Origin of the sequence: uncultured Methanobrevibacter sp., from assembly GCF_934746965.1 — an archaeon.
Classification (GTDB): Archaea; Methanobacteriota; Methanobacteria; order Methanobacteriales; family Methanobacteriaceae; genus Methanocatella.
On record NZ_CAKVFS010000004.1, the window covers coordinates 115,343 to 226,412 of the forward strand.

At 27.5% G+C, this 111,070-nt stretch carries 92 protein-coding genes, 3 tRNA genes and 1 pseudogene (1 of these 96 only partly in view); 76 read left to right on the forward strand and 20 right to left on the reverse strand.

What is annotated here, in order from left to right:
* The 8 genes from Q0984_RS04365 to Q0984_RS04400 all read left to right on the forward strand — a co-directional run.
* Positions 1–661, forward strand: the 3' end of a protein-coding gene (locus Q0984_RS04365; protein ID WP_299524122.1) for a flippase. Its footprint begins 770 nt before the window's first position; only the last 661 of its 1,431 coding nucleotides appear in the window; its start codon lies off the left edge, out of view; it ends in the stop codon at positions 659–661.
* A 49-nt stretch (positions 662–710) separates the two neighbouring features.
* Positions 711–2,138, forward strand: a complete 1,428-nt coding sequence (locus Q0984_RS04370; RefSeq protein ID WP_299524125.1) for a flippase — start codon at positions 711–713, stop codon at positions 2,136–2,138.
* 56 nt (positions 2,139–2,194) lie between these two features.
* Positions 2,195–2,268 (forward strand) — tRNA-Gly (locus Q0984_RS04375).
* Between the two features lie 5 nt (positions 2,269–2,273).
* A tRNA-Gly gene (locus Q0984_RS04380) sits at positions 2,274–2,347 on the forward strand.
* A gap of 157 nt (positions 2,348–2,504) precedes the next feature.
* Positions 2,505–3,542 carry a hydroxymethylglutaryl-CoA synthase gene (locus tag Q0984_RS04385; protein WP_299524128.1) on the forward strand — a complete coding sequence of 346 codons (1,038 nt, stop codon included), beginning with the start codon at positions 2,505–2,507 and terminating at the stop codon, positions 3,540–3,542.
* Between the two features lie 18 nt (positions 3,543–3,560).
* Positions 3,561–4,721, forward strand: coding sequence for a thiolase domain-containing protein (locus Q0984_RS04390; RefSeq protein WP_299524131.1), 1,161 nt, complete (start codon positions 3,561–3,563; stop codon positions 4,719–4,721).
* Positions 4,722–4,793: 72 nt separating this feature from the next.
* Positions 4,794–5,063, forward strand: coding sequence for a hypothetical protein (locus tag Q0984_RS04395; protein WP_299524142.1), 270 nt, complete (start codon positions 4,794–4,796; stop codon positions 5,061–5,063).
* Positions 5,064–5,112: 49 nt separating this feature from the next.
* Complete coding sequence (locus tag Q0984_RS04400) at positions 5,113–5,844, forward strand: methyltransferase domain-containing protein (RefSeq protein ID WP_365907018.1); 732 nt, start codon at positions 5,113–5,115, stop codon at positions 5,842–5,844.
* Here Q0984_RS04400 and cobQ read toward each other — a convergent pair.
* Positions 5,819–7,360 (reverse strand): cobyric acid synthase CobQ, encoded by a 1,542-nt coding sequence (gene cobQ, locus Q0984_RS04405; protein WP_299524146.1) that lies wholly within the window; start codon positions 7,358–7,360, stop codon positions 5,819–5,821. The two genes, Q0984_RS04400 and cobQ, sit on opposite strands and share 26 nt — an antisense overlap.
* A gap of 82 nt (positions 7,361–7,442) precedes the next feature.
* Positions 7,443–7,718, reverse strand: coding sequence for a MarR family transcriptional regulator (locus Q0984_RS04410; RefSeq protein WP_299524148.1), 276 nt, complete (start codon positions 7,716–7,718; stop codon positions 7,443–7,445).
* A 546-nt stretch (positions 7,719–8,264) separates the two neighbouring features.
* Between Q0984_RS04410 and Q0984_RS04415 the strand changes: the two genes are divergently transcribed.
* The 3 genes from Q0984_RS04415 (at position 8,265) to Q0984_RS04425 (ending at position 19,323) form a co-directional block, all read left to right on the forward strand.
* Positions 8,265–15,644 (forward strand): Ig-like domain repeat protein, encoded by a 7,380-nt coding sequence (locus Q0984_RS04415; RefSeq protein WP_299524150.1) that lies wholly within the window; start codon positions 8,265–8,267, stop codon positions 15,642–15,644.
* Positions 15,645–15,921: 277 nt separating this feature from the next.
* Complete coding sequence (gene lonB, locus Q0984_RS04420; protein WP_299524392.1) at positions 15,922–17,802, forward strand: ATP-dependent protease LonB; 1,881 nt, start codon at positions 15,922–15,924, stop codon at positions 17,800–17,802.
* A gap of 90 nt (positions 17,803–17,892) precedes the next feature.
* Positions 17,893–19,323 (forward strand): Mur ligase family protein, encoded by a 1,431-nt coding sequence (locus Q0984_RS04425; protein WP_299524152.1) that lies wholly within the window; start codon positions 17,893–17,895, stop codon positions 19,321–19,323.
* Here Q0984_RS04425 and Q0984_RS04430 read toward each other — a convergent pair.
* Both Q0984_RS04430 and Q0984_RS04435 read right to left on the reverse strand, forming a co-directional pair.
* The gene (locus Q0984_RS04430) at positions 19,313–19,795 is read right to left on the reverse strand and encodes a hypothetical protein (RefSeq protein WP_299524154.1); all 483 of its coding nucleotides are present in this window, start codon (positions 19,793–19,795) and stop codon (positions 19,313–19,315) included. The two genes, Q0984_RS04425 and Q0984_RS04430, sit on opposite strands and share 11 nt — an antisense overlap.
* Positions 19,773–20,687, reverse strand: coding sequence for an ADP-ribosylglycohydrolase family protein (locus Q0984_RS04435; protein ID WP_299524155.1), 915 nt, complete (start codon positions 20,685–20,687; stop codon positions 19,773–19,775). Before Q0984_RS04435 ends, Q0984_RS04430 begins: the two co-directional genes overlap by 23 nt.
* 291 nt (positions 20,688–20,978) lie before the next feature.
* Between Q0984_RS04435 and Q0984_RS04440 the strand changes: the two genes are divergently transcribed.
* Together Q0984_RS04440 and Q0984_RS04445 are read left to right on the forward strand one after the other, a co-directional pair.
* Positions 20,979–21,509: a nitroreductase family protein gene (locus tag Q0984_RS04440; RefSeq protein ID WP_299524157.1), complete on the forward strand. Its 531-nt coding sequence runs from the start codon at positions 20,979–20,981 to the stop codon at positions 21,507–21,509.
* Positions 21,510–21,515: 6 nt separating this feature from the next.
* On the forward strand, positions 21,516–21,884 hold the full coding sequence (locus tag Q0984_RS04445; protein WP_299524159.1) for a zinc ribbon domain-containing protein: 369 nt from the start codon (positions 21,516–21,518) through the stop codon (positions 21,882–21,884).
* Positions 21,885–21,933: 49 nt separating this feature from the next.
* Here the strand turns inward: Q0984_RS04445 and Q0984_RS04450 are convergent, their stop codons facing one another.
* Complete coding sequence (locus tag Q0984_RS04450) at positions 21,934–22,425, reverse strand: hypothetical protein (protein ID WP_299524161.1); 492 nt, start codon at positions 22,423–22,425, stop codon at positions 21,934–21,936.
* 90 nt (positions 22,426–22,515) lie between these two features.
* Between Q0984_RS04450 and Q0984_RS04455 the strand changes: the two genes are divergently transcribed.
* From Q0984_RS04455 to Q0984_RS04480, 6 genes are all read left to right on the forward strand, one after another.
* Positions 22,516–23,412, forward strand: a complete 897-nt coding sequence (locus Q0984_RS04455) for a ribose-phosphate diphosphokinase (RefSeq protein WP_299524163.1) — start codon at positions 22,516–22,518, stop codon at positions 23,410–23,412.
* 1 nt (position 23,413) lies between these two features.
* Positions 23,414–23,713 (forward strand): hypothetical protein, encoded by a 300-nt coding sequence (locus Q0984_RS04460; protein WP_299524166.1) that lies wholly within the window; start codon positions 23,414–23,416, stop codon positions 23,711–23,713.
* Positions 23,714–23,717: 4 nt separating this feature from the next.
* Positions 23,718–25,679 carry an excinuclease ABC subunit UvrB gene (uvrB, locus tag Q0984_RS04465; protein ID WP_299524170.1) on the forward strand — a complete coding sequence of 654 codons (1,962 nt, stop codon included), beginning with the start codon at positions 23,718–23,720 and terminating at the stop codon, positions 25,677–25,679.
* Between the two features lie 123 nt (positions 25,680–25,802).
* Complete coding sequence (gene uvrA / locus Q0984_RS04470) at positions 25,803–28,694, forward strand: excinuclease ABC subunit UvrA (RefSeq protein WP_299524173.1); 2,892 nt, start codon at positions 25,803–25,805, stop codon at positions 28,692–28,694.
* A gap of 135 nt (positions 28,695–28,829) precedes the next feature.
* Complete coding sequence (locus Q0984_RS04475) at positions 28,830–29,648, forward strand: DUF368 domain-containing protein (protein WP_299524395.1); 819 nt, start codon at positions 28,830–28,832, stop codon at positions 29,646–29,648.
* Positions 29,649–29,701: 53 nt separating this feature from the next.
* The gene (locus Q0984_RS04480) at positions 29,702–32,293 is read left to right on the forward strand and encodes a DEAD/DEAH box helicase (RefSeq protein WP_299524176.1); all 2,592 of its coding nucleotides are present in this window, start codon (positions 29,702–29,704) and stop codon (positions 32,291–32,293) included.
* On the opposite strand, the gene Q0984_RS04485 is transcribed toward Q0984_RS04480, so the two are convergent.
* Positions 32,267–32,671 carry a DUF123 domain-containing protein gene (locus Q0984_RS04485; protein ID WP_299524179.1) on the reverse strand — a complete coding sequence of 135 codons (405 nt, stop codon included), beginning with the start codon at positions 32,669–32,671 and terminating at the stop codon, positions 32,267–32,269. The two genes, Q0984_RS04480 and Q0984_RS04485, sit on opposite strands and share 27 nt — an antisense overlap.
* Before the next feature lie 182 nt (positions 32,672–32,853).
* Here Q0984_RS04485 and Q0984_RS04490 point away from each other — a divergent pair.
* The 3 genes and pseudogenes from Q0984_RS04490 (at position 32,854) to Q0984_RS04500 (ending at position 41,841) form a co-directional block, all read left to right on the forward strand.
* Positions 32,854–35,790 (forward strand): annotated as a pseudogene (locus Q0984_RS04490) (hypothetical protein).
* A gap of 238 nt (positions 35,791–36,028) precedes the next feature.
* A complete protein-coding gene (locus Q0984_RS04495; protein ID WP_299524182.1) occupies positions 36,029–41,224 on the forward strand; it encodes an Ig-like domain repeat protein in 5,196 nt (1,731 codons plus the stop codon).
* Positions 41,225–41,430: 206 nt separating this feature from the next.
* Positions 41,431–41,841, forward strand: coding sequence for a DUF371 domain-containing protein (locus Q0984_RS04500; RefSeq protein WP_299524185.1), 411 nt, complete (start codon positions 41,431–41,433; stop codon positions 41,839–41,841).
* Here Q0984_RS04500 and Q0984_RS04505 read toward each other — a convergent pair whose 3' ends face one another.
* Positions 41,842–42,957, reverse strand: coding sequence for an ABC transporter ATP-binding protein (locus Q0984_RS04505; RefSeq protein ID WP_299524188.1), 1,116 nt, complete (start codon positions 42,955–42,957; stop codon positions 41,842–41,844). It lies immediately after the preceding gene.
* A gap of 13 nt (positions 42,958–42,970) precedes the next feature.
* The gene (locus tag Q0984_RS04510; protein WP_299524191.1) at positions 42,971–43,750 is read right to left on the reverse strand and encodes an ABC transporter permease; all 780 of its coding nucleotides are present in this window, start codon (positions 43,748–43,750) and stop codon (positions 42,971–42,973) included.
* Positions 43,751–43,841: 91 nt separating this feature from the next.
* Between Q0984_RS04510 and Q0984_RS04515 the strand changes: the two genes are divergently transcribed.
* The 7 genes from Q0984_RS04515 (at position 43,842) to Q0984_RS04545 (ending at position 54,321) form a co-directional block, all read left to right on the forward strand.
* On the forward strand, positions 43,842–47,444 hold the full coding sequence (locus Q0984_RS04515; protein WP_299524192.1) for a glycosyltransferase: 3,603 nt from the start codon (positions 43,842–43,844) through the stop codon (positions 47,442–47,444).
* A 31-nt stretch (positions 47,445–47,475) separates the two neighbouring features.
* Positions 47,476–48,543 (forward strand): FkbM family methyltransferase, encoded by a 1,068-nt coding sequence (locus Q0984_RS04520; RefSeq protein WP_299524194.1) that lies wholly within the window; start codon positions 47,476–47,478, stop codon positions 48,541–48,543.
* A 99-nt stretch (positions 48,544–48,642) separates the two neighbouring features.
* Complete coding sequence (locus Q0984_RS04525; protein ID WP_299524197.1) at positions 48,643–50,895, forward strand: glycosyltransferase; 2,253 nt, start codon at positions 48,643–48,645, stop codon at positions 50,893–50,895.
* Positions 50,896–50,925: 30 nt separating this feature from the next.
* Positions 50,926–52,122: a glycosyltransferase gene (locus Q0984_RS04530; protein WP_299524200.1), complete on the forward strand. Its 1,197-nt coding sequence runs from the start codon at positions 50,926–50,928 to the stop codon at positions 52,120–52,122.
* Positions 52,123–52,281: 159 nt separating this feature from the next.
* Positions 52,282–52,884, forward strand: a complete 603-nt coding sequence (locus Q0984_RS04535; protein ID WP_299524203.1) for a class I SAM-dependent methyltransferase — start codon at positions 52,282–52,284, stop codon at positions 52,882–52,884.
* 4 nt (positions 52,885–52,888) lie between these two features.
* The gene (locus Q0984_RS04540) at positions 52,889–53,494 is read left to right on the forward strand and encodes a methyltransferase domain-containing protein (protein WP_299524206.1); all 606 of its coding nucleotides are present in this window, start codon (positions 52,889–52,891) and stop codon (positions 53,492–53,494) included.
* Between the two features lie 14 nt (positions 53,495–53,508).
* Complete coding sequence (locus Q0984_RS04545) at positions 53,509–54,321, forward strand: DapH/DapD/GlmU-related protein (protein ID WP_299524208.1); 813 nt, start codon at positions 53,509–53,511, stop codon at positions 54,319–54,321.
* 39 nt (positions 54,322–54,360) lie between these two features.
* On the opposite strand, the gene Q0984_RS04550 is transcribed toward Q0984_RS04545, so the two are convergent.
* Positions 54,361–54,852 (reverse strand): hypothetical protein, encoded by a 492-nt coding sequence (locus Q0984_RS04550; protein ID WP_299524210.1) that lies wholly within the window; start codon positions 54,850–54,852, stop codon positions 54,361–54,363.
* Positions 54,853–54,978: 126 nt separating this feature from the next.
* On the opposite strand from Q0984_RS04550, the gene Q0984_RS04555 reads away from it, so the two are divergent.
* The 4 genes from Q0984_RS04555 to galU all read left to right on the forward strand — a co-directional run bounded on the left by Q0984_RS04555 (position 54,979) and on the right by galU (position 59,017).
* Positions 54,979–57,570 carry a CDP-glycerol:glycerophosphate glycerophosphotransferase gene (locus Q0984_RS04555; RefSeq protein WP_299524398.1) on the forward strand — a complete coding sequence of 864 codons (2,592 nt, stop codon included), beginning with the start codon at positions 54,979–54,981 and terminating at the stop codon, positions 57,568–57,570.
* A gap of 94 nt (positions 57,571–57,664) precedes the next feature.
* Positions 57,665–57,748: transfer RNA gene (locus tag Q0984_RS04560), tRNA-Leu, on the forward strand.
* Positions 57,749–57,782: 34 nt separating this feature from the next.
* Positions 57,783–58,088, forward strand: coding sequence for a DUF167 domain-containing protein (locus Q0984_RS04565; protein WP_299524212.1), 306 nt, complete (start codon positions 57,783–57,785; stop codon positions 58,086–58,088).
* Between the two features lie 77 nt (positions 58,089–58,165).
* On the forward strand, positions 58,166–59,017 hold the full coding sequence (gene galU / locus Q0984_RS04570; protein WP_299524214.1) for a UTP--glucose-1-phosphate uridylyltransferase GalU: 852 nt from the start codon (positions 58,166–58,168) through the stop codon (positions 59,015–59,017).
* A 59-nt stretch (positions 59,018–59,076) separates the two neighbouring features.
* On the opposite strand, the gene Q0984_RS04575 is transcribed toward galU, so the two are convergent.
* From Q0984_RS04575 to Q0984_RS04585, 3 genes are read right to left on the reverse strand one after another with little or no spacing between them, the layout of a single operon-like run.
* Positions 59,077–60,207: a TIGR04083 family peptide-modifying radical SAM enzyme gene (locus Q0984_RS04575; RefSeq protein WP_299524217.1), complete on the reverse strand. Its 1,131-nt coding sequence runs from the start codon at positions 60,205–60,207 to the stop codon at positions 59,077–59,079.
* A gap of 1 nt (position 60,208) precedes the next feature.
* Positions 60,209–60,418 carry a TIGR04165 family Cys-rich peptide gene (locus Q0984_RS04580; protein WP_299524220.1) on the reverse strand — a complete coding sequence of 70 codons (210 nt, stop codon included), beginning with the start codon at positions 60,416–60,418 and terminating at the stop codon, positions 60,209–60,211.
* A 25-nt stretch (positions 60,419–60,443) separates the two neighbouring features.
* The gene (locus Q0984_RS04585; RefSeq protein ID WP_299524223.1) at positions 60,444–61,658 is read right to left on the reverse strand and encodes an aldo/keto reductase; all 1,215 of its coding nucleotides are present in this window, start codon (positions 61,656–61,658) and stop codon (positions 60,444–60,446) included.
* Positions 61,659–62,127: 469 nt separating this feature from the next.
* On the opposite strand from Q0984_RS04585, the gene Q0984_RS04590 reads away from it, so the two are divergent.
* The 8 genes from Q0984_RS04590 (at position 62,128) to Q0984_RS04625 (ending at position 69,325) form a co-directional block, all read left to right on the forward strand.
* Entirely contained in the window at positions 62,128–62,271 is a 144-nt protein-coding gene (locus Q0984_RS04590) for a hypothetical protein (protein WP_299524226.1), read from the forward strand.
* A 384-nt stretch (positions 62,272–62,655) separates the two neighbouring features.
* Positions 62,656–63,459, forward strand: a complete 804-nt coding sequence (gene modA / locus Q0984_RS04595; RefSeq protein ID WP_299524229.1) for a molybdate ABC transporter substrate-binding protein — start codon at positions 62,656–62,658, stop codon at positions 63,457–63,459.
* Positions 63,460–63,499: 40 nt separating this feature from the next.
* Complete coding sequence (gene modB, locus Q0984_RS04600) at positions 63,500–64,174, forward strand: molybdate ABC transporter permease subunit (RefSeq protein WP_299524232.1); 675 nt, start codon at positions 63,500–63,502, stop codon at positions 64,172–64,174.
* Positions 64,175–64,177: 3 nt separating this feature from the next.
* Positions 64,178–65,215: a sulfate/molybdate ABC transporter ATP-binding protein gene (locus Q0984_RS04605; RefSeq protein WP_299524235.1), complete on the forward strand. Its 1,038-nt coding sequence runs from the start codon at positions 64,178–64,180 to the stop codon at positions 65,213–65,215.
* A 189-nt stretch (positions 65,216–65,404) separates the two neighbouring features.
* Positions 65,405–66,709: a UDP-glucose/GDP-mannose dehydrogenase family protein gene (locus tag Q0984_RS04610; protein ID WP_299524238.1), complete on the forward strand. Its 1,305-nt coding sequence runs from the start codon at positions 65,405–65,407 to the stop codon at positions 66,707–66,709.
* Positions 66,710–66,915: 206 nt separating this feature from the next.
* Entirely contained in the window at positions 66,916–67,818 is a 903-nt protein-coding gene (locus Q0984_RS04615) for a CBS domain-containing protein (RefSeq protein WP_299524241.1), read from the forward strand.
* Positions 67,819–67,840: 22 nt separating this feature from the next.
* Positions 67,841–68,755 carry a deoxyhypusine synthase gene (locus Q0984_RS04620; protein WP_299524244.1) on the forward strand — a complete coding sequence of 305 codons (915 nt, stop codon included), beginning with the start codon at positions 67,841–67,843 and terminating at the stop codon, positions 68,753–68,755.
* A gap of 24 nt (positions 68,756–68,779) precedes the next feature.
* On the forward strand, positions 68,780–69,325 hold the full coding sequence (locus tag Q0984_RS04625) for a hypothetical protein (RefSeq protein ID WP_299524247.1): 546 nt from the start codon (positions 68,780–68,782) through the stop codon (positions 69,323–69,325).
* 36 nt (positions 69,326–69,361) lie between these two features.
* Here the strand turns inward: Q0984_RS04625 and pyrF are convergent, their stop codons facing one another.
* Positions 69,362–70,003 (reverse strand): orotidine-5'-phosphate decarboxylase, encoded by a 642-nt coding sequence (gene pyrF / locus Q0984_RS04630; protein ID WP_299524250.1) that lies wholly within the window; start codon positions 70,001–70,003, stop codon positions 69,362–69,364.
* Positions 70,004–70,106: 103 nt separating this feature from the next.
* On the opposite strand from pyrF, the gene ribC reads away from it, so the two are divergent.
* The 5 genes from ribC (at position 70,107) to Q0984_RS04655 (ending at position 73,582) form a co-directional block, all read left to right on the forward strand.
* Entirely contained in the window at positions 70,107–70,565 is a 459-nt protein-coding gene (ribC, locus tag Q0984_RS04635) for a riboflavin synthase (RefSeq protein ID WP_299524253.1), read from the forward strand.
* A 13-nt stretch (positions 70,566–70,578) separates the two neighbouring features.
* Entirely contained in the window at positions 70,579–71,301 is a 723-nt protein-coding gene (locus Q0984_RS04640; RefSeq protein ID WP_299524256.1) for a glycosyltransferase family 2 protein, read from the forward strand.
* A gap of 13 nt (positions 71,302–71,314) precedes the next feature.
* Complete coding sequence (locus tag Q0984_RS04645; RefSeq protein ID WP_299524259.1) at positions 71,315–71,662, forward strand: DUF2304 domain-containing protein; 348 nt, start codon at positions 71,315–71,317, stop codon at positions 71,660–71,662.
* A gap of 67 nt (positions 71,663–71,729) precedes the next feature.
* Entirely contained in the window at positions 71,730–72,389 is a 660-nt protein-coding gene (locus Q0984_RS04650; RefSeq protein WP_299524263.1) for a (Fe-S)-binding protein, read from the forward strand.
* Complete coding sequence (locus Q0984_RS04655) at positions 72,389–73,582, forward strand: LUD domain-containing protein (protein ID WP_299524266.1); 1,194 nt, start codon at positions 72,389–72,391, stop codon at positions 73,580–73,582. The genes Q0984_RS04650 and Q0984_RS04655 overlap by 1 nt, the downstream gene beginning before the upstream one ends.
* On the opposite strand, the gene Q0984_RS04660 is transcribed toward Q0984_RS04655, so the two are convergent.
* Complete coding sequence (locus Q0984_RS04660; protein ID WP_299524269.1) at positions 73,579–74,490, reverse strand: glycosyltransferase family 2 protein; 912 nt, start codon at positions 74,488–74,490, stop codon at positions 73,579–73,581. The genes Q0984_RS04655 and Q0984_RS04660 overlap by 4 nt on opposite strands.
* Before the next feature lie 140 nt (positions 74,491–74,630).
* Here Q0984_RS04660 and Q0984_RS04665 point away from each other — a divergent pair, with 140 nt between their 5' ends.
* From Q0984_RS04665 to Q0984_RS04705, 9 genes are all read left to right on the forward strand, one after another.
* Positions 74,631–75,344, forward strand: a complete 714-nt coding sequence (locus Q0984_RS04665) for a (5-formylfuran-3-yl)methyl phosphate synthase (protein ID WP_299524272.1) — start codon at positions 74,631–74,633, stop codon at positions 75,342–75,344.
* Between the two features lie 18 nt (positions 75,345–75,362).
* Positions 75,363–76,844: an IMP dehydrogenase gene (gene guaB / locus Q0984_RS04670; RefSeq protein ID WP_299524275.1), complete on the forward strand. Its 1,482-nt coding sequence runs from the start codon at positions 75,363–75,365 to the stop codon at positions 76,842–76,844.
* 208 nt (positions 76,845–77,052) lie between these two features.
* Positions 77,053–77,322, forward strand: coding sequence for a 50S ribosomal protein L37Ae (rpl37A, locus tag Q0984_RS04675; protein ID WP_004033629.1), 270 nt, complete (start codon positions 77,053–77,055; stop codon positions 77,320–77,322).
* A 3-nt stretch (positions 77,323–77,325) separates the two neighbouring features.
* The gene (locus Q0984_RS04680; RefSeq protein WP_299524277.1) at positions 77,326–77,457 is read left to right on the forward strand and encodes a DNA-directed RNA polymerase subunit P; all 132 of its coding nucleotides are present in this window, start codon (positions 77,326–77,328) and stop codon (positions 77,455–77,457) included.
* Between the two features lie 52 nt (positions 77,458–77,509).
* The gene (locus tag Q0984_RS04685) at positions 77,510–77,992 is read left to right on the forward strand and encodes a Brix domain-containing protein (protein ID WP_299524279.1); all 483 of its coding nucleotides are present in this window, start codon (positions 77,510–77,512) and stop codon (positions 77,990–77,992) included.
* Positions 77,989–78,255 (forward strand): KEOPS complex subunit Pcc1, encoded by a 267-nt coding sequence (locus Q0984_RS04690; RefSeq protein WP_299524282.1) that lies wholly within the window; start codon positions 77,989–77,991, stop codon positions 78,253–78,255. The genes Q0984_RS04685 and Q0984_RS04690 overlap by 4 nt, the downstream gene beginning before the upstream one ends.
* Before the next feature lie 62 nt (positions 78,256–78,317).
* Positions 78,318–78,668 (forward strand): prefoldin subunit beta, encoded by a 351-nt coding sequence (locus tag Q0984_RS04695; RefSeq protein ID WP_299524285.1) that lies wholly within the window; start codon positions 78,318–78,320, stop codon positions 78,666–78,668.
* A 32-nt stretch (positions 78,669–78,700) separates the two neighbouring features.
* Positions 78,701–78,985 (forward strand): DUF3194 domain-containing protein, encoded by a 285-nt coding sequence (locus tag Q0984_RS04700; protein WP_299524288.1) that lies wholly within the window; start codon positions 78,701–78,703, stop codon positions 78,983–78,985.
* Positions 78,986–79,506: 521 nt separating this feature from the next.
* The gene (locus Q0984_RS04705) at positions 79,507–80,193 is read left to right on the forward strand and encodes a HisA/HisF family protein (protein ID WP_299524291.1); all 687 of its coding nucleotides are present in this window, start codon (positions 79,507–79,509) and stop codon (positions 80,191–80,193) included.
* 65 nt (positions 80,194–80,258) lie between these two features.
* Here Q0984_RS04705 and Q0984_RS04710 read toward each other — a convergent pair whose 3' ends face one another.
* Positions 80,259–80,441, reverse strand: coding sequence for a hypothetical protein (locus Q0984_RS04710; protein ID WP_299524294.1), 183 nt, complete (start codon positions 80,439–80,441; stop codon positions 80,259–80,261).
* A 98-nt stretch (positions 80,442–80,539) separates the two neighbouring features.
* Here Q0984_RS04710 and Q0984_RS04715 point away from each other — a divergent pair, with 98 nt between their 5' ends.
* The 6 genes from Q0984_RS04715 (at position 80,540) to Q0984_RS04740 (ending at position 92,258) form a co-directional block, all read left to right on the forward strand.
* A complete protein-coding gene (locus Q0984_RS04715) occupies positions 80,540–81,388 on the forward strand; it encodes a cation diffusion facilitator family transporter (protein ID WP_299524297.1) in 849 nt (282 codons plus the stop codon).
* Positions 81,389–81,454: 66 nt separating this feature from the next.
* On the forward strand, positions 81,455–82,336 hold the full coding sequence (gene pdxS, locus Q0984_RS04720) for a pyridoxal 5'-phosphate synthase lyase subunit PdxS (RefSeq protein ID WP_299524300.1): 882 nt from the start codon (positions 81,455–81,457) through the stop codon (positions 82,334–82,336).
* A 28-nt stretch (positions 82,337–82,364) separates the two neighbouring features.
* Positions 82,365–83,207, forward strand: coding sequence for a PfkB family carbohydrate kinase (locus Q0984_RS04725; RefSeq protein ID WP_299524303.1), 843 nt, complete (start codon positions 82,365–82,367; stop codon positions 83,205–83,207).
* 163 nt (positions 83,208–83,370) lie between these two features.
* A complete protein-coding gene (locus Q0984_RS04730; RefSeq protein ID WP_299524305.1) occupies positions 83,371–89,847 on the forward strand; it encodes a DUF3320 domain-containing protein in 6,477 nt (2,158 codons plus the stop codon).
* Positions 89,848–89,857: 10 nt separating this feature from the next.
* Positions 89,858–91,609, forward strand: a complete 1,752-nt coding sequence (gene uvrC, locus Q0984_RS04735) for an excinuclease ABC subunit UvrC (protein WP_299524307.1) — start codon at positions 89,858–89,860, stop codon at positions 91,607–91,609.
* 112 nt (positions 91,610–91,721) lie between these two features.
* Entirely contained in the window at positions 91,722–92,258 is a 537-nt protein-coding gene (locus Q0984_RS04740; protein ID WP_299524310.1) for a zinc ribbon domain-containing protein, read from the forward strand.
* On the opposite strand, the gene Q0984_RS04745 is transcribed toward Q0984_RS04740, so the two are convergent.
* Positions 92,255–92,554 (reverse strand): hypothetical protein, encoded by a 300-nt coding sequence (locus tag Q0984_RS04745; RefSeq protein ID WP_299524313.1) that lies wholly within the window; start codon positions 92,552–92,554, stop codon positions 92,255–92,257. The genes Q0984_RS04740 and Q0984_RS04745 overlap by 4 nt on opposite strands.
* An 86-nt stretch (positions 92,555–92,640) precedes the next feature.
* On the opposite strand from Q0984_RS04745, the gene Q0984_RS04750 reads away from it, so the two are divergent.
* The 10 genes from Q0984_RS04750 to serS all read left to right on the forward strand — a co-directional run bounded on the left by Q0984_RS04750 (position 92,641) and on the right by serS (position 103,053).
* Positions 92,641–94,347, forward strand: a complete 1,707-nt coding sequence (locus Q0984_RS04750; RefSeq protein WP_299524316.1) for an ATP-binding cassette domain-containing protein — start codon at positions 92,641–92,643, stop codon at positions 94,345–94,347.
* Positions 94,348–94,773 (forward strand): universal stress protein, encoded by a 426-nt coding sequence (locus tag Q0984_RS04755; protein ID WP_299524319.1) that lies wholly within the window; start codon positions 94,348–94,350, stop codon positions 94,771–94,773. It abuts the gene before it with no gap.
* Positions 94,774–94,863: 90 nt separating this feature from the next.
* On the forward strand, positions 94,864–95,031 hold the full coding sequence (locus Q0984_RS04760) for a 4Fe-4S binding protein (protein WP_299524322.1): 168 nt from the start codon (positions 94,864–94,866) through the stop codon (positions 95,029–95,031).
* Between the two features lie 11 nt (positions 95,032–95,042).
* Positions 95,043–96,224 carry an NAD(P)/FAD-dependent oxidoreductase gene (locus Q0984_RS04765; protein WP_299524325.1) on the forward strand — a complete coding sequence of 394 codons (1,182 nt, stop codon included), beginning with the start codon at positions 95,043–95,045 and terminating at the stop codon, positions 96,222–96,224.
* Between the two features lie 9 nt (positions 96,225–96,233).
* Positions 96,234–97,202, forward strand: a complete 969-nt coding sequence (gene galE / locus Q0984_RS04770) for a UDP-glucose 4-epimerase GalE (RefSeq protein ID WP_299524328.1) — start codon at positions 96,234–96,236, stop codon at positions 97,200–97,202.
* A 9-nt stretch (positions 97,203–97,211) separates the two neighbouring features.
* Positions 97,212–98,102 (forward strand): hypothetical protein, encoded by an 891-nt coding sequence (locus Q0984_RS04775; protein WP_299524331.1) that lies wholly within the window; start codon positions 97,212–97,214, stop codon positions 98,100–98,102.
* A 68-nt stretch (positions 98,103–98,170) separates the two neighbouring features.
* The gene (gene purF, locus Q0984_RS04780) at positions 98,171–99,592 is read left to right on the forward strand and encodes an amidophosphoribosyltransferase (RefSeq protein ID WP_299524334.1); all 1,422 of its coding nucleotides are present in this window, start codon (positions 98,171–98,173) and stop codon (positions 99,590–99,592) included.
* Positions 99,593–99,597: 5 nt separating this feature from the next.
* Complete coding sequence (locus Q0984_RS04785) at positions 99,598–100,836, forward strand: peptidase U32 family protein (RefSeq protein ID WP_299524337.1); 1,239 nt, start codon at positions 99,598–99,600, stop codon at positions 100,834–100,836.
* A 25-nt stretch (positions 100,837–100,861) separates the two neighbouring features.
* A complete protein-coding gene (cfbC, locus tag Q0984_RS04790) occupies positions 100,862–101,665 on the forward strand; it encodes a Ni-sirohydrochlorin a,c-diamide reductive cyclase ATP-dependent reductase subunit (protein ID WP_299524340.1) in 804 nt (267 codons plus the stop codon).
* A 110-nt stretch (positions 101,666–101,775) separates the two neighbouring features.
* Positions 101,776–103,053, forward strand: coding sequence for a serine--tRNA ligase (gene serS, locus Q0984_RS04795; protein WP_299524343.1), 1,278 nt, complete (start codon positions 101,776–101,778; stop codon positions 103,051–103,053).
* An 8-nt stretch (positions 103,054–103,061) separates the two neighbouring features.
* Here the strand turns inward: serS and Q0984_RS04800 are convergent, their stop codons facing one another.
* On the reverse strand, positions 103,062–103,835 hold the full coding sequence (locus tag Q0984_RS04800) for an SHOCT domain-containing protein (RefSeq protein ID WP_299524346.1): 774 nt from the start codon (positions 103,833–103,835) through the stop codon (positions 103,062–103,064).
* 277 nt (positions 103,836–104,112) lie between these two features.
* On the reverse strand, positions 104,113–104,343 hold the full coding sequence (locus Q0984_RS04805; protein WP_299524348.1) for a zinc ribbon domain-containing protein: 231 nt from the start codon (positions 104,341–104,343) through the stop codon (positions 104,113–104,115).
* Between the two features lie 106 nt (positions 104,344–104,449).
* Between Q0984_RS04805 and Q0984_RS04810 the strand changes: the two genes are divergently transcribed.
* The gene (locus tag Q0984_RS04810) at positions 104,450–104,965 is read left to right on the forward strand and encodes a ferritin (RefSeq protein WP_299524351.1); all 516 of its coding nucleotides are present in this window, start codon (positions 104,450–104,452) and stop codon (positions 104,963–104,965) included.
* Between the two features lie 21 nt (positions 104,966–104,986).
* On the opposite strand, the gene Q0984_RS04815 is transcribed toward Q0984_RS04810, so the two are convergent.
* Together Q0984_RS04815 and Q0984_RS04820 are read right to left on the reverse strand one after the other, a co-directional pair.
* Entirely contained in the window at positions 104,987–105,424 is a 438-nt protein-coding gene (locus tag Q0984_RS04815; RefSeq protein WP_299524353.1) for an ACT domain-containing protein, read from the reverse strand.
* A gap of 10 nt (positions 105,425–105,434) precedes the next feature.
* The gene (locus Q0984_RS04820; protein WP_299524356.1) at positions 105,435–106,736 is read right to left on the reverse strand and encodes a phenylacetate--CoA ligase family protein; all 1,302 of its coding nucleotides are present in this window, start codon (positions 106,734–106,736) and stop codon (positions 105,435–105,437) included.
* Positions 106,737–106,899: 163 nt separating this feature from the next.
* On the opposite strand from Q0984_RS04820, the gene Q0984_RS04825 reads away from it, so the two are divergent.
* The 4 genes from Q0984_RS04825 to Q0984_RS04840 form a co-directional block, all read left to right on the forward strand.
* Complete coding sequence (locus Q0984_RS04825) at positions 106,900–107,610, forward strand: DUF2162 domain-containing protein (RefSeq protein WP_299524359.1); 711 nt, start codon at positions 106,900–106,902, stop codon at positions 107,608–107,610.
* A 16-nt stretch (positions 107,611–107,626) separates the two neighbouring features.
* Complete coding sequence (locus Q0984_RS04830) at positions 107,627–108,271, forward strand: MotA/TolQ/ExbB proton channel family protein (protein WP_299524362.1); 645 nt, start codon at positions 107,627–107,629, stop codon at positions 108,269–108,271.
* A 6-nt stretch (positions 108,272–108,277) separates the two neighbouring features.
* Positions 108,278–108,616: a DUF2149 domain-containing protein gene (locus Q0984_RS04835; protein ID WP_299524366.1), complete on the forward strand. Its 339-nt coding sequence runs from the start codon at positions 108,278–108,280 to the stop codon at positions 108,614–108,616.
* Between the two features lie 354 nt (positions 108,617–108,970).
* Positions 108,971–111,070, forward strand: a 2,100-nt coding sequence (locus Q0984_RS04840) for an Ig-like domain-containing protein (protein ID WP_299524369.1), incomplete at its 3' end; no start/stop codon positions are given.

The window sequence follows — 111,070 nt, forward strand, 5'->3', positions numbered from 1 at the left end:
TTTAACATTATTTTACACAATTTATTCAGCAGTTATTTTCCCAGTTATGAGTAAGCTATTTAAAAATGGAAAAGACATGTTGCGTCTTAGTTTTGTTAAATCAATTAAATATTTATCTATGATTACTATTCCATTAGCAGTAGCTACATTTTTCTATGCTGGTGATGTAATTTATTTATGTTATGGTAATCAATATGGGGAAGCAGATAGTGTATTGAAAATATTGGTGTGGACTGTTTGTTTCTTATTTATTAATGGTGCTTGTTCTATGATTTTAAACGCATCCCATAAAGAAACTTCTGTTACTAAAATTTATTCCCTAGCTGCTTTATTTAATGCAGGATTAAATTTATGTTTAATTCCATATTTCTCAGCGTATGGTGCTGCATTTGCGACTGTATTGACAGATGTCTTAATTTTAGTTTTAGAAATGTATATGATTAGTAAAATTAATCAACTTCCAAATAGACATCTAATTTTTGATTTAATCAAAATAATTATTGCATCAGTTATAATGGGTGGTGTATTCTATTTAGTTCACATGTCCTTATGGGTAGCTATTCCAGTTGGAATTATAGTTTATTTATTAGTCATTGTTCTTATAAGATTCTTTGATAATGATGATAAACTTATAATTAAACAAATTTTAGGTAAAGCTTAATATAGAAAACTGATATATATTAATCCTAGAAATTTATGAGTTTAATATTATGAGTAGAGTGAGAACTGTTTTTGCAAATATGAGTTGGTTAATGTTTTCCCAAATTATAACTAGTGTTTGTGCTTTTGTTTGGACTATATTGACTGCTCGTTATTTGGGAGTATCTGATTATGGTCTTTTAGGTACTGCTACTTCTTTTGCAACTATTTTTGGTGTTTGTGCTGATTTTGGAGTTACTACTTATATTGTTAGATCTATTTCTACAGATTTTGACTCTGAAAAAAAATATTTAGGTAATGCTATTGGTATTAAATTAGTATTAGCTTTATTTTATTTGGGAGTAGTATCATTAGCTTTATTTATACTTGGATGGGATAATTATACTGTTGTAATTTGTTTTTTATTTGCTGTAGAAAATGTAATTAAGTCATTTCAAACTGCAATGTATTCTTCTTTCCAAGCTCATGAAATGATGAAGTATCAAGCTATTACAAATACTTTACTTAATGTATTAACATTTATATTCATTATTGCTGTGACATTTACAAATTATGGATTATGGGGAATTACTTTTGCATATATTTTAGCTAATATAATTGGTTTAATTTATGCAACATTAGCTTTATCTAAAAAAATTATAGTTCCAAAACCATTATTTGATTCTAAATTTTGTAAAAAGCTGGTTATTGGAGGTCTTCCTTTTGCTTTAACTAGTTTATTTTATATGATTTATTATTCTATTGATATGGTTATGATTACTCAATTTGCAGGCACTTATGCAACAGGATTATACAATTCTTCTTATAAACTTATTAATGTTTTAACATTATTTTACACAATTTACACCTCGGTTATTTTCCCAGTTATGAGTAAATTATTTAAACAAGATGAGAATTTATTGCAGTTTAGTTTTGTTAAATCAATTAAATATTTATCTATGGTTACTATTCCAATAGCTATTGCCACATTTTTCTATGGTGGTGATGTAATATCTTTATGTTATGGTAATCAATATGGTGAAGCAGGTAACGTTTTAAAAATATTGATATGGACTGTTTGTTTCTTATTTATTAATGGTGCTTGTTCTATGATTTTAAATGCATCTCATAAAGAAACTGCTGTTACTAAAATTTATTGTTTGGCTGCTATATTTAATGTTGTTTTAAATTTAATTTTAATACCTCATTTTTCAGTTTATGGAGCTTCAATAGCTACTGTTATTAGTGAAATCTTAATTTTAGTTTTAGAATTGTATACAATTTATAAAATTAATCAACTTCCAGATAAACATCTTTTGGTTGATATTTTGAAAATTATTGTTTCATCTGTTGTTATGGGTGTTGTGTTATATATTCTCAATCTTAATTTGTGGTTAGCTATTCCTGCAGGTGTTTTAATTTATTTAATTATTATTATTGTTACTAAGACATTTGATAATCAAGATAAAATAATTTTTAAACAAATTATTGGGAAGTAGAAAATACCGAAAAGTTTATATACTATTATGACAAAAGTATAATTGTTGTTTGTTATGCGGTGTTAGTCCAGCCTGGTTAAGACTCTAGCCTGCCACGTTAGAGACCCGGGTTCAAATCCCGGACGCCGCATTTATGCAGTTGTGGTATAGTCTGGTTATTACTTGGGCCTTCCAAGCCTACAACCCGGGTTCGAATCCCGGCAACTGCATTTGTTTTAACTATTTTTCTTATTTTTTTTCTGATTTCTTATTATAATGGCTAATTTTTGTAGTTACTTTTATATAATACTTTTTATAAACATTAAATTACTAAAGTTAGTTTTCTAACTAATTTATTTAAAAATATTAAAAAATCTTGGTGATTTTATGGTAGGAATTGTTGGATATGGGGCATATGTGCCGTCATATAGAATAAAAGTGGAAGAAATTGCTAAAGTATGGGGAGATGATCCTGTTGCTTTATCTAATGGTTTAGTTGTAAATGAAAAATCCGTTCCTTCTGCTGATGAAGATACTGCTACTATTGCAGTAACTGCTGCTAGATATGCTCTAGCAAGAGCTCAAATTGATCCACAAAAAATAGGAGCTATTTATGTTGGTTCTGAATCACATCCCTATGCAGTAAAACCAACTGCAACTATTGTTGCAGAAGCTATAAATGCTACTCCTGTGTTAACTGCAGCTGATTTAGAATTTGCTTGTAAAGCTGGGACTGCTGGTATTCAAATGAATATGGGGCTTGTAGATTCTGGCATGGTTGAATATGGGTTAGCTATTGGTGCTGATACATCTCAAGGTGCACCTGGTGATGCTTTAGAATATACTGCATCTGCTGGAGGAGCTGCATATATTATTGGTAAAAAAAATACTCTTGCAGATATTGAAGAAACATATAGTTTTACTACTGATACTCCTGATTTTTATAGGAGAGAAGGACAAGATTATCCATCTCATGGTGGTCGTTTTACTGGTGAACCAGCATACTTTAAACATGTATTAAATGCTGCAAAAGGGTTACTTGAAAAAACTGATTCTAAAGTAGAAGATTATGATTATGCTTGTTTCCACCAACCTAATGGTAAATTTTACTTAAGAGCTGGTAAAAAATTAGGATTTACAGCAGAACAAATTAAACAAGGTCTTTTAACTCCTAATATTGGAAATACTTATTCTGGTGCAGTTCCATTGGCATTATCTAATATTTTAGATGTTGCAGAACCTGGCGATAAAATATTTGTTGTTTCATATGGATCTGGTGCAGGTAGTGATGGATTCACTTTAACTGTTAATGAAGAAATTAAAGAAAGAAGAGATTTAGCTCCAAAAACACAAGAAATAATTGATAGGAAACAATATGTTGATTATGCTGTTTATGCTAAATTCAAAGGCAAAATTAAAATGTAGGTGTAAAGGAGATTAATTATGAGAGATGTTGCAATTATAGGAGTTTCACAAACTAAATTTGGTGAATTATGGGATTCATCTTTTAGGGATTTAATCGCTGAAGCTGGTGTAAAAGCTATTATGGATGCTGAAGTTGAAGGGGACGATATTGAAGCGATGTATGTTGGAAATATGTCTTCTGGTTTATTTGTAGATCAAGAGCATATTGCTGCACTTATTTCTGATCATATGGGTCTTAATCCAATTCCAACTACTAGGGTAGAAGCAGCATGTGCATCTGGAGGTCTTGCATTAAGACAAGGAATTATGGCAGTTGCATCAGGTTTCCATGATGTGGTAATTTCTGCAGGTGTGGAAAAAATGACTGATGTTGTAGATGCTACTCCAGCTATTGCTACTGCATCTGATCAAGAATGGGAAGCACAACAAGGAGCTACTTTCCCATCATTATATGCAATGATTGCAAAAAGACATATGTATGAATATGGCACTACAAGAGAACAATTAGCTCAATTTTCAGTTGTTAACCATAAAAATGCTAAAAATAATCCAAATGCACAATTCCCATTTGAAATTAGTGTAGATAAAGTAATTAACTCTACTATGGTGGCTGATCCTTTAACACTTTTAGATTGTTCTCCAGTTTCTGATGGAGCAGCTGCAGTTATTATGGTTCCTGCAGAAGATGCTAAAAAATACACAGACACTCCAATTTATGTGAAAGCATCTGCACAAGCTTCTGGAACTATTGCATTACATAGTAGAAAAGATTTAACTACTATTGAATCAACTAAAGTAGCTTCTAAAAAAGCATATGAAATGGCAGGAGTTACTACTAAAGATATTGATCTTGCAGAAGTTCATGACTGTTTCTCAATTAATGGTCTTTTAGCTGTAGAGGACCTAGGATTCGCTAAAAAAGGTGAAGGTGGAAAAGCTATTGAAGAAGGTCAAACTGAAATTGACGGTGATTTCCCAATTAACCCATCTGGAGGTTTAAAAGCTCGTGGACACCCTCTTGGAGCAACTGGTATTGCTCAAGCTGCTGAAGTTGTATGGCAACTTAGGGGTGAAGCTGGTAAACGTCAAGTTGATGGTGCTGAAATTGGTTTGACCCATAATATTGGTGGTACTGGAGGTACTGCAGCAGTACATGTATTTGGAAGAGATCGTGATTAAATAATCATCTTTTCTTTTAAATACTTTAAAATATATATTATTAATTAAAAATATTTTTGGAGAGAGTATAATATGAAATTTAAAATAACCGCAGTAAATACTAAAAACCCAAGTGAAAAATTTGTTTATGATTTAGAAGGAGAATCTGTAGACAGTTTCAAATACTTTGATGAAGCTGAAGGTAAATTTTTCCATCCTAAAGAAGTAGTAAACAATAAAATGAGAGAAATTAACAACAATTTAATGTTAAATGATTCTCCTATATTTACTATTAAAAATGTTGGAGAAAAAGCTAATATGAAAGCTATGACTTTTGACATTGAAATTGAATCAATTGAATAAATTCTTTTTTTTATTTTAAGAGATTTATTTCTCTTTTTTTATGATTTTTATGGAAATTCCACTTTATTTTTATGAAGCTTTTAGAAATATGGATAGATTAGCTCCTGGAAGTGATGAATCTACTTTAAAAGCTATTAATTACATTGATTTTAATAGAGACTCTGAATTAAATATTTTAGATATTGGTTGCGGAGTAGGTTCTCAAACTTTATTATTGGCTAAATATTTTAAAAATTCAACTATTGAAGCTATTGATTTATTTAATCATTATTTAAAATGTTTGGATGAAAAAATAAATAAATATGATTTGGGAAATAGAGTTTATACTTGTCAAATGGATATGAATGATTTGGATTATCCTAATTGTGAGTTTGAAATAGTATTTAGTGAAGCTTCTGCATATATTATGGGTTTTAAAAAAGCACTTAAAGAGTGGAAACGTGTTTTAAAAGATGATGGTTATTTAATTATTTCAGAGTTATCATGGATTCAAAAACCATCATTTGAATCTAAAAATTTTTGGAAAACACATTATTCAGAAATTGATAGTATTGATAATAAAATAAATCAAATAAAAGAAGAAGGATATATATTTGTAGATTATTTTATCTTACCTAAAAAAGATTTTGAAAGTTATTATCATAATTTAAAAAGTAATTTAAAAGATTTAGACAATAATAGCTTTAAAAAAGATTTTAAAAAAGAAATAGATTTATATGAAAATAATAGTGATGATTATAGTTATGTTTTTTATATTATGAAAAAATCAGCTTATCAATAATTTCCATATCCAAGTTTTCTTCAACAATTTGAGCTAGTTTATTTAATGAATAATCTTTTTGTGTTTCATAAGGGTCTTCACCATATTTTGCTTCCAGACCTTTTTTTAGACGTAAGTAATTTAAAAATTCACGTCTCAAATTATAGTTGTGAAATATTCCATGGAAATAAGTTCCAAATATATTTCCATTACATGCTCCATCATACATGCCTTCATCATTATTTCCTTGTCCTTTTTCAACAATTAAGAATGGGCTTGTTTGTTTGCTGTGATTTATGTGTGTTGTACCTTCATGAATTTCATATCCTGTAACTTTCTCGCCAGCTATTTTGCTAAATATTTCACGAGCTATTCCAGATAACTCTTCTTTTTTAGGTATAAGTGCAATTGATTGGGTTACTATTTTATCTCTATGTTGAAATTTTGATTCAATATTTAATAATTTTAATCCTTCTATAGTTCCAACATCTGATTCTTTTTTATTATCATCATAAATCATGTTTCCAAGGATTTGATATCCTCCACAGATTCCTACAATTGGTATCTCTTTGGATTTAGCTATTATTTTGTCAGCTAATCCACTTTCACATAATGCTTTTATATCTTGTGTAGAGTTACGTGTTCCAGGTATTATAATAGCATCAATATCTTCAAGTTCATCATTGAGATTAATCATTTTAATTCCAACATCTTCCTCAAATTCAAATGGATCAATATCTGTAAAATTGGAAATTTTAGGAAGTCTTATAACACCAATAGTAATATCTTTATTTTCATCAAATACGTGTGTAGTTAATGATGCTGAATCTTCTTCAGGTAATTTTAATGTTTCATCATAAGGTAAAACTCCTAAAACTGGAGCACCAGTGATTTCTTCAATTCTATCAAGACCAGGTTTTAAAATATCTAAATTACCTCTGAATTTATTAATAACTGTTGCTTTTAAACGAGATCTATCATAATCATCTAAAAGAACATATGTTCCAGCAATTGCTGCAAAAACACCACCCATTTCAATATCAGCTATTAATATAACATTTGCATTAGTCATATGTGCAATTTCCATATTGGCTAAATCTTCTTTACGCATATTGATTTCAGCAGGTGATCCTGCACCTTCAATAATAATAATGTCATATTTTTCTTTTAAAATATTGAAACTTTCCTGAATAGCTTTATAAGCTATATCGTGATAGTCATGTTGATATTGGTAAAAATTCATGTCTCCAATGGATTTTCCTTGGATAATTACATTGGATGTAAAATTACCTTTTGGTTTTAAAAGAATAGGGTTCATATGTATACTTGGTTCAACCATTGCAGCTTCAGCTTGTAACATTTGAGCTATTCCAATTTCTCCATTTTCTTTAGTTGTATATGAGTTTAAAGACATATTTTGTGATTTGAAAGGAGCTACATTATATCCTCGATTTTTATATATTCTACATAATGCAGCTACAAGCATACTTTTACCAGCATTTGATGATGTTCCTTGAACCATTAAACATTTAACCATTAAAACCACTTTTATTTATTTTAAGATATAATTTGTTTTTAATATTTTATAAATGTTAATTGGTTTTTTGTTTAAAAATGAGTTATTTTAATATTTCAAGTATCTTTAATCCTAATTTGGTTGCTTTGTAAAGCCTGCCTTTTTTAGCATTTTCATTTAAACATATAACTAATTCTTTTCTTTTTAAATCGTTTAATGCATTAGATACTTGTGTGGGACGTAAATTAGTTTCTTTTGCAATTTCTGAAGGCATTTTGTAATCCTCATTTAAAGTTTTTATAGTTTTGTATCTTGATGGTGATACTTTTATAAACCCGACGATTTCCCAAGTATGTTCATCATTTAACTTTTTATTCATGTTATATGTCTTTATATTGTATCAATAACTTTATTATTTGTGACTTTATTTCATATTATTCTAATTTTATTATTTTTTATTTCATATTTATTTTATTTATTTCGTTTTAGTAACAATTTTATAGTACTTTAAATAAATTAATAAAATGTAAATTGAGTAAAAATTATAAAATTTACTTTGATTTACATTTTTATAATAGCTATTGACTATTGTATAAAAAGGTTTTTAGTTACTATTTATTGATTAAATAGTAATGGATTTAAATAAGGTTGCAAAATTAACAATTAATAATTATACTTATAAACTTTAAATTAATTAGTGGGTTAATTAATTTTCTTAGTGTATAGATTATTAATAAAAAGTATAATTATTTGTTAATTTTGTATTGTATGCTCTTTTTTTGATTTTAATAGTATTTTATTTGATTTTTTCTTAATTTGTCTATAATATTATATATTAATGTAGTTAATAATTATAAATGTAAAAATTATTTTATTATTAATAAAATATATTTTATAAAAAATGTATATTGAAGGTTGATTATTTATGAAATTTCATAAGCAATTTTTTTTAAGCATTATATTATTAATTCTTATTTTTGGAATTAGTAGTGTAAATGCGGAGGATTCGGGAAGTTCTGATTCATATGATTCATATTTAGATGACTCTTCCATAGAATGTACTCAAGGTAATTATAATTTCCAGGTTAATAATACATTAGCTAATCCATCTAATGATGTTATTATTGTTAATGACTGGAATGAACTAAAAAGTTATTGTGAAAAAACTGATAAAAATTATGTTCTTCAATTAAAGGAAAATACTAATTTTTATCCAGTTGATGGAAATGATAGCTCAAATCAGATTATTGTTAAAAATAACGTAACAATTTTAGGAAATAATGGGGCTTATTTTGGGGATAAATCAAATAATCCACATACAGTTTATTATACTCCAATAAAAACTGCAGAAAATTCAGGTATTAGTTTAAAATTATTTAATCTAACTTTTAAATGGATGATTCTTTCACAAAATGAACCTCTAGAAAGTGGAATGTTTATAGAATTAGCTGGTAATTCTAATGAAAATACTCTTGAAAATTGTATTTTTGATAATATAACTTCACAATTAAGTCATGCATGTGTTTATTATATTAAAAGAGGTTATACTTCTGTTAAAAATTGTAATTTTACAAATATTAATACTTGTTTTGGTATTTTAAGTATTTATGATCCTAATGCAGGTTTATCTTGTAATACTGCACATATGTTAGTGGAGAATTGTTATTTTGAAAATAATTATGCATCAACTGAACCAGGTTGTATTAATAATTGTGGTCAATTAATTGTTAAAAATTCTACATTTTATAAAAATAAGGCTTTTTGGTGGGCTGGAGCAATACATACTCATAGTGGAGCTAACACAACTATATATAATTCTAACTTTACTGATAATGTAGCTGGATGGAATGGTGGTGCATTATATACTTACAGTTACTTACAGATATATAACTCTACTTTTACAGGTAATAATTGTACAACTAATAATGGTGGTGGAGCTATTGGTGCATGTTATTATGGATCTAATCCACATATATATATTGAAAACTCATTATTCCAATATAATGAAAATAATTGTTGGACTATAGGTGGTGAATCTACAACTGGTACTGGTAGAGGTGGTGCTATTTCTATAATGGACAATGGTGATTTAGATGTATATAATTCTACTTTTATCTCTAATAGTGCATCTATTGGTACTGCAATATGTGCAAATCAAGCACAAGGTTATGGTTCTCCAAATGTTAGGTTGATAAATAATAAATTTTTTAACCATACTAAATCTGGTGATGTGTTGGTGATTGATCTTTCTAATTCTATATTGGAATTATCTAATAATTATTATGAAAATAATTCAATTGTATTTTCCAAAATTAAACTTAGTGAAGAAAGTAGAATTGGTAATACAACAACATTATATATTCAAGCAACAATTAAGAATCAAAAATATTATGATGAAGATATATTATCTAGGGAAGGTTATCTGGTTTATGTAGATGGTGTTTATGTAAAAACAGTTCATGATACTCATTTTAATTTAACATTTACTGATGGTAAAGAACATAAAGTATATGTACGTCCTGTAGTAGCAGAGAATGGTACTAATGTTCTTATAGTTAATGGTGTGCCTATAGAATATATTTATGTTTCTGTGAATGGTAATGATGCAAATAATGGTAGTAAAGATTCACCTGTACGTACAATAGCTAGAGCTATTTCTTTAAATACTAATGGAATTTACATTTTAGATGGGACTTATAGTGAGTATGGTTTGGTTATTAGTAGTGATTTAAAGATTGTTGGTCAAGGAAATGTTATTATTGGATGTGTTGATTACACTATGCCAATATTTAATATAACAAACAATGCAACTGTTACTTTTAAAGGTTTAAGGTTTACTAATATAACTAATAGTGAAATTATAAATGGTTTAAATGCTAAAGAAGTTGAAATAGATAATTGTGAATTTTATTTAAATAATCAAAATACTAAAAGTATTCTTATTAATGTTTATAATTTGATTATATCAAATTCAAATTTTACAAATAATGGGGTATTTAAATGTATTTATACTAATTATTTGGCTATGGACAATTGTATATTTGCAAATAATGTTGTGACTGAAAGAAAGTCTTCTAGTGCTATTGATAGGGGTAATTTAATTTATATCGCACTTAAAGACCAACAAGCTATTATCAGTAATACAATTTTCGAGAATAATAGTGTGAATCAAGGTTGCATTGCTTTAATGGTTGATGATGCTAATTATGGATTGACTGTATCTAGATCTATTTTTACAAATAATAATGGTTTAGATAAAGGTGTTTGTTTATATACTAATGCTGTTGGAAATAAATATTCTGTAACAGTTTCTTCATCAATATTTATTAATAATTCTGCTTCTCAGGGAACTATTGCATATATTCTTAAACAAGCTACATTTACAGTTGAAAATTCAATATTTTTAAATAATAATCCAACTAAAACTACTGGATACATGTTTGATGTAGTGTCAGGTAGTGCAAATTTAGTTATTGATAATAATTGGTGGGGTAATACTGTTGATAATTTAACTGATGTTCCAAAAGTAGCAAGAACTTTTAATCCAAACATTTGGTTATTTTTAAATGCATCTGCTAATAATAATGAATTTACAATTACTGAAAATGCATTAGTTACTGTTGATTTAGCTCATATAGTTAATAACAAAGGTGAAATTACAAAATATGATGATGCTTCTAAGTTATTATTGCCAGTTATAAATATTGCAGTTGTTAATGGTGTTATTACTTCTGTTTATGATAAATTTACAAATGGGGTATTTCAAATTATTTATACTCCTGAATCTGTAGGTATAGGCTCTTTAACTGTTGATTTATTTGGAATAATAAATACTGTGGACTTTAATATACTAAAAGGAACAACTAATGTAAATATATTTACTGGAGATATTAAATATGGTGAAGACCTTGTAATTAAAATAACTTTAGATGATGCTAAAGCAACAGGTAATGTTGTAATTAATATTGATGGTAAAAAATACACTGTTAATTTAGTAAATGGAACTGGTACTTTAATAATTCCTAATTTAGCTAGAGGTAGTTATGATATTGTAGCTAATTATGAAGGTGATGGTAATTATCAAAGTGCTTCAAACACAGCTTCAATTAATGTATTAGGTGTTAATCCTGAAATGGAAGTTAATATAACTTTCAATGATTATGGTGATTCAATTAAAATAGATATTATTTTACCTAGTGGTGCTAAAGGAAATATAACTGTTGATTTTGAAGGCAATGTAAAAAATATTGTTGCAGATGGTAAAATTATAACTGTTGAATATAATAATATTAGCTTTGGTAAACATACCGTCAAAGTTTATTATAGTGGGGATAGTAAATACAATTCTTATGAAAAAAATGTAGACTTTGCAAATAATAAAACTAACTCTTCATTAATTATTGATGCAAGTGATGTTAAAGTTGGAGGTAAAATTTTAGTAAATGTTGTTATTCAACCAGCACCTGGAAAAGATGAAGAAGTTATAATTACTATTGGTGATGTAGTTAAAACTATAAAATTAAATGCAAATGGTAAATGTTCTGTAGAGTTTTATGATTTACCTGCAGGAAATTACACAATTAAAGCAGTTTATAAAGGTAATTTTGTTTATTATGGGTGTGAAAATTCTACAAATATTACAGTAATACCTTATCCTGATTATCAATGGAATCAAGATGGATTTGATACTAAAAATGGAGGTAAATCAAATTATACTGGTAATAGTAATGGTAATGATATCTGGAATTATGTTATAAGTGGTGGTCAAATTAATGGTTCCATAGTTATTGATGAAGATGGAAATATTTATGTGGCAACTACTGGTGGAATATATTCATTTACCTCAAATGGTACTTTAAGATGGAAATTTACTAATGGTTATGGAAATGCAATTAGTCCGGGGTTAGCTATTTGTCGTGATATTATTATAGCACCAAAATCAGGTGATGCACTACACTTTATAAATAAAACTACTGGTAAAAAATTAAGTAATGCTAATATTTGGCAAGGTTCAAGTGAATTTTCACCAGTTGTTGATTTAAATGGTAATATATACATATCTAGTGAATATCAATATTCTGATAAAGGATATTATTTAGTAATTGTACCTTATAAAATGTGGCAAACTGGAGGGGCACCTACTATGATTGCATTAGGAGCACAACCAACTAGTGCACCTACTGTATTAAATAATGGGTTAGTATGTATTAATACTGTTGAAGGTCTTAAAATAATCAATACTACTTCAAAAACTGTTGTTGGAAGTTTTGCTAATATTGGTGGTGTAGGACGCCCAGTTGCTGATGAAAATAATGTGATTTATACTATAGGTAAAGATGGTAAAATCACTGCATTAAATATAAATAATGTATTGTGGACTTCAAAATTAGCTGTATGTGGATCTACATTAGTTTTAGATGAAGATGCAGGTAGTCTTTACACTGTAGGTAAAGATGGTAATATTTACAAAGTGGACATATTTAACAATGGTGAAACTTCTGTGTTGTATAATTTAGGAAGTAATTCTTCTTCTATGGTTGTTGATAATCAGGGAAATATTTATGTTGGATCAAATGGTGGAAAAGTTATTGCTATTGATAATTCTGGTAAATTATTATGGGTATTTGATGCAAAATCTCCAATTAATGGTGGTATATCCATAAGTAATGATGGAATAATTTATGTACACAGTGATAAAACAGTCTATGCATTAGGAATAGGTAAATTTGTTTCAACAATTAATGCATCAATTGACAATATTAAAGTTGGTGATGATTTAATTATTGATATTTCAGTGCCTAAGGATGCTACAGGTATTGTAACAGTTATAATTGGAAATATAGTTAAAAATTTCACTATTGAAAACGGTAAAGTTTTAGCAAATATTAAAGATTTAAGTGCTGGAGAATACACTGCTAATATCATTTACAATGGATATAGTAAATATAAACCATCTGAAACATCTGTTTTATTTAATGTAACTAAATATGATTCTCAAATAAATATTTCTGTTGGTAATATAGAAATTGGAAAAGATGCTATTGTAAATATTGAGGTTACTCCAGGAGCTACTGGTAAAATAGTTGTAACAATTAATGGAAAATCACAAATTATAGAACTCAAAAATAGTAAAGCTACAGTGATTATTAATAACTTAACAGATGCTGAATATAAAATTAATGTTGAATATGTCGGTGATGCAAAATATTTAGCTAGTAAAGATAGTTATGTATTTTCTGTTGATAAACTTAAATCTTTTATTATAGTGTCTGTTGATGATATTAATGTTGGAGATGATGCTGTTATTAATATTATTGTTCCAAATGATGCAACAGGTAATGTAACTCTTGTTATAAATGGTAAAACTGAAAATATCATTGTTAAAAATGGTAAAGGTAGTATTACTATTTCTAATTTAAATGTTGGTGATTATACAGTTAGTGCTACTTATAATGGTGATTCAAGATATTTAGCTAGTAAAAACTCTACTTCATTTAATGTGTCTAAAAGGGATTCTTCTGTTTTAGTGTCTGTTGATGATGTTGTTGTAGGTGAGGATGTTATTATCAATGTTGTTGTTTCTAAAGGAGCTACTGGTAATGTAATTTTGGTCATTGGGGATAAAACTGAAACTGTATCTCTCATTGACTCTAAGGCCACATTAGTTGTCAAAAATTTAGCTGAAGGTAATTATAAAGTTCAAGTGATTTATACTGGTGATTCAAGATATTCAAATTCAAATAATTCTACTTCATTTGACGTGTCTAAAAAGATTTCTTCTGTTTTAGTGTCTGTTGATGATATTATTGTTGGAGATAATGCTATTGTTAATGTAATTGTCCCTAATGATGCTACAGGTAGTGTAACTATTACTATCAATGGTAAATCTGAAAATATTGAAGTTAAAAATGGTAAAGCTACTTTAGTTATTAAAGATTTAACTAGTGGTACTTATACTGTTGAAGTAAATTATAATGGTGATTCTAAGTATTTGTCTAGTAAAAATTCATCTTCATTTAAAGTATCAAAAATATCAAATTATGATATCAAATTCAATATATCAAAAGTAAGTGAGGGTGAAGATGCTGAAATAATTGTAATTTTACCTCAAGATGCAACTGGTAATATAACATTATCAATTAATAATAAACCTTATATTGCTAAAGTAGAGAATGGTAAAGCTAAAATAATTATTCCAAATATTCCTGCAGGAACTCATGAATTTATTGTAACTTATTATGGGGATAATAAATATGAAAGAGGTACGGCAAGTGGGGTAATTACTGTTGATAAGAAAGTATTTGTTCTAACTGTTGATGATGTTATTAAGTTTTACAAAGGTTCTGAAAGGCTTATTGCTAAATTAGTAGATTCTAATGGTAAACCAATAGCTAATGCTGAAATCATATTTACTATTAATGGTGCTACTTATAAAAGAATCACAGGTAATGATGGTACTGCATCTATGGCTATTAATTTAGTTTCTGGAACTTACAAAGTAATAACTAAGTATAATGGCACCTCTGTTGATTCAAATATAATTATTAAATCAACAATTAATGGTCAAAATATTATTAAAATGTATCAAAATGGAACTCAGTTTTATGCTACATTTGTAGATAGTAACGGTAATTTATTAGTTAAAACTGATGTTAAGTTTAATATTAATGGTGTATTTTACACACGTAAAACTGATGGAAATGGTGTAGCTAAACTTTCTATTAATTTAAGGCCTGGAAACTATATTTTAACAGCTATTAATCCAAATAACAATGATGAAAAAGGATTTAATATAACTGTAAAAAGTTTAATTGAAGCTAATGATTTGACAAAATACTTCCAGAATGCTTCTAAATTCGAAGCAACAATTTACAATAAAGACGGAAGCCTAGCAATTAACAAAGAAGTTACATTTAACATCAATGGTGTATTTTACAAACGTACAACTAATGATAAAGGAGTAGTAAGCTTAGCTATTAACTTAAGACCGGGAAACTATGTCATTACCACAATCTATGAGGGATTGGAAGTAGGTAATAAAGTAAATGTTTTACCAACTCTTGAAACCAGAGATCTTTCTATGAAGTTCCAAGACGGCAGTAAATTTACTGCAAAAACTGTTAATGGTCAAGGTAAGCCTTTAGCTAATCAAAATGTAACATTTAATGTAAATGGTGTATTTTATCATAGAATTACCAATGATGAGGGTATAGCAAGCTTAAATATTAACTTAATAAAAGGCGAATATATCATTACCTCTATTTGGAATGGTTATCAAACTGGAAACACAATTAAAATTGATTAAGTAAATGATTTATTTCATTTATTTTATTTTTCTTTTTTTAATCTTATTTTACTTACTTAAATTTACTAAAATAGAAAACTTTTTATATACTAATTTGCCAATATTTAAATAGTAAATTAACTTATATTATTTATTGTTGAATTATATTGAACTAAAAAATTATGTAGAGGTAGGTTTCATGAAATTTGAAGAACAAGAATCTATCGATGATTCCTCAAAAGAAACTGTATTAAAGCCTGAAATAGAAGAAAATGAGGCTTTTGAAAAAATTGAACCAATGTTAGATTATGGTAATATTAAAAGTTCAAAAGATATTGAAGTTCCTCCATTATTAATTGATCAAGTTATTGGACATGAAGAGTCCATTGAAACTATTAAAAAAGCAGCAAAACAAAGGAGAAATGTTTTACTAATTGGTGATCCTGGTGTAGGTAAATCAATGTTAGCTAAAGGTATGGCTCAAATATTGCCTCATGAATCCTTAGAAGATATTTTAATTTATCCAAACATGGAAGATACTAATCATCCTTTAATAAGGTCAGTTCCTGCAGGTGAAGGTAAAAAAATAGTAAAAGCAACTAAAGGTTCTGCTAAAAACCATGAGGAGAAAAAAACATTAATTACTACATTTGTTATTGCAGCAATTGTTGTTATTGGATTTATGTATGGTAGAATACTTGAAGCTATCATTGCAGCAGCATTAATTTTACTTATTTCTATCCAAATAAAACCTAAAAATAATAATATGTCTCCAAAATTATTAGTTAATAATGAAGATAAAAGATTTGCACCATTTATGGATGCAACAGGAGCTCATGCAGGAGCATTACTTGGAGATGTTCGTCATGACCCATATCAATCTGGTGGTCTTGGAACTCCAGCACATGAGCGTGTTGAATCTGGAATGATTCATAAAGCTAATAAAGGAGTTTTATACATTGATGAAATTGGTACTATGTCAATGAAAACTCAACAAGAGCTTTTATCTGCAATGCAGGAGAAAAAATACGCAATCACTGGTCAAAGTGAAAACAGTAGTGGTGCAATGGTAAGATCTCAAGCTGTGCCATGTGATTTTGTACTTGTAGCATCAGGTAACCTCCAAGTTATTGAAGATATGCATATAGCTATGAGATCAAGGATTAGAGGATATGGATATGAAATTTTCATGAAGGATTCCATGGATGATACTCCAGAAAACAGGAAAAAATTAGCAAGATTTGTAGCTCAAGAAGTTAAAAATGATGGAAGAATTCCTCATTTTGATCCAGATGCATTAGATGAAATTATTTTAGAAGCTAAACGTCGTTCAGGAAAACAAGATGCATTAACACTTAAGTTAAGAGATTTAGGTGGATTAGTAAGATCATCTGGTGATGTAGCTATTGAACATGGAGCAGATTTAGTAACTGCAGAACATGTTATAGAAGCTAAAAGATTCTCAAGAACTCTTGAACAACAAATTGCAGATAGATCTATTAAACAAAGAAAAGAATACAGTATGGTTCATCCTGAAGGTGGAAGAGTTGGTCTTGTAAATGGACTTGCAGTTATTGGCGATAGGAGTGGAATTGTTTCACCTATTGCTGCTGAAGCAGCACCAGCTCAATCTAAAGAAGGTGGAAAAATCATAGCTACAGGTAAACTTGGTGAAATTGCTCAAGAATCAGTTCAAAATGTAAGTGCATTAATTAAAAAGTACACTAATAAAGATATTTCTGATTATGATATTCATGTTCAATTTATCCAAACTTATGATGGTGTAGAAGGAGATAGTGCAAGTGTTTCAATAGCTACTGCAGTTATTTCTGCTGTTGAAGATATTCCTATAGATCAAACTGTAGCATTAACTGGATCTTTAAATGTTCGTGGAGATGTAATGCCTATTGGTGGTGCAACAGCTAAAATTGAAGCTGCTGCTGAATCTGGAATCAAAAAAGTTTTAATTCCTAAGTCTAACATGAAAGATGTTATGCTTGAGAAAAAATATGAAGATATGATTGAGATTGTTCCTACTGAAACTTTAAGTGATGTTTTAGAAAACATTTTAATAAATGGTAGTAAAAAAGATATTTTAATTGAAAAAATGAAATCTTTAAGTTCTAAAGTTGTAAGTAAAGTTCCTAAATCTCAAATAAATAAACCAACTACTAATTAAGTTGGTTTTTTTCTTTTTTTTAAATTTTATATAATTATATATAATAGAAAAATTATAATATTTTTTCAATATATAATTAGAGAGGGTAGTATGGTTAATAAAATTCGTTTAAGTATAGCTAAGTTTGCAGCTAAGATTGCTTCTCAAGTAGCTAAATTAGGTTCTGGAAGTGGTGGAAATTTTCCAGGTCATGTTTTTTTTAAAGTTGCAGGGCAAGAAGCATTGTTTGATTTGTCTCATGAAATGAAAGTAGGTCCTATTTTAGTTACAGGTACTAATGGTAAAACAACTACCACAACACTTTTAATTAAACTTCTTTCTCATGATACAGAAATTAGAAAAAGTTTTGAAAATAATACTATTAATTCAATCACTACAGGTATTTTAAAAGGAAAAGGTGATATTGGTGTTTTTGAGTATGGTATTAGAAATAAAACATATGGTATCCCAGATACTATTCAAAGACTTGTTGATCCAATAGGTGTAGTTTATACTACAATTTCTCGTGAGCATTCTCAAGTAGCAGGTATTAAAAATCCTTTTGATGAATATGTGGAAGCTAAAACTTTACTTTCAAAAAATATGACTAAAGGAATTGTTATATCTAATGCAGATGATCCTTTAACTGCTAATATAGCAATAAATAAACAAAAGGATATTAAAGTTAATTTTTATGGTTTGGATATTGATGATATTGATGATATTTTTGAAGGAAGCAATAGTTTAAACTGCCCTAATTGTGGTAAAAAATTAGAATATTCTCAAAAGTTCCTGAATCATAGGGGGATATATGGTTGTTCTTGTGGTTTTAAACGTCCAGAACTTAATGTTAAATTAGTAGATGCTGATTTTAAAACAGATGAATGGGATTTGACTATTGAAGGAGAATTGTATAATTATACAAATAATCAAGATGTTTCTTTTAATGTTGTTATATCAGTACCTCCATTTGGATTCCATAATATTTACAATACATTAGCTTCAATTACAGCATATGCATCTTTTACTCCAAGAATAGAAAATATTGAAAATACTATTAGAGATATTTTTAATAATTTAGACATGTCTTTTATTCCTCCAGGAAGATTTGAAGTTGTTAAAATAGATTCCAACAAATATGTTGGGCTTGGTCAAGGAGATAATGGTGATGCTGCTAGAATTAATGCATTATTTATGGATCAATATATTGATGGTCCCTTAGAATTTATTTACACGACTCCTGATGTAAATGAGGAAGAAATATTTGAGGATCACTTAAAAGTTATTAAAAGTTTAAATCCTGAACATGTTATTGTTGTTCCTGGAAGAAAATCTATTGAAAAAGCTGAGGAATATTATAATATAATAGCTGAAGAATTTGACGCTGTTTTTTATCCTTTAAGCTATGAAAAAATGGGTGAAAGAATTGATAAACTTGTTCAATTAGCACAAGATTCTAAGTATAATTATGTTATTATGACGGGTTGTGGTGAAGAACAAGAAATGTGGGAAAATATAAAACAAAAATTAATTAAAAGATAATGTTATTTTCGATTATCTTTTTTATTTTTTTGTAAAATTCTGTGTTTTCAGATTTTATCTCATTAAATGATGAATCAATTTTACATCCGCATAAATCACAACTGCCTATGATATAGTCAGTACTATTCTTTTTAATTAATATTCCAAAATATTCTTCTTTTAAATCCCCATATTTTTGAAATTCTTCTTTACTAAGTTTTATTGTTTCATCTTTCATGGAATAAATGTCACATTCGTTAAAAATAGGTATGAAAGCAAGCATTCCAAAAGTTATGAAAATATTTTCATGTTTTAAAACTTTTAAAGCTTTTTTAACATAGTTATCATCATTTTTAATATTATATTTCTTTAATTCATTTATGTTATTAGAACCCATAGTGTAATTATCATGGATTATTGTAATAGCTAATTGGGGGTCAATGTAATTATTACAATTAGATATAATATTTTCAATAGTTTTTCCAATATTCATTAATAACACCTTCATATTTTTCACATAATGTAATGACATTGTTTATTTTTTCAATTTGATTAAGCCAGTCTATAGGTATAGAATCAAATCCATAATAAATTCCTGAAAGCCCACCACAAATAGCAGCAATAGTGTCAGTATCTTCACCTAAATTAACAGCTTTTAAAACACTGTCTTTGTAATTGTCTGTTGTTTTTAAACAATAAATAACGCTTTCTAAAGTATCTATAACATAACCTGAACTTTTGATATCTTTGTTTAAATCATCATTAAATATTCTTTTAAAATGTTTTAATTCATTTGAATTATTATAATATTTTTTAACTTTATCACTGGCTATTTTAATGTGTTCTTTAATTGTTAAATCAGATGAAAACATTGATTTAGCTATTTCAACATATAATACACAAGCTATTTTTGACCTTAAGTGAGCATGAGTTAAAGCAGATACATTTTCAATGGTTTCATAGTTAATATCTGGAATAAATGCAAGTGGTAAAATTCTCATTAAAGATCCATTTCCATTATCCATTTCTCCAGTCCCACCACAATTTAGAGCTTTAAAACCATCTTTAAACTTGGATAATGAGTTAAAAGTAGTTTCTCCATAATCAAATGTACCATATTGTGTGTATTTATCATTAAATAACCATTCTGAAAATTCAGATTGAATATCTTCGAAGTCAATAGCTTTTTTATTACAAATACTATTCATAGTGGCAAGTGTCATTGATGTATCATCTGAAAAAGTTCCTGGAGGCATATTATATGTTCCATAACCTTTCATCATTTTAACAGGGTTCTTTTGTAGTGTTTCACGTGAAGTAAACTCAACGGGAACTCCTAATGCATCACCTATAATAAATCCACATATTCCATCTTTAATTTTCATAATTATAATTATTGCATTATAAAATACATAAATTATAACTATTACTTCATATAATTATTTAATATAATGATTTTTGAAACGCAAAAGTTAATTTTAAAGTAGGGGTGTGGTGATGTTGAAGAATTATGTAATCTCTGCTGAAAATCCAAATTGGTCCAAATAGCATATGGGCCTCAACATAAAAGTGTTAAAAATAATTTGGAGATAATTCAAACAATTTTTGCTAAAGATGAAACAGATACATACTTTAAATAGTGAAATTATTGTAGAAAATAAGTGAGGAATCAAAAAATGGAAACTTTAGAAGTAATTAATAAAAGAAAAAGTATTAGGGCGTATAAAAATAAACAAATAAGTGAGGATGAGTTAAATACAATTATTGGTGTAGCTAATAAAGCTCCAAATGCAGGACTCTTTCAAGTAACTGTTATTCAAAATTCTGAATTTTTAAAAGAGATTAATGATAAAACTAAAGAGTTTATGTTAAATTCTGAAGGTTTTATGCGTGAAAGAGCATTGATTCCAGGTTATGAACCATTGTATGGTGCTCCAACATTAATTGTTATTTCTGCACCTGATGGACCATTTACTCAAATAAATGTTTCAGCAGCTGCAACAACAATGATTTTAGCAGCTACTGATTTGAATGTAGGTACTTGCTATGTTGTATCCCCAATTCCTATTTTAACTCAATTTAAAGATAAATTAAATATTCCTGAAGGCTTTGTTCCTATTTCTGGTATTTTGATTGGTTATGAGGATGAATGCAGTATTCCATCTCCTGAACGAGAAATTCCTGATAATATAAATTTCATTGGTTAGATTAATATGACTAGAATTTGTAAAAATTGTAATTTTGAAAATCAAGATAATTATGATTATTGTGCTAAATGTGGAACTCCATTAGTTGAAGGTCTTAGTCCTAAAACATTTATTGTTTATAAAAATGTAGAAACAACTATTAATAAAAAATTTTTAATTATATCTTATCTTATTACAATTATATTTTCATTTGGTGGGTTTGTAATAGATTTAATAGCTAAACATACTTCTATGGGATTTTTTAGCTTTTTCGGGTTTTTTATGCCATTTTTCTTATTACAGGCAAAAGATAATAGGATTAAAAAACATGGTGTTGTTCAGTTATTATTATCTTTTATAGGGTTTTTATTGTTTATAAGAACATTACCATTATAAAAAAAGAGTTTTTAAGTATTGTGTTAACAATACTTTTTTTTAAAAAAATTTAAACAAAATGAATTTTTATATCTCCACTTAATAAACATCCTGGAATTTCTAAGTAATTCATATGGAAATCACTCATTGCTTTATCTGCTGCATCTCCACGATCCATACCGTCACCCCAGTCATATTGGCGAATGTCTGAAATAATGTCTCCACCAAATATTTTTTCTGAAGCATTATTATTTACAGTTACTACAATATTTGGAGATATGTTGTATGTGTATTCCATTATTTCTTTAGCTGCTTGATAAGGATTATTTTCATTAATCATGTAAATATTATGTAAAGTTCCATGTTCAGCATTAAATGAGCTTCCTGGATATATCCATTGGAATCCACCACTCATATTCCATGTTGCAGCCATGTCAACACCTGGAATACCTCCTTCGCTTTCATCTTCAGCTAGTATCAGTACACTAGAAGTTGCAGCTATTCCAATTATAACAATGATAATTAGAATTATAATTGCAAAAATAATTCTTCCAATTTTCATGATTTACAATTGTTTTTAACATTTAATATAGTTAACTTTTTTTATGTTGAAATTAAATATTAATTTATTATATTAATTTTTGGTGATAATGTGATTATTGGTGGTTCAGCATCTCAAGACTTAGCGGCTCATGTAGCAGAAGAATTAAATGATGAATTATGTTATGTAGAAACTAAAAAATTCCCAGATGGAGAAAGATATTTACGTGTTGATGGAAAAATTGATGACGAAGTGACTGTTATTCAATCTACTGGATATCCTCAAGATGAGAACTTAATGGAATTATTATTTTTAATATCTAATCTTAAAGACCTTGGAGCTAAGAAAGTTAAAGTTGTTGTTCCGTATATGGGTTATGCAAGACAAGAAAAACGTTTCCATGATGGTGAAGCGATTTCTGCAAAAATTGTAGCTAATTTAATTCAAAGTGCAGGAGCTGATGAGTTCATTACATTTAATATTCATGAAAAATGTGTTTTAGACTTTTTTGATATTCCTACTACAAATATTTCTGCAATGGCTGCAATTGCTGAATATATTGGTGGAAAAATTGATGAAAAACCTTTAATTGTAGCTCCTGATAAAGGTGCATATCCTTTTGCTCAAGAAATAGCTAGTATTCTCGATTGTGAATGTACTTATTTGTCTAAAGTTCGTCTTGGACCAGATAAAGTAGAAACTAGAATTGTGGATGTTGAAGGAAGTTCTGATGAAACTGTTAATGTAGATTCAGTTAAAGATAAAAAAGCATTTATTATTGATGATATTATAGCTACAGGTGGAACTATTGTTAATGCAGTTAAAATATTAAAGGAATATGGTGCTAAATCTGTTGATGTTTGCTGTGTTCATCCTATTTTAGTAAATGGAGCTACTATGAGAATTTATGCTGCAGGTGCTAATAGTGTAATATCTACTAATTCATTATCTGCAGACAGTTCCCGTGTTTCACTTGCAAAAAGTATTGCAAATGTTTTGAGGGATTAAAATGTTTGATAAAGATGCTATTAAAAAAGAGCTTATTGAAGGATCTAATATTATTTTAAAAAGATATGATGAAGATGATATTGTTGAAAGCATATCTGTTATGAATACAAAGGATCATGTTATTTTTTTAGGATCTTTAAAAGTTTTTAATGAAGGAAATGTTAAGAATATTGAGAAAAATTTAGAAAGCTGCTTTGATGATTATGGCATAATTAAAATAAGAAGTAAAAAAGTTATTCCGTGTTGTTCTATGCCATATTTTCATGTTAGTTTTCATATTACTGTTGATAATTTAATCTGAGATTATGAAAGAATTTAAACTTAATTCACCTTATAAACCATTAGGTGATCAACCAAAAGCTATTAATTCTTTAGTTGATGGAATTAAAAAAGGAGAAAGAGAACAAACTCTTTTAGGAGTTACTGGTTCAGGTAAAACTTTTACAATGGCTAATATCATTGAAAAAGTTCAAAAACCAACTCTTATTATTTCACATAATAAAACATTAGCTGCACAACTTTACGAAGAGTTTAAAGAGTTTTTTCCAGATAATGCAGTTGAATATTTTGTTAGTTATTATGATTATTATCAGCCGGAAGCTTATGTGCCACGAACAGATACTTTCATTGATAAAGAATCTTCAGTTAATGAAGAAATTGATATAATGAGACATTCAGCTACACAATCTCTTCTATCTAGGGATGATGTGATTGTAGTAAGTAGTGTTAGCTGTATTTATGGTGTTGGTTCTCCAGAAGATTATGGTGAGTTTGCATTTGGAATTGCTGTAGGGGATAATTATGATAGGGGAGAAATTATCCGCAGACTTGTTTTTATGCAGTATGAAAGAAATGATATTGAATTTGCCAGAGGTCAATTTAGAGTTCGTGGGGATGTAATTGAGATTAATCCTGTTCATGGTACTCCCCCTATAAGAATTGAACTTTTTGGTGATGAAATTGATGCAATTAGTTTAATTGATAAAGTTACAGGTAAAAAAACTGAAAATTTAAAAAGATACATGATTTTTCCAGCAAAGCATTTTGTTGTTGGTCAAGATAAAATGGATGTAGCTATTAAAAATATTTCTGATGAGTTAGATGAAAGATTAAATGAGTTTAATTTATCAAATAAACTTGTAGAAGCTCAAAGATTAGAACAAAGAACACGTTTTGATATTGAAATGCTTCAGGAAATGGGGTATTGTCCAGGTGTAGAAAATTATTCTATGCATTTATCTGGAAGAAAATGGGGAGAAAAACCATATTCTCTTTTAAAATATTTTCCTGATGACTACTTGACAATTGTTGATGAATCTCATGTAACTTTACCTCAAATTCGTGGAATGTATAATGGAGATAGAGCACGTAAGGAAACATTAGTGGAGCATGGTTTTAGATTACCTTCTGCTAAAGAAAATAGACCTCTAAGATTTGATGAATTTGAATCATCAATTAATCAGATTATTTATGTTTCAGCTACTCCAGGGGCTTATGAATTATCTCGTTCTACAAATGTTGTTGAACAAATTATTCGTCCAACAGGTTTAGTTGATCCTGAGGTGATCATACGTCCAGTTAAAGGTCAAGTTGAAGATTTACTTGGTGAAGTTAAAAAAAGAGCTAAAAAAGATGAAAGAGTTTTAGTTACAACTTTAACTAAGAAAATGGCTGAAGATTTAACTGATTACTATGCAAAAATAGGTGTTAAAGTTAGATATATGCATTCTGAAATAGATACTTTAGAGAGGATTGAAATTGTTGATGATTTAAGAAGAGGAACTTTTGATGTTTTAGTTGGTGTAAATTTACTTAGAGAAGGGTTGGATTTACCAGAGGTTTCTTTAGTAGCTATTTTAGATGCAGATAAAGAAGGATTTTTGAGAAATGAAACTTCTTTAATTCAGACTATTGGGAGGGCTGCAAGAAATAGTAATGGTCAAGTAATTATGTATGCTGATGAAATGACGGATTCTGTTAAAAAAGCTAGTGAGATTACTCGCAAAAGAAGAAAACTCCAAATCAAATATAATGAAAAACATGGTATTGTTCCTAAAACTACTAAAAGAGCACTTAAAGAGAAAAAAGAAGTTGAAAAATTAGATATTGGTGGAACTGATATTAGTAAAATACCTAAAGATGAATTACGTTTGCTTATTAAGGATTTGGAAAGTGATATGAAAGATGCAGCTGCTAAACTTGATTTTGAAAAAGCAGCTAATTTGAGGGATCAAATAGCTACTTTAAAAGGTTTGAAAAAAAAGTAGATATATTTATATATGTAAATGTATAATATTTGTTTGATACATTACGAATATTTTATTTTTCAAATGCTCTTAGATTAATATTATTAAATTTAAGTATTTGATAAAGTATTATGGAGGTTATTAATGACAACTAACTCTAAAAAACAAATTATCATTAAAGGAGCTAAAGAACATAATTTACAAAATATTGATTTAGCTATTCCTCGTGATGAATTTATTGTAATAACAGGATTAAGTGGATCAGGTAAGTCATCACTAGCTTTTGATACAATTTATGCTGAAGGACAGCGTAGATATGTTGAATCATTATCTGCTTATGCAAGACAATTCTTAGGACAAATGAAAAAGCCTGAAATGGAGTATATTGAAGGTTTATCTCCAGCTATTTCAATTGATCAAAAAACTACAAAAGAAAATCCAAGATCAACTGTAGGAACTATTACTGAAATTTATGATTATCTTAGATTGTTATTTGCAAGAATTGGAATTCCGCACTGTCCTAAATGTGGAAAAGAAATATCTCATCAAACAATAGGTCAAATTGGAGATAGTATTATAGAAGAAGGGGAAGGTAAAAAAATTCATATTCTTGCTCCTATTATTAGAGATAAAAAAGGTCAACATAAAGATGTTTTAGATGATTTAAGAAACAAAGGATTTGTAAGAGCAAGAATTGATGGTGAAATTAGAGATTTAGAAGAAGATATTGATCTTCCAAAAACATACAGACATACTATTGAAGTAGTTGTAGACAGATTAAAAATAAGAAAAGACGTTGACTTTAAAAGAAGATTAGTTGACTCACTTGAAACAGCTTCAGAGTTTGCTGATGGTTTAATAAATGTGTTATTTTCAGCAGATGATGAGGATTATGAAAAAAAATATTCAGAACATTTTGCTTGTGTTGATTGTGGAATAAACTTTGAAGAATTAACTCCAAGAATGTTTTCATTTAATGCACCTCAAGGAGCATGTCCTGAATGTAATGGTATTGGAGTTAAAATGGAAATTGATCCTGATTTAATTATTCCAAATAAAAATCTTTCATTAAATGAGGGTGCAGTAACTCCATGGGCAAAATCTAATAAAAAGGAAAATTATTATCATCAAATGTTAGAAGCAGTAGCTAAATATTTTAATTTTAGTATGGATATCCCATTCAATGAATTAACTGAAAACCAACAAAATTTAATATTGTATGGTTGTGATGATAAAATACCATTTTCATTTAAACGTAGAAATAAATCATATATGGTTAATCGTCAATTTGAAGGTGTAATTCCAAGAATGGAACGCTTATATATTGAAACTAAATCAAATTACAGTAGAAAATATATCTCTAAATTTATGAGTGATAGGAAATGTCATGTTTGTCATGGAAAAAGGTTACGTCCTGAAGTTTTAGCTGTAACTGTTGGTGGAAAATCAATAGCTGATGTAGTAGAAATGTCTATTAAAGATTCTTATCAATTCTTTTTAGATTTAAAATTAACTGAAAGAGAAAATTTCATAGCTAAAGAAATCTTAAAAGAAATAAAACAAAGACTTAAATTTCTTGTAGATGTAGGTTTAGATTATTTATCCATGGCACGTTCATCAGGTACATTATCTGGTGGTGAAGCTCAAAGAATTAGATTAGCTACTCAAATAGGTTCTGGATTAGTTGGTGTTTTATATATATTGGATGAACCAAGTATTGGTCTTCATCAAAGAGACAATGTAAAACTTATTGAAACTTTAAAAAGACTTAAAAATTTAGGAAACACTTTAGTTGTTGTAGAACATGATGAAGAAACAATATTGTCTGCAGATTATGTTGTAGATATAGGTCCTGGAGCTGGAGAACATGGTGGAAAAGTAGTTGCTGCAGGAACTCCTGCTGAAATTATGGAGTCTCATGAATCTGTCACAGGCCAATATATTTCAAGACGTGAAGTAATACCAATTCCACAAGTACGTAGGGAAGGTAATGGTCAATCACTTGTAATTAAAGGAGCTAGACAAAATAATCTTAAAAATATTGATGTTGAAATACCATTAGGTAAATTTACCTGTGTTACCGGAGTAAGTGGGTCTGGTAAAAGTAGTTTAATTAATGAAATATTATATAAAGGTTTAAATGGCAAATTAAACAATAAATTTACTTTTGCTGGAGATTATGATAAAATTGAAGGTGTAAGTAATATTGATAAAATCATAGCTATTGATCAAAAACCTATTGGACGTACACCAAGATCAAATCCTGCTACATATACTGGAGTATTTACTGATATTCGTGACTTGTTTGCAGATACTCCTGAAGCTAAAGCTAGAGGATATAAACCTGGAAGATTCAGTTTCAATGTAAAAGGTGGAAGATGTGAAGCATGTTCTGGTGATGGAATTGTTCAAATTGAAATGCACTTTTTAGCTGATGTTTTTGTTCCATGTGAAGTATGTGGTGGTAAAAGATACAATGAAGAAACATTAGATATTCGTTATAAAGGTAAAAATATCTATGAAGTTTTAGAAATGACTGTTGAAGAAGCTTTGGAGTTCTTTGAACATATTCCTAAAATACATAAAAAACTTAAAACATTACTTGATGTAGGTTTAGGTTATATGAAAATAGGTCAACCAGCTACTACTTTATCTGGTGGTGAAGCTCAAAGGATTAAACTAGCTAAAGAACTTTCAAGGTCAAATACTGGAAATACTTTGTATATTTTAGATGAACCTACAACAGGTCTTCATTTTGCGGATATTAAAAGGTTATTATCTGTGCTTGCTAGATTAACTGATGCAGGTAATTCTGTTGTTGTAATTGAACATAATTTAGATGTTATTAAAACAGCAGATTATATTATTGATTTAGGTCCTGAAGGTGGAGATGGTGGGGGTAAGGTAATAGCTACTGGAACTCCTGAAGAAATAGCTAAATCTGGAACATATACTGGTGAATTTTTACAAAAAATTCTTAGTGAAAATATCACTCCTTATGCTAAACAACTTGTTAAAGAAAAAATGAGTAAATAAATTTTCTCTTTTTAATAAAGTATTTAATAAAGTTATTACAGATTAAATTTAAGTTCACTTTTTTAGAAGTAACTTTATTCAAGGTGTAATATGAAAATTGTAGATTTTTTATCAATATTTATTCGTGGAATATTAATGGGTTCTGCAGATATTGTTCCGGGTATTTCTGGAGGAACAATTGCTTTAATAACAGGAATTTATGAACGTTTAGTACATTCAATTAGTAAAATTAGTTTCACTTTCTTAAAACCATTATTTAAATGTGATTTTAATGGATTTAAAGAAAAATTACTTGAAGAAATTGATTTTGCATTTTTTATACCATTATTAATAGGTATTGGTATTGCAATGTTAACATTAGCTAATGTTATTTCTTACTGTATGGATGTATACACTGCTTTAACTTATTCATTCTTTTTAGGATTAATTATAGCTTCATCATATGTATTGTATAGGCAAATGGATGAACTTACTCCTAAACATATTGTGTTTACTGTAATTGGTGCTGTTTTAGCATATATTTTTGTAAGTTTAAATCCAATAGCTATGAATCATTCATTGCCAATTTTATTCATTTCAGGTTTAATAGCTATTTGTGCTATGATTTTACCAGGTATTTCAGGATCATTTTTATTGTTATTATTAGGTCAATATGAATACATGTTAAATGCTCTTAAAACTATGAGTATCACTGAAATTGTTGTATTTTGTGTAGGTGCACTTATTGGTATTTTAGGATTTTCCAAAATCTTAAATTACTTACTTAAAAACCATGAGGGAATTACAATGGCATTTCTTATTGGTGTAATGATTGGTACATTAAAACTTCCGGTTGTGAATATTATAAGTACTACTCCACTTACATTTGGAGCTTTATTGCCATGTTTTATCCTTGCAGTTATTGGTTTTGTTATAATTGTTATTATGGAAACTAAATTCGATTATATCGAATAAATTTCCTTCTTTTTTTTAAAATATTATAAACTTTAAAAACATATTATTATATAATGATAATTCTTAAAAAAATAAAAAAACAGTGGAAATTATATCCAATAGGTTCTCCAAAAGGTGCATTAAATAATAAAAGAGAACCTGAATATGTTGGAACAATTAAATTTAAAAAATATGATGATTCAATAGCTATTTCTAGGTTTGTAGCAGATTATAATTATTCAGATTCATCTAATTTGTCAGAAAAATTAGTTCCTCCTCAAGAGGTAATTAAACTTTTAAGAAGTCAGGCTGTTTTTTTAGCAAGTAAAGATGTAGAAGTTGAGGATTATCTTAAATCTTTAAATATTAAAGTAAGACATACAAGAGTTTGTGATTTTTGTGCGTTTGAAGGAAATATCACAGTTGTAAATTCTGAGTATTGTTATAAATATAATAATCAGTTAATATGTGAAAAATGTGCATATGAAACAATTAAACGTGAAATTAAACTTCAAGGTTTTGATAAAAAAATATTCAGAAATCTTAAAGATATATTAGATAAAACAGGTAACTTAGAAAAAACATTATCAGTATTATCTCCTAAGTTCGACCCACTTTCTAATAGAAATTTAACATTATTTGATAAGATTAATATTAAATCTAAATATAAAATTCCAGATGTAGCTATGAAAAGGCTTAAAATACCTCATAAATTTAGAGATATTTTAATTAAAAATGGAAATAAACAGTTACTTCCTGTTCAATATTTAGCTATTAAAGAAGGTTTACTTAAAAATCAGGATTTACTTGTTGTAAGTGCTACTGGAAGTGGTAAAACATTAGTTGGAGAGCTTGCAGGAATTACTAAGGCTTTAAAAGGAGAAAAATTTATATTTTTAACACCATTGGTAGCACTAGCTAATCAGAAATATCGTGATTTTAAAAGAAAATATAAAAAATTAGGTTTAAAAGTAGCCATTAAAGTTGGTAGAAATAGAGTTAAAGCTAAAGGTGAATTAAAACTACCAAATAGTGATGTTAAAGATGCAGATATAATTGTTGGAACATATGAAGGTCTTGATTATCTTTTAAGAAATGGAAACTCTAAATTATTATCTAATTTAGGAGTAGTTTTAATTGATGAAATTCACATGATTGATGATGAAGATAGGGGAACAAGACTTAATGGATTAATAAAACGGATTAAACATTTATATCCTAAATCACAGATTATTGGTTTATCTGCTACTGTTAAAAATCCTGATTTTTTAGCTAATGAATTTAATATGAAATTGGTGGAATACTCTCAAAGACCAGTTCCGTTAGAACGCCATTTAGTTTATATTAGGTCAGAATCATCAAAACATCATATTATGCAAAAATTAGCTAAAAAAGAATACAATACTAAATCTAAAAAAGGTTATAGGGGACAAACTATAATATTTACTAATTCCCGTCGTAAAACTCATAAAATTGCTAATTTTTTACAACATAAAAAAGTAAATGCTGCAGCTTATCATGCAGGATTATCTTATTATAAAAAAGAAAAAATAGAAAAAGATTTTGATAAAGGAAAAATTTCTGTTGTTGTAACTACAGCTGCATTAGCTGCAGGTGTTGATTTTCCAGCATCACAAGTTATATTTGACTCTTTAGTCATGGGAAATAAATGGATTAGTCCAAATGAATTTTCACAAATGTTAGGTAGAGCAGGAAGGCCAAGTTATCATGACCGGGGAATAGTTTATCTTTTACCTGAAGTAGGTCATGAATTTGATGGTGAAAGTGAAGAATCAAAAGCTTTAGATTTACTTGAAAGTGATAGTGAAGATGTATTTATAGAATATGATGAGGAAAGTTCATATGAGCAGGTACTGGCAGATATATCTTCAAGATCAATTAAAACTACAGATGAATTAAATAAGTTTTATAAAAATATAAATGTTCCAGTAGATATTAAAACAGTTATTAATGAAATGGAAGATTTAGGATTAATTGATATTGTGGGAAATAAATTAAATATAACAAAATATGGTCGTGCGGTTTCAGTTTCATTTTTATCACTTGATGATGCTCAATATATTAAAAAATCAATAGAAGCTAGGGGATATTTAAAGGTTTACTTAAGAAAATCTCCTTATTATAAGAAAAAAGATAAATTCAATAAATTAAAAGTGAAAATTTTAGCTATTGCACTTCAATTAGAAATGTTTGAAAATGCATATTTATCATCTGTTGTACATAATCAAATAGCTAATGCTTTAAAAATTAGGTTTTCAACAAGATTATTTGCAGAGTCAACTTTAGACATTATTTCATCAGGTGAAGCAATTGGTAAACTTGATAAAAAATTCCAGGATGCATTAATTAATATTCAAGCAGATTTCTTAAAATGTAAATGTGAAGACAGGCCATTTTGTGATTGTTTACAAAAAGGAATATCTGAAGTAATAATAAATGAACGATTAAAAGGAAAAGACCCTATAGATATATCAAATAAGTTATTTAGAAGATATCAAATACAAGTTTATCCTGGAGATATATTTTCTTGGTTAGATAGTTATGTTAAAAATTTAGATGCAATAAAAAGAATCGCTAAATCATTTAACCATAGAAAAATAGAACATGAAACACATAAATTAATCAAAGCTATTGAGAACGGATGAAACTTTTCGATTTGCTAATTTTGAGTTTTTAAAATAAATTAAATGTGATTGGCATTTACAGTCACTACAACCAAAATTAGCAATTGATTCTTGATTTTTAATTATTTTTTTAGCTATTTTACATTCTAATTTTTCACTAGATTCTTTAGTGTAAACTTTTTCAATTTTTGAATTTTCATTTAATAAAAGATAATCAACATGCCAATGCTTTTTTTTATTATTTGACAAATGTCTTTTAACTCTAGACTCAAGGCAGTTCATAGCTGATCCAACATAAACATAAGTGCCTTTTTTAAAGTTAATAAATCCTAATCTTTTACCAATTTTAATTTTAGTATTTTTTTTAAGGTTGATTATTAAACAGTAACTTCCTTTCATATGTTAATTTTTAACTTTTTTAATAGTTATATGTATATATGTTTAATAATTCGTGTTAATTTATGTGATTATGATGCGTTTATTTACAATTTTATTTGAAAAATAATTAACTTTATTTATTAATAAACATAGAAATAATTTTATAATAAATTATATTATTATAAAAACTTGTGAGGTCTGATATGAGAAAGAAATTCTTTGTAGTATTGTTATTAACATTGCTTTCATTGTTTTTACCTACAATTTCATCAATGGATGTAAATACTAATTCTAGCATAATCACTGAAGATTATTTTGGAAATGAATTTTATGTTGACTTGGGAGGAGACGACAGTAACTCCGGCTAATGCATAGTCCATTTAACTCAATTAATAAATCAATAGAGTCATCTAGCTCTGATGAAGATGTTGTTATTCATTTAAGTGAGGTACCTTTGAAGGAAATGGGAATGTAATAATATCAATCAATAAAGCTCATTTAAGCCAAGGTGGTTCAATAACTATTGTTGGTGCAGAGCTGATAAAACTATATTTAAAGGAAGTAGTGCATATTATGCATTTAATATATATGTTGATTCTGTAGTTACTTTAAGAGATTTATCTATTGTTGATTGTAAAAGTGTTGAATGTGGTGCAATATGCAATTCTGGTACATTATTATTTGATAATTGTATTTTTAAGAATAATTTTGCATTTAACACTGGTGGAGCTATAGCGTCTCTGGAAAATGGTGATTGTAAAATTTATAACTTAATATTTATTAATAATTCAGTTACTTGTAATAATGAATATGAGAATGTTGGGGGGGGAGCTATTTATTCCTTAAAAAGTGATTTATTAGTTGATTCTTGTAGATTTGTGGGTAATTTTGCAAAAGGGAATTGTTTAAATGCAATTTATGGAGGAGCTATTTATGTAGGTGCTTATTTAAATAATGTTCTTTCTATGAAAAATAGTAATTTTATTAATAATTATCTTATTTCAACAAATTTCAGAACAAATTGGAATATATGAAAGGTGGATCTATTTATGGGGTAAACTGTAGGTTCTGCTCTTTATTTAAGTGGTACAAATACTACTGTAATTAATTCTAAATTCATAAACCTAAAAATATATTTCAGCTATTCATACATTTAGTAATAGTGGATATAAATGTAATGTAACTATTATTGGCATTTACTTTGAAAACAATACAAGATATATTGATTATGGTTTAGTGCAACTAATGATTATCGTCCAATATTCTGGTTAATTAACTCAACATTTATTAATAGTGAAGCATTTGCATATCTAGTCCACGTTATCAAGATGCATGGTGGGTTGTTAATAATACTAAATTTATAAACATGACTAATCAAGTATTATTTAGAGGATCAATATCTTCTACACATAAAGATGATTTGTTACTTGTTGGTGTTAACAAGATTATTAATTCATTATTCTTAAACAATGAAAAAGGTGTTCACTTTATTGGAAGTAATGTTACTGGATCTAGTTTCTATAACACTGTAGTTACTGCTGATGGATCATACGGAGTTTATTTTGATAATAATTTCTGGAATAGTTCTGAGTCTACTTATGTTTATAGTCCTTCTATTTCTTGTGGTAGTTGGATTGTTCCTGTTTTGTTGGGGATAATGCTTCTGGTCCTGTTCAGGTTATTAAGCTTGTTTATATAGCTTTTAATGGAACTGCTTATTCTTATTATGATGTTTCTAAATGCCTATTTTGGATGTTAATGTTACTTTCAGCATGAGTGATGGGTTCATTAAAACTAATAATGGTCCTTGTGAGATTTTGTTAATTATACTGGAACATTAGATGAGTCTGATTCCAGCAATATGACTATTGTTTCTGTTAAAGATACTGTTATGGATGTTATTGTTTCTGATGTGGATTATGATGAGAATGCTACAATCATTATAAAATTTGTTCATGATATTACTGATGGTTATGTTGACGTGACGGTTAATGGTAAAACCTACAGAGTGGCTGTTTCAGGTAATAGTGCTGAGATTACTTTGCCTGTTTTACCAGCAGGAAAATATGATGTTAGTGTATCATATAATGGAGTAGTTAATAAAACAACTACATTTACTGTATCTGAAAATATGAGTCCAATTTTAATCGTAGATAACATTATAATGTTTTACCATGATGGTACTAGATTTGTGGTTGTTTTAACTGGCTATCAAGGTAAACCAATAGCTAATGCTACTATCTACTTCACCATTAATGGTATAACTTATAAACGCACTACTGACAGCAATGGTAGTGCTTCTATGGCTCTTAATTTAAATGCAGGATCATATGCTGCAACCGTAAAATACAACAACATAGTTAAAATGTGACTGTGACTATTAAGTCTACTGTTGAAGCAGCAGACATTATCAAAATGTATCAGAATGGAACTCAGTTCTTTGCTAAATTCTTCGACAAAAACGGAAAATTACTAGCAAACACTAATATTACATTTAACATAAATGGTGTATTCTATACTCGTGAAACCAATAAAGACGGTGTTGCAAGACTAGCAATTAACTTAAGACCTGGAAAATACATATTAACTGCAATCAACCCAATTAACGGTGAAGAACAAGGATTCAACATAACAGTGAAAAGTCTAATTGAATCAAATGATTTGACTAAGTACTTCCAGAATGCTTCTAATTCGAAGCAACAATCTACAACAAAGATGGAAGCCTCGCAATCAAGAAAGAAGTTACATTCAACATCAACGGTGTATTCTACAAACGTACCACTAATGATAAAGGTGTAGTAAGCTTAGCTATTAACCTAAGACCAGGAACATACACCATTACTACCATGTATGATGGATTAGAAATGGGTAATAATGTTAATGTTTTACCAACTATTGAAACTAAGGATTTTTCTATGAAGTTCCGTGATGGTAGTAAATTCACTGCTAAGACTGTGGATGGTCAAGGTAAGCCTTTAGCTAATCAAAACGTAACATTCAACGTAAACGGTGTATTCTACCACAGAGTATCAGATGCAAATGGTATTGCAAGCTTGAACATTAATTTAATTCCTGGAGAATACGTCATTACTTCAATCTGGAACGACTTCCAAACCGGGAACAAAATCACAATTGTTTAAGGGAATTTAATATTCTCTTAATTTTTCTTTTTTTAGAACTTGTCATTAATTTTATATAGCTTTATAATTAAATCAATAATTATATTTGTTATTATAATTGGTCATGATGATAATATTGTTTAGATAATAACTATTTTTATGGGTATTTGTTTATTTTTTATTAACTTTAACCATCATTAGTCAATTATATTTTACAATATTTAAAATAAATTTATAAATTTGGAGGTTTGTAGTAATTATGAAATTTAACAAATTAATGGTTGTTCTGTTTATATCAATCTGTATCATGTTGTGTCTATCTAGTGTTAGTGCTACAGATTTTGATAATGAAACAACTGTTGAATGTCAGAATATTAATTTAGAATCGATACAGATTAATGATGATTCTAATTGTATTTATGTTGATGGAAAAAATGGTAGTTATTACAGTGGTGGAACTTCTTGGAGTAATGCTACTAAAACATTGGATTGGGCATTACATATAGCTAAAGAGAATAGTACTATTTATATTGCTAATGGAACGTATAGTGGTTCAGAAAATGTGAGAATTAATATAACTAAGTCTGTAACTATTGTTGGATCTGGTAATACTGTATTTGATGGGTTAAATAAAAATTATTTATTCACTGTTTGTGATGGTGTAACTGTTAATATAGTTAATATAACTTTTATTAATGCATTTAAAAAATCTACGTCTATGGGTAGTCAATGTTATGAAAGTATGTATGGTGCAGCAATAGATGTTAAAAAAGCAACAGTTACTATTACTAATTGTATATTTAGAAATAATCGTATTGAACAGACTAATGGTCTTAATAAAGCAAATTATGGTGGAGCGGTAAGTAATCAGGGAAATATGATTATTAGAAATTCCACATTTTATGGAAATTCCATGACCTCGGAAGGATATAGCTCAGCTCATGGAGCAGATGTTTATAATGGTGGGAATTTAACTATTTCTGATTCATCATTTGAAAAATCATATGTTGGTGATTTTGCATTAGGTGGATCAATTTCTAATGAGGGTAATTTAATACTAAATAGAATTGTAATTTCTGATTGTGATTCTGCTCAACAAGTTAAAGGTTCAGCTTTTTATAATGGGGGAAATTGTACAATTATAAATTCAACCATTAAAAATTCTAAAGTAAATAGGGCTGTATTTAATACTCTTTATGGTGTTGTTTATAATGAAGGTAGTTTAATAGCTACTGGTTGTGTATTTGCAAATAATTCTGGAATAAAGGATAGTGGAATTCCAACTTACAAAGGAAGTGTTAATATTTACAATGTTGGTGATGTAAATTTAACTTACTGTGCATTTTTAGATAATAATCCGTTATCTGGAACATATGCGGATTTTTTTGAAGATGGTGGAGGAGAAATCTACTTGGATTATAATTGGTGGGGTTCTAATACAAATCCATTTAAAGCTTCTAAAATTAATGCAGATAAAATCAATTCATGGATTACTTTAAATGTAAATCCTGATTATTTAGCATTAAATATTGATGATTCTGCTGATATAACTGCTAGTTGGAAATTAAGTGATGGTGGCTCATTAAATATTGGATTATTCCCTCTTTTTAATGTTTCTTTTAATACATGGGTTAATGGAACTCAAAAAATAATAACAAAACAATTAGTTAATGGGTATGCTACTATTAATTATAATTGGACTCAAAAGAAAGGAACATACATTGTTTTAGTTAGTGCTGGAGGGTTCACCAAAGAAGCAATTGTTGATGTAGGTAAACTTGTATCTAATATTAAAATAACTGTTGATGATATTAATTATACTCAAAACCTCACAATTAATATTGAAGTAACTGGTATAGGTTCACTTACTCCTCAAGGAAATGTTTCAGTTATTATTGATGGTAAAACATACACATTAAATTTAGTTAATGGTAAAGCAACATTTGTAATTCCGAAGTTGCTCGCTGGAAATTATACATTTAATGTTGTTTATAATGGGGATAAAGACTATTTCAGAGCATTTGCCAGTGAAAATGTAACTGTAAACAAATGTCGTATTTATTTAAACATTTCAACTCCTGAAATTAAAATAGGAGAAACTGGAAAACTTATTACATTTATAATTCCTGATGGTGTTCAAATTTATGCTCGTTTATATGTTAATGGAGTTGTTAAAAGAATAATATCTTTGTATTCTGGAGAAACTACAATTATTCTTAAAAACTATGGTGTTGGAGTGTATAATATTACTGTTGAGACATTTGGAGATTCACTTCAAAATCAACTTTATGAAATGGCTTCAGCTAGTTCAGTTTTTAAAGTAAGTAAGTATGATACAAATTTAACTGTTAATGTTAGTGATGTTAAATCTGGTGAAGATGCAGTAATTTCTATTAAAATAGATCCTAAAGATGTAATAGGTGAAGCAATACTTATTATTAATGGTCGTGAATCTAAAATATTTTTAAATGATGAAATAACGAATATCACATTATCTGATTTATCCAGTGGAAAATATAATGTAACTGTAATTTATAAAGGAGATAGTAAATATGCTTCATCAAATGCATCAGCTTCATTTTCAGTTTTAAAAGAACAATGTAATTTGACAGTGGATATTGTTCAAAATGAAGATTTTACTGGTGTTATTACTGTAAAAACAAATCCAAATAATTGTACTGGAATTGTTGGAGTTTATGTAAATAATGTATTTTATCAATTAAATTTAATTAATGGTGTAGCTACTTGCAAAGTTAATTTCACAAGAGGAAATAACTATATTTATGTCTATTATTCTGGAGATCGTTACTTTGATAATGCATCATGGAATACAACAATAGAAATCATGGATAAATGCATTTTAACTGGTGAAAATATTATCATGATAGAAGGAGATGGATCTAAGTATACTGTTCAAGTAACTGATTTACAAGAAAATCCTTTTACTTATGTTGATATTATTATGGAAATTAATGGTAAAACATACACTGTAACTACAAATAATGTAGGTAAAGCTTCTCTTCTTATTGATTTACCTGCAGGAAATTATACAATTTCTGTTACTTATAGTAAAACAACAATATATAATAATATTACAGTTAAACCTTTAGATTTTAATTTAACAGTAGACAATGTACAATATGGTGAAGATGTAACTATTAAAGCTAATTTCAATGCTTTAATAAATGGAACAATTACTTTTGTAATTAAAAATCATCTTAATACAACTGTTAAAGTAATTCAAGGAAAAGCTAGCTATAAGTTTAATGGATTAGGATTGGGAAGTTACACAGTATATGCTATTTATAATAATAAATTAACAAAATCAGCTACATTTTCAGTTATTAAATCTACTCCTGTAATAAATGTAGATATTAAAGATGTTTTAGCAGGACAGGATGAAATAATCACAGCAACACTTCCAAAAGGTGCAACAGGAGAAATTATATTTGTTGTAGATGGTGTAATTTATACTAAAACACTTAATAATGCAGTAGCTAGTGTTACAATTCAAGGATTAACATTAGGAAGCCATACTTTAAAAGTGATTTACAAAGGAGATAATAATTTCAATGAAAATACTTTTGAAACTGTGTTTAATATTAAAAACTCTCTTTCAACAACCGTTCTTGATGTGAATAATACAATTTATGGTGATGATATAATTGTAATAGCTAGTATAACATCTGGAGCTACGGGTAATGTTACATTTATCATTGGAAACATGACTAAAACAGTCGAAATTATAAATGGGAAAGCAACAGCAATATTTAAAGGGTTAAATGCAGGAACTTATAAGGTTAAAGCTACTTATCTTGGAAACAGTGTTTATTCTAAGTCTGAAGATGAAAAATCATTTAATATTCTTAAAGCTCAATCAACTATTAAAATTATTACAAGTGAGGTAGATTTTAATAAAAATATTAGAATCTGGGCAATTGTAAATGATGATGCAACTGGAACGGTTACTTTCAGAATTTTAGGTCTTTATTCACCAAGAAACAGGACTATTGTTGATGGAAATGCATCTTGGCTTATTTCACCTTTATCTTCAGGTTCATATGTCGTCGTTGCAACCTATAATGGGGATAATAATTATTTAAGTTCAAATGTTACTTATATTATAACTTTAAATCAAACAAGATCTATTCTTAATGTTAGTATTACTGCAACAGATAGCTATTCTGATGTTTTAGTTGATGTGGTTCTTAAATTAGAAGATGGGACTCCAATTACAGGTAATGTAACTTTAAAAATTGAGGATAATTATTATAAAATCATTGTTAAAAATGGTCTTGGATTTAGGAATTTAGGTAAGTTTCAGTTAGGTGATTATAATTTTGAAGCTACATTTAAAGGAAATGAAACAGTTTCTCGTAGTATTGCTGAAGGTAGTTTCAAAGTAGGAAATATTGATAGTAATGTTATTTTAATAGTGGATAATGTAACAATGATTTATCATGATGGATCTAAGGTTATAGCTATTTTAACAGATAAAAACAATAATCCAATAGCTAATGCTGAAATTAGTTTTACTATTAATAATGTAACTTACAATCGTGTAACTAATAGTGAAGGTAAGGCTTTTTTAACTATTAATTTAGTTAGTGGAGTTTATGATGTTAGTGTTGCTTTTAATGGTATGGGAGAGTATACTCCAAACTATGCACATGCAAAAGTCACTGTTGAACCTACTGTTAAAGGATTGGATATTGTTAAGATGTTTAGAAATGCAACACAATATTATGCAATATTTACAGATTCAAATGGAAATATTCTTAAAAATGTTGATGTTAAATTTAATATTAATGGTGTATTCTACACAAGAAAAACTAATGATCAAGGGGTAGCTAAGTTAAATATTAATTTAATTCCTGGAACTTTTATTATTACAGCTATTAATACAGTTACTGGTGAAGAATCATCAAATTCTGTTAAAGTACTTCCATTATTTTATGGAAATAAAGATATTACTAAATATTATAGAAATGGAACTCAATATTCTATAAGACTTTTAAATGAACAAGGAAAAGCTGTCGGTGAAGGTGAAATTGTAACTTTTAATATTAATGGCGTATTTTATAAACGTACTACAAATGCTGATGGTGTAGCTACTTTGAATATTAATTTAAATCCAGGTAAATTTGTAATTACTGCTCAATATAGGGATTGCATGGTTTCAAATAATATTAAGGTTTTACCAGTTTTATTAGCTAATGATTTAAATATGAAATATCATGATGGTAGTTCATTTAAAACTACTTTGCTTGATGGTCAAGGTAAGCCTTATTCAAACCAACAAATAACTTTCAATGTTAATGGAGTCATGTATAATAGAATAACGGATGCTAAGGGTATAGCTAGTTTAAAGATTAATTTAATGGCTGGTAAATATATTATAACTTCAATGTATGGGGATTATGTTCCAATATCTAATACAATCAGTATTTATTAGGAAGTTTTTAATTAAACTTCTTATTTTTTATTCTTTACATCTACATATACTTATCCATTAATTCCTATTTTTTAACATACTTAGTTTTTAATTAATTTTACAATTATTTTCATGACATTTTTTCAATTTTTTGTTAAAATTATATTACATTATTTTAAGGAAATTGCTGAAAATATTTATTAATTTTTGAATCTAAATTTATAATTATGATTTTTAAAATTAAAACAAAAGGACATAAAAATGTTTCTTCACATCACAAATCTACTTTTGAAATAACTAAAGACCCTGAAATTGGTCCAACAGCAGATTGTATTATTGGAGTAAATATGGATAATTCAATGAATGATTTTAGTGATGATTTTAAGTCAAAAATAGCTAATAAAAATACAAAAATAACAGTTATATTAAGTACTGAAAATGGATATGATGAAATTACCGGATTTGGCCATGAAAATTTAACTTTAAGCCATCCAACAGATATCGTTTGTAGAAAAAGTGATTATACATGTCCACGTACTTTAATGATAAATGCAAATAAAGCAGCTTGTGACCTTGATGAAAAATTAGTAGATGATTTAAAAAATGAAAAAGTAATGGAAGTTATTATAAAAGTTTGATTAATTTAACTTAATGTTTTTAAGTTGATCTTTACTTGCATTTTCAGCAGCTTTAAGATAAGCATCACAAACTTTATTTACTTCATCAAAAGCTACAACTTTACCTTTATTAATCCACAATGCTTTATCACAAAGATTTCTAATCTGTTGAATTGAATGTGATACAAGTAAAACAGTAGTACCAGATCCCATTAATGATTTAATTTTATCATTACTTTTTTTCTGAAATTTAACATCTCCAACAGATAAAATTTCATCAATTATTAAAATATCAGGATTTACAACAGTAGCTATTGAAAAACCAAGTTTTGCAAGCATACCTGAAGAATAATTTTTCACGGGAAAATTAATGAATTCTTGAAGCTCTGAAAACTCAACAATTTCATCATATTTTGATTTTAAGAAATCTTCAGTGTATCCTAGAATCGCACCATTCAAATAAATATTGTCTCTTCCAGAGTAATTATAATCAAAACCAGCACCTAATGAGAGTAAAGGAGCTATTATTCCATTAGTATGTACTTCTCCTTCATCACAGTCGTAAACTCCAGACACGATTTTAAGTAATGTACTTTTTCCAGCACCATTAAACCCAATTACACCAACTTTTTCTCCTTGATAAATTTTAAAAGAAACTTTGTCAAGAGCTTTAAATTTTTTACTTTTCTCTTTATTTCTTTTAATAGTACGAATTACATATTCTTTTAAGTTATCAATTTTATCATTAGAAATTTTAAAGCTTAAAGAAACATCTTTAAGCTCAATTGCAATATTTTCCTGGTATTCTGGAACAAACTGTGAAATTAAATTATCAACATCTTGATGTTCTTTTTCATAATTTTTATTTTCATCAATATTTGTTTTAATAGGAATTTCCTCTTTTTTATTTTCATCTAATTGAGGTTTTGAATTCACAGTTCTTGGTTCCATTGAAATATTAGGTATTTCATAGTTTTCTTGTGAATTAAAAATAATTTCTTTTGGTTGTTTTCTATGATTATCATTTTGATAATTTGGATTATATTGAGTATTTTCCTGATTTCTAATTTGATTATTTCTAACTGAATTAGAATCTATATCAATGTTACTTTTAAATTTTAAATTCTTTTTTTTCATTATAAACAACCTATTATAATTCTAATGTAATTTTCTTTTGATATTTTGTAAATATTATAATTCCACTAATTAATACAATAAGGGAGAATAATCCAGTATTTATAACACTCATAATGTTTGGTAATGTATGATACATTAAAATATCTCTAAATTGATCAATTAATAAGAATAATGGATTTAAATAAAGATATTGTCTTAATGCTTCTGGAATGATTTCAGCAGGGTAAAACAAAGCAGATGCATACATTAATAACATTGTGAAAATATTATAAAGATATTCAATATCTCTAAAGTAAGTACATACAATAGATAATATTAATCCAATTCCCAATATCATTATGAATAATATTGCCATAGGAACAATAGCTGCTAAGGACATTAAAGTTAAAGGAAGTCCAGTTAAATACATTACAGCAACAAGTATTATTAACGAAATTATAAAATTAATAAACTCGGAACATACTCCTCCAAAAGCAAAAATATATCTTGGAACAAATATTCTTTTTAAAATACCACTATTACTTTTAATAGAATTCATAGCTATTTTTGTCCCTGAACTAAAAAAGTCAAATAAACAACGTCCTGTTAAGAAATAAACAGGATAATTTGCTATATTTCCGGAAAATATTGTTGAAAAAATAGCAGTTAATAAAAGCATAGTTAATAATGGATTGATAAAACTCCATAAAATTCCAAGTATTGAATCTTTATATTTAGCTGTGAAATTTTTTTTAACTAATTGCTTAAGTAGAAAATGCTCACTAGTATTTTTTTTAATCATTTCTTTAAACATGATTTTCACACAAAATATTTATAATTGTAATTAACATATATAGTTAAATATTATTTATTGTTGAATAATGTTATATAGGTTACTGATAATTATGTCGAAGGTTAAGATTTCTGTTATAGTTCCTGTGTTTAATGTTGAGGATTATTTGCATTGTTCTTTGGATAGTGTTTTGAATCAGTCATTAAGGGATATTGAAGTGATTTGTGTTGATGATGGGTCAACTGATGGTTCTTTAGGTATTTTGGAAGATTATGCTAGGAAAGATGAAAGAATCAAGATAATTTCTAAAGAAAATGAAGGTCAAGGAACTGCACGTAATGTAGGAATTGATAATGCAAGGGGAGAATTCATTGCTTTTGTTGATTCTGATGATTTTATTGATAAAACTATGTTAGAAAAACTTTATAATAAAGCTGTTAATCAAAATTTAGATTTAGTCATGTGTAAAGTTTCTTCATTTGATAATGTGACTCATGAAATTGATGATAATTTATGGTATTATTCACTTAAGTGTTTTAATGGTTTTAAAAAAGATATATTTAATAATAAGGATACAAAGAAATTCACTCATTTAATCTCAGTAACTCCATATAATAAATTATATAGAAATTCTTTTATTCAGGAAAACAGTATCCGATTTCCAGATAAATATATTTTTGAAGATGAGGTCTTTTTTTATGAGGTTTATCTTAAAGCTAGGCGTATATCATTAGTTAATGAGAATTTGTATTATTATAGGACAAATAGGGTGGGATCAACAGTTTCTAATGACTCTGATAAAGATTATAGTGATGTTATTCATATTTTTGGTTTGATTCGTGAGTTGTTGGTGGATACGGGTTATTTGGCTTTGTATAAAAAGCAGGTGTATAATCGTTTTATTCATCTTATTTTGTGGCGTTTTACCCAAACTGCACCAGTGTATCGTGAGAACTTTTTTAATTTGATGAAAAAAGATTTTAACACAATACTAAACACAAATAATACTAGTAATGAGGTTACTTTGAGTGTGGATGATTTGGATTCTAAGATAAAATCAAGGGCTCTTAAGGTTTTAAATGCCAGTGATCTTGAGGAGTTTGAGGAGTCTGATTCATGTAAGATTTTTTCTATTGTTATGGCTGTTTATAATAATGAAGATTATTTGGTTGATGCTATTGATTCTTTGACGGTTCAGAGTTTTGGTTTTGAGCATAATGTGGAGCTTATTATTGTGGATGATGGAAGTACGGATGATTCTCTTAAAGTAGCGCAGGAGTATCAAGTTAGGTATCCGGATAATATTAAAGTTTTGTCTAAAAAGAATGGTGGGCAGGCGAGTGCGCGTAATCTGGGTTTAAAGCATGTTCGTGGTTCTTTTGTGAATTTTATGGATAGTGATGATAAGTTGTCTCCAGGTACTCTTCAGGCGGTTTATGATTTCATATGCTGTAATGAGGATTCTGGTGTGGATGTTGTGTCTGTTCCGATTACTTTTTTTGATAATCAGGAAGGTTCGCATATTCTTAATTATAAGTATAGTCGTGAAAGGGTGATTGATCTTTTAAGTGAGCCTAATTATCCTCAGCTTTCAGCTTCATCAGCTTTTGTACGTAGGTGTGCGATTAAAGGTTTGGAGTTTGATGAGTGTTTGGTTAATTCTGAGGATGCGGTGTTTATTAATAAGATTCTTGTTAATAATCCTAAGTTAGGTGTGGTTAAAAATAATAATGCTAATTATTTGTATCGTAAGCGTTTTGATGAGTCTTCTACTATTGATAATTCTAAAAAAAAGAAAGGATTCTTCACAGATAGATTAAAATATTATTTCAAAGAACTTATAAACTATTCTATTAAAGAATGTGGGGAGGTTTTGGATTTTATTCAATATGTTTTAGTTTATGATATTCAATGGATGGTGAAAGTAGAAGATCTTGAATCAATTTTAAACAAAAATGAAATACAAGTATTTTGGAGGTATTTTATTGATGTTTTATCTTATTTGGATGAGGGTATTATAGGGTCTTATAAGAAATTGGATGGTAATGTTCGTGATTTTTTATTGGCTATTAAGAAATCTGATTTAAATGAGTATACTATTAAAGATTTGGAAATGGATGATAGGTTAGGAATTCATAGGTTTTATATTGATATTGTTAATTTAAAAAATAATGGTTGTTTGTGTATTTCTGGTCTTTTAATGAGTAATTTTAATCCAGATGATATTAAGATAAAAGCATTATGTCAGGGTGAGGAGTTTATTGCAGAAAGGTTTGTTTATCCTACACGTAAACCTTTGAAGTTTTTATCAATTGAATTTAAATATCCTTATGATTTTGATTTGGAAATACCATTAGATATGGTTAGGGATGAGGAGTTGAAGATTTGTGCTTTGAATAGTGAGGGGTCTTTTGATTTGCCTATAACTTTTGAAAAGCATGCGAGATTGTCTTTTAGTAGTAATTACATGGTTAAAAATGATGATATTGTTGTTTTTAAGGATAATAGGTTTTATGTAAGTAGTTATTCATTTTTTAAAATGTTGAAATTGGAGTATGCTTGTTTGATGAAGATATATCATGATAAAGGGCCTTATTTTACTTCTGCTTTGTGTTTTAGGTTGGTTTATGTTTTGTTGTATCCTTTTTTAAGAAATAAGGAGATTTGGTTGTTTATGGATAGACGTACAGCAGCTGATGATAATGCTGAACATTTATTTAAATATGCATCATCTATAAATGATAATGTTAAGAAGTATTTCACAGTTTCCGGGGATAGTAAGGATTATGGTCGTTTGAAGAGGGATTATGGTAATGTTTTACCTTTTTATTCTGTGAAGCAGAGGTTGGTTTATTTGTTTGCAGATAAGATAATTTCTTCACATCCTGATGAGAATATTTTAAATCCTTTTTATGGTAAGAATGGTGATTTGTATAGTGGTTTGATTACTTGTGATAAGTATTTTTTACAGCATGGTGTTACAAAGGATAATATTTCTAAATGGATTCGTAAATATGATAAGGATTTGTCTTTGATTTTAACAGTTTCTGATATTGAACGTGAATCATTTTTAGGAAAAGATTATAATTATCCAGATGAGGTTGTTCAGACTTTGGGTTTTCCTCGTTTTGATAAGTTGGAAAATAAGGATGTTAAAAAGCAGATTTTGATTATGCCTTCTTGGAGGGAGGATATTCAAAAAAATGAATTCCGTCTTAAAAAATCAAAATACTTCAAAGGATTAAACAGTTTATTAAATAATAAAGAATTGATTGAGTATTGTAAGAGTAATGGTTATAGGCTTGTTTTTAGGCCTCATCCGAATTTGTTTAAGTTTATTGATTTGTTTGATTTAAATGATGATATTATTGTAGAAGATGAAAAAACGTATAATTGTTTGTTTAATGAGTCTATGTTGCTTGTGACTGATTATTCTTCTGTTGCTTTTGATTTTGCTTATCTTAAAAAGCCTGTTGTTTATTATCAGTATTCTGATGATTATAATTTTGATTTGTCTGAAAGTTATTTTGATTATGAAACCATGGGTTTTGGAGAAGTTATTAAAAATGAAACTGATTTAATAAATTTAATTAAATCATATATAGATACTGATTGTAGTATGAAAGAAGTTTATAATCAAAGAGTTGATGATTTTTACAAATACACAGACAAGAAAAACTCCACAAGAGTCTACAACTGGATCCAAAAAAACTAACTAAAACAAATTAAAGGGAGGGATAAAAATCATGACACTTAAAAATAAACTATTCAAAAACAAAAAAACATTAAAAAATGAGAATATTAGTCTTAAAAAAGAAATTGAGAAATTAAATCAAGAGAATAATAAATTGAAAAATGAATTGATTTCTGTAAATAATAAGTATCATAATCTTCGTTATATAAGATCTAATGAAAAAAATGCTTCTAGTTTCTGTAGTCATGAATTTATAGATTATTATTTTAGTGATGATTTTGAAGAAAAATTTCAAAAAATGGTTAAAAATTTACCTAAAGAATCAAAAGATTATTTTAAATGGTTACTTTTAAGGGTTTTGATAGTTAATTTCAATGGGAAAGAAAGTTTATTTTCAGATTCTGAGTTATTAAATCAAAAAAATTGGGTAAAATTTGAAAAAAATAATGTAAAAGACAATAAAATAGGGAAATATACATTTGAAGGAGATTATAATTTACATGGATTCATTGATTTAAATTTAACTGATGATGAAAAAGAATTTCTTAAAAATAAGGATATTATTGATGCAGGTGCATTTACAGGAGATACTGCAATTCCTCTTTCTGAAATAACTGAGAATCAAGTTTATGCTTTCGAACCTTTTGAAGACTCTTTTGAATTGATGGTTAAAAATATTAAAATTAATGAAAAAAATAATATTTGTCCTGTTAATAAGTCTTTAGGTGATATTAATGGAAAAAGAAAATTATTTTTATCAAAAAATAATTTTCAAGGAATAACTTTTGATTCTGAATTAAGAAATTATGATCAGGAGTTAGTTGTTGAAGAAACTACTATCGATTCTTTTGTTAGTGAAAATAAATTGGATGTTGGTTTAATTACAGTAGATGTTGAAGGTGCTGAAAAAAATTTATTAAATGGTGCAGTTGAAACTATTAAAAGTCAAAAACCAGTTCTTTTTATTAGTATTTATCATGGTGTTGAAGATTTCTTTGAAATAAAACCATGGATTGAAGAATTAGATTTAGGTTATGAATTTGAAATTGTTAAAGAACAACCATGGACATTTGTTGCAGATACAGTTTTAAAATGTAAAATAAATAATAAAAATCATTAATAATTTAATTAATATTATATGTGAGGAGTTTTGGGTTTATAAATATCTCCTTTATTTGGCTGATTTGATTAGTATATTGTAAAATGGAGAATACAAGTTATGAATGAGAATGTTGAAATTTCAGTTATTATTCCAATTTTTAATGCTGAAAAATATTTAGATAAATGTTTGGATTCTATTATAAATCAATCATTCACAAATTTGGAGATTATTTGTGTAAATGATGGATCTACTGATGGTACTTTAGATATTCTTAAGGAATATTCTAAAAAAGATGCTAGAATTAAAATAATCAATATAGAGAATCATGGTTCTGGATATGCAAGAAATATTGCATTGGATGAAGTGAATGGGAACTATGTTAGTTTTATTGATGCTGATGATTGGGTTGATTTAAACTTTTATGAAATATTACATGAATTTATTGTTAATAATGGGAAAGTAGATATGTTATTCTTTCAGATAATTAATTATATAAATTCTTCAGGTAACCTAGTTGAAACAGAGTTATACAATCATGAATGTCTTAGAAAGTATGATGGCACAATTTTCACACCTGAAGAATGTGAGGATGATTTATTTAAAATACCTGTTTGTCCTATTTCTAAATTATATAAAACCAGTTTTTTAAAAGATAATAATATTCACTTTCCAATTGATTTGATTTTTGAAGATAATGTTTTTTTTTATAATGCTTTTTTTCATGCTAATAAATTAGGTTTTATTAAGAAACATTTTTATTATCGCAGAAGACATGGAAACTCTATAACTCAAGTTTTTAATAAAAAAACATTTGACATTGTTGAAATTACTAATAAAATATTGGATATTTTTATTGAATTAAATAAATATGAAATTTTAAAAAAAGAAGTAATTAATCATACTTTTGAAATGATTATGGATTGGTTTTTGAAATCTCCATTATATCTTAAAAACGAGTTTTTTTCGATAATTAAATCTAATTATAAAGGTTTCAATGAACTTAAAGAAGATTTTAGAAATAATTTAAATGATGAATTTAAAAAAATTTTTAAGATAAGTTTGGAGTCTGAAGATTATATAGATTTTATAACTAAATTTAAGCTTTTTAATTTAGAATATGATGTTATTGATTCAGTTAAAAAAAATTATAAACTTAGTGTGATTATTCCAACATATAATACTGGCAATATTCTTCATAGAACTATGAATTCTATAGAAAATCAAACTATTGGTTTTGAAAATATTGAAGTTGTAATTGTTGATGATTGTTCTAACAATGAAACTATTGAAATTATTAATCAATATTCTAAATTAGATAATGTTAAAGTAATTTATTTTAATTCAAATACTGGAGCTTCAGGAATTCCAAGAAATATAGGTATAAAAGAATCATCTGCAGATTATATCATGTTTTTAGACCATGATGATTTTTTTAAACATGATGCTTTAGAAGAGTTATATGGTTATATAATAAATAATAATTGTGATTTGGTATTTGGAACTTATAGTACGATTACTGATGGGAAATTATTTGATGTTTATTATCCTAATGAAAAAAATGGTTATTTTAAATCTATTTTGGATAATGAAAGGTTAGTTGCATTTCCAGCACCATCTATTTGGACAAAATTATTTAAAAAAAGTGTTGTTGTTGAAAATAATATATTATTTCCTCCAATTTTAGGTGAAGATGCAATATTTTTGTTTAAATTTTTATTAAATTCAAAAGGAATCTATTATTTAAATAATTCTTTAATTTGTTATCATGATTTAAATAAAAAATCAACTACTAATAATGTCTCATTTAATTATTTGATGGAAGGTTTATCTGCTGAAAAATATTTATTGGATATTTTTGACAGTATTGATAAAGAATATTACTTTAAATATAGGTTAGAAGGTAATTTAAATTTCTTTTTATCTCAATTTTTTAAAAGTAATTTAAGTGAAAATGAATTAAATGATATTTTACCATTATTCTATTGGTTTACTGAAAAAGGAAATTATTATAATTTAACTCCAAGGGAATTTAAAAATAAGCTTTTATTTAATTCACTTCTTCAAAAAGATCAATTTTCTATATTTGAACTTCTAAAAAATGATGGTTGTGTGGGGGAGGATAATAATGCATATGATAATAATGATTTTGAAAAATTCGTTATTGATATAGAAAATAAACTTGATGTTTTAGAAGAAACACTTGAAGATTCATATTTAAAAATAGAAATGCTTAAAAAAGAATTATTGCATGAAAAGATAGAAAATAATGAGTTAAATTATAAAATGAATTCATTTAAAAATTTATTCTTAGAATATAAAGAATTACATGATAAAAATATTTTTAATAAATTTTTAAAGATTTTTAAATGAATATTTTTTTAATTTGATAATGGTGGTATTATGAAAAAAATATTATATGTTTTGCATTCTGGAGTTACTGGAGGTACATTTCTTACAAATAAAGATTTGATGAAAAATGTTAATTATAATTTTGATGTATTTTTATTAACTGCTGAAGTTGATGTTTTAAAATTTTATCATTATGTTAATGATAAATTAGTTCTAATTAAAGAATATGAAAGAAAATATATGTGGTCTGCAAAAGATTTTCATAATAATTGGCTTTCATATATTTATTTTGATATTTTAAATGAATATCATATTGATATTATTCATGTGAGACATTTGATTAATCATAGTTTTGATTTGCCTAAAATTGCTAAAAAATTAGACATTCCTGTAGTTTTATCTTTTCATGATTTTTATTTTATATGTCCATTTTATGTTTTATTAAATGAAAATAATGATTATTGTGGAGGAGTGTGTAATAATAATTTGGATAACTGTTATAATCCATTAAAATCTTTAGATGATATTAATTCTAAGAAATTAATTGAGTTATGGAGAAAAAATGTATTTGAAATGTTTCAATATGTTGATTATTTTGTTACAACATCTAGCATTGTAAAAAATCTTTTTTTAAAAATTTATCCAAACATGAACGAAGAACACTTTAAAGTTATTGAACATGGTAGGGACTTTTTAAAATTTAGTAAGGGTTGTAATGAAATTCCTTGTGAAAATAAACCTATTAAAATAGTATGTCCTGCTAATCATCTTAATATCATGAAAGGTTCTGAGTTAATTAAAAGTATTAAAAAAGAAGATAAAAATAATCGTTTAGAGTTTCATTTTTTAGGTAATTGTCATGATGGTATTGAAAATTATGGTATAAATCATGGAACATTTGAAAGAGATGAATTTTTTAAAAAAATTGAAGAAATAAAACCTTCATTTATAGGAATATTTTCAATTTGGCCAGAAACATTTTGCCATACATTAACTGAGGCATGGAGTTGTGGAATTCCAGTTATTGGAAGTAATATTGGAGTCATACAAGATAGAATTATAAAAGAAAAAGGCGGTTGGTTAATAGATATTTCTAATCCTAAAAAAGCTTATGATAAGATAATAAATATTGCTGAAGATAAAGAGGAATATACTAAAGTTCAGGAAAATATTAAAAATATTTCTTTTAAAACAACTTTAGAAATGTCTGGTGAATATTTAGATGTCTATAATGATTTGTTATTTTGATAGATTTAATAAATATGAGTATTTGAGTATTAATAGTTTAGTGAGAGTAATTATAAATAATAATTTTTTTTTTAAATGATGTAATGTTTTAATAAAAATTAATTTAAATATATTATTATATTTTTATCATAATTAGAATTAATGTTAAAAGGGGATATTATGCATAAAAGTTCGTTTCAATCAATGGAATTATTTAAAAATAAATATTTGGATAATAAGAAACAGTTAAAGATTTTAGATATAGGGTCTTATGATTCTAGTGATACTTCTTATAATTATGGGAGATTTTTAAAAGAAGATAATTGGGAATATGTAGGTATGGATATTCAAAAAGGTCCTAATGTAGATTTAGTTGTTTCTGATATTTATAATTGGATTGAAATTGAGGATAATTCTTTTGATGTTGTTGTTTCTGGTCAAGCTTTTGAACATATGGAGTTTTTCTGGAAAGCAATTAAAGAAATAGAAAGAATTTTAAAACCAGGTGGTTTATGTTGTATTATTGCACCTAGTTCTGGTCCAGTTCATAAAAATCCTTATGATTGTTTTAGATTTAAAGAAGGGGGCATGAGGTCAATAGCAAATTATGCTGGATTAAATGTATTGGAATGTTATATAAATGATGATGAAATTTCTAATCCATGGTATGATGGTGTTTTAATAGCTAAAAAGAAAAATAACTATTCTAAAAATAATTTATATGAAAGAATGGATATTTTGGAAGATAAATTTAATTTAATTTTAAAGGAGTTAAATAGGTGATTGTATGCATAAATCTAGTCATGATAAAATGAATTGGTTTAAAAATAATTATCTTAATGATGATGATTTTTTAGATATATTGGATGTTGGTTCTTTAGATACAAGTGGTACTAATTATAATTATAAATCTATTTTCAATAATTCTAATTGGAGTTATCAAGGTTTAGATTTTGAAGCTGGAGATAATGTAGATATTGTTGTAGATGATATTTATAATTGGTATGAGGTTAAGGATAATTGTTATGATGTTGTTGTTTCTGGTCAGTTTTTTGAGCATTTAGGTTTCTTTTGGCTTACTATGGCTGAAATTGATAGAGTTTTGAGACCTGGTGGTTTTTGTTGTATCATTGCTCCTAGTGGTGGACCTAAACATGGTGATGCAGATGATGACTGTTATCGTTTTTATGAAGATGGTATGAGAGCATTAGCTAAATATGTTGATTTTGAAGTTCTTCATACTTCTGTAAATGATGATGCTAAACCTTGGTGTGATTGTTGTCTTGTTGCTAAAAAAACAGGTTCTTTAGCAACTAGTGAAAATAATTTAGAAAAAAGAATGCATAATCTTGAAAATAGATTAGATGATATTTTGGATTCAATTAAGAAATAATTATTGTGATTTATATGGAATCTGTTAGTAATATTGATCAAATTGAAAATTTAGAAAATAATAGTTTTGTTGGCAAACCTGAATTTGTTAATTCTAAAGTTACTTTTAAAGGTAAAGGTAATTTATTTTTTTGTGAACGTGATGTTAAGTTAGTTAATGCATCTATACGTTTTGAAGGTAGTAATTCTTTAGTTTATCTTTCATCTACTCCAAATTCACAATATCCTTTAAATTTGCAGGTTTATCATGATTCAGTTATCTTTTTTGGTCGTGATAATAATATGACTGCTCCATTAAACATTAATGTTCAGGAACATCAAAATTTAATTATTGGAGATGATTGTAACATTGGAAGTGGTACTAATATTAGAACTTCTTTTGCTTATCCGTTATATTCATCTAAAACTAAGCAAAGAATTAATTTCCCAGGTTCTGTTCTTATTGGAGATCATGTTTGGTTAGGTCATTTAGCTTATATTTCATCAGGTGCTATTTTAGGTTCTGGTTCTATTATAGATAATAATTCTTTTGTTCCTCCTAATTATAAAATTAGTTCCAATTCTTTTTTAAGTGGCAATCCGGTTAGTGTTGTTCAAGAAGATGTTTTTTTCACTAAGGATTATTTAGGTGCTTTTAATGAGGCTTCTTCTGAAAATGTTAATAATTATGTAAGTGATGTTTTTATGTATGAAGTTATTCCAAATGAATCTCTTTATTTCCCTAAAATTGATGAAACATTAAAATCTTTAAATGTTGATGATTCTTTGGATTTTATTCAAAAATTATTTGTTTATAACAAAAGAAAAAATAGATTTACTATTTTGTAGTTTTATAGTTTAAAATAAATTCAAGGAGTTAGGTTATTTTTAACCTATGTATCCTTGATTAGCTGGTTTTAAGCTTGTTACAATGTCATTAATTAACTTTGAGAAGTATTCATTTTGATCATTATCATAATTTAATATCCAAACACGATAATTTTTATTATTTTTTTCAAAAAATATTTGTGTTGAATTGGTATAATCTGTTTCACGATAAGTTATATATAGGTCAGTGTTATCTATTTTTTTAGTTTCATTGTTTACTGTAAAATTATCACTTGCAGCTTTTTGGAAATAACTTTTAATTGTTTTACTATTATTTAGATTAGTTATGTTTATAGTTATATTATCACTTTTATCGTAAAGGCTAATTGTGTTGTTAGTTTTATTACTTATATTGAAATTTTCAGGTAAGTTGAATTTATCTCCATTAAATTCTATTTTATTTGAATTAAATTCAAAACCAGTATAATTATATAAATTAATTATGGCCATTAATAAAATCAATAGAATTAATAATAAATATAATTTTTTCATATTTTCACCATCAAAAGGTTTATTATCTTGTGTAAAGATATTATATATTAATTAAATATATTTATGGTTATTTTAATATTTTTTGGAGGCTAAAAAATTTATAATAAATTTTTATTTAGTGTCATAATTGCAGCGCACAATTCTGATTTGTATTTAAAAAAAGCAATTGACTCTATTATTAATCAAAGTTTGGGATTTGAGGAAAATATCCAAATTATTATAGTTAATGATGGGAGTACAGATAATACAGAAGAAATGTGTCTAAAATATAAAGTTAAATATCCTCAAAATATTAAATATGTATCATTAGATTCATCTTTTGGTCCAGCTTATGCTAGAAATCAAGGATTAAAAGAAGTACAAGGAAAATATGTTAATTTTTTAGATAGTGATGATTATATAAGTTATAATACTTTTAAAGATGTTTATAACTTTTTTGAAAAATATTATTATGAGATTGATGTGGTTTCAATTCCAATATATTATTTTGGTTCAAAAAAAGGCGATCATCCTTTAAATTTTAAATTTAAGAAAACGTGTGTTGTTGATTTATTAAAACAACCAGAATTTATCCAATTATCAGCACCATCTTCATTTTTTAAAGCATCAGCTATTAAAAATATTAAATTCAATACAAAATTACAAACTGCAGAAGATGCATTTTTTGTTAACCAAGTTCTTTTAAAAAACTTAAGATTAGGGTTAGTTAAAAAAGGATCTTATTACTATAGGAAATTTGAAGCTAAAAATTCATTACTTGATTTTTCAAGCAATACTAAGGATTTTTACACTTCTAGAATTAAAAATTTCCATTTTAATTTAATAAAACTTTCTAAAGATAGATTTGGTGAAGTATTAAAATTTATTCAATATGTGTTAATGTATGATTTACAATGGATGTTTAAAATAAAAAAAATTGATTTTATTTTATCTCATGATGAGATTAATGAACTTTATATTAATTTAATTTTTATTTTACAAAATATTGATGATGATGTGATATATAATCAAAGAAATATCCAAAACCAACTTAAAACACATGTATTCTTTTTAAAATATCTTGGTAAAGATTATTTAGGAGATTGTAATCATAAAAATGTTGAAAAAATATATAATGAAGTTATTGATAATTTATCTTTAAATCAAGTTTTCATAGATATATTTGAGATAAGAGGAAATTTAATATATGTCTCAGGGCTTTTTACTACATTTTTCAATGAAAGAGGTAAAGTTTTTGTTTTAGCTAATGGAAATGTAATTGAAACTAATGAATTAAAATATCCTCAAAGGGATAGGTATTCTTTAAATTTCCAATATGCGTATAACAATAATTTTGAAGTTTATATTCCAATTACTTCAAAAAATCTTAAAATAGAATTTAAAACAGATATAGATAATTTTAAAGATTTAATAATTGAGTTTAATAGGCCATGTAGACTTTCAAACACTTCTAAATATTTACTTTCAAGAAATCATGTTAGTAAAGTTGATGGGAGTGTAATCACTGTTAAACCAAGAAATTTTGCAAGAGTATTAAAAAATGAGTTTTCAACAATTTCTACAATGTTGTCAGAAACTAAACAGGGTTGGAAAACTGGAGTCTTATTTAGAATAATTTACTTTATAATATATCCATTTATGCATTCTAAAAGAATATGGATTTTCATGGATTTACCATATTTAGCTGATGATAATGGTATTAATCTTTTTAAGTATGCTGTGACTGTGGATGATGATATTAATAAGATTTTTGTTTTAAATAAAGATAATTTTGCATTTAATGATATTTCTAAGATTGGAAAAACAATTGAATATGGTTCTATTAAGCATAGGATTTATGCATTATTTGCTGAAAAAGTTATATCTTCTCATCCAGATAATGGTTTAGTTTATCCATTTTGGGGAAATTATCCTTTTTTATCAGGTTTAGTTAGATTTCAATTGATATTTTTACAGCATGGTATTACTAAAGATAATATTTCAATGTGGCTTAATAAAGCAGATAAAAATATTTCATTAATTGTAACTGCTTCAAAATTAGAGAAAGCTTCTTTTTTTAAGTATGATTATAATTATCATGAAAATGTACCACAATTGTTAGGTTTTCCAAGATATGATGCTCTTGAAAAAAGAGAAGATTATAAAGAAATTGTTATCATGCCTTCTTGGAGAAGATATTTTCATCATTCAACAAAAGAAAAGATTTTAAAATCAAATTATTTTAAAGTTTATAATGATTTAATTAATGATTCTCGTTTGATTGATTATTGTAAAAAAAGTGGTTATAAATTAATTTTTAAACCTCATCCAAATGTTTATAGGTTTATTGAATTGTTTGAAACTAATGATTATGTTACAATTGATTCAACAGCTAATAGTTATAATAATATTTTCACACATGCTTCATTGATTATAACCGATTATTCATCAATAGCTTTTGATTTTGCTTATCTGAAAAAACCAGTTATATATTATCAGTATGCTTTAGATTATCACTTTGATATTGAAGAAAGTTATTTTAATTATGAAACTATGGGTTTTGGAGAAGTTATAACAAATCATGATGACTTAGTTGACTTAATAATAGAATATATTGAAAATGGTTGTAAAATGAAAGAACAGTATATTGAAAGAGTCAATGATTTCTTTGAGTTTGATGATAAAAACAATTGTAAAAGAGTTTATGAAGCTATTAAAAAAATGGATCATGATTATTAAACTTGAAAAATTATTTATTTTTTATAATAAAAATCGTTAAGTTTATATACTTTGAAAAACACATCTTTTAATAACTACTTTTGTTATGTTTAATGCGGGGGTGGTCGAGTGGTCAAAGGCGATAGGTTGAGGGCCTATTGGGTTAGTCCCTTCGCGGGTTCAAGTCCCGTCTCCCGCACTTATTTAATTAAACTATTTTTTTCTTGATTATTATGTCTAACAAATATTTAAATGCGATTTCTTGTGAGGGTAATAATGTTTTTATAGATATTGAAGTTTCTCCAAATTCTAATAAATTTCAAATTTCAGGTTTTAATGAATGGAGAAACAGATTTGAGGTACGTATTAAGCAGGTTCCTCAAAAAGGTAGAGCTAATAAAGAAATTGTAAAAGAATTATCTAAACTTTTTAATTGTAATGTAAATATTTCAAAAGGTGAAAAATCTTCACAAAAAACAGTCATGGTGCATGATGTTGATATTGAGTATGTGTTAGAAAAATTAACTTCCTTTTTATAAAATATGTAAAAAATAATTAACTATTTAACCAATTAAAACATAAATTATTATTAATTAAATTAATATGGTGATAATTAATGAAAGCAGTAATTCCAGCAGCTGGTTTTGGTACTAGGTTTTTACCAGCTACTAAGGCTCAACCTAAAGAAATGTTACCTGTTTTTGATAAACCGACTATTCAGTATGTTATTGAAGAAGCTGTGGCTTCAGGTATTGATGATATTTTAATTGTAACTGGTAAAAATAAAAGATCTATTGAAGATCATTTTGATAAATCATTTGAATTAGAATATACTTTAGAACAAGCAGGTAAAACTAAATATTTAAAACAAGTTCAAGATATTACAGATTTAGCAGATATATGTTATATTCGTCAAAAAGAGCAAAATGGTCTTGGTGATGCAATTTATTGTGCTAAAAAACATGTTGGAGATGAGCCATTTGCAGTAATGCTTGGAGATACAATAACAAAAGGGAACACTCCATGTACTAAACAATTAATAGATATTTACAATAAATATGAAGCATCAGCTATTTCTCTTGAAAAAGTGCCTAAAGAAAAAGTGGAAAGATATGGTATAATTAAAGGTTCTGAAATAGAACAAGATGTTTATAAAATTGATGAACTTGTTGAAAAACCACCAGTTGAACAAGCACCATCTAATTTAGCTATTATGGGAAGATATGTGCTTACTCCAGATATTTTTGATAAAATCAAAGATACAGAAGCTGGAGTAGGTGGAGAAATTCAACTTACAGATGCATTAGCTAAATTAGATAAAATTTATGGAAACACATTTGAAGGAAAAACTTATGATATAGGAAATCGTTTAGAATGGTTAAAAACATCAATAGAGTTTGCAATGGATGATGAAGAATCTAAAAACGATTTAATAGGTTACATGAAAGAAATGATATCAACATATTAAAAAAGTATCTATTTTAAATTTTTTTAATTTTCTTTCTAATTTCATGAAAAATAGGAGTATTATGGTTTCATCATAAGATCCATAATACTAAATGCTTCTTTTTTGTTTTTAACAGTAGGTCCAGAAAATCCACCAAATGCATTTTTTGCAAATTCTTTATTAAGTCTTTTGGAAACTTCACCAAAAATCATTTTATATGCAGTGCATTGTGGATCAACAGATTTTGGTGTTTTATGAGCTACAATAGCATTATAAGGGCATCCACCTTCACAATATTTCACATATTTGCATTTATTACAATTTTCATCAACATATTTTCTAAATTCTTGAAGTTTTGCCCAGGCTGTTGATTGTTTTAGTTCTTCAAAGCTTGGATTTGTTTTAACATTGCCTAGAATATATTCATCCATTCCTACAAAACGATAACATGGATAAATTGATCCATCAGCACCAATAGCTAGTGTTGTACCAATGCAGTCAGCAAATGTACATAATGTTCCTCTTCGTCTAAATGTACTTTTAGCAATATGGTCTAAATCCATTATACTAAATTTATCTAAATCATAAAGATACTTATCTAACCAGTTAATTAAAAGCTTTCCGTGTTCTTCTTGGTCAAGTGCCCAAGGGTCTGCATTATCTCCACGTAATGATGGGAGAGCTGCATGAATTTTTAAGTTCATTCCGTTTGATTTAAAGAATTCATATAATTCATCACTATATTCTTTAGAGTATTGTGTTACAGTTAAAACAAAATTAATATTCAATCCTTTTTCTTTTGCTCTTTGGTATCGGGACATTGTTTTTTTAAAATAACCTTCAGCTCTTTGATAATCATTAATTTCTTCAGGTCCATCAATACTAGTACTTACAACAACATTATATTTTAAGAATAAATCAATTAGTTCATCTGAAAGTAGCCAAATATTACTTTGAAGTGAAAATCCTTCTACATTATGTATTTTGGATAATTTTTCTAAGGCTTCAGCATAGAAATCATAACCTGCAAGAAGAGGTTCTCCACCATGAAATGTAAAGTGAACTTTATCATCTCTAAAATCATCTAACCAGGTTATGATGTCGTCGATAAGTCCAACATCCATTATTTCTTTTGTTGATTCAGAACCCCAACAATATTTACAATTACATTGACAGCCTAAAGTTGGGATTATCATTACATGAAAAGTCATCTTATCCGTAATATTTATTTAATTCTTTTAAAAGTTCTTTTTTTTCATCTTCTTTTATATTATCGTTTACAAAGAAAATATAACCGCAATCTTCACATTTTACAGTATCTAACTCTGCATGCGCTCTATGATTGTCTAACATTTTTCTATGCACATTTTTATCTTTAGAACCACATTTTGGACATGGAGCTAATAATTCTTCGAGTTTCATATTTATCACTTTTTTATTTCATTGTTTAAAAAAATTTCTGATATAATTTAATACCTATATTTTTTATAAATAATACTTTTAATTTAAAGAAATGACCCTCAAATTCTTTTTTAACTTTATCAAGTTCTTTTGGGATATCTAAGTGCTGTGGACATTTTCTTAAACATTTTCCACAACTATTGCATAAACCAGCATTAGATTTATTTATCATAATTCCACTAACAGTCATATAATAATCAATCAAACTTTGATTTAATATACCTTTTTGATTAAATAGATATTTTTCATTGTATATTTTTATACATTCTGGAATATTTACTCCTTTAGGACAAGGTAAGCAATATCCGCAGCTAGTACAGTTAATTTTAAGTAATTCTTTTAAAGCTCTTTTTGCATAATTTATAGTTTCTAATTCTTCTAAAGTCATTGAATTAGGTTTTAGATTATTTCCAATTTTTATATTTTCATCAATTTGTGGGATAGTATTCATTCCTGAAAGTACACATGTTATCTCAGGATGGTTTAAAATCCATGATAAACTCCATTCAGCATTTGTTTTATTTGGATTGGCTTTTTTAAACATGTTTTCTACTTCTTCAGGCATTTTTCCAGCTAAAATCCCTCCTTTTAATGGTTCCATTACAAAAATACCCATTCCTTTTGAAGCTGCATGATGTATACATTCAATATCTGCTTGCACATGATTATCAAAGTAATTATATTGAATCATTACCATATCCCAATCATAAGCATCAATTAATAAAGGGAATTCTTCTGTTGGGCCATGATATGAAAAACCAATATATTTTATTTTTCCTTCCTTTTTCGCTTTTGATATAAATTTAAACACATCTTTTTTAAGTAAGCGGTTCATTCCTTTTAAATCAATATTGTGTAGGAAATAATAATCAATACAGTCAATTTGCAGTCTTTCTAATTGTTTATTAAGAATTTTTTCCATATCTTCATATTTTTTAATATTCATTGCAGGTAATTTTGTAGAAATTTTAACTTTGTTTTTATAGTTTCCTTTTAGAGCTTTTCCAATAACTTTTTCACTTTCTCCATTATTATAAATGGCTGCAGTATCTATTATATTTATTCCATTATCTATTGCATGGTGTATTAATTTTTCAGCTTCAAGGTAATTGATTTTACCATTTTTGGAAGGTAATCTCATAGCTCCAAAACCTATAGGTGAGATTTTTTCTTGTGTTTTTTTGATGATTCGGTTTTTCATAGTAATAATTAGTAAATAAACATGATAAATATGTTTAGAAAATTTAATGTTGTATAAGTCAAATAATGCAAAAAACTTATTTAATAGATTTAAATGTAATGGTGTGCGATAAAATACAAAAAATATTTTTAAAAAAACTTAATAAATCTTTATTTTAAAAATAAAAGATTAATTTTATTTGGAAGATATATTTTGGCACATACTATTAGATATAAAAAAGAGTAATTAATGTGAAATTAAATCGATAGGAACTATGTTGAAATCCTATAATTTTTCACAGTTGAAGTTGCATATTGATCATGTTTTTTTGGATTATTATTAATTATTTTGGTGAATATTTGGAGTTTTTATAGATTAATATGTTATTTAGGTATATTAAAAATGCTTATAATCCATTAACATTACAGAAATTCTTTAAAAGAATGCATACAAATTTGTTTAAAAGAACAACAAAATTAATACTTAATAATTGGAAATTAAAGTTATATATATGGTTATTGATGGTATTGGATCTATTAGTGACAATACAGACAAGTATTACGCAAAAATACGCAATGATAAACGAAAATATTACACTAAATTACATATTACATTGATGTTGATTTTAGATTAATATTATCTTCACAAGTAGTAAGAGAACCTAAACATGATACAATATTTACAATATCATTCATTAGAAGTAAAATCATTCAATAAAAAAATATGACTCACTAAGAAACAATGTAAAAGTGTATTCAGTGTGATAAAAATAAAATTATGTGGAGATAATAAAAGTAAAAGCATAAAACTAGAAAACAAATAAACAAGACTCAAAATAGCAATTTACAATATCTTTCAATCAATCAAAATATAAAAATAGGATTTCAACAGATATATCGATATGATAATATTTATATAACTATAAATTATAGAATTAATAATTAATACTTATTGAATAAACTAAATTGAACATATTTGTTTATGTGGTAGGTATATTATTTTAAAAAAGTGATAAATTATGGATTCAAAAAAAATTGGAGTTATTGTATTTGTAATATTGATATTGGCTGTTGGTGTTGGATTGTGGGCTAATAGTTCAACAAGCACAGATAACAGTTTGAATGGACAAGAAGTAAATTTAGCTGCTGCAGCTAGTTTAAAAAATGTTTTTGATAACAAATTAATCCCTATGTTTGAAGAAAAGTATCCTGGGGTAAAAGTTACTCCAACTTATGCTTCAAGCGGAGATTTACAAAAACAAATTGAAAATGGTTTAGATGCTGATGTATTTATGTCTGCAGGTAATAAACAAATGAATAAATTAGTTGATGAGGATTTAATTGATAATAGTACTAATATGCAATTTTTAGAAAATAAGGTTGTTTTAATTGTACCTAAAGACTCAAACTTAAACATCTCTTCATTTGAGGATTTAAAAAATGTAAATGGGAACATTGCTATTGGGGATCCTTCTTCAGTTCCTGCGGGACAATATAGTAAAGAAATATTGGATAATATGGGCATATGGGACAGTGTTGAGTCAAAATTATCTTTTGGCACTGATGTGACTGCTGTATTAAATCAAGTAGCTCAAGGATCTGCTGAATGTGGCATTGTATATTCTACTGATGCCAAATCTAATGATGATGTTAAAGTAGTTTGTGAAGCTCCTGATGATGCACTAAAAACTCCAGTTATTTATCCAATAGCTGAACTTAAAAACTCTGAGCATCAAGATGCTACTCAAAAGTTCATAGAATTCTTAAAAACTAAAGAAGCTAAAGATGTATTTATTGAATATGGATTCACAATTTATGAATAAATTAATAATCATATTCTAATATTTTAAAGGAGGTTTGGGCATGGCTGATTGGACTCCAATTTTTATTTCAATGAAAACAGCAAGTTTATCAATTTTCATAACCTTTTTTTTAGGTTTGATAGTTGCTTGGGGTATTGTTAGACTTAAAAATGATTCAATAAAAATTGTACTTGATGGCATTTTTACACTTCCAATTGTATTGCCACCTACTGTTGTAGGGTTTTTTTTATTGTATATGTTTGGTGTTAGAGGTCCAATAGGTAAGTTTTTTATAGAGTTTTTTGCTGTGAAAATAGCATTTTCATGGTATGCAACGGTTATTGCTGCTGTAGTCATGTCTTTTCCTTTAATGTATCGTTCTGCTAGGGGTGCATTTGAACAAGTAGATTCTAATTTATTAGATGCAGGTCGTACATTAGGCATGTCTGAATTAGAAATTTTTTGGAAAGTTTTATTTGCAAATGCATTGCCTGGAATTATTAGTGGTGGAATACTTGCTTATGCTAGAGGTTTAGGTGAGTTTGGTGCTACAGCAATGATTGCAGGAAATATTGCAGGACAAACTAGAACTCTCCCAATGGCTGTTTATTCAGAAGTAGCTGCAGGTAATATGGGGAATGCTTTTAATTATGTGATATTCATTGTTTGTATAGCATTTATAGCTATTTTTATTATGGATTATGTTTCTATACGCAAAGAGAACCAATGGAGATAATATATGGGTAATAAATTGTTAAAAGTAAATATTCAAAAAAAACTTAAAGAATTTGACTTAAATGTGGATTTTGAATTAAAAAAAGGATGTTTGGGTATTTTAGGTCCTTCAGGTTGTGGTAAAAGCATGACTCTAAAATCTGTTGCAGGCATTGTAAACCCGGATAGTGGTGTTATAAGTTTAACTACAAATAATGAAACTATTTATTATGATTCAAATGAAAAAATTAATTTAAAACCTCAAAAAAGAAATGTAGGATATTTATTTCAAAATTATGCATTATTTCCAAATATGACTGTTGAAGAAAATGTTGCTATTGGTTTACCTAAAGATCATTATGAAAAAAGGTTAATGGACATGATTAAACGTTTTCAGTTAGATGGTTTAGAAAAAAGATATCCTAAAGATTTATCTGGAGGTCAACAGCAAAGAGTAGCTTTAGCTCGTATATTAGCTTATAGTCCAGATGTTATATTGTTAGATGAACCATTTAGTGCAATGGACACATTTTTAAAAGAACAATTACGTATTGAACTTAGTGAGGTACTAGCAGATTTTGATGGATTTTCTATTCTAGTTACACATGATCGTGATGAAGCATTTCAATTTTGTGATGAGCTATTGATATTAGACAAAGGTAAAATTATTGCAAAAGGAACTACTCATGAAGTATTTGAAAATCCAAAAAAAGTTCAAGTTGCTAGACTTATAGGATGTAAAAATATTTCTAAAATTGAAAGATTAGATAATTATCATGTTAAATCCTTGGATTGGGGAATAGTATTTGAAGTATCTGAAAAAGTTTCAAGTAATATTACTCATATTGGGATAAGGGCTCATGATTTTTCAGTTGCTAAAAAAGGTGATATTAATGCATTTGATACTATAAATGCAATAAAATTAGAAAAACCTTTTGAATGGGAAATAACATTAGATAATGGTTTATGGTGGAAATTAGATAAACAGATTCGTAATCATAACTTTGTAATTCCTACTTATTTAAAAGTTAATCCTGAAAATATTATATTATTGGAAGAATAAGTTAAGATTAATAAAACAACATTTTAATGAAGTAACAAAAAACATATTATAAAAACACCAAAACAATCAAAGATAAATTTTATCTATAAAAATCAAAAAATCAGTAATAAATCGAAGGAAGCTAGATTAAATAACATCTTGACAAAGTCAGGACAAACTTTAAATTATTTAAATAATATAATTACTTTCATGAAAATAACAATTATTGGAACTGGCTATGTTGGTCTTGTCACGGGAACTTGCTTTGCAGAAATGGGAAATAAAGTTTATTGTGTTGATAATGATTTGGAAAAAATAGCAAATCTAAAAGAAAATATTATTCCTATTTATGAACCTAATTTAGAAACATTAGTCAAATCTAATCAAAATAAAGGGGATCTTATTTTCACTACAAATTTAAAAGATGCTTTAGATAATTCTAATATTATTTTCATTGCTGTTGGAACTCCTGCAAGTGATGATGGTAGTGTTAATCTAGATTATGTTTATAATGTAGCTTTAGAAATAGCTGAAAATATAACAAATGATTCATTAATTGTTATTAAATCAACAGTTCCGGTAGGTACGGCTTTTAAAGTTAAAGAAATCATAGAATCTAATTTAGATGAAGATATTAAAATTGATATAGCTAGTAATCCTGAATTTTTAAAAGAAGGTGTAGCAATTAATGATTGTATGCATCCTGATCGTGTGATTATAGGTGCGGAAAATGAAATGGTCTTTGATACTTTAAAAGAGTTATATTCTTCATTTATTGTTAATAATGATAGATTTATTTTAATGGATGTTAGAAGTGCTGAAATGAGTAAATATGTAGCTAATGCTTTACTTGCTACTAAAATATCATTTATGAATGAAATAGCTAATATTTGTGAAAAAACAGGAGCTAATGTTAAAAATGTTAGATTAGGTATTGGTAGTGATAAAAGAATTGGTTATGACTTTATTTATGCAGGTTGTGGTTATGGGGGAAGTTGTTTTCCTAAAGATGTAAAAGGATTAATTAACACAGCAATGGATAATGGTTATGTTCCTAAAATTTTATCATATGTTGATGAAGTTAATGAAAATCAAAAACTTGTTTTAGTAAATAAAATTATTGATAGATTTGGTGAAGATTTATCTGGTCTTACTTTTAGTATATGGGGTCTTTCTTTTAAACCTCAAACTGATGATGTTAGATGTGCACCTTCTTTAAAAATTGCTTCTGAAATTATTAAAAGAGGTGGAAAAATAAAAGCATATGATCCTAAAGCTATAGATAATTTTAAATTAAATTTTGATTTAGATAATATAACTTATAAAAAATCTAAATATGATGTTTTGGATGATAGTGATGCACTTATTTTAATTACAGAATGGAAAGAATTTAGGGCTCTTGATTTAGATGAATTATCTAAACGTTTAAATCAAAAAATTATTTTTGATGGTAGAAATATTTATTCTCCTAAAATTAGAGAATTAGGTTTTGAATTATATCAGATTGGTTGTTAAATACTAATTAACTTTTTTTTGAAACTGTAGAAAAAAAATTCTTGATGAAATTTATATTCAATTTCCTAAACATTGTTTAAAAAGAATTTAATTTTGTCATGATATTTTTTTATTTAATTTTGAAGTTACTATGATAAATCATTATATTTATAAATATTATTTAACAAATATAACATTAGTTTTTTATAATAACGTTGGGTGTTTTCATGTTAACATCAGTACAAAAGGAAATATTGCAAACATTAATTAATTTGTACCAGTCTTCTAATGGTAAATCTATTAAAGGTGAAGACATTGCTGAAATTATGAGTCGAAATCCGGGAACAATTCGTAATCAGATGCAATCTCTTAGAAGTTTAGGTTTAGTAAAAGGAGTACCGGGGCCTCGTGGTGGTTACAAACCTACTGTGGAAGCTTATCATTCTTTAAACATTTCTGTTTCTGATAAAGATTTTAATGTACCTATTTTCAAAGATGGTGAAAAATTAGAAAATATTTCAGTTGCAAAAATAGAATTTACAAGTGTTCCACAGCCGGGAGAATGTGAAGCAGCTATTAAAGTTTTAGGAAATATTAAAGATTTAAATTTAGGAGATACTATTAGAATAGGACCTACACCAGTTAATAATTTGGGAGTAATGGGTAAAATTGTTGGTAGAGATGATATGGATAATATTTTGCTTGTAGACACTACTACAATTAGAAGTATTCCTAAAAATACTGTAGGAGATATTGCCAGTCGTAATGTAGTATCATTAAGTGCAGATTCTACTTTAAAGGATGCAGCTAAAATTTTTGCTTTTAATGAAATTAAAGGTGCGCCAGTGATTAAAGAAAGTAAAGCAATAGGAGTATTTACTGTAACAGACTTGGTTAAAGCGATAGCAGATAATAAAGAAGATGCTCTTGTTGGAGATTTAATGACTACTAATATTGTAATTGTTAATGAGGATATGAGAATAGCTAATGCTATTGAAATAATGCTTAAAAAAGCGATTAGTAGATTACTTATAGCAGATAAAGATAATAATTTGCTTGGAATTGTTACAAGAACTGATTTAATTAATTCTATAACAAATTTAAGCCAATTTCCTATTATAACTAATTAATTATTTTTTTACAAGTGATTTAATGAAAGTAAATCAAATAGATATTTATAAAAACATGACAGTAAGTGATTTAATAGCTCAATTTGAAGATTCTGATGTTTTAGGTGCAGGTAGAGTTGCTAGAGCTACTAATATTTTAGCAGATATGATTAAAGATGAAGATACAAATGTATTTATGAGTCTTGGAGGTCCGTTGATTCCAGGAGGTATGAGAAATACGGTTTCTAAAATGATAAAGGAAGGTCATGTAGATTTAATTGTATCAAGTGGAGCTAATCTTACTCATGATTTACTTGAAGCATTTGGCGGATCCCACTATCGGGATGAAGGAAAAGATGATGAAGAACTTAATGCAGAAGGGATTGGTAGGATAGCTGATATTAATGTTGGATCAAATGATTTTGAAGTATTTGAAAAAGAAATAATTAAATTATTTGAAATAATATCTGCTAAAAAACCAGTAATTTCAATTCAAGAGTTGCTTTATGAAATTGGTATGTTAATTGATGATGAAAATTCTTTTATAGCTAATGCAGCTAGAAATAATGTTCCAATTTTTGCTCCAGGTATTATTGATTGTATGATTGGTTTACAATTATGGATTTTTTCACAGGATCATGATTTTACATTAAGTGCTGCAGGAGATATGCCTTATTTGTCAGATATTGTATTTAACAGTAAAAAAGTTGGTGGAATTTTACTTGGAGGAGGTCTTACAAAACATTACACTTTAGCTTCAAATATTTTAAATGGTGGTATTGACTGTGCAGTTCAAATAACTATGGACAGGCCGGAAGCAGGTAGTTTAGGTGGAGCTCCTTTAGAAGAAGCAAAATCTTGGTCAAAAGCAAAATGCGGATCTAATTTAGCTACAGTAATTGGTGATGTTACAATAATTTTCCCATTAATTTATGCAGCTGCATTAGATAAACTTTAATTTTATTTTTTTAGGTGATTTTAAGTGAATTATGTTATTTTAGCTATTTTATTTTTCTTAAGTGGCTTTTTCATGAAACTTTCAGATGATGCTTGTGATGTAGGTAATGATAAGCCATTAGCTATTGCATTTGGAGTGTTATGTGCAATAGTTTCAGCTTTTGCAACTATATCCAGTAAATCTGCAGCATGTATTTTTATAGGGATTTTAATTGGTAATTTATTAGCTTTTAAAGTAGATGGAAGCCATCATATTATAACATTGATACTATTTGTTGTAATTTCATTGGTTATGGGAATTCCTGATTTAAGTTTGGTTATTTTATTAATCTGTATATTTTCAGCACTTTTAGATGAAGTAGGTCATGAATTAATAAGTAATTTAACTCAAAATAAATTTTTGAATTATTTCTTTGAATATCGTTTTGCAATGAAAGTAACAATATTTTTACTAGCTATTTGTGGTGTATTTAATATAATGTACTTTGTATTCTTCATATTATTTGAGTTTGCATATGTAGCTGCCCAATCAATATCTGATAATGGTTTATTTGAAAAAATTAAACTTTAAAAATATTCTTAAGAAAATTAAATTGGAAGGATTTTTTTAATCCTTTATTATTTTTTCACAAGCAAGTGCAGGATTATCAGATTCATAGATGCTTCTTCCAACAATAATTGCACTTGCATATTCTAATGTTTTTTTAGCATCGCCACCTTGTTTTCCGACACCTGGAGATATAATACAAGCATCATTACCTACAATTTCTCTTATTTTACTTAATCTATCTAATTTGGTAGCCGGAGCAACATAATTAGTAATTCCCATTTCAACACCCATTTTTGCAATATCTTCAGCATCTTTTTGTAAAAACATTTTAGCTCCAGGATGTGACATTTCAGTAAGTAAAAATAATTCCTTATTATGTTTATTTGCATTGTTAAGGCATGCTTGAACACTATCATTACCAACAAATCCATGACATATTATGGCGTCTGCTCCAGCACTAAATGTTAAATCACATATTTTAGAATTAGTAGCATCAATATCAGCAACTTTATAATCACAAATTACGTTACAATTGAATTTTTCTTTTATGATTTTAATAATTTCTAATCCTTCAGCTAGTGTTAAAGGATAACCTATTTTTATTGTATTGATATATGGATTTACTTTTTCACATATTTCTAGGGCTTCATCTTTATTCATCACATCAAGTGCTAATATTAAATTATTTTCAATGTTCATAATATCTCCTTTATTTTATTATATTTTGTTTTTTGATTTAAAATAATTTTCAGTTAAAAATTATATATATTAAAAATAACAGAATTTAGCTTAAGGTGAACTTATGAGAATTGGAATTTGTGATACAACTTTTGCTCGTTTTGATATGGGTGCTGCAGCTATTGATGAATTAAAAAATAATGCTACAGATTTAACTATTATTCGTGAAACAGTTCCAGGAGTTAAAGATTTACCAGTTACAGCTAAAATTCTAATTGAAGAAGAAAATTGTGATATTGTAATGGCATTAGGAATGCCTGGACCAATGGAAAAAGATAAAATGTGTGCTCATGAAGCATCCACAGGCCTTATCAATGCTCAATTAATGACTAATACTCATATTTTAGAGGTTTTTGTTCATGAAGATGAAGAAGATAATCCAGAAGATCTTAAAGTGTTAGCTGAAAACAGGGCACGTGAACATGCACAAAATCTTATTAAAATGATGTATCATCCAAAAGCTATGAGACGAGAAGCTGGAAGTGGTGTTCGTGAAGGAAAACCTAATGTAGGACCATTATAAAAAGTGTATTTAAATGTTGACTAAAAATGAATTTAAAGTATCTATTGAAGATAGAAAACAAACATATGTTATTATTCCAGCATATAATGAAGAAACAAGAGTTAGACCAGTTATTGAAGCAATAGCTGATATGGGGTTTAAAATTATACTAGTTAATGATGGGTCTAGTGATGGTACTTTAGATGTGTTAAAAGATGTTCAAAAGAAATATCCTAAGAATATCTTTATTTATTCTCATGTTATTAATCGTGGTGTTGGATTAGCTATGCAAACTGGTTTTGAAGCAGTTGTAAAATATAATCCAAAATATATTGTTAATATTGATGCTGATGGTCAACATTCTGTTGATGATTTGGAAAAAGTTCTTGAACCATTAGTTACTGGTAGAGCTGAGGCAGTTATTGGTGTACGTTCTTTAAAAGATATGCCTAAATCTAAAAATTTTGGAAATTCTGTAATGAATTTATTAACTCGTATTTTTTATGGGGTTAATGTTTCTGATTCTCAAACAGGTTTTAGGGCATTAACTAGCAATGCATTAAGCAAAATATCAATTAATGCTCAAGGTTATTTAATTTCTTCTGAGTTTATTCGTGAAATTAATGATAATAATATTCCTTTTGAAGAAGTGACAATTGAAACAATTTACACTCCTGAAACACAAGCAAAAGGAACTAACTATAAAGTTGGAATTAAAATATTATTTACTATGATTAAACATAAGTTATTTGATTAAAAAGGTGTTATTAATGTTTTTCTATTCTTTTTTATTTCCTGTAATTGCAATTTTTGCTATTTTATGGTTTGTTATAAGAGTAAGGTCTGGGAAAAATACTATTGGAAGTTTAATAGTTTGGACTATATTGTGGATTTTTTTAGTATTGTTTGCATTAGTTCCTGATGTAAGTATGTTATTTGCAAAATTGTTTGGAATAACAAGAGGTCTTGACTTTATTTTTATTATGGTTTTTGCTGTAATGACTTATATTATATTTACTTTATATTATAAGATTGATAAGTTAAAAGATGATGTAAATAAAATGGTTAAAGAAGTAGCTTTAGCCAATGAAATTTCCTTATCTGATGATGAGGAATAATTTTTACTTTTTTTTTATGTTTTAAATTCAAAAATATTAAATTGTTAGAATTATATAAGTAATTACAATGTTATATTTTAGAGGATGTACTGCAAGACAAAAAGAAACAGATATTGCGAAAGCTACACAAAAATTATTGGAATTGGCTGATGTTGATTATTATATGTTAGATGATGAAAAATGTTGTGGTTCAGTTTTACTTAGAACTGGTTTTGAAAAAGAAGCTAAAGAACAAATAGCTAAAAATACTGAAATTTTTGGTGATGAAACAATACTGACATCATGTGCAGGATGTTATAAGACATTACTTCAGGATTATGAAGGTTTAGATGTTATTCATATTTCTGAATTGCTTGCTATGTTAATTAATGAAGGTAAATTAAAATTTGATAAAAAAGATTTAAATGTTACTTATCATGATTCATGTCATTTAGGAAGACATTGTAGGATATTTGATGAACCACGTGATGTCATTAATTCATTAGCTAATTTAATTGAGATGAAAAATAATAAAGATAATAGTTTATGTTGTGGGGCAGGAGGTGGAGTAAAATCTGCTTACCCTAAAATAGCATCTAAACTTGCTGATGCCAGAATAACTCAAGCTAAAGATACAGGATGTAAAACACTTATTACAGCTTGTCCTTTCTGTAAACTTAATTTGAAAGATCAGGATTTGGAAATTTTAGATTTAACTGAGTTTTTAATAAAGTATGGGGTAAAATAATGAAAGAAACTGAACTTGAAACAATGAGAAAATCTTTTAATACAGTTAAAGATAGGTCTTCTAAAATTAAAAATTCTCCATCTATTCAAAAATTAGAAAAACGAGTTAGAAAAATTAAAGAAAATTCCATTAATAATAATGATGAATTGTTAAATCAGACTATTGATTCTTTTAAAAGAAATGGTATTGATGTAGAATATGCTGAAACTAAGGAGGATGCATTAACTATTATTCAAAATCTGTTAAATGAATATAATTCCAATGTAATAGCTAAAGCTAAATCTAATACTTTAGGTGAAATAAATCTTAAAAATAATTTAACTAATATAGGTTATGATGTTGTTGAAACAGATTTGGGAGATAGAATTTTACAACTTAAAAAGGTAGATAATAAACCTGTTCATCCAACTGGTCCTGCATCTCATTTGAATATTGGTGAAATTACAAGTATTGTTAATGATTCTATGGATACTCAAGTTAGTGAGGTTCCTCGTGAGATTATGGAAACTGTTAGGTCAGATGTATTAAAACGCCTTGAAAATTCAACTGTAGGTATAAGTGGAGCCAATGTTATTGCTGCTGAAGAGGGATCTATTGTTTTAGTTCATAATGAAGGTAATATTTCACTTGTTTCTTTGAAAGATTTGCATATTATTGTAGCTGGAATTGATAAACTTGTACCTACATTAGAAGATGCCATATCTGTTGCAAAACTTGAAACAATTTATGCTACAGGAAATTATGTAACTTCATATATTAATGTAATTTCCGGGCCTTCAAAAACAGCAGACATTGAAAAAAAACTTCTTAAAAATATGTATGGGGCTGAAAAAGTAGTTGTTATATTATTAAATAATGGAAGAAGTGAAGCTACAGCAGAATGTTTATGGTGTATTGGATGTGGGAATTGTATAATTAATTGTCCTGTTTATAATGCTGTTGGAAATGAATTTGGATTTAATAATTATTTGGGAGGTCGTGGGGTAGCTATGAGTAAATTTATTGAAAATGATAAAAAATGTTTTGAATCAGGATTATATATGTGTACTTTATGTGGATTATGTACTATTAATTGTCCAGTAGCTATTCCTACAAATGAAATAATTGAAAATATAAGAAAAGATTCATTATTTCATCTAAAAACACATGAAAAAATAAGTAAATCTGTTTTAGAAAAAGATTCTCCGTATTAATCTTTTTCTTTTACAATGTAAATTGGTCTTTTTTTACTTTCTAAATAAATTTTAGCAAGATATTCCCCAATAATTCCTGCTGCAAACAATTGTATACCACTTAAAAATAAAATAATTGAAACTGTGGAAGGCCAACCATCTACTGGATCTCCAAACATGATGGTTTTTATTATGATAAATATAATTGCTAAAAATGCAATAATTGAAAAAATAATTCCAATAACTGTAGCTATGTGGAGAGGTGCTGTTGTAAATGATACAATACCTTCAATAGAATACTTAAATAATCCCCAAAATGACCAACTTGTTTCTCCTTTTGCTCTTTCGATATTTTCATATTCTAACCATTTTGTTTCAAAACCAACCCATTGGAATATTCCTTTTGAAAAACGATTATATTCTTTTAAATCCAAAATAGCATTTACAACTTCTCGCTTCATTAATCTAAAATCTCTTGCACCATCAACAAGTTCTACTTTAGTTATTTTATTAGCTATTTTATAAAATAATCTTGCAAAAAATGATCTTATTGCAGGTTCACCTTTTCTTGTAACTCTACGTGTTCCTATAATATCATATTTATCAATAAAAGTTAACATTTTAGGAATTAGTGATGGTGGGTCTTGTAAATCTACATCCATTAATACAACATAGTCTCCAGTAGAATATTCTAAGCCAGCATATATTGCAGATTCTTTACCAAAATTTCTTGAAAAAGAAAGATATTTAATATTATCATATTTTTTTTTAAGTTTTTTAATAACATTTAATGTATTGTCAGTAGAGCCATCATTTATAAAAATTACTTCCCAAGTTATATTTTTTAGATTTTTTGAAAGTTCCTCATAGAATATGGGAATCATTTCTTCTTCATTGTAACATGGAACGACTATGTTTAATGTTTGCATATTAAACTATATTTTAAATTACAATTTAAATAATTTATTATCAAGTTTTATTTTTTTAGGAATGAAAATAATAAATATTTATAAGTAATGTTGTACAATAGTTAATTATTATATTTAAAATGTAAAAACGGAGGAAATACATGCTTCTATTAATAAGTCCTATAAATCATGAAGAAGCTCTTGAATCTATTAAAGGTGGAGCAGATATTGTCGATGTGAAAAATCCTAAAGAAGGCTCTTTAGGTGCTAATTTCCCTTGGGTGATTAGGGATATTAGAGAGATAACTCCTGAAGATAAGTTAGTTAGTGCAACTTTGGGGGATGTACCTTACAAACCTGGTACTGTTTCTCTTGCGGCGATGGGTGCTCATGTGTCTGGAGCAGATTATATTAAAGTAGGATTATATGGAACAAAAGATTATGATGAAGCAGTTGAAGTCATGGAAAATGTAGCTAAAACAATTAAAGATGTTGATGAAGATACTATTGTTGTAGCTGCAGGATATGCTGATGCACACCGTGTAGGTGCTGTTGATCCTATGGAAATTCCAAAAGTAGCTAAAGATGCAGGATGTGATTTAGCTATGTTGGATACTGCTGTTAAAGATGGTCATACATTATTTGATTATTTAAGTATTGAAGATTTAGAAAAATTTGTTAATGAGGCTCATAGTTATGGTTTAAAAACAGCTCTCGCTGGCTCTGTTAAAAAAGAACAATTAAAACCTTTAAATGATATAGGTTGTGATGTTGTAGGTATTAGGGGAGCTGCTTGTGTAGGTGGTGATCGTAATACTGGTAAAATACATCATACTGCAGTAGCTGAACTTAAAAAATTATGTGATTCATTTTAAATATGTGTGGTTTTTTAAATGTTTTCAAAAAAAGTTCAAGATGCAAAAGTAGCTTATACATTTGATGATTTTTTACTTACTCCAAATCCAAGTTATGTAGAACCAAAAGATATTGACACTACAATTGAATTGGGGAAAGGTATTAAATTAAATATACCGATTTTAAGTGCTGCTATGGATACTGTTACTGAATCTGATTTAGCAATAGCTATGGCACAAGAAGGTGGTATAGGAGTAATTCATAGAAATATTACTCAAGAAAAACAAGTGGAAGAAGTTAAAAAAGTTAAATCTGCTGAAGATTTAACAATACGTGATGTTATAACTATAACTCCAGATTCTACAATTGCTGATGTTCAAGCAAAAATGAATGATGAATTAATTAGTGGTCTTCCAGTTGTTGATAATGATGAAATTATTGGTATAATTTCTAAAAGAGATATAAGGCCAGTATTGAAAAAAGGCGTTGACAAAACTGTAAAAGACATAATGACATCTGATGTTGTAACTGTTGAAGAACCGATTACTGCAGAAGAAGCTTTAAACATTGCTTATGAAAACAAAGTTGAAAGACTTCCTGTTCTTCGTGATGGTAAATTAGTTGGAATTATAACTATTAAAGATATTTTAAATCAAGCTCAATATCCTAATGCTGCTCGTGATAAAGATGGTAACTATTTAGTAGCAGCAGCATCTGGTCCTTTTGATTTAGATAGGGCAATGGCTCTTGATCAAGCTGGTGCAGATATTATTTCAATTGACTGTGCTCATGCTCATAATATGAATGTAGTTAAATTTACTGAAACTATTAAGGACAATATTGATGCTGATTTATGTGTAGGTAATATAGCTACTGCTGAAGCTGCTGAAGACTTAGCATCTATGGGCGTAGATGGATTAAAAGTAGGTATTGGTCCAGGTTCAATGTGTACTACCCGTATTGTAGCAGGTGTTGGTGTACCTCAACTTACTGCTATTTCAGAAGTTGCGGATGTAGCTCGTGAATATGGTATTCCTGTAATTGCTGATGGTGGAATTAGATATTCTGGAGATATTGCTAAAGCTATTGGTGCTGGTGCAGATGCAGTAATGCTTGGTAATTTACTTGCAGCATCCTATGAAGCTCCTGGTGAAGTTGTTGTTATGAATGGTAAACAATATAAAAAATACCGTGGAATGGGTTCAATGGGTGCAATGACTAGTGAATATGATGGTGGGGCAGATAGATACTTCCAAGGATCTAAAAGTAAAATGAATCATACTAAATATGTTCCTGAAGGAATTGAAGGTGCTGTGCCTTATAGAGGTACTGTTAATGAGATTTTATTCCAGCTTGTTGGAGGTTTAAAATCTTCTATGGGTTATTGTGGTGCTGAAAATATTGCAGCAATGCAAGAAAAAGCGAAATTTGTTAGAATCACAAGTAGTGGTATTAAAGAATCACACCCTCATGATTTATTAATTACTAATGAAAGTCCTAATTATCCAACTCTTGATTAGTTTGGAAAATAGTTAATTCACAAAAATGATTGGATTTTTTCATCATTTTTGTGTTATAATCCTTTTTTAAGTTAAAATACCATTAACTTTAAATATTAGTATATATAATATTATTATATTAGATAATTTTAAGATTATTTTATAATTTATGTAAATAATTTTAAATATTTACATTATACATATTTATTTTAACGTGGAGAGAATTTAAATGGCAAGAACAAAAAAAGTGGGTATTACAGGTAGGTTCGGTGCAAGATACGGAAGAAAAGCAAAAAGATCTGTAAAAATGATCGAAGAAAACATGAAAAAAAATCATGTTTGTCCTAGATGTGATAGACCTTATGTAAAAAGACAAGCTGCTGGAATTTGGAAATGTAGAAAATGTGGTGCAGTATTTACTGGAGGAGCATATGTACCAGAAACTCCTATGGCAAAATCTGCAGCACGTAACATAAGAAATGTTAACGTGGAGGAATAATCTTTGTATAGATGTCCACATTGTGGAACTGAAGTAGATCACAAAAGCTACATGGAAAATAAATGTCCTAAATGTAGATATAGGATTTTATTTAAAAATGTTCCAGAAGTAAAAAGAATTATAAAAGCAAGATAATCATTTTTGCTTTTATCTAATATTTTTTAAAACTATTTTTTCATGATTTAAAATGTTAATTTCAACTTCTAGAAAACCTTCTCAAAAAACAAGAAAGTTTTGTAAAAATCTTGCTCATGCAACTGGTTCTACCAGTGTAAATAGAGGAAAAAGTAATATGCGTGAGTTACTTTTAAAAGCTTTAGAGTTAGATGAACACAATTTAGCTATTGTAAATGAAATTAAAGGAAATCCTAGTAGAATAACTTTTTATTCAAATAAAGGAGAAATTTTATTAATAATATTAATTGGAGTTACTATATCTAATAATAGGTGTCATATTTTACCTAAAAACTTGAAGGTTATTTCTAAAGTTAAAGAACTTAATGTTTTAAGTGAAATTTTAGGTTTTGAATTAGTAGATAAAGCTGATGAAAATTATATTCTTATTTCTAAGGAAGAAGGTTTAATAGCAAGAATTAATTTTGTAAATAAATTTGGAGATAAAACTGATTTACAGATTAATGTTAAAAAGATTTTAGATGGGAAATTATGAACGTTGATACTCCTCTTGAATCTGTTAAAAGTGATATAGCTATTGAATTTGAAAATCAAAAGCAGGCTAAAATAATTTATGATTCTATTATTTTAGAGTTTAATACTGCTCCAGATTACAGGTCCTCTATGAGTTTAAATTTAGATGGATCTAAACTTCTAATTAGAATTGATGCAGAAGATTCTACTTCTTTTAGAGCTTCTGTTAATTCTGCTATTAAATGGATTAAATTATCTTTGGAGATTAATAATTTAACTATTTAATACAATATTTTTAAATATTATGAAAAACAACTTTTAGTTATTAAAATATAATAGGTGGTAAAATGGAAATCCCTGAAAATATACAACATCAATTAAATCAATTTCAACAATTACAACAACAAGCTCAAGCTGTAACTATGCAAATTCAAAATGTTGAAGTTCAAATTCAAGAAGCTGAAACTGCTCTTGAAGAACTTAACAAAACTGATGAATCAAGTGAAGTTTTCAAACAAGCTGGAAATTTACTTATTAAAGTGGAATATGCTCAAGCAGTTGAAGAAATGGAAGAAAAATTAGAAACTTTCAAGTTAAGAAAACAAACTATGGCTCGTCAAGAAGAAAGAGTCATGAAAAAACTTGAAGAAATGCAAACTAATATTCAATCTGCTATGCAAGGTTTACAAGGAGAATAATTCTCCTACAAATTCTTTTTTTATAGATTTTCATGTCTAAACTTAAAAAATTATCATCAAATGATTTATCAACTATTTCTAATGATTTTGGTGAGATTCTTGAAATAGAAGTTTCAAAAGCTATGTCTACTAAAGAATTAGATGATTTGGATTTGGATATTGTTATTAGTTATGAAAATAATCAATTAGATGTTGATGTTGATGTTGGAGTTAGTTTTGATGAACTTTCTGATATTACTCAAGATCAAATAGTTAGTGCAATTGATGAAGCTTATTTAAAATTTGATGATTATATTGATAAAAATTACAGAGAATAATTTACTTTTTTTCATTTATTCCTAATAAATAATTTTTCATGGAAACAATAATTTATTTTCATTAATTTTTATTTTAATTCATAATATTTGTATTATATAATTTTTTATTATTTTTTTAGTTTTTACATTAATTTTTACTTATTCTTATTAATTCAAGCTTAATTTAACATTTTTTTAAATCTTATCTTGGTTAATATTAGGTTTATTCAATTTTTTATTAAATTTTCTATTTTTATTTAAATTTTTAAGTGTTTATTTAATTTTTGTTTAATATTTATTTAATTTTATTATATAATTTATTCATCAAGTTTACTTTAATTTTTTTAAAATAAAGTAAAGTTTATATACTACGAAGTTAAATCTATGTGTAAGGTTCATAACATATTTTTGTTAAACCATTTATAATTGATCATTATTTTTTAATTTAGGAAATTGGGTTTTTAACCTAATTTCACCTCCTTATATTTAAACAACTTTTTTTCAAAAAATATTAATATCTAAAACTTATCAAATAATTAACTATGATTAAAAAAGTTCCAGTATTAGACTTAAAGGAAAATATTGCAGTTAGTGGTAAATCTGGATTACGAGATACATACACTCCATTACAAACAGTTTTTTCTTCATCACCACATCCTGTTGAAATAGCTAATGGTTTATCAATTAATGGTGCAGATGAAATATATATTGCTGATTTGGATTTAATTGAAAACAAAGGCCATAATATTCATGAAATCAAAATGGTTAATAATATTTTACCAGTAATGTTGGATGCGGGAGTTAAAGATTTTGAATCTTTTACTTTTTTTCTAGATTATACATATAAAATAATTGTTCCAACAGAAACTATGAAAAATATTGATGAAATCAAAAAAATTTTTGATGAATATCCTAAAGAAAGAATAGTTATAAGTGTTGATGTTAAAAATAATGAATTATACTCAAATAACTTAAATATTTCATTAACGGAGTTTAAAGATATTTTAAAAGAATTGGATCCTAATGAAATAATACTTTTGGATATTAGTAGTGTGGGTACACAAAAAGGTTATAATCAGGATTTATTAAATGAGTTTGATGATTTAAAAGATAAATTGATTATAGCTGGTGGATTAAATAATGAATCAATTAATAATCTTGAAAAAATAGGTATTAAAAAAGTTTTAGTAGGAACTGCTCTTCATTCTGGTGAAATGAAATTACACTAATTAATTTTTATATTTCTTTTAATTTTTTTATAAAATAAAGTAAAAAAGAGAGTAAATTTGTTTTTTTATAATAATATAAATCTTAAGACGATATATGGTAATATTGCAGCTAAGATAAATAATAATACTCCAAAACTAAATTTATATTTATTATCATCTAATGTTCCACCGATTAATAATAAAACTCCAAAGAATCCAAGTATTACTGGTAAGATATGTGAAAATAAAGTAATTCCTACAAAAGCCATTTTTCATCACTATTATTACATATTGTTTATTTAATTATATAAAGATATTTATGTTGTTTGCATAACCTTTTTTAATTTAGTTAAACTTATATTATTGTATGAAAATAGAACACAATCATGAACATCATGAAAAGGCTACTGGCAATCTTCTTTTTGTTTTCATTTTAAATATTGTATTTAATGTGATTGTTATTTTTGGAGGATTAATTACTAATAGTGTAGCTATTCTTGCTGATTGTTTACATGATTTATCAGATACTATATCTATAGGATTAGCTTGGGTATTGGAGCATATATCTCAAAAAAATCCAAATAAAAATTATACTTATGGTTATCAAAGATTTTCTATTTTAGGAGCAGTTATAACCTCAATCTTTGTAATAATTGTTTCAGTTATTGTAATTTCAGAGTCAATCACACGTTTATTAAATCCTGTTGCTCCTGATGCAGGATGGATGCTATTAGTAGCTATTGTAGGACTTATATTTAAAGGAATATCTGTTTTCAAACTTCATAATGGAGAAACTATTAATGAAAAAGCTATTTTATTTCATCTGTTAGGTGATGTTTTTGGATGGATAGCTATTTTAATTATTAGTGTAATTTTAATGTTTTGTGAAGTTTCATTTTTAGATCCTTTAGTTTCACTTACAATAAGTATGTGGTTATTATATAATATGGGTAAAACATTACATGAATCAGTTTGTGTTTTACTTCAAAAATCACCTAAAAATATAGATGTGTGTGAAATTGAATCTCAAATAGAAAATTTAAATCATATTGATAAAATTATAGATATTCATTTATGGTCATTAGATGGTATTGATTCTGTTTTAACTTTAAAAATTAAAATTGATGATGTAAATAATGGTGTTAATGTTAAAAAAGAAATTTATAATATTGCTTCTAAATATCATATTGTGGATACGAATGTTGAATTTATGTAAACAGTTATAAGTTATGAAAAATATATTAAGTGTTATATTTTTAGAAATTAATTATGGAGAGTTTTCATGGAAAAAGGAACTGATGTTTTAAAAGAAGGCTTCGCTAAAATGACAAAAGGTGGAGTTATTATGGATGTTGTAAATGCAGAACAAGCAGGAATTGCAGAAGATGCTGGTGCAGTAGCTGTCATGGCTTTAGAAAAAGTACCTGCAGATATTCGTGCAGCTGGTGGAGTAGCTAGGATGGCTGATCCTACTATTGTTGAAGAAGTTGTAGATGCAGTTTCAATTCCTGTTATGGCTAAAGCTAGAATTGGTCATATTGCAGAAGCACAAATTTTAGAAACATTAGGTGTAGATATGATTGATGAAAGTGAAGTACTTACACCTGCTGATGAAGAATATCATTTAAATAAAAAAGAATTCACTATTCCTTTTGTATGTGGTGCACGTAATTTAGGGGAAGCTTTAAGGAGAATTGATGAAGGTGCAGCAATGATTCGTACTAAAGGTGAACCTGGTACTGGAAATATTGTTGAAGCAGTTCGTCATATGAGAATGGTTTTAGGAGAAATTAGAACTATTCAAGGTTTAGATGAAGAAGAATTATGGAAATATGCAAGAAACATTGAAGCTCCAATTGATCTTGTTAAAAAAACAGCACAACTTGGTAAATTGCCTGTAGTTAACTTTGCAGCTGGAGGTATTGCTACTCCTGCAGATGCTTCTTTAATGATGCAATTAGGTTCTGATGGTATCTTTGTAGGTTCAGGAATTTTCAAATCAAATAATCCAGAAGCATTTGCTAAAGCTATTGTTGAAGCAACTGCAAATTATGATAAACCTGAAGTATTAGCTGAAGTTTCTAAAGGACTTGGAGAAGCTATGAAAGGTTTAGAAATGTCTACATTATCTGAAGCTGACAGAATGCAAGACAGAGGAATTTAATTTTAATTCCTATCTTTTTTTTATTTTTATGACTATCGTTGTTATTGGTCCGTTAACACAAGACCAAATTATCACTTCAAATTCAAAAACATTTGCTACAGGTGGAGCTAGTTATTTTCAATCATTTGTCTTTGAAGAATTTAATATTGATTTTGTAGTTATTGCTAATTTTGATAACTTTAATTTAATTAAGGATTTTCCAAATTTAGATAATTTAATTCCAATTATTGGTGATGATACGCATTATTTTATTAATGAATATCCAGATGAATCTAATTTAGATATCAGAAAACAATATAGTAATTTTGCAGATATTCCAATTTTAAAAAGCCATTTGGAATCTGTTTTAGAAGATATTTCACAGATAGATGCATTTATTTTAAATCCATTAAATAAGAATGATTTACCTGTTGAAACATTTGATTTTTTAAAAACTTTTAATGTACCAATATACTTATCATTACAGGGGTTGTTAAGAATTCCTGGTGAAAAAATTGATGGTACAAATTATTGTATTGAATTAGAAAAACCTGACAATTTGGATAGAATTTTAAATAGTATTACGGCTTTGTTTTTAGATGAGAATGAGGCTAAATTTATTTTTGATAATAATTTTGATAAGTATGATATTGGTGAAATTGTAATTACAAATGGTAGTGATGGTTCTAGGATTATATGTGATGATGAAATTAAAATCAAAGCAGTTGAAGTTGATAATATAAAAGATGCAACTGGCTGTGGAGATACGTATATGGCAGCATATATCTTAAAGAGATTACTTTCAAATTCTCCAAAGGAAGCAGGAGACTTTGCTTCATTAATAGCTAGTGAAAAATTAATGTCAGTTGGACCATACAAATCATTAATATAACTTTAATTTGGTCATGTGATAATTATTACTATTTATAAGAATATTCCTACCTTTTTTAAGCTTTTATTTAAATTTTATTTAATTAGAAAACTTTATTAATTAATGAAAAAATAATTATATATGATTTTGAATTTTTTTAGTTTATATATAATAAAGGGTCAACATGTTAAATAATTCATCAGATAAAATTAAAAAGGAGTTTGAAAATTTACGTAATGAGCTTTTAGATTTAACTTTAAGGAATCAACTTCTTAATTTTAAATCAAGAGCAAGAACAATTACTATTGCAAACCAATCACCAATTAATATTTATCAAACATTAGTTTTACAAAATAACAAAATGTATTTTGTAGCTAATAAAAAAGAAGAAAAAAAAGAAAAATCAGGATTTTCTATTTGGGATCATGCTCCCTTTGATCTTTCAAGATTTAGTGATGGTGATAAAACATTAGCTACTGATTTAACTCCAAATGAACTTCAAAAAAGATTGTTTTATATTAATAATCAAGCTAAAACAATGTTGCAAGAACAAGGTTACAATATTCTTTATTTAGCTGTTGGATTTTTGGAATGGAGAGATAATACCAAACCAAAACAAGTGAATCATGCTCCATTAGTTCTTATTCCAGTTTCAATGGAACGTAAAAAAGTAGGCAAATCATTTAATTTGGCTTGGACTGGTGAAGATATTCAAACAAATATATCTATTAAAGCTAAATTAAAAGAAAATGGGGTTAATTTTCCTGATTTTAAATTTAAAAAATATGGGGAAGCTATTGATCATTATTTAAGAGAAGTTAGAGATTCTGTTAGGGGAATGGGGAATTGGAAAGTTAATACTAATGTAGCATTAGGTTTCTTTAGTTTCACTAAATTTGTAATGTATAATGATTTAAATCCAGAAGCATGGGAAAATAATGTTGATTTAACTAAAAATGAATTAATTCAGGCTATATTTGATCCAAGTATTAATGATAAAGAAGCATTTAAAGAAGAAGATATTGATTCTCAGTTAGAGTATTCTAAAATGTACCAAGTTTTAGATGCTGATTCTTCACAAATTGCAGCTATTCAAGATGTTAAAGCTGGAAGGAATTTAGTTGTTGAAGGACCTCCTGGAACAGGTAAATCTCAAACAATTGTAAATTTAATAGCAGAGCTTCTTGCTGAAGGGAAATCTGTTTTATTTGTTAGTGAGAAGATGGCTGCATTAGATGTGGTTAAAGATAGATTAACTAGTGTTGGATTAGGTAAATTTATACTGGAGATACATTCACATAAAACAAGGCGTAAAAAATTTTTAAAAGATTTGGAAAAAGCTACAACTATAAGGTCTCAGGAACCTATTAATATAGATCAGACAATAAGAAAATTAGAAACATTGAGGCAGCAGCTTGATGATTATGCTGAAATTATTCATAAACCATTATATAAAGTTCAATTATCTGCATTTCAATTATATGGTTTAAAAGAAGCTGCTGATGAGCATTTTTCACGTAGTGATCGTATAATTCCATTAGTTAGATTTTCTCATCCTGAAACTTTAACTATAAAAGATTTAGATGATATTACAATATCTTTAGAAAATTTAGCAGAATTGTATCAAACAATATCTAAAGAAAATCCATGGAGTAAATGCTCTCCAAAAAGTTTACTTCCAGCAGATTTAAGAGAAATAGAACAATTAATTAATGATACTTTACATGCATTAGATGACTTTTTAGTTGAACGAGGGAGAGTTTATGATATTTATGGTATTAAAAAACCGGATACATTAAATGAATTTGATAAATCTCTTTCAGCATTTGAAATAATCAGTTCTAAAAATTCTGAATTAATTGATGGAGATATATTAAAATCAGGAGCTTGGAATAATAATACTGATGAAGTTTATAAATTAATTAAGGAATTGGAAAACTATCAAAAAATATCTAAATCTTTAGATAAATTTAATTCAAATATATTTTCTGCAGATATTGATAGATTAATTAGACAAGTACAAGAAAGTGCACATAAAAAATTATCTAGGTTATTTGGTAGTAAACAACATATTGATGTAGTTGAAAGATATTATCAAAACGCAGTTCCTAAATCTCCAGAAGATGTTATTTTTGATTTAGAACAAGCAAAACAAGTAATTAATATTAAAAATAAATTAGATGCAAATGAACATTTGGCTCGTAAATATTATGGTGATTATTGGCATTTAGGTGCAGATGTTAATGATTTAAAAGAGATTGGTAAATGGATGAATGAATTTACTGCACTAACTCGTGAAGGCATATTTTCACAAAATACTATTGATATTTTATCTAAGGATATATTTAGTATAAATCCTAAAGAAGATTTAACAGAATATATTGAATCTGGGGATTTATTTGAAAATGAACTTAAAAAATTGGAATCTAAATTAAACCCTAGAAGTAAATTGATATTTAAAAGAGATACTGGGGATGTTCCATTTGAAAAATGGCAAGAACAGTTATACAACTGGAGAGGTCAATTATCCAGTCTCCATTTATGGTCCCAGTATTTAAATACTAAAAATACATGTAAAGGAACTGATTCAGAACAATTTATTGACTCAATAGAGAGAAGAGATGTTAAAAAAGAGGATGTTAAGTCATTAGTTCAAGGAAATTTTGCAGATTCTTTATTAAATTGTTTATTTGTTGAAAATCAAGAGTTAGCTACATTTATTGGAGAACTGCATGAAAATAGAATAAAAGAATTTGAAGATTTAGATAAAAAAATATTGGCCTTAAATCGTAAAAGAATTTTCCAAAAATTAAACAGTAATATTCCACAAATATTTGGAGCAACTGAAAATCCTGAAGCTAAAATATTAGCTGGAGAATTTACAAGAAAAAGTGGACACCTGCCAGTTAGAAAACTATTAGAAAAAGCTGGAGGTATTATCAAAAAAATCAAACCATGTTTTATGATGAGTCCTTTGTCTGTTGCTCAGTATTTGGATCCTACAAATGAAGAGTTACAATTTGATGTTGTTATTTTTGATGAAGCAAGTCAAGTTAAACCTGAAGATGCATTAGGTGCGTTTATGAGAGGTAAAACTGCTGTTGTAATGGGTGATACTCAACAATTACCTCCAACATCTTTCTTTGATCAAATGGCTACTGGAGAAAGTGATGAGGAAGTGGCTACATCTTTAGATATGGAAAGTATACTTCATTTATGTAAATTATCATTTCCTGTTAAAATGCTTAAATGGCATTATAGGAGTCGTCATGAATCTTTAATTTCTGTTTCAAATAAAGAATTTTATAATAATGAATTATTAGTGTATCCATCTCCTGCTCATGATGATCCAGAATTAGGATTAAAATTTTATTATAATCCAAATACTTCTTATGATAGAGGTTCTTCATCTGCAAACCGTGGAGAAGCAAGAGATGTTGTAAAAGAGATATTTAATCATTTTGATAAGTATGGTGATACTAAAAGTTTAGGTGTTGGAACTTTTTCTGTTGCTCAAAAAAACGCTATTCTTGAAGAATTAGAAATTGAACGTAAAAATCGTCCTGAATTGGAGCCATTATTTGCTGAAAATAAAGATGAACGTTTCTTTGTTAAAAATCTTGAAACAATACAAGGGGATGAAAGAGATGTTATTTTAATTAGTGTAGGTTATGGTTATGATCAGGCAGGAAAAATGTCTTTAAATTTTGGACCATTAAATCAAGATGGTGGAGAAAGAAGATTAAATGTATTAATCACACGTGCAAGGGAAAAATGTGTTGTATTTTCTAATTTTAAAGCATATGATATGCATTTAACCGCAAACCCACCTTATGGTGTAAAAGCTCTTAAAGAATTCTTAGCATATGCTGAAAATTTAACTTTAGGAACATTACAAATAACACAACATTCTAGTGAACCATTTGAAGATGCAATAGCTAGTTTTTTAGCTGAAAATGGATATCAAGTAGATAAACAAATTGGATGTGCTGGATTTAGAGTAGATTTAGCTATTGTTGATGATGAAAATCCTGGAAAATATATTTTAGGAATTACCACTGATGGAAAGATGTATGCATCAAGTAAAGTAGCTAGAGATAGAGATAGATTAAGAGAACAAGTATTAGAAGGTCTTGGTTGGAAATTGTATCATTTATGGTCTACGGATTGGTATAGAAATAGAGATTTAGGTCGTAAAAGATTGCTTGAGGCTGTTGAAAATTCTATAAAAGAAACTCGTGAAGAAGAAAAACGTAAATCTCAAGAAGCTAAAGAATTAGCTGAAAAAAGAAAGAAAGAAGCTGAAAAACTAGCTGAAGAATTACATTTAGCAAAACAAAAAGAGCTAGAAGAACAATCCAAAGAAGATGAAAATAATTCTGATGAGAATATTGTTTCTTTGGAAGGTGTATATGATGTTGAGTTGGAAGAAAATCAGGAAAATTCTTCAGAATTTGATAATGATTTAATTTCCAGTGTGGAAAATGATGAAAAAACTTCTTTGGAAATAATGGATGATAGTGATTTAGGGGATGTTAAAGTTGATGATACTTCAAATTTAGATGATAATGAATCAGAAGTTGATGAAACTTTTAATAATGATTTAGAATTTAAAGAAAGTACCAATAGTGATTCTCATGAAAATAAACAAATAATTAATCATAAAAACTTTAATAATGATGAAGTAAATGATTTTGATGAAATAGAATCTAAAAAGAAATCACGTTTATCTAATGGATTTAGTATTAGTTCAATTTTCAAGTCTAAAAATAAACCTGATAATGAAGAACATGGAGATAATGTATCTAATATTAAATTTGACAATTCTATTAAAAATGAGGTTAAATTAAAAGAAGATTCAGATAAACTTGTTTCTAAAAAAGAGGACGAATCTATTGAATCAGAAATCAATGATGGCCTTCAAAAACAAAATGTGGAAAAAGATTATAATGATAATTCTGTACTTGATGATGGTGAAGATGATTTAAATTTCCATAATAATATAAAAGAAGAATTAGAAAATGAAGATGATTCTAAGGAGTATATTGAAGAAAGTTCCACTAAAAATGGGTCTAAAAATAAATCAACTATTAAAAATATTTTCTTTGATAATAAACAAAGGGAACCTAAACATCATGGAGCGCTAGCAAGTGCTATTATTGGTAAATCTAAATTAGAATCTTCAAATAAAGATGAAATTGAAATTGTAGGTGGTGAAATAATGGAAAATGAGAGTCCTAAATTACATAGACCAACTCCTAAAGATGAATATGTAGTTGAACCTGAAATTGTTGGGGTTGATTTAGAAGATGAGGGTAATGATGATAAAGAGAACATTTTTGAAAAAGTGACATTTAAATCTAATATAAATTTAGATGATGAAGATATTCATAATGTAGCTTCTAATATTGTAAATAATGCTTTTGAGGAATTAATTGATAATGTTAATAATGAAAAAAATATGGAATTAACTGTAATTGACGATGATTACTATCATGATTATGATGAGGAAAATCAAAATAATTTATCTGATGATAATAATTCTGATGAATTATCAACTACACATACATCAGATAATAAAAATGAATATTATCAAGGAGTAAGTGGTATTACAAATCCTCTTAAAAAAAATAATATTTATCATAAAACATCTGATTATAAAAATAAGTCTGTTAAAGATTCTCTTGTTGATTTAAAAAATGAAGTGAAATATATTAATAAATCATTAAAGGAAATAGAAAATCCAACACCTGCAGAATATGTTTCAGTAATTGATAGAACTGAAGAATATAATCCTGATGATTATATAACTCCTGAACACAATGATGATGAATATGAATTTTCACAAGATGAGAACGATGAATTAACTTTTGCTGAAGCTGAAGAAAAAAGATATGAACAAGAAATGTTGATGGAAGCTCTTAAAAAAGAAATAGCTAGTGATGAAAATGTTATTATTCCACTTCATGAGGAAGAAAGAAGACAAAATATTCAAGATCAAGTTTTAGAAAATATCATTCAAACGGCTAATAATGATTATACTGAAATTGAAAAAGAGAGATTTGAAAATAATAATAGATTAAAAGAATTTGATAATCAAAAACTTCCTGGAAAAACTAATCTTAAAGATGAAATTGTAAAGTATAAACAAGCAGAAGATATAGGATTATCATCACAAGAAGAATTATTTAACAAATCTGATGATGAAATAGCTAAGTCTATTGATAAAATTGTAGCGATTGAAGGGCCAGTTCATATTAATGAAGTTATTAAAAGAGTTAAGGACAGTTGTAATATAAAAAGAGCAGGGGTCAACTTAAAGAAAACAGTTAATAAAGCTATTGCTACAGCTGAAAATGATGGGGATATTATTAAAATTGGGGACTTTTTGTATAATGCTGCAAATAATGATATAATTATTAGAAAAAGAGTTAAACCTAATATTGATTTGATTTCTGATGATGAAATAGCTAAAAATATTGAGTTAGTATTACTTCATAAAAAATCAATTTCTACAAAAGCATTACCTAAAGAAGTTTCACGTAATTTTGGATTTAAATCAACTTCTAAGAAAACAGCTAATAAAATCAACAGTGTTTTAGATTTGATGATAGTAAATAATAAAGTTAAATTAGATAAAGATATTCTTGAGTTAAATTAGTGTCGTTATTATGTCAACAAAAGTTAAGTCTCCTGAAAATTTACCTAAAAAACCAGGAGTTTATATAATGAGAGATGCCAATGATGAAATAATATACATTGGTAAAGCTAAAAATCTTATTAACAGGGTTAGATCTTATTTTAGAGAAAAATTAGATCGTCCTAAAACTCAAATTTTAATGAGTCATTTTGATAGCTTGGAATATATTGTAACTAACTCTGAAAAAGAAGCTCTTATCTTAGAAGCTACTCTTATTAAAAAACATCGTCCAAGATATAATATTCAGCTTAAAGATGATAAAAGATATCCTTATGTTAAAATTACAAATGAAAAATTCCCTAGATTGATTATTACAAGAAATATTACAAAAAATGGTGTTTATTATGGTCCTTTTACAGATGTAACTTCTGTTAAGAAAACTGTTAAATTTTTAAAATCTTTGTTTAAAATTAGAACTTGTCGTAATATGGATGGGCCTTGTTTAAATTCTCAAATTGATTTATGTTATGCTCCATGTTCTGGTGAAATTTCTAAAGAAGATTATGGTGAAATAATCAATAAAATTGATTTATTTTTTCAGGGAAAATATTCTGTAATTGTTAAAAATCTTAAAAAAGAAATGATGGAAGCTGCTAAAAATGAGCAATTTGAAAAAGCTGCTGTTTTAAGGGATCAAATAGTTTCAATTGAAGAAATCATGGAAAAACAATTTGTTGATTTAGTTGATGATGATTTAGACCAAGATGTAATAGCTATTGCTCCTAATGAAAATGAAGTTGTAGTTATTATAATGCCTATTAGAAATGGTAAGATTGTTGGACGTGATGATTTTTTAATGAGTGGGTCTCAATATGAATCAAATTCTGAAATTTTATTTGCATTTATTCAACAGTATTATGGGTATAATAGGCATGTTCCAAAACAGATTCTTTTAAATGAGCTTATTGATGATAGTAAATTACTTGAAGAGTGGTTAAGCGATTTGAGAGGTAATAAAGTTTATATTAAAGTCCCCATGAAAGGTGTTAAACTTAGACTTGTTAATATGGCTCAAAAAAATGCTGAAATTATTAAACATCAGAAAAAAGCTATGGAAAATTCATTAATTGAGCTTAAAAAATATTTAAAACTTGATAAAATACCTAGAATTATTGAAGGTTATGATATAAGTAATATTTCTGGTAAATTTGCTGTAGGTTCAAAAGTTTCTTTTAAAGATGCAAAACCTAATAAAAAGAAATATAAACGTTTTAAAATAGAAACTCCTGGACCTAATGATTTTGCTATGATGAAAGAATTGTTGACACGTCGTTTAAAAATGGTTGATAGTGATGAAGAACCTGATTTGATTGTTATTGATGGAGGTAAAGGTCAATTAGGTATGGCTTGTGAAGTTTTAGATGAGCTTAATTTATCTCATATTCCTATTATTGGACTTGCTAAAGAATTTGAGGAGATTTATGTTCCTAATTCTGGAAGACCTATTATAATTCCTAAAAATAATAAAGCTCTACATTTACTTCAACAGGTTAGGGATGAATCACATAGATTTGCAATTACGTATCATAGAAAGTTACGAAGTGATAATATAAGTGAATCTTCTTTGGATGATATTCATGGCATTGGTAAAAAACGTAAGATTAATATTTTAAAGAATTTGGGAACAATTGATAAAGTTAAAGAAGCTTCTATTGAAGAATTATCTAAAATAGAGGGTATGAATGAGAAAGTAGCTACTAATGTTTATGAATATTATCATTAATTTCATTTTATTTGATTTTTTCTAAATTTTTATTTTACTTCAATTAAATTTAAATATGATGAATTTTAATAAGTTGTATACAGTAACAATAATTTTTAGGAATTAAGATACTATGGTCAAGTGTCCGAGATGTGGATATGAAAATAACGATATTTCAATGTATTGTGAAAATTGTACATATCCTATTAAAAATCCACAAAGTGCTGGTTCAACTAATAAAGGAAATAATGGGTGGAATATCAGCACAGGTAAAAAAATAGCTATTGTGTTAGGAATTGTGGTAATAGCTTTATTATTATTTTCATTTATTTATAATGCATCCCAACCGGATGATAAAAGTTCATTAAATGTTATTTCAGCTAAAGAAAAAGTACAGGAAGGATCTAATTATCCTTATCAGGTTCATGTAATGTATAATGGAACATGGGATGGTAAAATTGGAGATTTAAATTATCCTAATGATGTATCTGGTCATGGTGATGATTTATATGATTTAAATTGTGCACCATGGGATAAAGTAGGTATTGTTATCAATAAAGTTGATGGTAGTACTAATGAACTTAAAGTAGAACTTCTTCGTGATGGTAAAGTAGTAGCTGAAAATTCAACTACTAATGCAACAGGTAGTGTAATTATTAATTATAATTAGTGATAGACTTCATTTACTTTTGTTTCTAAAAGTTCAATGAGTTCCTCAGTTTTATATATTCTTATTTCTTCTTTATCTATTTTGAATATTTTTATAAATGTGATTAAATCATGGCATAATTGATCATATTGGATGTTAAATGTGTTGAACTTAGATAATAAACTAAGTACTTTATCTTGATTTAAATCATCATTTTCTTTTATAATTCTTTCAATATTTGCAAAATGTGTTTCAAGTAGTAATTTATCATTTTCTAAAGTGTCAATATATTCTTGAATTTTAGTATTGTTAGTCATTTTAATCACTTATTTTAAATATTTTTAATTAAAATATATATAGCTTCAGTTATAAAATTATTTATATTATTATTGGGGCATAAAACATGATTAAAGTTGACAATATTAGTAAAACATATGAATTAGATAATAAAGATAAAGTTATCGGAATTAAAAATCTTAGTTTTGAAGTTAAAGAAGGAGAAATCCTTGGAATAATGGGGAGAAGTGGTTCCGGTAAAACTACTCTTTTAAGATTACTTAGAGGAGTTGAAGAACTTGATGAAGGAACTATTACTATTGGTGATGTAAGTGTTCATGCGGGGGATTCTCAATTTTATTATAATCAACTTAAAAAAGAAACTGCTATTCATCTTCAAAGATCATTTGGTATATGGCCTGAAACAGTTCGTGAAAATGTTTTAAGAAAATTATATGCTCGTAAATATTTTGATGAAGAAAGTACTGATTTTAATGTAGCTGAAAGTGAATTTGGTGATGAAGCAGATAAAATTATTGAAATGGTCTCTTTAACAGATAAATCAGATCATTATGCTGCTGTATTAAGTGGTGGTGAAAAACAAAGACTTATTATAGCTAGACAACTTGCAAAACAACCAAAAGTATTGCTTCTTGATGAACCAGCTACGATGGCATGCCCTAAAACAAAACAAGAAATTCTTGATGCTGTTAAAAAAATTAATGAAGAATTAAATATTACAGTAGTTGTTGTTTCTCATTTACCTGAAATTCAGAAATATTTGGCTGATAGAGTTATTCTACTTGAAAATGGTGAAATTAAGAAAGATGGAAATCCTGATGATATTGTTGATGAATTTTTAAGTGGAATGGATGATGTAGTAGATATTAAAAATATTTCAACTGATAAAACTGTTATTAAAGCAGAAGATATTGATAAAAGATTTTATCTTTTCTCTGGTGGAGAAGTTTTGCAAATTAAAGACATAAATTTTGATGTTAAAAAAGAAAATATTATAAGTCTTATTGGCCCTAGTGGTGCAGGTAAAACAGTTTTACTTAGAATGTTGGCAGATTTAGAATTACCTGATGAAGGTAGAGTTATCTATGAATCAAATGGTAACTGGGTAGATATTTCTATGCCGAGTGTAGAACGTATGAATGTAAGGCGTAAACTTGGATTTATGTATCAGGAATTTGCTCTAAGTTATTATGCAACTGTTTTAAGTCAATTAGCTACACGTTTAGGTTATAAAAATCAAGATGTTGTAAAACAAGCAAGGAAAAAGGCTGAAAAATTAGGTTTAGGTGAAGAATTATTGGATTCACTTTATGCATTAATTGATTTACCTGAAAGTGAAGCAAGAGATCTTTTAGCTAAAATTGGTTTAATGCCAGATATTTTAGATGATTTATTCCCTAAATTCCCTGAAACAGCTACTAAAGAAGCAGTAAAGGATATATTTGAACTACTTGATTTACCTTTAGATATATTATATAGAAAATCATATGAATTATCTGGTGGTCAAGAAGTTAGGGTAATGCTTGCTTTAATTTTAATTTCAAAACCTGAATTCTTACTTTTAGATGAACCTTTTGGAGATTTGGATCCAATTACTTTAAGAATTGTAGCTAATTCTCTTAAGAAAATATCTAAAGAATATGAAATTACTATTATTATGGTTTCACATAATACTGATTTTGTTAAAGAAGTAAGTAATAGAACTATTCTTATGGAAGATGGTAAGATAATTGATGATAATGAAGATGTGGATGGTGCTGTTGATAATTTTATTAATTTATGTCATGCAGATTATTTAAAGGAGAATAATTAGATGTTTGATATTATTGCAGTTCCTGTTGATGGCTCTGAATATGGATATAAAGCAGTTGATGTAGCTATTGAAATGGCTAAAAAATTCAACTCTAAAATAGCAGCAATTCATGTTTTAGAGGAATTTTCTTTTAGTAGCTATGATGATGAAGAAGATAATGGGGATAAAATTCTAGCAAAAGTTACGAACAAAGCTAATGAACAAGGAATAGAAACTGTAGAGCATTTATTAACTGCTGATGCTTTAAGAGATATGAAATTTATTATTAATCAGGCACATGCAGATTTAGTTGTAATTCATGCTTTTGGTTCAGATAATAAACGATTTGTGTCTTTTGAAGAAAATGAAGTATCTCAAAATCAAATAGGTTCTGTTAGTGAACGACTTTTAAGAACTTCTGATATTCCTGTTGTTTTAGTTAGGTAGAATGTTGTAAAAGAATTTAAATATTATAACGAACTTAGTATTCATAACATAAACTATTTTAATTTTTTATAAAAAGGAGACTTTTGATTTATGATTGTAAGAGATTGGTGCTCATTCTGTGGAGAATGTGCTGGTGTTTGTCCAAGAAATTTAATACAAGTTAAGGAGTATAGCTTAGTATTTGATGAAAATGAATGTAGAGATTGTAGTACATGCATTGATGCTTGTCCTATTAATGCTTTGGAGAAAGAAGATTAAGGAGATTATTTATGATTGAAACTGATGTATTAGTAATAGGTGGAGGACCAGCAGGTTCTTCAGCAGCAAAACATGCTGCTCTTGGTGGAGCAAAAGTTATTTTAATTGATAAAAGATCCGAAATTGGTTCTCCAAAAAGATGTGCTGAAGGAGTTTCTAAAAAAGGTCTTGCAAAACTTGGAATTGAACCAAGTTCCCGTTGGGTTACTAAAGAAATTGATGGAGTGAGACTTACTTCTCCTGATGGAACTGATGTTTGGTTAACTGAAGAAGAAATAGAATTGCCTGAAGCAGGTTATATTCTTGAAAGAAAAGTATTTGATAAACACATGGCTATGGATGCTGCAAGAGCAGGAGCTGAAATTAGAATTAAAACATTAGCTACTGGAATGGATAAAATTGAAGATGGTTTTATTGTTTCTACAGAATCTATGGGTAAAACTGAAGAAATTAAAGCTAAAATAGTAATTGCTGCTGATGGTCCTGAAGGACATGTTGCAAGATGGGCTGGTCTTAAAGGTAGTGCAAAAGCTAAAGAAATGGAATCTGGAGTTCAATATGAAATGGTAAATGTTGAATTTGATAGGGAAGCTGTTATTGAATTTTATTTCGGTTCTTGCGCACCTGGAGGTTATGTATGGATTTTCCCTAAAGGGGATGATATAGCTAATGTAGGTTTAGCTATTCTTCAACATAAAGCAACAAAATCCGCTATTGAATATTTAGATGATTTTATAGCTAAATGTCCAGCAACTAAAAATGCTCAAGCTGTTGAGTTAAATGTTGGTGGAGATCCAGTTGGTGGAATGCCTAAAAAAATGTATGATGATAATATTTTAGTTTGTGGAGATGCAGCAGGTCAAGTAAATCCATTAACTGGTGGAGGAATTATTAGTGGTATGACTGGAGGAATGTATGCTGGTCAAGTAGCTGCAGAATCTATTAAAGAAGGTAATCATTCTAGAAAATTCCTTAAAAAATATGATAAAATAGCTCGTGATGATTTATCTCATGAAATTGATAAATATAAAAAAGTTCAAGAATACATGTTAACTTTATCTGATGAAGAACTTGATAATATTGCTCATGCATTCCAGGATGTTAACTTTGAGAAAATTTCAACAACTGAACTTGTTAAAGCTTTAATTAAAGTTTCTCCTAAAGCTTTACTTAAATTAGGTAAATTTATTTAAGGTGATTGTTTGATTCTAGTTACTGGTGGAGCAGGGTATATAGGGGCTCATACTAACAAAGCTTTGAACCAAGCAGGTTATGAGACTGTTGTAGTTGATAATCTTGTTAAAGGTTATGAAGATTTTGTTAAATGGGGTCATTTTGAAAACTATGATTTTGGAAGTAAAGATTTAAGAGAAGTTTTTGAAAAATATGATATTGATGGAGTTTTGCATTTTGCAGCATTTTCATCAGTAGCTGAATCTGTGGAATTGCCTCAAAAATATTTTAAAAATAATTATAAAAATACAATTAATCTTTTACAAATAATGAGAGAGTTTGGAGTTAATAAATTTATTCTCTCATCTACTGCTGCTGTATATGGGAATCCTAAAAAAGTTCCAATTACAGAAGATCAAGAACTAAAACCAATTAATCCATATGGTCATTCTAAATTTATCACTGAAAAAGCATTAGAGCGTGAAGCTGCCAAAGGAGATTTTAATTATGTAGCTTTAAGATATTTTAATGCTGCAGGATGTGATTTTGACTGTGAAATTGGAGAATTACATGAGCCAGAAACTCATTTAATTCCTTTAGTTTTAGATGCGGCAATTGGAAGAAGAGATTCCATATCTATTTTTGGAACTGATTATGATACTCCAGATGGAACTTGTATCCGTGATTATGTTCATGTAAATGACTTAGCTAAAGCACATATTGATGCTTATGAATACTTATGTAATGAAAATGAATCTAATGTATTTAATTTAGGTAATGGTAAAGGATTTTCTGTTAAAGAAGTAATTGACATGGTAAAAAAGGTCACTGGAAAAGAATTTTCTGTTAAAATTGATGAACGTCGTGAAGGAGATCCGGATATTTTAATTGCTGATGCAACCAAAATTAAAAATAAATTAGGTTGGACTCCACAGTATGATTTAGAAACTATTGTGGAATCTGCTTGGAATTGGCATAAAAAAATATATCAAGACTAGGTCATGGATATGGAAAATGAAAATAGTGTAATTTCAAAAGTTGATGTGCGTATAGTTGTTTCAGGGTTAGATATTGCTGAAATAATATCTAAATCTATAGATAGCGCACAACTTGAGAAAGATTATAATATTATTGTTTCTTCAATTATTCCTACAAACAATTTGGAAATAGCTAAGAAAGTAGCTAATGGTGGAGATATTATTCTTATTGGTGGTTATGGTCAGGATGAAAATTATAACTTACTTTTCAATGATTTAAAAACTGATTTTAATCATGTGGGATTATTTGATTATAATAATATTATTAAAAATGAGTCTATTGACTCAAAACTTGCTGCTAAGGAAATATTAAATTCTATTATAAGAGCAGCTTTATCTTATTCTTTAAATTTAGTTAATGTTCATACTTTAGAAAATAAATTATTAAAACTAACTTATAAATATAATAATTTACTTGATGATTATAATAAGGTTATTGATGAGTGTGATGATTTATCTTTGAAAAATAATGAATTACGAGATAATATTGATAATTTAAAATCTGATTTTACATCTTTTAAATCTCGTTATGAGGATATTTATTCTAAGGAATTTCTTGAAATTTATAAATTAAATGATTTGTGGCAGGAAGTTTTCAGAGAAAATATTGTTGATGAACAAAAAATTATAATAGCTACAAATAAATTTAAACCAGAAAATATTCTTGTTGGTCAAGGTTATATTGGAGCTCAATCTAAGCAAGATGCTATTGATTGGTTGAAAATTATTAAAACAGCTTTAATATTTGTTGATAAAAATGATGATGATTTAAAAAGGGATTTAAACTCAACTTCAAATAATGATTCAGAAGTTGAAGATGATTATGATATCTCAAATAATTTTGAGAATTTTTGGGAGTAATAATAGCATAATTTTAATACTATAAAGCAGAAATTTATAATTATATTAATGATATATGGAGACTGTCAATGCAAGGAGAAATAGAAGATAAGTGTGGTGTTGTTGGAATACATTCTTTAGATACTTCTAAAGATGTTTCTTCTTTAATTTACTATTGTTTATATGCTCTTCAACATAGAGGCCAAGAATCTGCAGGAATGGCTACTTTTAATCCAGATAAAGGATTAAATTATTATTGTGGTATGGGCTTGGTGACTGATGTTTTTAAAGATTATGAAATTAATAATCTTCAAGGAAACATGGCTATTGGTCATGTAAGATATTCAACTACTGGTGAATCTAAACTTGAAAATTCACAACCTTTTGTAACGGATTTTGATGATGGATTCATAGCTATGGCTCATAATGGAGATATTGTAAACTCCTCTGAATTGAGAAATGAACTTATAGATGAAGGTTATGAATTTAAGTCAGGTACTGATTCTGAAGTAATTTGTTACATGTTAAGAAAAGAACATTATGTTAATGGTAAAAGTATTTTAGAATCCATTGAGTCTGTTTCTAAAAAATTAGTAGGATCATATGCATTAACTATACTTGTTAATGGTGATTTGTATGGTGTTCGTGATCCTGCTGGAATAAAACCTTTAGCAATAGCTAAAAGAGGAAATGATTTTGTTTTAGCTTCTGAAACTGTTGCTTTTGATGTAATTAATGCGAAATTCATTAGGGATGTAAAACCTGGAGAAATTATTTACTTTAAAAATAATGAAATTCAAAGTTCTATGTTGGAATTAGCTAGTTCAACTTCTCTTGCTCATTGCATGTTTGAATATGTTTATTTTGCAAGACCTGATAGTACAATTGACGAGGTTAATGTATATCAAACAAGATTAAATATTGGAAAGCAATTATATGAACAATTTCCGATTGATGCAGATGTAATTATCCCAGTACCTGATTCTTCAATTCCTGCAGCTATTGGATATTCAAGAGCTTCAGGAATAACTTATGGTGAGGGTTTAATTAAAAATAGGTATGTTGGAAGAACATTTATCATGCCTACTCAAGAAGAAAGGGAATTGGCTGTTAGACTTAAATTAAATCCAATTAAAGAAGCTATTAAAGGTAAAAAAATAGTTTTAATTGATGATAGTATTGTTCGTGGAACTACTTCTAAATCTTTGATTGATCTTGTTAAAGAAGCTGAACCTAAAGAAATACACTTTTTAGTTGGATGTCCTCCAGTAATTGCTCCATGTTATTATGGTGTTGCTATGGCTAGTAAAAAAGAACTAATTGCAGCTAATTATTCTGTTGAAGAAATAAGACAACAATTAGACATTGATACTTTAGGATATATTAGTTTAGAATCCTTAGTAAAAGCTATTGGTATGCCTAAAGAAAATTTATGTTTAGGTTGTTTAAATGAATGTTATCCAACAGATCTTCCAGAGGATATTGAAGCTGAAACATATTATAAACCTTAGATATTATGGTTGAATTGTTATCTCCTGCAGGAAATTTTATTTCTCTTAGAGCAGTTTTAGAAAATGGTGCAGATGCAGTATATTTTGGTCTTAATGACTTTAATATGAGGGCAAATGCTAAAAACTTCTCTTTAAATGATTTAAAAGAAGTTTCAAAGATAGCTAAAGATTACTGCGCTAAAACTTATTTGTGCAGCAATATTATTTTAAATGAAGATGCTGCTTTTAAATTGAAAAATCAATTAGAAGATATATCTTCTTCTGAAATTGATGGAATTATTTTAGCAGATATTGGATTAATAGAAGATACTGTAGATAATGGTCTTGAAGCACATATAAGTGTTCAGGAGAATATTTCCAATTCTTTTACATTAAAAGCACTTAAGAAATTAGGTGCTAAAAGAGCTATTTTATCAAGGGAACTTTCTTTAGAAGATATTAAAAAAATAGTTAAATCATCACCTATTGAAACAGAAGTATTTATACATGGTGCAATGTGTATGGCAATATCTGGCAGGTGTTTTTTAAGTTATGGTCTTTATGGTCGTAGTGCAAATTGTGGAGATTGTTTACAACCCTGTCGTAAAAACTGGACCTTAACTTTTGAAGAAGATGATGAAGATAATGTAATAAATTTATCTGAAGTTAATGATGAATCATTCACAATATCTAAGTCATATGATGATAGTTATCGAACTAATTTCTTTTCACCAAAGGACATGATGATGATAGAACATATTCCTGAGCTTATTGATGCAGGTATTGATTCATTTAAAATAGAAGGAAGAGCTAGAAGTCCAGATTATGGTGCAATGGTAACTAATGTGTATAGAAAAGCTATTGATGTTTATGATAAAAATCCTAATGAGTATAAAATAAACCCACATTGTATTGAAGAGCTTAAAAGTGTATTTAATCGCGGTTTTGACACAGGATTTTACTTTAACACGCCTTTTGAAACAAGTGAAAATAATCAGTCAAAATATATTAAAAAAGATATTGGGCATGTTGTTAATTATTTTAATAAAGTTAAAGTTGCTGAATTTAAAATATGGGATGATTTAGCTATTGGTGATGAAATTTTAATTCAAGGAAAAACTACAGGTTCTATAAAACATAAAATTGATTCAATGCAAATCAATGGAAAAAATGTTAAAAAAGTTGAAAAGGGAAATAATGTAGGAGTAGCTATTCCAATAAAAGTAAGACCTAATGATTTTATTTATAAATTAATTGAAAGATAGTGAAACATGAATAGGAGAATATTAAATGATTAAAAAAATAGCTATTTATGGAAAAGGTGGAATTGGAAAAAGTACAACAGTAGCTAATTTATCTGCAGTTTATGCAAATGAAAATTTAAATTGTTTAGTCATTGGTTGTGATCCAAAAGCAGATACAACACGTACATTGTGTGGTAGGAGAATTTCAACAGTTGTAGATACACTTAAAAACAATAGAAATGCTAATGAAGAAGATATTGTTGTTAAAGGTTATAATGATATTTTATGTGTTGAAAGTGGAGGTCCTGAACCTGGTGTTGGCTGTGCTGGACGTGGTGTAATAGTGGCTATGAAAAAACTTGAAAATTTAGGTATTTTTGATAAAGAGTTGGATGTAGTTGTTTATGATGTGCTTGGAGATGTTGTTTGTGGAGGTTTTTCAGTACCATTACGTGAAAAATATGCAGATGAAGTAATAATTGTAACATCTGGAGAGTACATGTCTTTATATGCAGCTAATAATATAGTTAAAGGAATCAAAAAACTTAAAGGTAATTTAAGTGGTATAATTTGTAATTGTCGAAATGTTGATAATGAAAAAGAAATTGTCACTGAATTTGCATCAAAAATAGGAACTCATATTATAGGAACTATTAATAGAAGTAATTTAATTCAAGAAAGTGAATTAGATGCAAAAACTGTTGTAGAAAAATACCCTGAATCTGATGAAGCTAGTGAATATAAGAAGTTAGCTAAAAGTATTATGGATAATAAAATTTTCACAACACCTGAACCTATGGATGATGAAGAATTTGAGAAATTTTTTAAATCTTTTTTAAAGAATAACTAAAATATTTTGCTGAAAATAACATTAATATTAAATCTGAAATTTAAATGATTAACTATAAAAAATAAAAAAAATAAATTATATTATGATTAAATTAAGTAGGGGACACAGATTTGTTAGATATAAAATTGTTCAGAGAAAATCCTGAAGTGATTTTTGATTCTGAGAAAAAAAGATTTAGAGGAACTGAAACTGCTGAAAAAGTTATTGAATATGATAATTTATGGAGGGAAGGAGAAAAAAGATTAAATTTCTTACGTTCTGAAAAAAATAGATTATCTAAATCATTTAAAAAAGCTAAGGAAGAAGGTAACTTGGAAGAAGTTATCTCTAAATCTAAAGAAGTAGCTAATGAAATTAAAGAGTTAGGACCTAAAATTGAAGAATATAAAAAATTACGTGAAGATTACAGATATAAAGTAGGTAATATTATTGATGAAGATGTGCCTATAGCAGAAAGTGAAGAGGATAATGTAATTGTAAAAAAATATGGAGCTATTCCTGAATTTGATTTTGAACCATTGAATCATGTTGATTTAATTGAAAAAATTGATGGTGCTGATTTGAAAACAGCTGCTGAAATAGCTGGTGCAAGATTTTATTACTTAAAACAAGACATATTACATCTTAATTTAGCTTTAATTCAATTTGCTTTAAATGAATTAGAAAACAAAGGTTATATTCCACTTCAAACCCCATTCTTTGTTAAAAGTGAAGTAGCTGCAGAAACATCAGAATTAGGAGAATTCGAAGAAACATTATACAAAGTGGAAAATGAAGATTTATACTTGATTGCTACAGCAGAACAAACATTAGCAGCAATTCATAGAGATGAAATAATATCTCCTGAAGATTTACCTATACAATATTGTGCTCTTTCAACTTGTTTTAGAAAAGAAGCAGGATCTCATGGTAAAGATACTTTAGGAATATTTAGAGTACATCAATTTGAAAAAATAGAACAATTTGTTTATACCACTCCTGAAGAATCTAAAAATGCTCATAAAAAGTTACTTGAAGTAACTGAAGAATTATATCAAAAATTAGGTTTACATTATCAAGTAGTTGCTATTGTGTCCTCAGCACTTAATGATAATGCAGCTATTAAATATGATATTGAAGCATGGTTCCCAGGTTCTAAAGCTTATAGAGAATTAGTTTCATGTACTAATTGTAAAGATTATCAGGCAAGAAAAACTAAAACACGTTTTGGTAAAGCAGGTTCTGGAGATGCACAGGCATTACACACTTTAAACAGTACTGCAATAGCTACTGAAAGAACTATGTGCTGTTTACTTGAAAATTATCAACAAAAAGATGGAAGTATTAAGGTTCCTGATGTTTTAGTTCCATATATGGGTGGAAAAACTGTAATTAATGCAGTTAAATAATCCTCCATTTATTTTACCTTTTTTTTCATAGTAATAAATTCTTCGTCACTTAATAATCCTTTATCGTACATTTCAATTAGTTTTTCAAGTTTGATAGTGGATTTAGAAGATTCTTTTATTTTAAAACTGTTAATTTTTTCATTTATTAATTCATTTAAAAATTTTTTAACTTTTGACAATACTTTAGGATGATATTCATGAACTAGTTTTGAATCTGATGTGATTACAGCATCAATAAGTGCATCACTAATTAAATTATTAATTTTTTGATTATTAAGAGCACATTTAAATGTTTCTCCAGAGTCTAAAACAAAATATTCATCATCACTAAATAAAGATATATTTTCCCATTTTAAGATTATTTTTGTGTTGTTTTCTCCAGTTATTTTAATATCAATATCCACGTATTTATTTGAAATATTAATTGTTGTGAAACAATATTTTGCATCACTAGTTTTAATTTTTTCAGTTTTCACCTCAGTTTTCACACCAGAAGAAGCAGCATAACCTATCAGTCCAAAACCAAGTGTTGCAAGTGCTTTTGTACCTCCACCATGTTTATTTGTTGTAATAGGTGTTTTAATAATTTGATATTCTTCAGAACTAATCTGTTTTTCGTTGTTAAATATGAAACCTGTTGTATTAAACCATTCTTCTATTTGAGGTTTTATTTTATTTAAAACATAACCTTCAATATCTTTAAATATTTCTCTTGTTTTTTCAAGTATTTCTTTAAAATAAGGGATAATATCATTATTAGGATTATTTAAAACATATTCCATTAATAAATAGATAATATGTGTTTCTTCATTAAATGATAAGTTAAAATGATCTTTTAGGAGAATTTTTCTAAAATTTACTTTATAATATGTGGATAAAGGAACTAAAATTTGATTTATATAAATTAATTGAAATTTTTCATAAGAAAGATTTCCATAATAAGGGCCATCGGGTTTTGGAATTTCAGTTCCGCATTTCTGGCAGTTTATGGAATCATTATGGTATTTTTTACCACAGTTTGTACAAAACCTTAAAGGAGTAGAACTATAATTTATATCATCAACAATTTTTTTTTAACATTGATGTTCCTTGGTTTGGATTAATTGTATTATATCCACAATAACGACAGTAATTCCATTCATTTACTATTCCTTTTTTACAAACAGGACATTTTTCTAAGGTTACTAATTGGGGTATGTCTAGTATTTTGAAATTTAGTTTGTTTCCACAATTCATGCAAAATTTATCATTTTCATCAATTAATGCTCCACATTTATTGCATTTAACCATATTATCACTTTATATATAATTTGTTCATGAGATATTATATAATTTATTGATTTAATCTTAAATTATATATAATGGATTTTATAATTTATTAGTAAAGGTGAGTTATATGCTTTCTAATAATATGGAAAAAGAAATAAACAAACAGATTAATGCAGAATTATATTCAGGTTATCTTTATTTATCTATGGCTTCTTATTTTGCTGATGAAGATTTACCGGGTTTTGCTAATTGGATGAGAGTACAAGCTCAAGAAGAATTAGAGCATGGAATGAAAATGTATGATTATGTAATTAGAAGAGGAGCTTCTGTTACTTTAGATGCAATTGAAGGACCTCAAACTAAATGGGATTCTCCGTTAGCTGCATTTGAACATGTATTGTCTCATGAACAAATGGTAACAGGTCTTATTAATAATTTAGTGGATGTAGCTATTAATGAAAAAGATCATGCAACTAACAATTTTTTGCAATGGTTTGTTGAAGAACAAGTTGAAGAAGAAGAAAATGCAATGGATTTAGTAAGTAAAGTAAAAAGAGCACAAAATTCTGTTGATTTGATGTATACACTTGATAGTGAGTTAGCTATGCGTGTTTACACTCCACCAGCAGATAATGAAAATTAAAAGGTAAAGTTTTACCTTTTTTTATAAGTTATATACTTCCTCTGGAGGTACTATAACTATTTTATTTTTATTTAAAGCATTTATTAAATCATCTAAATTATCTGTGTGTAACAGAAGAATTGCTTTATCTTTTTTATCATGAGTAAATGCATATAAATATTCTAAATCTAAGTTATTTTCTTTAATAGTTTTTAATATAAAGGATAATCCTCCTGGAGAATCAGTCATTTCAATAGCTACTATTTCAGTTGTTTTAACAAGATAATGTTCTCCAAGTACCTTTTCTCCTTTTTGTGGATTGTCTACTACAACTCTTAAAATACCGAAATCAGAAGTATCTGCAAGTGATAATGCTCGTATGTTTATATGGTTTTCAGATAAAGTTTCAAGAGCATCATATAAACTACCTTTTTTATTTTGTAAAAATATTGATAATTGTTTTACTTTCATATTATTCATTTTTATCCCTTTAATGTAAGTTTCTTTCATCTATAACTCTTTTAGCTTTCCCTTCATATCTTGGAAGGCTTTTTGGTTCAACTAATGTTACTTTTACCCTGATTCCTGTTTCATTTTCAATAGATTTAGCTATTTTCTTTTGAACATCAACCATTTCTTTTACTCCATCAAAGAAAAGGTTTTTAGAAGCTTCTACTTTTACTTCAATTTGATCTAAAGTTCCAGGTCTAGTAACTATAATTAAATAATGAGGCTCTACATCACCTATTTTAAGTAATGCTTTTTCTATTTGGGATGGAAAAATAGCTACTCCTTTTACTTTAATCATATCATCTGCTCTACCAGTTATTCTGCTCATTCTAACACTTGTTCTTCCACAAATACATGTTTCATAGTTAAGTGAAGTTAAATCTTTAGTTCTGAATCTGATTATTGGCATTCCTTCTCTTTCAAGATTTGTTAATACAAGTTCTCCTTTTTTGTTTGGACCTAAAGTTTCACCAGTTGCAGAATTGATTATTTCTGGGTAATATATGTCTTCAGCTATATGCAATCCTTCTTGAGCACAACATTCTACTCCAACACCAGGACCCATAAGTTCTGTTAATCCATAAATGTTATATGCTGGAGCTCCAAAGAGTGTTTCTAGTTTTTTTCTAATTTCTTCACTCCACATTTCAGCTCCAAACCCTATTGCTTTAAGATTCATGTCTTTGGGATTGATTCCATCATCTTCAGCCACTTCAGCTAAGTGAATTCCATAAGAAGGAGTTGCAATTAAACAGGTCACTCCAAAATCTTTCATTATTTCTATCTGTCTTCTTGTTTGTCCAGTGGATATTGGCACGATAGTTGCACCAATTTTGTGAGATCCATAATGAACACCAAATCCTCCAGTGAATAATCCATAACCATGAGTATTTTGAATAATATCATCTTCATCAACACCCATCATAGTTAATCCTCTTGCAGTTGTTTCTGCCCAGGTATCCAAATCTTTTTTAGTATATCCTGATACAACTGGTTTTCCAGTAGTTCCTGATGAAGAATGAATTTCTTTTATATCTTTTATATCTACTGCAAAAAGTCCATAAGGATAACTTTCCCTTAAATCCTCTTTTGTGATGAAAGGTAATTTTTCAATATCTTTTAAAGTTTCTATATCTTCAGGGAAAACTTCACATGCTGTATATTTAGTGTTATAATAGGGAATTTTGTTAAAAGCTAATTTAACTGTTTTTTGAAGCTTTTTTAATTGTAGTTCTTCAAGTTCTTCCCTTGACATACATTCGATTTTCTCGTTCCAAAACATAAATTGGCCTCATTTATTTTTAATAATATTATATTATGTTTTATCCACTTTAAATATATTTTTTCTAGATTTTATTTAAATTTTTAAAATAAATTTTATATAGTTTAAAGTAGAAATTGTAAAGTGTAATTAATGAATTATTGATTATATCGAGGAAATTAATATGGATATGATGAGTATATTATGGCAATTTGGTGTATTGGCTGCTGTAATCATATTTGGGATAAAAATAGGTTTAGCTTCTGGCCTTGCTAATTTGTCAAAAAAATTATTTGCAGGTATCTGTATAGGTTATGGTGGTGGTGTTTTATTATGCACATATATAGCATCATTCTTTGCTGAACAGATTACTGAAGCTATCTATAGTTACAACACTGTTTTTTATATAATTATGGCATCTATCATGATTATCGCAGGTTTGTTTACTATAAGAGAATGGAAAGTTCATGATAAAAATACAACTACTGCTACTTGTTTAGCTGTTGTTGCTCCTTGTCCATGTTGTTTTGGATCAATTATCGCTTCTGTTTTAATTGTTGCACCAACTATTGGTTTTGGTTTTACAAAATTAAGTATTGTTGTTGCAATTGCATTAGTTATAGTTATGGTTGTTACATATTTTGCATCTAATACTATTATTAAATTAACTGATAAGCCATATCCTATCATATTAGGAAATTTCATGCTATTTTTAGGTGCTTATTTCTTATTATCTGCTATTGTAATACCAAGTATTGCTCAAGCAATGCAAGGTAAATTTGGTAGTGTAAACATGATTGAATCTCAATCTTTAATTGCTATATTAGTTACTTTAGTAGTATTAGTGATTGTAGGAATATTCTTATATAAACGAAGTGATAATCTCTTAAAATAAATTAAGGTGATATTAAATGAGTGCAATACCTGGTACAGAATATTTAAGCGGGGCTTTAGATGTTATATCTCAAAGTTTAACAATCCCCGTATTAGTTTTATTATTAATAATTACTATTATTTCTGTTATTGCTTTAGGTGGATTCATATCTGAATACACTTCAAGGAAGAAAATAGGAGTTGGAAAAATAAGAGATTTAATATTTAAAATTAATACAGCAAGTTCTGTAGATAATTTAATAGATGTTATTTCTAGTTCTGAAATTCCTAAATCTCAAAAAAAAGTTTTAACTGAAATCGCAAAATCTAAAGATTTAGATAGTAATTCTAGAGAAACTTTAGCTCGTAAATTAGTAGAACATGAAGAAGAAAAAATCGATAAAAATTTAAGAAATACTGATATTATTACTCGTGTCGGACCAACATTAGGGTTAATGGGTACTTTAATTCCATTAGGTCCTGGTCTTGCAGCATTAGGAACTGGGGATATTAATACTCTTGCAGATTCATTAACTATTGCATTTGATACTACTGTTGTAGGTATTGGTTCCGGTGCTTTATGTTATTTTATTTCTAAAATTAGAAGAGGTTGGTATGATCAATACCTTTCTGATTTAGATGCATTATCTGATGCAGTTCTTTTTTACATGAATAAACAGTGATTTTATATGGTTAGAAAAAAACAAAGAAGACGTAGATCTTCAGATGAAGACATAGATCCTATGGCAGGTACAACAAACCTTGTTGATGCAATGTTAGTTCTTGCATTAGGTTTTTTAATCTTTGTTGTAATGAGTTGGAATATGCAAAGTGTTATTTTTTCTGACATGTCACAAGATCAAAAACAAGCAGTTATGGAATCTATGAAACAGGTTTCAGAGGTTACTCAAGGTCAAGAATTAAATGATACTCCAGATTCTTCTCAAAGTTCTGGACAAGGATTTACTGAGATGGGAAAAGTTTATAAAGACCCATCGACGGGTAAGCTGATTATGGTAGAAGGCTAAACCTTCTACATTATATTATTCTTTTAAAATTTTTTCATGCTTTTTTTCATGTTATTTGATAACTTGATGAGTATTTTTCAATGTCTTTTTTTAATTGTAACTGGATGTATATTTTAAGTCTAAAATAGCATTCAAAACTTTTTCTAAATATTTATATACAATTTTATATAAATTTCTATTTGTAAAAAAAGGATTTTTAGGATTTCTTAAATGTTGATATTACATTTAGTTCATTAATAACTTAAAAATTAAATGAAATTTTCCAAATCATTTTTTTACACAAGTTTTAAAAAAATAATGGAGGGTATTAAAATATTTAAAAATAAGTTTTTTATTTTTCTGATTTTAAGTTTGATGTTTTTGTCTGTTTCAGCTGTTTGTGCTGAAGATTCTGCATCATTAGACTTAAATGAGACAAATATTGATATAGAAACACCTGTATCAACTTCTACAGATGTAGTGGCTGATGAACAGGAAGTATGCGAATATTCGAATGAAGATATAGTTTATGCATCTGAAATTGGTTTAAATGAACCTTCAAGTAATGATATTGATTTAAGTAGTTTTAAAATATCATATGCTGGTGAAATTACTGATGGGCCTGTAAAAGCTCCTAATGCTGGAGCTATTTATGTAAATCCTATAACTGGAAGTGATTCTAGGACTGGTGCTGACTGGAATAATGCTGTTGCGACTATTAATCATGCTTTAGATATTGTTCCGGATGGTGGTGTTATTTACCTTGCAAATGGTGAATATGCACCGAGTAGTGTTGGTGCGGGTCATAGTAAAAATGTTACTTTGATAGGTCAAAATAGGGATAAAACAATCTTAAAAAAAGCTCCTAAAGGAATGTTAAACCTTGGAGATGCAAATACTGTTAAAATTTATAATTGTTCTTTTATAGATAATACTGCAATGTTGGATGGTGGTGCTATCTGGTTCGAAAAGGTAAAAAATATAGAGATAGTTAACTGTTCTTTTATAGGTAATTCTGCACCTTCAAGGTGTGGTGGTGCTATTTATGCAAATGGTGCGGATAATATTACTTTGATTAATTGTTCTTTTGTAAATAATTCTGCTCAGGTGGGTGCAGCTATATATTCAAACTCTGGAGAGCTTCATGTGACTGACTGTTATTTTACAGGTAATTCTGCTCATGATGGGGCTATTTATTCAATTAGTACTTATCTTATTGTGAATAAATGTACTTTTGTAAATAATTCTGCTCAGAATGGTGGTGCTATTGATCATTCAAATTATCTTATGAGTGTGAGCAATTGTATTTTTATAAATAATTCAGCTACTGGACATACTATGAATATATATGAATGTAGTAAGGCAGTTCTTGAAGGTAATTGGTGGGGTACTAATACTCCTAATTGGAGCTCATTGATATCAACACATTATGTAAACATGGATCATCGTTCATTTGTTGTTTTAAATGTAACTGCTGATGAAACTAGTTATGATGTTTATAATGTTATTGCTAGATTATATTTAAATGGTACTCAAAATATTGCAAATATTCCAACAAGAAATGTGGAATTTAAATCTGATTTGGATGTTGTTAATGGTCAAATGATTAATGGTGTTTTTAATAACACATATACAATTCTTGGTAAGAAAATTATTAGAATAACTGTAGATAATGAAGTTCAAGACATCACACTTAAATTAAACCCAAGAATGGTTCTAAGTGTGAGTGATACCTATATGTATCATGGCTATAACTTCTATTATATTTCATTTGCGTCTGATTTAGGAGGTAATACAAAGGTTAATGTTACTATTGATGGTAAAACCTACGAAAAAATTGCAGATGGGAATAGAATATCTCTTCCTTTATTAGATGCGGGTTTGCATACGATAATTGTTAAATATGCAGGTAATGATAAATATGCTGCTAGTGAAGTTTCTAAGGATTTCGGTGTGCGTAAAGCTTATACTACATTGAATGTGGATATTTCAAATATTGATTATGGTGGTTTGTTAGATATTACTATATTTTTAGGTGATTATCCTCGAAATTATCCTACTAATGTTACTGTAGTTGTAATTATAAATGGTGTGGATTATACTTTTAGTAATGTTTCCTACAAAGCACATTTTACTATTGATTCTGGTTTGGATGTAGGTTCTTATAAATATGAGGCTTATATTAACCATCCTAACTATGATAGTTATTATGGATATGCTTGGTTTAATGTTACTAAAGCAACTCCGAATATGAATGTTTCTGTTGATGATATTAATGTTGGTGAGGATGCAGTTATTAATGTTGATTTACCTTCTGAAATTACAGGTAATGTAACTATTACTGTTGATGGTAATGATTATACTGTAGCTATTAAGGATGGTAAAGTTGTTCAAACTGTTTCTGGTCTTAAAGCAGGTAGTTATGTTGTAACTGTTAGGTATGATGGTGATAATAATTATAATTCTGCTAGTGGT

Bases quoted from the DNA above. Each gene is read 5' to 3' on its own strand.
- Q0984_RS04370 (WP_299524125.1), top strand. From the start codon at position 711: ATGAGTAGAGTGAGAACTGTTTTTGCAAATATGAGTTGGTTAATGTTT.
- Q0984_RS04385 (WP_299524128.1), top strand. From the start codon at position 2,505: ATGGTAGGAATTGTTGGATATGGGGCATATGTGCCGTCATATAGAATA.
- Q0984_RS04390 (WP_299524131.1), top strand. From the start codon at position 3,561: ATGAGAGATGTTGCAATTATAGGAGTTTCACAAACTAAATTTGGTGAA.
- Q0984_RS04395 (WP_299524142.1), top strand. From the start codon at position 4,794: ATGAAATTTAAAATAACCGCAGTAAATACTAAAAACCCAAGTGAAAAA.
- Q0984_RS04400 (WP_365907018.1), top strand. From the start codon at position 5,113: ATGGAAATTCCACTTTATTTTTATGAAGCTTTTAGAAATATGGATAGA.
- cobQ (WP_299524146.1), bottom strand. From the start codon at position 7,360: ATGGTTAAATGTTTAATGGTTCAAGGAACATCATCAAATGCTGGTAAA.
- Q0984_RS04410 (WP_299524148.1), bottom strand. From the start codon at position 7,718: ATGAATAAAAAGTTAAATGATGAACATACTTGGGAAATCGTCGGGTTT.
- Q0984_RS04415 (WP_299524150.1), top strand. From the start codon at position 8,265: ATGAAATTTCATAAGCAATTTTTTTTAAGCATTATATTATTAATTCTT.
- lonB (WP_299524392.1), top strand. From the start codon at position 15,922: ATGTTAGATTATGGTAATATTAAAAGTTCAAAAGATATTGAAGTTCCT.
- Q0984_RS04425 (WP_299524152.1), top strand. From the start codon at position 17,893: ATGGTTAATAAAATTCGTTTAAGTATAGCTAAGTTTGCAGCTAAGATT.
- Q0984_RS04430 (WP_299524154.1), bottom strand. From the start codon at position 19,795: ATGAATATTGGAAAAACTATTGAAAATATTATATCTAATTGTAATAAT.
- Q0984_RS04435 (WP_299524155.1), bottom strand. From the start codon at position 20,687: ATGAAAATTAAAGATGGAATATGTGGATTTATTATAGGTGATGCATTA.
- Q0984_RS04440 (WP_299524157.1), top strand. From the start codon at position 20,979: ATGGAAACTTTAGAAGTAATTAATAAAAGAAAAAGTATTAGGGCGTAT.
- Q0984_RS04445 (WP_299524159.1), top strand. From the start codon at position 21,516: ATGACTAGAATTTGTAAAAATTGTAATTTTGAAAATCAAGATAATTAT.
- Q0984_RS04450 (WP_299524161.1), bottom strand. From the start codon at position 22,425: ATGAAAATTGGAAGAATTATTTTTGCAATTATAATTCTAATTATCATT.
- Q0984_RS04460 (WP_299524166.1), top strand. From the start codon at position 23,414: ATGTTTGATAAAGATGCTATTAAAAAAGAGCTTATTGAAGGATCTAAT.
- uvrB (WP_299524170.1), top strand. From the start codon at position 23,718: ATGAAAGAATTTAAACTTAATTCACCTTATAAACCATTAGGTGATCAA.
- uvrA (WP_299524173.1), top strand. From the start codon at position 25,803: ATGACAACTAACTCTAAAAAACAAATTATCATTAAAGGAGCTAAAGAA.
- Q0984_RS04475 (WP_299524395.1), top strand. From the start codon at position 28,830: ATGGGTTCTGCAGATATTGTTCCGGGTATTTCTGGAGGAACAATTGCT.
- Q0984_RS04480 (WP_299524176.1), top strand. From the start codon at position 29,702: ATGATAATTCTTAAAAAAATAAAAAAACAGTGGAAATTATATCCAATA.
- Q0984_RS04485 (WP_299524179.1), bottom strand. From the start codon at position 32,671: ATGAAAGGAAGTTACTGTTTAATAATCAACCTTAAAAAAAATACTAAA.
- Q0984_RS04495 (WP_299524182.1), top strand. From the start codon at position 36,029: ATGAAATTTAACAAATTAATGGTTGTTCTGTTTATATCAATCTGTATC.
- Q0984_RS04500 (WP_299524185.1), top strand. From the start codon at position 41,431: ATGATTTTTAAAATTAAAACAAAAGGACATAAAAATGTTTCTTCACAT.
- Q0984_RS04505 (WP_299524188.1), bottom strand. From the start codon at position 42,957: ATGAAAAAAAAGAATTTAAAATTTAAAAGTAACATTGATATAGATTCT.
- Q0984_RS04510 (WP_299524191.1), bottom strand. From the start codon at position 43,750: ATGTTTAAAGAAATGATTAAAAAAAATACTAGTGAGCATTTTCTACTT.
- Q0984_RS04515 (WP_299524192.1), top strand. From the start codon at position 43,842: ATGTCGAAGGTTAAGATTTCTGTTATAGTTCCTGTGTTTAATGTTGAG.
- Q0984_RS04520 (WP_299524194.1), top strand. From the start codon at position 47,476: ATGACACTTAAAAATAAACTATTCAAAAACAAAAAAACATTAAAAAAT.
- Q0984_RS04525 (WP_299524197.1), top strand. From the start codon at position 48,643: ATGAATGAGAATGTTGAAATTTCAGTTATTATTCCAATTTTTAATGCT.
- Q0984_RS04530 (WP_299524200.1), top strand. From the start codon at position 50,926: ATGAAAAAAATATTATATGTTTTGCATTCTGGAGTTACTGGAGGTACA.
- Q0984_RS04535 (WP_299524203.1), top strand. From the start codon at position 52,282: ATGCATAAAAGTTCGTTTCAATCAATGGAATTATTTAAAAATAAATAT.
- Q0984_RS04540 (WP_299524206.1), top strand. From the start codon at position 52,889: ATGCATAAATCTAGTCATGATAAAATGAATTGGTTTAAAAATAATTAT.
- Q0984_RS04545 (WP_299524208.1), top strand. From the start codon at position 53,509: ATGGAATCTGTTAGTAATATTGATCAAATTGAAAATTTAGAAAATAAT.
- Q0984_RS04550 (WP_299524210.1), bottom strand. From the start codon at position 54,852: ATGAAAAAATTATATTTATTATTAATTCTATTGATTTTATTAATGGCC.
- Q0984_RS04565 (WP_299524212.1), top strand. From the start codon at position 57,783: ATGTCTAACAAATATTTAAATGCGATTTCTTGTGAGGGTAATAATGTT.
- galU (WP_299524214.1), top strand. From the start codon at position 58,166: ATGAAAGCAGTAATTCCAGCAGCTGGTTTTGGTACTAGGTTTTTACCA.
- Q0984_RS04575 (WP_299524217.1), bottom strand. From the start codon at position 60,207: ATGACTTTTCATGTAATGATAATCCCAACTTTAGGCTGTCAATGTAAT.
- Q0984_RS04580 (WP_299524220.1), bottom strand. From the start codon at position 60,418: ATGAAACTCGAAGAATTATTAGCTCCATGTCCAAAATGTGGTTCTAAA.
- Q0984_RS04585 (WP_299524223.1), bottom strand. From the start codon at position 61,658: ATGAAAAACCGAATCATCAAAAAAACACAAGAAAAAATCTCACCTATA.
- modA (WP_299524229.1), top strand. From the start codon at position 62,656: ATGGATTCAAAAAAAATTGGAGTTATTGTATTTGTAATATTGATATTG.
- modB (WP_299524232.1), top strand. From the start codon at position 63,500: ATGGCTGATTGGACTCCAATTTTTATTTCAATGAAAACAGCAAGTTTA.
- Q0984_RS04605 (WP_299524235.1), top strand. From the start codon at position 64,178: ATGGGTAATAAATTGTTAAAAGTAAATATTCAAAAAAAACTTAAAGAA.
- Q0984_RS04610 (WP_299524238.1), top strand. From the start codon at position 65,405: ATGAAAATAACAATTATTGGAACTGGCTATGTTGGTCTTGTCACGGGA.
- Q0984_RS04615 (WP_299524241.1), top strand. From the start codon at position 66,916: ATGTTAACATCAGTACAAAAGGAAATATTGCAAACATTAATTAATTTG.
- Q0984_RS04620 (WP_299524244.1), top strand. From the start codon at position 67,841: ATGAAAGTAAATCAAATAGATATTTATAAAAACATGACAGTAAGTGAT.
- pyrF (WP_299524250.1), bottom strand. From the start codon at position 70,003: ATGAACATTGAAAATAATTTAATATTAGCACTTGATGTGATGAATAAA.
- ribC (WP_299524253.1), top strand. From the start codon at position 70,107: ATGAGAATTGGAATTTGTGATACAACTTTTGCTCGTTTTGATATGGGT.
- Q0984_RS04640 (WP_299524256.1), top strand. From the start codon at position 70,579: ATGTTGACTAAAAATGAATTTAAAGTATCTATTGAAGATAGAAAACAA.
- Q0984_RS04645 (WP_299524259.1), top strand. From the start codon at position 71,315: ATGTTTTTCTATTCTTTTTTATTTCCTGTAATTGCAATTTTTGCTATT.
- Q0984_RS04650 (WP_299524263.1), top strand. From the start codon at position 71,730: ATGTTATATTTTAGAGGATGTACTGCAAGACAAAAAGAAACAGATATT.
- Q0984_RS04655 (WP_299524266.1), top strand. From the start codon at position 72,389: ATGAAAGAAACTGAACTTGAAACAATGAGAAAATCTTTTAATACAGTT.
- Q0984_RS04660 (WP_299524269.1), bottom strand. From the start codon at position 74,490: ATGCAAACATTAAACATAGTCGTTCCATGTTACAATGAAGAAGAAATG.
- Q0984_RS04665 (WP_299524272.1), top strand. From the start codon at position 74,631: ATGCTTCTATTAATAAGTCCTATAAATCATGAAGAAGCTCTTGAATCT.
- guaB (WP_299524275.1), top strand. From the start codon at position 75,363: ATGTTTTCAAAAAAAGTTCAAGATGCAAAAGTAGCTTATACATTTGAT.
- rpl37A (WP_004033629.1), top strand. From the start codon at position 77,053: ATGGCAAGAACAAAAAAAGTGGGTATTACAGGTAGGTTCGGTGCAAGA.
- Q0984_RS04685 (WP_299524279.1), top strand. From the start codon at position 77,510: ATGTTAATTTCAACTTCTAGAAAACCTTCTCAAAAAACAAGAAAGTTT.
- Q0984_RS04690 (WP_299524282.1), top strand. From the start codon at position 77,989: ATGAACGTTGATACTCCTCTTGAATCTGTTAAAAGTGATATAGCTATT.
- Q0984_RS04695 (WP_299524285.1), top strand. From the start codon at position 78,318: ATGGAAATCCCTGAAAATATACAACATCAATTAAATCAATTTCAACAA.
- Q0984_RS04700 (WP_299524288.1), top strand. From the start codon at position 78,701: ATGTCTAAACTTAAAAAATTATCATCAAATGATTTATCAACTATTTCT.
- Q0984_RS04705 (WP_299524291.1), top strand. From the start codon at position 79,507: ATGATTAAAAAAGTTCCAGTATTAGACTTAAAGGAAAATATTGCAGTT.
- Q0984_RS04710 (WP_299524294.1), bottom strand. From the start codon at position 80,441: ATGGCTTTTGTAGGAATTACTTTATTTTCACATATCTTACCAGTAATA.
- Q0984_RS04715 (WP_299524297.1), top strand. From the start codon at position 80,540: ATGAAAATAGAACACAATCATGAACATCATGAAAAGGCTACTGGCAAT.
- pdxS (WP_299524300.1), top strand. From the start codon at position 81,455: ATGGAAAAAGGAACTGATGTTTTAAAAGAAGGCTTCGCTAAAATGACA.
- Q0984_RS04725 (WP_299524303.1), top strand. From the start codon at position 82,365: ATGACTATCGTTGTTATTGGTCCGTTAACACAAGACCAAATTATCACT.
- Q0984_RS04730 (WP_299524305.1), top strand. From the start codon at position 83,371: ATGTTAAATAATTCATCAGATAAAATTAAAAAGGAGTTTGAAAATTTA.
- uvrC (WP_299524307.1), top strand. From the start codon at position 89,858: ATGTCAACAAAAGTTAAGTCTCCTGAAAATTTACCTAAAAAACCAGGA.
- Q0984_RS04740 (WP_299524310.1), top strand. From the start codon at position 91,722: ATGGTCAAGTGTCCGAGATGTGGATATGAAAATAACGATATTTCAATG.
- Q0984_RS04745 (WP_299524313.1), bottom strand. From the start codon at position 92,554: ATGACTAACAATACTAAAATTCAAGAATATATTGACACTTTAGAAAAT.
- Q0984_RS04750 (WP_299524316.1), top strand. From the start codon at position 92,641: ATGATTAAAGTTGACAATATTAGTAAAACATATGAATTAGATAATAAA.
- Q0984_RS04755 (WP_299524319.1), top strand. From the start codon at position 94,348: ATGTTTGATATTATTGCAGTTCCTGTTGATGGCTCTGAATATGGATAT.
- Q0984_RS04760 (WP_299524322.1), top strand. From the start codon at position 94,864: ATGATTGTAAGAGATTGGTGCTCATTCTGTGGAGAATGTGCTGGTGTT.
- Q0984_RS04765 (WP_299524325.1), top strand. From the start codon at position 95,043: ATGATTGAAACTGATGTATTAGTAATAGGTGGAGGACCAGCAGGTTCT.
- Q0984_RS04775 (WP_299524331.1), top strand. From the start codon at position 97,212: ATGGAAAATGAAAATAGTGTAATTTCAAAAGTTGATGTGCGTATAGTT.
- purF (WP_299524334.1), top strand. From the start codon at position 98,171: ATGCAAGGAGAAATAGAAGATAAGTGTGGTGTTGTTGGAATACATTCT.
- Q0984_RS04785 (WP_299524337.1), top strand. From the start codon at position 99,598: ATGGTTGAATTGTTATCTCCTGCAGGAAATTTTATTTCTCTTAGAGCA.
- cfbC (WP_299524340.1), top strand. From the start codon at position 100,862: ATGATTAAAAAAATAGCTATTTATGGAAAAGGTGGAATTGGAAAAAGT.
- Q0984_RS04800 (WP_299524346.1), bottom strand. From the start codon at position 103,835: ATGGAATATGTTTTAAATAATCCTAATAATGATATTATCCCTTATTTT.
- Q0984_RS04805 (WP_299524348.1), bottom strand. From the start codon at position 104,343: ATGGTTAAATGCAATAAATGTGGAGCATTAATTGATGAAAATGATAAA.
- Q0984_RS04810 (WP_299524351.1), top strand. From the start codon at position 104,450: ATGCTTTCTAATAATATGGAAAAAGAAATAAACAAACAGATTAATGCA.
- Q0984_RS04815 (WP_299524353.1), bottom strand. From the start codon at position 105,424: ATGAATAATATGAAAGTAAAACAATTATCAATATTTTTACAAAATAAA.
- Q0984_RS04820 (WP_299524356.1), bottom strand. From the start codon at position 106,736: ATGTTTTGGAACGAGAAAATCGAATGTATGTCAAGGGAAGAACTTGAA.
- Q0984_RS04825 (WP_299524359.1), top strand. From the start codon at position 106,900: ATGGATATGATGAGTATATTATGGCAATTTGGTGTATTGGCTGCTGTA.
- Q0984_RS04830 (WP_299524362.1), top strand. From the start codon at position 107,627: ATGAGTGCAATACCTGGTACAGAATATTTAAGCGGGGCTTTAGATGTT.
- Q0984_RS04835 (WP_299524366.1), top strand. From the start codon at position 108,278: ATGGTTAGAAAAAAACAAAGAAGACGTAGATCTTCAGATGAAGACATA.